The organism is Enterobacter sp. RHBSTW-00975, assembly GCF_013615235.1.
GTDB classification, from domain to species: domain Bacteria; phylum Pseudomonadota; class Gammaproteobacteria; order Enterobacterales; family Enterobacteriaceae; genus Enterobacter; species Enterobacter ludwigii.
Genome location: NZ_CP055883.1, coordinates 4530834 through 4646176, shown reverse-complemented (window position 1 = coordinate 4646176; position 115343 = coordinate 4530834). Strand labels below are relative to the sequence as shown.

Sequence of the window (115343 nt, the reverse complement as noted above, 5' to 3'; positions counted from 1 at the left end):
AAAAGGGAATCCAGTGAAAATCTGGAGCTGACGCGCAGCGGTAAAGACTGGCGGGATGAGAATTGTAGACACTGTGAAAATGGGAAGTCTTCATCCGCAAAACGCCACCTAGCCCGAAGACCTGCCGGGATCACGTCGCATTTGGTTTCGTCATCGCGTGCTATAGATGAAGCCTGCGGCATCCTTCTTATATTGTGGATGCTTTAACAATGATTAAAAAAGTATCGCTGTTGACGGCGTTGTCCGTCACGGCATTTTCGGGCTGGGCGCAGGATAGCGCCGACTCGTTGGTGGTGACAGCAAACCGTTTTGAGCAACCTGTTAATACCGTTCTTGCACCAACGTCTGTGGTGACGCGCGAGGATATTGATCGCTGGCAGGCAAAGAGTGTTGTTGAAGTGATGTCGCGTTTACCCGGGGTAGATATCGCGCAAAGTGGCGGCCTGGGCGCAACCTCTTCAACATTTATTCGCGGTACGGAATCCCGCCATGTTCTGGTGTTGATTGATGGTATTCCTCTAAACAATGCAGGGATCAGCAATGTTCCTGACCTTAGCCAAATTCCAACATCGCTGATTCAACGCATCGAATATATTCGCGGTCCGCGTTCTGCGCTGTATGGCTCTGACGCGATTGGTGGCGTGATTAATATCATCACAGGGCGAGATAAACCGGGTGCAGAAATTTCTGCAGGCGTAGGTTCTAAGGGGTATCAGACCTATGATGGTTCTTTCCAGCAAGTACTGGAAAAAACCAAAATCACCATGGCGGGTAATTACACTTATACCCGTGGTTTCGATATCGGTGCGAAAGATGCTCCGCGTCAACCGGATCGTGACGGTTTTATGAGTAAGTCACTTTACGGTTCTGTGGAACAGCAAATTACCGATAGCGTAAGTGGTTTTTTCCGCGGCTTTGGTTACGACAATCGCACTGCGTATGACGGCTATGACCATTACGATGCTAACTTTAACGTTGATGGACGACCGGATACGCGCCAACTCTACAGTCAAAACTGGGATACGGGCCTGCGCTACAGTCAGGGGATATTTAAATCGCAGTTGGCCATAGGTTATGGTCGCAGCAAAGATCAGAACTATGACCCGAAGAAAGGGCGTTATTCAGATTCCGCAACGACGGACGATGTGAAGCAGTACACCACACAGTGGTTAAATTCCCTTGAAGTAGGTCATGGTAATATAGGTGCGGGCCTGGACTGGCAGAAACAAAAAACTCAGGCTGGTTCTAGTACTATGGATAACGGCTATGAGCAGCGCAATACGGGCGTCTTCCTCTCGGCGATGCAGCAATTTGATAGCCTCACGCTAGAAGCTGCGGCACGTAACGATGATAACTCGAATTTTGGCAATCATGCTACGTGGCAAACCAGTGCTGCGTGGGAGTTTATCGATGGTTACCGGATTATTGGTTCATATGGCACGGCTTATAAAGCACCGACAATGAGCCAGATTCACAGTGAGAAATATGGCAATCCTGACCTTAAGCCTGAAGAGAGTAAACAGTGGGAAGGGGGCTTTGAAGGTTTGACGGGGCCGGTTAACTGGCGCGTAACAGGTTATCGTAACGACATTGATAACCTCATTGGCTACGACGCAAACTACCGTTACTACAATGTGGACGAAGCCCGTATCAAAGGCATTGAAGCCACGGCGCAGTTTGAAACAGGTCCGATAGGGCACCAGATTTCCTATGACTATGTTGACCCACGTAACACCAAAACCAATGAAGTTCTGGCTCGCCGTTCTAAGCAACAGGTTAAGTATCAGCTTGATTGGCAGGTATGGGATCTTGACTGGAACGTTTCCTATCGTTATTTGGGTACACGCTATGACGTTGCGGTCGATCCCAATACCTATTCTACAGAACGTGTGAAAATGGGCGGCGTAAGCCTGTGGGATGTCGCAGTTTCATATCCTGTCACCTCTCACCTTACAGTTCGTGGTAAAATAGCCAACCTGTTCGATAAAGATTACGAGACAGTTTATGGCTACCAAACTGCAGGACGGGAATACACCTTGTCTGGCAGCTACACCTTCTAATCCGCGTCCCACCGTGCTGGTATTTGATTCCGGTGTCGGTGGGCTTTCGGTCTATGATGAGATCCGACATCTCCTGCCGGATCTCCATTACATTTACGCCTTTGATAACGTCGCGTTCCCGTATGGGGAAAAGAGTGAAGACTTTATTGTTGAGCGTGTGGTTGAAATCGTCAGCGCGGTACAAAAGCGTTATCCCCTCTCGCTGGCGGTCATCGCCTGTAACACGGCCAGTACAGTATCGCTTCCTGCATTGCGCGAAAAATTCCAGTTCGCGGTTGTGGGCGTTGTTCCTGCAATAAAGCCTGCCGCGCGTCTGACGGCAAACGGCATTGTTGGTTTACTGGCAACGCGAGGCACGGTGAAGCGACCTTATACGCGCGAGTTAATCGACCGCTTTGCCAACGAATGCCAGATTGCGATGCTCGGTTCGGCGGAACTGGTCGAGATCGCCGAAGCGAAGCTACACGGAAAGGCAGTGCCGCTCGAAGAGTTGCGCCGTATTCTCCGCCCGTGGCTGCGGATGCCGGAGCCACCGGACACCGTTGTGCTGGGGTGTACCCATTTCCCTCTATTACAGGAAGAGTTATTAGAAGTTCTGCCTGAGGGCACGCGGCTGGTGGATTCGGGGGCGGCTATAGCCCGACGTACGGCCTGGTTGCTGGAACATGAAGCCCCGGATGCAAAATCTGCCGATGCAAACATCGCTTTTTGTATGGCCATCACTAACGAGACCGAGCAACTTTTGCCCGTTTTACGCCGTTATGGCTTTGAAACGCTCGAAAAACTGGCGCTGTAGCACGATTTTGAGCAAAAAAGAGACGGTTGAACGTTTTTTTTAAAAGAGGGGTTGTCAACGTCTGAGAACTCCCTATAATGCGCCTCCACTGACACGGAACAACGGCTTACAAGCCGCCGGGTTAGCGGGGTTCAGAGATGAACACCAACAGAGAAAAGCAAAAATAAATGCTTGACTCTGAATGAGGAAAACGTAATATACGTGACCTCGCGACGGTGAGCTGTAAGCCGCGTCGCAACTGCTCTTTAACAATTTATCAGACAATCTGTGTGGGCACTCAAAGTGACATGGATTCTTAACGTCCTCGGACGAAAAATGAATACCAAGTCTCTGAGTGAACATACGTAATTCATTACGAAGTTTAATTCACGAGCATCAAACTTAAATTGAAGAGTTTGATCATGGCTCAGATTGAACGCTGGCGGCAGGCCTAACACATGCAAGTCGAACGGTAGCACAGAGAGCTTGCTCTCGGGTGACGAGTGGCGGACGGGTGAGTAATGTCTGGGAAACTGCCTGATGGAGGGGGATAACTACTGGAAACGGTAGCTAATACCGCATAACGTCGCAAGACCAAAGAGGGGGACCTTCGGGCCTCTTGCCATCAGATGTGCCCAGATGGGATTAGCTAGTAGGTGGGGTAACGGCTCACCTAGGCGACGATCCCTAGCTGGTCTGAGAGGATGACCAGCCACACTGGAACTGAGACACGGTCCAGACTCCTACGGGAGGCAGCAGTGGGGAATATTGCACAATGGGCGCAAGCCTGATGCAGCCATGCCGCGTGTATGAAGAAGGCCTTCGGGTTGTAAAGTACTTTCAGCGGGGAGGAAGGTGTTGCGGTTAATAACCGCAGCAATTGACGTTACCCGCAGAAGAAGCACCGGCTAACTCCGTGCCAGCAGCCGCGGTAATACGGAGGGTGCAAGCGTTAATCGGAATTACTGGGCGTAAAGCGCACGCAGGCGGTCTGTCAAGTCGGATGTGAAATCCCCGGGCTCAACCTGGGAACTGCATTCGAAACTGGCAGGCTAGAGTCTTGTAGAGGGGGGTAGAATTCCAGGTGTAGCGGTGAAATGCGTAGAGATCTGGAGGAATACCGGTGGCGAAGGCGGCCCCCTGGACAAAGACTGACGCTCAGGTGCGAAAGCGTGGGGAGCAAACAGGATTAGATACCCTGGTAGTCCACGCCGTAAACGATGTCGACTTGGAGGTTGTGCCCTTGAGGCGTGGCTTCCGGAGCTAACGCGTTAAGTCGACCGCCTGGGGAGTACGGCCGCAAGGTTAAAACTCAAATGAATTGACGGGGGCCCGCACAAGCGGTGGAGCATGTGGTTTAATTCGATGCAACGCGAAGAACCTTACCTACTCTTGACATCCAGAGAACTTTCCAGAGATGGATTGGTGCCTTCGGGAACTCTGAGACAGGTGCTGCATGGCTGTCGTCAGCTCGTGTTGTGAAATGTTGGGTTAAGTCCCGCAACGAGCGCAACCCTTATCCTTTGTTGCCAGCGGTCCGGCCGGGAACTCAAAGGAGACTGCCAGTGATAAACTGGAGGAAGGTGGGGATGACGTCAAGTCATCATGGCCCTTACGAGTAGGGCTACACACGTGCTACAATGGCGCATACAAAGAGAAGCGAACTCGCGAGAGCAAGCGGACCTCATAAAGTGCGTCGTAGTCCGGATTGGAGTCTGCAACTCGACTCCATGAAGTCGGAATCGCTAGTAATCGTAGATCAGAATGCTACGGTGAATACGTTCCCGGGCCTTGTACACACCGCCCGTCACACCATGGGAGTGGGTTGCAAAAGAAGTAGGTAGCTTAACCTTCGGGAGGGCGCTTACCACTTTGTGATTCATGACTGGGGTGAAGTCGTAACAAGGTAACCGTAGGGGAACCTGCGGTTGGATCACCTCCTTACCTTAAAGAACCTGCCTTTGTAGTGCTCACACAGATTGTCTGATGAAAAACAGCAGTAAAAAACCTCTACAGGCTTGTAGCTCAGGTGGTTAGAGCGCACCCCTGATAAGGGTGAGGTCGGTGGTTCAAGTCCACTCAGGCCTACCAAATCTGTCATGCAGATTTGAAGAGGTTGGTCATACGATGGGGCTATAGCTCAGCTGGGAGAGCGCCTGCTTTGCACGCAGGAGGTCTGCGGTTCGATCCCGCATAGCTCCACCATCTTTTACTGCGAAAACAAGAAAACTTCAGAGTGAACCTGAAAAGGTGCACTGCGAAGTTTTGCTCTTTAAAAATCTGGATCAAGCTGAAAATTGAAACGACACACAGTTAATGTGTGTTCGAGTCTCTCAAATTTTCGCAAACCGGTGATGAATCGAAAGAAACATCTTCGGGTTGTGAGGTTAAGCGACTAAGCGTACACGGTGGATGCCCTGGCAGTCAGAGGCGATGAAGGACGTGCTAATCTGCGAAAAGCGCCGGCGAGGTGATATGAACCTTTGACCCGGCGATGTCCGAATGGGGAAACCCAGTGTGTTCCGACACACTATCGTTAACTGAATACATAGGTTAACGAGGCGAACCGGGGGAACTGAAACATCTAAGTACCCCGAGGAAAAGAAATCAACCGAGATTCCCCCAGTAGCGGCGAGCGAACGGGGAGCAGCCCAGAGTCTGAATCAGCTTGTGTGTTAGTGGAAGCGTCTGGAAAGTCGCACGGTACAGGGTGACAGTCCCGTACACGAAAGCACACAGGTTGTGAACTCGAAGAGTAGGGCGGGACACGTGGTATCCTGTCTGAATATGGGGGGACCATCCTCCAAGGCTAAATACTCCTGACTGACCGATAGTGAACCAGTACCGTGAGGGAAAGGCGAAAAGAACCCCGGCGAGGGGAGTGAAAAAGAACCTGAAACCGTGTACGTACAAGCAGTGGGAGCCTCTTTTATGGGGTGACTGCGTACCTTTTGTATAATGGGTCAGCGACTTATATTCTGTAGCAAGGTTAACCGTATAGGGGAGCCGAAGGGAAACCGAGTCTTAACTGGGCGTTAAGTTGCAGGGTATAGACCCGAAACCCGGTGATCTAGCCATGGGCAGGTTGAAGGTTGGGTAACACTAACTGGAGGACCGAACCGACTAATGTTGAAAAATTAGCGGATGACTTGTGGCTGGGGGTGAAAGGCCAATCAAACCGGGAGATAGCTGGTTCTCCCCGAAAGCTATTTAGGTAGCGCCTCGTGAACTCATCTTCGGGGGTAGAGCACTGTTTCGGCTAGGGGGCCATCCCGGCTTACCAACCCGATGCAAACTACGAATACCGAAGAATGTTATCACGGGAGACACACGGCGGGTGCTAACGTCCGTCGTGAAGAGGGAAACAACCCAGACCGCCAGCTAAGGTCCCAAAGTCATGGTTAAGTGGGAAACGATGTGGGAAGGCACAGACAGCCAGGATGTTGGCTTAGAAGCAGCCATCATTTAAAGAAAGCGTAATAGCTCACTGGTCGAGTCGGCCTGCGCGGAAGATGTAACGGGGCTAAACCATGCACCGAAGCTGCGGCAGCGACGCTTATGCGTTGTTGGGTAGGGGAGCGTTCTGTAAGCCGTTGAAGGTGTCCTGTGAGGGGTGCTGGAGGTATCAGAAGTGCGAATGCTGACATAAGTAACGATAAAGCGGGTGAAAAGCCCGCTCGCCGGAAGACCAAGGGTTCCTGTCCAACGTTAATCGGGGCAGGGTGAGTCGACCCCTAAGGCGAGGCCGAAAGGCGTAGTCGATGGGAAACAGGTTAATATTCCTGTACTTGGTGTTACTGCGAAGGGGGGACGGAGAAGGCTATGTTAGCCGGGCGACGGTTGTCCCGGTTTAAGCATGTAGGCGGAACGATTAGGTAAATCCGGTCGTTTATTAACGCTGAGGTGTGATGACGAGGCACTACGGTGCTGAAGTAACAAATGCCCTGCTTCCAGGAAAAGCCTCTAAGCATCAGGTAACACGAAATCGTACCCCAAACCGACACAGGTGGTCAGGTAGAGAATACCAAGGCGCTTGAGAGAACTCGGGTGAAGGAACTAGGCAAAATGGTGCCGTAACTTCGGGAGAAGGCACGCTGATATGTAGGTGAAGCCCCTGCGGGTGGAGCTGAAATCAGTCGAAGATACCAGCTGGCTGCAACTGTTTATTAAAAACACAGCACTGTGCAAACACGAAAGTGGACGTATACGGTGTGACGCCTGCCCGGTGCCGGAAGGTTAATTGATGGGGTTAGCGGTAACGCGAAGCTCTTGATCGAAGCCCCGGTAAACGGCGGCCGTAACTATAACGGTCCTAAGGTAGCGAAATTCCTTGTCGGGTAAGTTCCGACCTGCACGAATGGCGTAATGATGGCCAGGCTGTCTCCACCCGAGACTCAGTGAAATTGAACTCGCTGTGAAGATGCAGTGTACCCGCGGCAAGACGGAAAGACCCCGTGAACCTTTACTATAGCTTGACACTGAACACTGGTCCTTGATGTGTAGGATAGGTGGGAGGCTTTGAAGCGTGGACGCCAGTCTGCGTGGAGCCAACCTTGAAATACCACCCTTTAATGGCTGGTGTTCTAACGTAGACCCGTAATCCGGGTTGCGGACAGTGTCTGGTGGGTAGTTTGACTGGGGCGGTCTCCTCCCAAAGAGTAACGGAGGAGCACGAAGGTTAGCTAATCCTGGTCGGACATCAGGAGGTTAGTGCAATGGCATAAGCTAGCTTGACTGCGAGAGTGACGGCTCGAGCAGGTGCGAAAGCAGGTCATAGTGATCCGGTGGTTCTGAATGGAAGGGCCATCGCTCAACGGATAAAAGGTACTCCGGGGATAACAGGCTGATACCGCCCAAGAGTTCATATCGACGGCGGTGTTTGGCACCTCGATGTCGGCTCATCACATCCTGGGGCTGAAGTAGGTCCCAAGGGTATGGCTGTTCGCCATTTAAAGTGGTACGCGAGCTGGGTTTAGAACGTCGTGAGACAGTTCGGTCCCTATCTGCCGTGGGCGCTGGAGAATTGAGGGGGGCTGCTCCTAGTACGAGAGGACCGGAGTGGACGCATCACTGGTGTTCGGGTTGTCATGCCAATGGCACTGCCCGGTAGCTAAATGCGGAAGAGATAAGTGCTGAAAGCATCTAAGCACGAAACTTGCCCCGAGATGAGTTCTCCCTGAGACTTTAAGTCTCCTGAAGGAACGTTGAAGACTACGACGTTGATAGGTCGGGTGTGTAAGCGCAGCGATGCGTTGAGCTAACCGATACTAATGAACCGTGAGGCTTAACCTTACAACGCCGAAGATGTTTTGGCGTGAGAGAGACGATTTTCAGCTGATACAGATTACAGAATTTGCCTGGCGGCTTTAGCGCGGTGGTCCCACCTGACCCCATGCCGAACTCAGAAGTGAAACGCCGTAGCGCCGATGGTAGTGTGGGGTCTCCCCATGTGAGAGTAGGGAACTGCCAGGCATCAAATTACGTAGTAAGCCGGTGCATAAATCCGGTGGTTACAGCAGTCTTCGGTGGAGCGGTAGTTCAGTCGGTTAGAATACCTGCCTGTCACGCAGGGGGTCGCGGGTTCGAGTCCCGTCCGTTCCGCCACTTATTAAGACATTAAGCCTGCCTACCCGGCAGGCTTAATGGCAAAAGACTTTAGGGGCGTAGCTCAGTTGGTAGAGCACCGGTCTCCAAAACCGGGTGTCGCGAGTTCGAGTCTCTCCGCCCCTGCCATATATAATCCTTTGCTTCGGCAAAGGATTTTTTTTTGCCTGAAAGACGCCAGTCCCCTCTTCAGACGTTGCAGCCAGCATTTCTGCTGGCGCATGCATCAATCCATAATGTTGATTTTTAGAAGATCTTTTATCTGCGATTGCTTATCGCTGTTCTGGAGCCAGATGGCATACAGCGGTCTGGAAAGCGTGGTGGAGTCCACAACGGTATGCAACCCGGGTTTCGTGTCTGCCCAGCGAACAGGTAACCAGGTGCACCCCTTCAGCAAGGAGAGCTGCTGACAGGCGATCTCCGCAGAGCTGGTTGTTAACTGTGGCACATCATCCGGAGCAATCAATCCCGCCTCGTGTTGCTGGAAATCTGGCCCCCACTCCAGACGCAGATAGGTCAGGTCGGCTTTCATCATTGAAGGCTCGGAGGCATAAAGCGCAAGGCCAAACTGGCCAACAATCTGGCTGCTAAATTCGTCCATTTTGGGGGCTTCGGTCGTGATCAGAAGATCCAGCTGGCGCTCGTGCAGTTGCTTAACGAGCGACTGACGTTGCGCAATCCGCGCTTCAAATTGCAAATGGTTGTGGGAAGGGTAGAGCCGGGTAAGCCACTGACTGAGCATACATTCCCACAACGATGCGCTGGCCCCAATGGAGAACTCGTTATGCCTCGAGGTGTGCGCAACCTCTTTTCGTGCCGCCTGCCAGGTGTTCATCAGGGTCTCTGCATACGGCAGCAGTTTTTCACCGGCTGGCGTGAGGCGTATGTTGTTGCGGTGGCGGGTAAAAAGGTTCACACCCAGTTGATTTTCCAGCTGTCGAATACGAAAACTGACCGCTGACTGCGTCAGGTAAAGGGCTTCCGCTGCTCGCCCAAAGTGGCGCGTTCTGCTCACTTCCAGGAAAGTTTTTAGCAATTCCGTATCCACATCTTTCTCCGCAAAATAATTTGTCGTTATGATTTAAATGTTTTGTTTTACACTCTGTCAAGCGTAACTAATACTCCGCGCCATAAATAGCTCGGCCAAAGAATTAGGAGCGTGTAGGATGGCGGAAAGCTTTACGACGACTAATCGTTTTTTCGACAATAAAAATTATCCACGCGGGTTCTCTCGTCACGGCGATTTCACCATCAAAGAGGCGCAGATGCTTGAGCGTCATGGTTATGCCTTTAACGAGCTGGATCTGGGTAAACGTGAGCCTGCAACTGAAGACGAAAAACAGTTTGTCGCAGTCTGCCGTGGCGAGCGTGAGCCACAGTCTGAAGCAGAACGTGTATGGATCAAGTATATGGCACGCATTAAGCGTCCAAAGCGTTTCCATACGCTGTCTGGCGGTAAGCCGCAGATGGAAGGTGCTGAAGACTACACTGAGTCTGACGACTAACAAGAAAAGGGGCTGTGGCCCCTTTTTTTATGCCAGTAACTTTTGCAGGTGCAGGAGTAAGCGATCGATCGCACGATAGCTTAACGCTTCCTGCAGATGCCGCCTCTCAATGTCAGGGCACTTTTCCACATCGGCGATGGTGCGGGCGACTTTTATAAGACGCTGCCATGCGCGAATGGAAAGTCCAAAGCGCGTCAACGTATCCTCCAGCCAGCATGAATCTTCAGTCTTAAGAGGACAAAACTGCCGAATCTCAGCGTTATCCAGACGGGCATTCAGCTTATGTTGACGCATATACTGCCGGGCCTGCGCGGCGATAACCCGCTCGCGAACCTCCACCGTACTCTCTCCTCTGGCGCTGCTCTGGCTGAGCAGGCCGGGAGGAGGCAAGGGGATTTCCAGCGACAAATCGAAACGATCCAGGAAAGGACCAGATAACTTCCCCAGGTAGCGCAGCGTCTGTTCAGGCGTGGAGCGATTGTGGTTTCCCTGATAATGGCCCGATGGGCTGGGGTTCATTGCCGCTACCAGCTGGAACCGCGCGGGATAGCTTATTTTGGCGCGTGCACGGGAGATATGGATCTCACCCGATTCGATGGGCTCCCTCAGCGCATCCAGAACACGGCGTTCAAATTCAGGCAGTTCATCCAGAAACAGGATGCCGTTGTGCGCCAGAGAGATCTCTCCCGGCCCTGGTATGGTGCCACCGCCGACCATGGCCGCCAGTGAGGCACTGTGGTGCGGAGAGCGAAACGGGCGACGTCGCCACTGTTTTTGCAATGACACTGAACTCACCAGACTAAATATCGCCGCGCTTTCCAGCGCTTCATGGTTATTAAGTGGAGGCAGTAAACCATTCAACCTGCTCGCCAGCATCGTTTTTCCTGTACCCGGTGGGCCAATCAACAACAGGTTATGTCCGCCGGCAGCGGTGATTTCCAGCGCCCGCTTCCCCTGCTCCTGGCCGTAAATATCGCTCAGATCGTCCGGGCTTTCTGCCAGGGGATCGCCTGATTCTTCCGGCTCTGACAGCACATGTTGCCCCTCAAGATACGCGCACACTTCCTGTAAATGCCCGGCTAGCAGACATCCTCTCTCGGCTATCAGGCTCACTTCTGCACCATTTTCATTGGCAACAATGATTTGTCGACCTGCGCGAATGGCCTCCAGCGCACCCGAGATGGCACCAGGAACGCCCCTCAGCGCGCCTGTGAGCGCCAGTTCACCGATGAACTCATATGCGCCTAGTCTGCTGCTGTTAAGCTGCTCAGAGGCGGCGAGGAGCGCTATAGCGATAGGTAAATCATATCGCCCTCCCTCTTTAGGCAAGTCTGCAGGCGCAAGGTTGATGGTGATTTTCTTTGCCGGAAAGGTATAACCGCTATTAATAATCGCACTGCGCACCCGATCTCTGGCTTCCTTTACCGTGGTCTCCGGCAATCCAACCAGCGTCAGCCCGGGCAGCCCGTTGCTGAGATGAACTTCTACCGAAATAAGCGGTGCTTTTACGCCAATGGCCGCTCGGGTATAAACAACTGACAGTGACATAAGCACCTCCTCAGGAGATGACTATGCCCGTGACCGATATGCATGTTTAGCAACATTTAGCGGATTTACGCATCCTCTTCCGAGGTTTTAACGTCAAGATGTAACCTTTTCTTTTCTGTGGAACCCTGCTCGCAAAAAAATGAACAGGCGACATGCCGCTCTGTCCGTGCTGAAAAAATGAAAAATATTCACTATCTAATTTCTTCATATAAAACAATACGTTCAGAAAATATGATTCGCAGACTAACGAAACCAGCCATAAATAAATCTTGTGTTTGATTTAAAAACTGTGATACCTCTTTAGGTATTCCTTCGAACAAGATGCAAAAAGAACTGAAAATGACAGCCCTTCTACGAGTGATTAGCCTGGTCGTGATTAGCGTGGTGGTGATTATTATCCCACCGTGCGGGGCTGCACTTGGACGAGGAAAGGCTTAGAAATCAAGCCTTAACGAACTAAGACCCCCGCACCGAAAGGTCCGGGGGTTTTTTTATGACTAAAAAACTTACACGAGGAGCAGAGAATGACTAATAGCACAAAATTCTGTTTCTCCCGATTTATGACGGGGAACTAACTATGAATGGTGCACAGTGGGTAGTACATGCGTTGCGCGCACAGGGAGTCGACACTGTCTTCGGTTATCCGGGGGGCGCAATAATGCCGATTTACGATGCATTGTATGACGGCGGCGTGGAACACCTCTTGTGCCGACACGAGCAGGGCGCTGCGATGGCCGCCATTGGCTATGCACGTGCCACCGGTAAAACCGGTGTCTGCATGGCAACCTCAGGGCCGGGCGCCACAAACCTGATCACCGGCCTGGCGGATGCACTGCTTGATTCCGTTCCCGTTGTCGCCATCACCGGTCAGGTGGCTTCTCCCCTCATTGGCACTGATGCCTTTCAGGAAGTGGACGTGCTCGGCTTGTCACTGGCCTGCACCAAACACAGCTTCCTCGTTCAGTCTCTGGAAGAGCTGCCGCGTGTGATGGCAGAGGCGTTTGAGGTGGCAAACTCTGGTCGCCCTGGACCGGTTCTGGTTGATATCCCGAAAGATATCCAGGTTGCTCTGGGCGATCTGGAACCGCACTTCTCCACCGTTGAAAGCGACGATGCATTCCCGCACGCCGCGGTGGAAGAGGCGCGGCAGATGATTGCCCACGCTAAACAACCGATGTTGTACGTAGGGGGTGGGGTTGGTATGGCACAGGCCGTTCCCGCCCTGCGCGAATTCATCGCGGTTACGCAAATGCCCGCCACCTGTACGTTGAAAGGTCTTGGCGCGGTAGATGCTGACTATCCGTACTATCTGGGCATGCTGGGGATGCACGGTACCAAAGCGGCGAACCTGGCCGTGCAGGCGTGTGACTTGCTGATCGCCGTAGGTGCCCGTTTTGATGATCGTGTCACCGGCAAGCTGAATACCTTCGCGCCGAATGCCAACGTGATCCACATGGATATCGACCCGGCGGAGATGAACAAACTGCGTCAGGCGCATGTGGCCCTGCAGGGCAATCTCAACACGTTATTACCGGCTTTACAGCAGCCTCTGAAAATCGACGCATGGCGTCAGCACACCGCCGATATGCGCGTTGAACATACCTGGCGTTACGACCATCCTGGTGACGCCATCTATGCGCCACTGCTGTTAAAGCAATTGTCCGACCGTAAACCGGCAGACTGTGTGGTCACGACGGATGTAGGCCAACACCAGATGTGGTCAGCGCAGCACATGACTTACACGCGCCCGGAAAACTTCATTACCTCCAGCGGCTTAGGGACGATGGGCTTCGGTCTCCCTGCCGCGGTAGGGGCGCAGGTTGCCCGCCCGAACGATACGGTTATCTGTATCTCCGGTGACGGCTCTTTCATGATGAACGTTCAGGAGCTGGGCACCGTTAAGCGCAAGCAGTTACCGTTGAAAATCGTCTTGCTCGATAACCAGCGTTTAGGAATGGTTCGTCAGTGGCAACAGCTGTTTTTCCAGGAACGCTATAGTGAGACTACCCTGACGGATAACCCCGATTTCCTCATTCTGGCCAGCGCCTTTGGTATCCCTGGCCAGCACATCACCCGTAAAGACCAGGTTGAAGCGGCACTCGACACCATGCTGTCAAGCGAAGGGCCGTACCTGCTTCATGTCTCAATCGACGAGCTTGAGAATGTCTGGCCGTTGGTACCGCCAGGTGCCAGTAACTCACAAATGCTGGAGAAATTATCATGATGCAACATCAGGTCGCCGTGCAGGCTCGCTTCAATCCAGAGACATTAGAACGCGTTTTGCGTGTGGTACGTCACCGTGGCTTTCAGATTTGCTCTATGAATATGGAGACGGCCACTGATGCTCAAAATATCAGTATCGAATTAACCGTTGCCAGCCCGCGGTCGGTCGACTTACTGTTTAGTCAGTTAACAAAACTGGTAGACGTTGCACATGTTGCCATCTGCCAGAGCACAACCACATCACAACAGATCCGTGCTTAAGCGCGACAGGAAGAGAAAATGACGACAAAAAAAGCTGATTACATTTGGTTCAATGGTGAGATGGTTCGCTGGGAGGACGCGAAAGTCCACGTTATGTCCCACGCGCTGCATTACGGTACCTCTGTCTTCGAAGGCATCCGTTGCTACGACTCACACAAAGGGCCAGTGGTGTTCCGTCATCGCGAACACATGCAGCGTCTGCATGACTCAGCCAAAATTTATCGTTTCCCGGTTTCTCAGAGCGTGGATGAGCTGATGGAAGCCTGCCGCGACGTGATTCGTAAGAACAACCTCACCAGTGCCTATATTCGTCCGCTGGTGTTTGTAGGTGATGTGGGCATGGGCGTGAACCCGCCAGCCGGTTATACCACCGATGTGATCATTGCTGCGTTCCCGTGGGGTGCTTATCTGGGGGCTGAAGCCCTGGAGCAGGGGATCGACGCAATGGTTTCTTCCTGGAACCGCGTGGCACCAAACACGATCCCGACGGCGGCAAAAGCGGGCGGTAACTACCTCTCCTCACTGCTGGTCGGTAGTGAAGCGCGCCGTCACGGTTATCAGGAAGGTATCGCGCTGGACGTGAATGGCTATATCTCTGAAGGTGCAGGTGAAAACCTGTTCGAAGTGAAAGACGGCATTCTGTTTACGCCGCCATTTACCTCTTCCGCTCTGCCGGGCATTACCCGTGACGCCATCATCAAGCTGGCAAAAGATTTGGGTATCGAAGTCCGTGAGCAGGTCCTGTCCCGCGAATCCCTGTACCTGGCCGATGAAGTGTTCATGTCCGGTACCGCGGCGGAAATTACGCCGGTTCGTAGCGTAGACGGTATTCAGGTTGGTGCTGGCCGCTGTGGTCCGGTCACCAAACGTATTCAGCAAGCCTTCTTTGGCCTCTTCACCGGTGAAACGGAAGATAAATACGGCTGGCTGGATCAGGTTAATCAATAAGCATAAATATGGGACGGCACGCACCGTCCCATTCAATAGTCAGACGGGAGTAAATAAAGCATGCCTAAGTATCGTTCCGCCACCACCACTCATGGCCGTAACATGGCGGGTGCCCGCGCACTGTGGCGCGCCACCGGGATGACCGACGCCGATTTCGGTAAGCCTATTATCGCCGTGGTGAACTCCTTCACCCAGTTTGTGCCGGGCCACGTGCACCTGCGCGATCTCGGCAAACTCGTTGCCGAGCAAATCGAAGCCTCCGGCGGTGTGGCGAAAGAGTTCAACACCATTGCGGTGGATGACGGTATCGCGATGGGTCACGGGGGTATGCTCTATTCACTGCCGTCGCGTGAGCTGATCGCCGACTCGGTGGAGTATATGGTGAACGCCCATTGCGCGGATGCCATGGTTTGTATCTCCAACTGCGACAAAATTACCCCGGGGATGCTGATGGCTTCCCTGCGTCTGAACATTCCGGTGATCTTCGTCTCCGGCGGTCCAATGGAAGCGGGTAAAACCAAGCTTTCCGATAAAATCATCAAGCTCGACCTGGTCGATGCGATGATTCAGGGCGCGGATCCAAAAGTTTCTGATGAGCAAAGCGATCAGGTTGAACGTTCTGCGTGCCCAACCTGTGGCTCCTGCTCAGGTATGTTCACCGCGAACTCCATGAACTGTCTGACCGAAGCGCTGGGTCTGTCTCAGCCGGGCAACGGCTCGCTGCTGGCGACCCACGCCGACCGTAAACAGCTGTTCCTCAATGCCGGTAAACGCATCGTTGAGCTGACCAAACGCTACTACGAGCAAGATGATGAAAGCGCGCTGCCGCGTAATATCGCCAGCAAAGCCGCGTTTGAAAATGCCATGACGCTGGATATCGCCATGGGCGGTTCCACCAACACCGTTCTCCACCTGCTGGCCGCTGCGCAGGAAGCTGAAATCGACTTCACCATGAGCGATATCGACAAGCTGTCCCGCAAAGTACCGCAGCTCTGTAAAGTTGCGCCGAGTACCCAGAAATACCACATGGAAGATGTCCACCGTGCGGGTGGCGTACTGGGTATTCTCGGTGAACTGGATCGCGCCGGGCTGCTGAACCGCAACGTCAAAAACGTGCTCGGCCTGACGCTGCCGGAGTCGCTGGACAAATACGACGTCATGCTCACGAAAGACGATGCGGTGAAAAAGATGTTCCGCGCCGGCCCGGCAGGTATTCGTACCACCCAGGCCTTCTCACAGGATTGCCGCTGGGACACGCTGGATGACGATCGCGCAGAAGGCTGCATTCGCTCACTGGAACATGCCTACAGTAAGGACGGCGGTCTGGCCGTGCTCTACGGTAACTTTGCAGAAAACGGCTGTATTGTAAAAACCGCAGGCGTGGATGACAGTATTCTCAAATTCACCGGTCCGGCAAAAGTGTACGAAAGCCAGGACGACGCGGTAGAGGCTATTCTCGGTGGCAAAGTGGTGGAAGGCGACGTGGTTGTCATTCGCTACGAAGGGCCGAAAGGCGGGCCGGGCATGCAGGAGATGCTCTATCCCACCACCTTCCTGAAATCCATGGGCCTCGGTAAAGCCTGTGCGCTGATCACCGACGGACGTTTCTCTGGCGGTACGTCTGGTCTCTCCATTGGCCACGTGTCACCGGAAGCGGCAAGCGGCGGCAACATCGCGATTATTGAAGATGGCGATCTGATCGAAATTGATATCCCGAATCGCGGTATTCAGTTGAAACTGAGCGACCAGGACATTGCGGCGCGTCGTGAAGCCCAGGAGGCTCGCGGTGACAAAGCCTGGACGCCAAAAGATCGCCAGCGCGACGTCTCCTTCGCCCTGCGTGCCTATGCGAGCCTTGCCACCAGTGCAGATAAAGGCGCGGTGCGCGACAAATCGAAACTTGGGGGCTAATGATGGCCGAGTCGCAACCGTTATCCGCCGCCCCTGAGGGGGCGGAATACCTCAGGGCGGTGCTACGTGCACCGGTCTATGAAGCCGTACAGGTCACGCCGCTGCAGAAGATGGAAAAACTCTCCTCGCGCCTCGACAACGTGATTCTGGTGAAACGCGAAGACCGCCAGCCGGTACACAGCTTCAAGCTGCGTGGCGCCTACGCGATGATGGCCGGGTTGACCGACGAGCAAAAAGCGCGGGGGGTGATTACCGCCTCTGCGGGCAACCACGCGCAGGGCGTCGCGTTCTCCTCAGCGCGCCTGGGGCTGAAAGCGCTGATTGTTATGCCGGTTGCTACTGCTGATATCAAAGTGGATGCCGTACGCGGTTTCGGCGGTGAAGTGTTGCTCCACGGCGCAAACTTTGACGAAGCCAAAGCCAAAGCGATAGAGCTGGCGCAGCAACAGGGGTTTACCTGGGTGCCGCCGTTCGATCATCCGATGGTCATTGCCGGACAGGGGACGCTGGCGCTTGAGCTGCTGCAGCAGGATGCGCATCTCGACCGCGTCTTCGTGCCGGTGGGCGGTGGCGGCCTCGCGGCGGGCGTAGCGGTGCTGATCAAACAGCTGATGCCGCAAATCAAAGTGATTGCCGTTGAGGCGGAAGACTCGGCCTGTCTGAAAGCGGCGCTGGATGCCGGTCATCCGGTGGACTTACCACGCGTCGGGCTGTTTGCTGAAGGCGTGGCGGTTAAACGCATTGGCGATGAAACCTTCCGTCTTTGTCAGGAGTATCTCGACGATATTATCACCGTCGACAGCGACGCCATCTGCGCCGCAATGAAAGATCTGTTCGAAGATGTGCGTGCGGTAGCGGAACCTTCCGGCGCGCTGGCGCTGGCGGGGATGAAGAAATACATCGCGCAGCACAACATCCGCGGCGAGCGTCTGGCGCATGTCCTTTCTGGTGCCAACGTGAACTTCCACGGTCTGCGCTATGTTTCCGAACGCTGCGAGCTGGGTGAGCAACGCGAAGCGCTGCTGGCGGTTACCATCCCGGAAGAGAAGGGCAGCTTCCTGAAGTTTTGTCAGCTGCTGGGCGGCCGTTCAGTCACGGAGTTTAACTACCGTTTTGCCGACGCCCGAGATGCCTGCATTTTTGTCGGCGTACGGTTAAGCCGTGGTCTGGAAGAGCGTAAAGAGATCCTCCACCTGCTCCACGAAGGTGGCTACAGCGTCGTGGATCTCTCCGACGATGAGATGGCGAAGCTGCACGTGCGTTACATGGTGGGTGGGCGTCCGTCGAAGCCGCTGCAGGAACGTCTCTACAGCTTCGAGTTCCCGGAGTCACCGGGCGCGTTGCTCAAGTTCCTGCATACGCTGGGCACGCACTGGAACATCTCTCTGTTCCACTACCGCAGCCACGGTACCGATTATGGACGCGTGCTGGCCGCCTTCGAACTGGGCGAGCACGAGCCTGATTTCGAAACGCGGCTGAACGAGCTGGGCTATGAGTGTCACGATGAAACCCATAACCCGGCGTTCAGGTTCTTCCTGGCGGGCTAGTGGTTAGGCAGTATCTGCCAGAAGGCATCAATAAGCGGCTCCTGCAGCCGCTTTTTTTGTGCGCACACGCCAAGCTCAAACGGCGTTTTTTCGTCGCTGCGCTCCAGAATCATCACGCGATTACGCACCGGTTCCGGGCTGTTCTCCAGGACCACCTCCGGCAGCAGTGCCACGCCGCAGCCCAGCGCCACCATTGACACCATCGCCTCATGCCCGCCAACCGTCGCGTAAATCGACGGGTTGCTGATCTTCTGGCGACGAAACCAGAGCTCAATACGACGGCGCACCGGCCCCTGATCGGCCATGATAAAAGGCACCGTGGACCAGTCCGGTTTTTCCACCGACACCTGATTACGCACCGGGCAGGGTAACGCGGGGGCAATCAACACGACCGCCAGGTTTTCCAGCATTGAGAACGCGACAGCGCCCGGCAGGGTTTCGGGTTTCCCGGCAATGGCGAGATCCGCCTCGCCTGTCACCACTTTTTCCATTGCGTCGGCGGCATCACCGGTGGTGAGTTTAATTTCCACCGACGGTTGTTCTGCGCGAAAGCGGTCAAGAATCGGCGGCAGATGGCTATAGGCCGCGGTCACGGAGCAGAAAATATGCAGCTCGCCGGACAGCGATGGTCCTTTCTGGTCAATGGTGTGTCGCAGCTGTTGATACTGCAGCAGCGTTTGTTGGGCAAAGACCCGTAACTCCTCACCGGCTTCCGTCAGGGTGACGGTGCGGTTGTCGCGTACAAACAGGGGCTGACCGAGGTCTTCCTCAAGGCGCTGGATCTGGCGCGAAAGCGTGGAGGGACTGACGTGCATCGCCCGGGCGCTGCGCCCAAAGTGACGGCTTTCCGCCAGATGCAGGAACATTTTCAGATCGCGTAAATCCACTGATTTCACTCCCCCTTTTTACATTGCAAATATTGCAACGTGACGTTGTGAATATATCAATTTCCGCAATAAATTTCCTGTCATATAGTAAGTTCATTCTCGCAAAAGCGAACCGAACAATAAGCACAACAACACAACATCACGGAGTCCATTATGGCTAACTACTTTAATACACTGAATTTGCGCCAGCAGCTGGCGCAGCTGGGCAAATGCCGCTTTATGGCGCGCGACGAATTTGCCGATGGCGCGAGCTACCTTCAGGGTAAAAAAGTGGTCATCGTTGGCTGCGGCGCCCAGGGTCTGAACCAGGGCCTGAACATGCGTGACTCCGGTCTGGATATTTCCTACGCTCTGCGTAAAGAAGCGATTGCTGAGAAGCGTGCGTCCTGGCGCAAAGCGACCGAAAACGGTTTTAAAGTCGGTACCTACGAAGAACTGATCCCCCAGGCAGACCTGGTGGTTAACCTGACGCCAGACAAACAGCACTCTGACGTTGTGCGTTCCGTGCAGCCGCTGATGAAAGACGGTGCGGCGTTGGGTTACTCCCACGGCTTTAATATCGTTGAAGTGGGCGAGCAGATCCGTAAAGACATCACCGTTGTGATGGTGGCACCGAAGTGCCCGGGTACAGAAGTACGTGAAGAGTACAAACGTGGCTTCGGCGTGCCAACGCTTATCGCCGTTCACCCGGAAAACGATCCGAAAGGTGAAGGTATGGCGATCGCCAAAGCATGGGCTGCAGCAACGGGTGGCCACCGTGCGGGCGTTCTGGAATCGTCTTTCGTCGCGGAAGTTAAATCTGACCTGATGGGTGAGCAAACCATCCTGTGCGGTATGCTGCAGGCGGGCTCTCTGCTGTGCTTCGACAAGCTGGTGGAAGAGGGTACAGACCCGGCATACGCAGAAAAACTGATTCAGTTCGGCTGGGAAACGATCACCGAAGCGCTGAAGCAGGGCGGTATTACGCTGATGATGGACCGTCTGTCCAACCCGGCGAAACTGCGTGCTTACGCGCTGTCTGAACAGCTGAAAACGATCATGGCACCGCTGTTCCAGAAACATATGGACGACATTATCTCCGGCGAGTTCTCTTCCGGCATGATGGCGGACTGGGCTAACGACGATAAGAAACTGCTGACCTGGCGTGAAGAGACCGGTAAAACCGCTTTTGAAACCGCCCCACAGTTTGAAGGTAAAATCGGCGAGCAGGAGTACTTCGATAAAGGCGTTCTGATGATTGCGATGGTGAAAGCTGGCGTTGAGCTGGCGTTCGAAACCATGGTGGATTCCGGCATCATCGAAGAGTCTGCCTACTATGAATCACTGCACGAGCTGCCGCTGATTGCGAACACCATCGCCCGTAAGCGTCTGTACGAAATGAACGTGGTTATCTCTGATACCGCCGAGTACGGTAACTACCTGTTCTCTTACGCTTGCGTACCGCTGCTGAAAGAGTTCATGACAACCCTGCAGCTGGGCGATCTGGGCAAAGCGATTGCGGAAGGTGCTGTGGATAACGCGCAGCTGCGCGATGTAAACGAAGCCATTCGCGGCCATGAAATCGAGAAAGTGGGTCAGAAACTGCGTGGCTACATGACCGATATGAAACGTATCGCGGTAGCAGGTTAATACCCGGGCGGGCTGATGCCCTGACCTGACTAAACGTACAAGGCCTTCTCTCAGAGAAGGCCTTGCTGTTATTTGCGGTACAGAACCTTAATAACATGGTAGCCAAAGTGCGTGTGCAGTGGGCCTGTGGGTTCCAGCACCGGGCAGGAAAAGACCACTTTATCGAACGCCGGAACCATTTGACCCTGACGGAATTCACCTAAATCACCGCCGCGTTTACCTGACGGACAAATAGAGTGTTTCTTCGCCAGCTTGCCGAAGTCGGCGCCGTTTTTGATCTGCTCGAGAAGATCCAGAGCCAGTTTTTCTTCTTTTACAAGGATATGCAGTGCTGCCGCGGTTTTTGCCATGATCGTGCCTTGAGTGGTATGGATTAGGCTCGCTATACTACCACGCTGTTATTCTCCCCTCCTGACTTTCATTGAGTGATCATTTATGCGTTTAAACCCCGGACAACAACAAGCCGTCGAATTTGTCACTGGACCCTGTCTGGTGCTGGCGGGCGCGGGATCCGGCAAAACGCGCGTCATCACCAATAAGATTGCCCACCTGATCCGCGGCTGCGGGTATCAGGCTCGCCACATCGCGGCGGTGACGTTCACCAACAAAGCAGCGCGCGAGATGAAAGAGCGTGTCGGCCAGACGCTGGGGCGTAAAGAGGCGCGCGGTCTGATGATTTCCACCTTCCATACGCTGGGGCTGGATATCATCAAACGTGAATACGCCGCGCTGGGGATGAAATCCAACTTCTCACTGTTTGACGATACCGACCAGGTGGCCCTGCTCAAGGAGCTCACCGAGGGGCTGATCGAAGATGATAAGGTTCTGCTGCAACAGCTGATCTCAACGATCTCCAACTGGAAAAACGATCTGATGACCCCGGCCCAGGCCGCGGCGATCGCCAAAGGCGAGCGGGATCGGATCTTCGCCCACTGCTACGGTCTGTACGATGCGCATATGAAAGCCTGTAACGTGCTGGATTTCGACGACCTGATCCTGCTTCCCACGCTACTGCTGCAGCGTAATGAAGAGGTGCGTGAGCGCTGGCAGAATAAAATCCGCTACCTGCTGGTGGATGAGTATCAGGACACCAATACCAGCCAGTATGAACTGGTGAAGCTGCTGGTGGGACAGCGCGCGCGTTTCACGGTGGTCGGAGATGACGATCAGTCCATTTACTCCTGGCGCGGTGCGCGTCCGCAAAACCTGGTCCTGCTGAGTAAAGATTTCCCGGCGCTGCAGGTGATCAAACTGGAGCAGAACTACCGTTCCTCCGGGCGTATCCTTAAAGCCGCGAACATCCTGATCGCCAACAACCCGCACGTGTTCGAAAAACGCCTGTTCTCCGAACTGGGTTACGGTACAGAGCTAAAAGTGCTCAGCGCCAACAATGAAGAGCACGAAGCGGAGCGGGTCACAGGCGAACTTATCGCCCACCACTTCGTCAATAAAACCGAATACAAAGACTACGCGATCCTCTATCGCGGCAACCACCAGTCACGCGTCTTTGAAAAGATGCTGATGCAAAACCGCATCCCGTACAAAATTTCGGGCGGGACCTCCTTTTTCTCGCGGCCCGAAATCAAAGATCTTCTGGCCTACCTGCGTGTGCTCACTAACCCGGATGATGACAGCGCGTTTCTGCGTATCGTGAATACCCCGAAACGGGAAATTGGCCCGGCGACGCTACAAAAGCTTGGCGAGTGGGCGATGACGCGTAATAAGAGTCTGTTTACCGCCAGCTTCGATATGGGGCTGAGTCAGACGCTCACCGGACGCGGCTACGATTCATTAACCCGCTTTACCCACTGGCTTGGTGAAGTGCAGCGGCTGGCAGAGCGCGAACCTATCGCCGCCGTGCGCGACCTTATCCACGGTATCGACTACGAGTCCTGGCTGTATGAAACCTCCGCCAGTCCGAAAGCGGCCGAGATGCGCATGAAAAACGTTAACCAGCTGTTCAGCTGGATGACTGAAATGCTGGAAGGCTCGGAGATTGATGAACCGATGACCCTGACGCAGGTGGTTACCCGCTTTACCCTGCGCGATATGATGGAGCGCGGCGAGAGCGAAGAAGAGGCCGATCAGGTTCAGCTGATGACGCTGCATGCATCAAAAGGTCTGGAATTCCCGTATGTCTATCTGGTTGGCATGGAAGAGGGGTTACTGCCGCACCAGAGCAGCATTGATGAAGATAACGTCGATGAGGAGCGCCGTCTGGCCTATGTAGGCATCACGCGCGCTCAGAAAGAGCTGACCTTCACGCTGTGCAAAGAGCGTAGACAATATGGTGAACTGGTGCGCCCGGAGCCGAGCCGTTTCCTGCTGGAACTTCCGCAGGACGACCTCATCTGGGAGCAGGAGCGTAAAGTGATTACGGCTGAAGAGCGGATGCATAAGGGGCAGGCGAACGTCGCTAACATCCGCGCCATGCTGGCGAAAGCCAAAGAGAAGGGGTAGGTTGTTACACGCCCGGCAAGCGTAGCGTTACCGGGCATGTCCGCCCTGTTATTTCACCTCAAGCACCCAGTGTACGTAGCTTTGCCACTGACACTCCTGCTCGACCATCTCCGCCCCAAGCGGATGATTATCCAGCCAGTTTTCCGGCAACGTCAGCGAAAGTTTCTCGTCATCCGCCACCAGATTGAGTGCCGGCAGCAAATCATCGCGGCGGCGGCTTGCAAACAGAATAGCCAGACGCAGCAGGCGGCACATATGCTCGGCCACGCGCGGCGGTACGGCGTTTTGCTGATGCAAAGAGGAGAGGTCAACGGTATTGGTCTGGTTCAGCAGCAGCGTTGCCAGCAACTTTTTCTGCGCAGGGGTATAGCCGGGTAAATCGAGGTTACGCACCAGATAAGCGGCATGAGCCGGGGCCTGTTTAAAATCAATGCTCAGCCCGATTTCATGCAGTGCACAGGCACTTAGCAGCAGATCGCGACTCAAAGGGTCCAGATCCCAGGCGTTAGCCACATGATCGGCGAAGTGTGACGCCAGCTGTGCCACGCGGCCTGCCTGATCGATATCAACCAGGAAACGACGCTGCACGTTTCGCAGGGTACGGCTGCGAATGTCCTGATCGACCGACAGGTGCAACATCCCGTAGACCAGACCTTCACGCAGCGCGCCACCCGCCAGCGTCATACATTTGATGTTCAGCTCGGTGAAAATGGCGATCAGGATCGCGAGCCCGCTCGGGAATACCAGCGCGCGTTCAAGCGTCAGGCCTTCAATTTCCAGCTCTTCCAGACGCCCGCACTGAATGGCCCGCTGTTTAAGCTGCTGAAGCTTGGCAAGCGTGATCCGCTCATCCATGCCCTGCGCCATCATAATTTCCTGCAATGCCTGCACGGTACCGGAGGCCCCCACGCAGACTTTCCAGCCGTGGTAGCGCAGTTCGTCCATCACCGGGCGTAACACCTCGCGTGCGGCAGTTTCCGCCTCGTCGAAGTTCTCCTGACCCAGATTGCGGTCAGTAAAGTAGCGCTCAAGCCAGGTTACGCAACCCATCGACAGGCTGAATAGCGACGTTGCCTGCGCACCGGTGCCGGTCACGAGTTCGGTACTGGCGCCCCCGATATCCACAACCAGACGACGATCGTCGCCTCCCGTGGTGTGCGCAACGCCCTGATAAATCAGGCGCGCTTCTTCTTCACCGCTGATAACCTGCACCGGACAACCGAGAATTTCCTGCGCTTTGGCAATAAAATCCACGGCGTTAACCGCCAGGCGGAGTGTCGCTGTGGCGACGACGGTGATTTGGGAATGCGGGATATCCTGCAGACGCTCTGCAAAGAGTCGCAGGCACTGCCAGCCACGTTCCATGGCTTCAGGAGAGAGGTGATTATCGCTGCTCAGGCCCGCCGCGAGGCGGACCTTGCGCTTAATGCGCGTCAGCGTTTGTATGCTTCCCGCCACCTCGCGCACAACCAGCATATGAAAACTATTCGAACCGAGATCAATTGCCGCATAAAGCGAGGTGGAGCTGAGCATAATTTTTTAACCTGAGCGACGACGATTACGCGGCGCGCCAGATCGACGCGGGCCATTGCCGGAGCGGGCGCGGGTAAGCCGCTTAGCCGGCGGCAGTTCGCTTAATAGCGCATCCGGGTTGTACTTACTCACCGGAATAGAATGGCCGATGTACGTCTCAATCGCCGGCAGGTTCAGCGCATACTCTTCACACGCGAGGCTGATAGAGTGGCCGCTTGCACCCGCACGACCGGTACGACCGATACGGTGTACATAGTCTTCGCAGTCATCCGGCAGGTCATAGTTAAAGACGTGCGTAACGGCTGGAATGTGCAGGCCGCGCGCTGCGACGTCGGTGGCGACCAGAATATCGAGATCGCCACGGGTGAATTCTTCAAGAATACGCAGGCGTTTTTTCTGCGCAACATCGCCCGTCAGCAGGCCAACGCGGTGACCGTCTGCAGCCAGATGGCCCCAGATATCTTCACAGCGGTGCTTGGTGTTCGCGAAGATAATGGCGCGGTCTGGCCACTCTTCTTCGATCAGCGTTTGCAGCAGACGCATTTTCTCTTCATTGGAAGGATAGAAGAGTTCTTCTTTGATACGGTGGCCGGTTTTCTGCTCGGGTTCCACTTCCACATATTCGGCGTTGTTCATCTGCTCGAATGCCAGTTCGCGTACGCGATACGACAGGGTCGCAGAGAACAGCATGTTGAGGCGCTGATTCGCGGGTGGCATGCGGCGGAACAGCCAGCGGATATCTTTAATGAAGCCCAGATCGTACATACGATCAGCTTCATCCAGCACCACAACCTGGATGGCACCAAGGTTAATGTGGTTCTGTTTTGCGTAGTCGATAAGACGGCCGGTGGTACCGATCAGGATATCCACACCGCTTTCAAGCACTTTCAGCTGCTTATCGTAACCATCGCCGCCATAAGCCAGGCCGATTTTCAGGCCCGTAGCCTGCATCAGGGGTTCAGCGTCTGCGTGGATCTGTACCGCCAGTTCTCGCGTCGGGGCCATAATTAGCGCGCGCGGCTGGTTAACTTTGCGGTCTGCAATCGCTGGATGAGAAAGTAAATAATGAAACGTTGACGTTAAAAACGCCATCGTTTTGCCAGTACCGGTTTGCGCCTGCCCTGCTACGTCACGTCCCGCCAGCGTCAGCGGCAGGGCGAGAGCCTGAATGGGCGTACAGTTATGAAACCCTTTATTTTCAAGGGCTTCGATCACTTTTGGGTGCAGGGCGAAGTCGGAAAACTTCTGTTCTGTTAAATGTGTTTTGCTCATAGTGTGGTAGAATATCAGCTTACTATTGCTTTACGAAAGCGTATCCGGTGAAATAAAGTCAACCTTTAGTTGGTTAATGCGACATCAACACGTCGTTGATGAGGGCGAAACCAACGCACCAGGCTTATTCCTGTGGAGTTATATATGAGCGATAAAATTATTCACCTGACTGACGACAGTTTTGACACGGACGTACTTAAGGCTGACGGGCTGACACTCGTCGATTTCTGGGCTGAATGGTGTGGTCCTTGCAAAATGATCGCCCCGATTCTGGATGAGATCGCTGACGAATATCAGGGCAAACTGACCGTTGCCAAGCTGAACATCGACCAGAACCCGGGCACCGCACCAAAATACGGTATCCGTGGCATTCCGACCCTGCTGCTGTTCAAAAACGGCGAAGTGGCAGCGACCAAAGTGGGCGCACTGTCCAAAGGTCAACTGAAAGAGTTCCTCGACGCTAACCTGGCGTAAGGTTTCTCCGCTGCGCGTCCAGAGCGCCTAAATTATGTGGAACTCTGGACGCCCGGCTGAAGTCGTGCTAAGTTAGCTATGACTTCGTTTTAAACATATCTTGTTGTTTGAATCTTGTTTTACCCGATACTTCCCGTTGTTGACACAAACAGTGCGTGAAGTTGCTAAATTCCGGGCTTGTCACTCAATCCGTCTTGTCGTTTCAGTTCTGCGTTTTTTCCCTGTGACCAGACAGCGAACAGACATGAGTTGATGGCCGCTAAACAGGCATGGATGACCCTGCCATACCATTCACAACATTAAGTTCGAGTATCACCCCGAGTTTAAGAACCCACACCATTATGAATCTTACCGAATTAAAGAATACGCCGGTTTCTGAGCTGATCACTCTCGGCGAAAATATGGGGCTGGAAAACCAGGCTCGTATGCGCAAGCAGGACATCATTTTCGCCATCCTGAAGCAGCACGCTAAGAGTGGCGAAGATATCTTTGGCGACGGTGTGCTGGAGATATTGCAAGACGGATTTGGTTTCCTCCGCTCTGCAGACAGCTCCTACCTCGCCGGCCCTGACGACATCTACGTATCCCCTAGCCAAATCCGCCGTTTCAACCTCCGCACTGGTGACACCATTTCAGGTAAGATTCGTCCTCCAAAAGAGGGTGAACGCTACTTTGCGCTGTTGAAAGTGAATGAAGTTAACTTCGACAAACCGGAAAACTCCCGTAATAAGATCCTGTTTGAGAACTTAACGCCGCTGCACGCGAACTCTCGCCTGCGCATGGAGCGTGGTAACGGCTCAACTGAAGATTTAACCGCTCGCGTCCTGGATCTGGCATCGCCAATCGGTCGTGGCCAGCGTGGTCTGATCGTCGCACCGCCAAAAGCGGGTAAAACCATGCTGCTGCAGAATATCGCGCAGAGCATCGCTTATAACCATCCAGACTGCGTGCTGATGGTACTGCTGATTGACGAACGTCCGGAAGAAGTGACCGAGATGCAGCGTCTGGTTAAAGGTGAAGTGGTTGCTTCTACCTTTGACGAACCCGCATCTCGCCACGTTCAGGTTGCGGAAATGGTTATCGAGAAGGCGAAACGCCTGGTTGAACACAAGAAAGACGTGATCATCCTGCTCGACTCCATCACCCGTCTGGCGCGTGCCTACAACACCGTCGTTCCGGCTTCCGGTAAAGTGCTGACGGGGGGTGTGGACGCTAACGCCCTGCATCGTCCAAAACGCTTCTTCGGTGCGGCACGTAACGTGGAAGAGGGCGGCAGCCTGACCATCATCGCTACGGCGCTGATCGATACGGGTTCCAAAATGGACGAAGTTATTTACGAAGAGTTTAAAGGTACAGGTAACATGGAACTGCACCTCTCTCGTAAAATTGCTGAGAAACGCGTCTTCCCGGCTATCGACTACAACCGTTCCGGTACCCGTAAAGAAGAGTTGCTCACCACCCAGGAAGAGCTGCAGAAAATGTGGATCCTGCGCAAAATCATCCATCCAATGGGTGAAATCGACGCAATGGAGTTCCTCATTAACAAACTGGCGATGACCAAAACTAACGACGATTTCTTCGATATGATGAAACGCTCGTAACGCAAATAAAGCCAGCAAGCGCCACGTTTTTACGTGGCGTTTTTCTTTTATGGCTTATACGCTATTAATGCAGACTCCCATTTCAGACCAGTCAGTGCGACAATAAGATAATTCGCACAGTTAAAAATATTAATAGCCTGAATAATAAACAAATGGGGTTGCAAGAGGTATGCTTTATGCCTTCTGGCTTGGCGCCAACATGGTTATACTTCGTTGCCTGACATTTGTTGAGAACATCCATTGTGAACCTACTCGATACGTTTACTGAACTAACCAGTATTTTTTTGTTTACCACTTGCTTTTTGTTTCTTGCACGCAAGGTAGCAAAATATCTGGGCTTAGTGGATAAACCCAACTTCCGTAAGCGCCATCAGGGTATGATCCCACTGGTGGGTGGCATCTCCGTCTTTGCAGGTATCTGTTTCACTTTCGCTATCGCCGATTACTACATTCCCCATGCCAGATTGTATCTAATCTGCGCCACCGTACTGGTTTTCGTAGGGGCACTTGATGATCGCTATGATATAAGCGTAAAAATTCGCGCTTTCGTTCAGGCTGCAGTCGGCATTGCTATGATGGCCGTGGCAAAACTTCATCTAAGTAGCCTGGGGTACATTTTTGGTTCGTGGGAAATGCTTCTCGGGCCATTTGGCTACTTCCTGACCCTCTTTGCCGTATGGGTCGCGATAAACGCGTTTAATATGGTAGATGGAATTGATGGTCTGCTAGGTGGCTTATCGTGTGTTTCGTTTGCAGCGATTGGGATCATTTTATGGTTTGATGGTCAATACAGCCTCGCGATGTGGTGTTTTGCCATGATCGCCGCCATTCTCCCATACATCCTTTTGAATCTAGGCGTTTTGGGCCGTCGCTATAAAGTCTTTATGGGCGATGCGGGTAGCACGTTTATAGGCTTTACCATCATTTGGATCTTGCTCGAAACCACCCAAGGTAAAACACACCCCATTAGCCCAGTGACGGCATTATGGATCATCGCTATTCCCCTTATGGACATGGTGGCGATTATGTATCGTCGCCTGCGCAAAGGGATGAGTCCTTTTTCGGCCGACCGTCAGCATATCCACCATTTGATTATGCGAGCGGGTTTCACTTCCCGTCAGGCTTTTGTTCTGATTACGCTGGCGGCTGCTATTCTGGCGGGAATTGGGGTTGCGGCGGAATATGCCCAATTTATCCCCGAATGGGTAATGTTGGTACTGTTCTTGCTAGCATTTTCCCTTTACGGCTATTGTATTAAACGCGCCTGGAAAGTAGCGCGTTTCATTAAGCGTATAAAACGCAGGATGCGTCGAGATAGTGACAACAATCCAACTTTAACTAAATAAAATGGGACTGTGATGACTCAACCGTTGGCGGGAGCAAAATCAGAGATGACCGAGAATGAGCTGGATATCCGTGGCTTGTTTCGCATTCTATGGGCAGGCAAGCTTTGGATAATAGGCATCGCATTAGGATTCGCGCTCCTCGCGCTCGCATACACCTTCTTTGCAAAACAAGAGTGGAGCGCTACGGCAATCACTGATAAACCAACGGTTAATATGCTCGGGGGGTTCTATTCCCAGCAGCAGTTCCTGCGTAACCTGGATATCAAAGCCAATCTGGCCACCCCAGATCAGGCTTCCGTCATGGATGAGGCCTATAAAGAGTTTGTGATGCAGCTGGCTTCCTGGGATACGCGCCGTGATTTCTGGAGCCAGACGGATTATTACAAGCAACGGATGGTGGGCAACAGTAAAGCCGATGCCGCGCTGCTGGATGACATGATTAACAACATTCAGTTTATGCCGGGAGATGCGCTGCGTAACGTCAACGACAGCGTCAAGCTGATTGCCGAAACCGCGCCGGATGCCAATAACCTGTTGCGCCAGTACGTTGCCTTTGCCAGCCAGCGTGCGGCAAGCCACCTGAATGAAGAGCTGAAAGGTGCCTGGGCTGCCCGTACTATCCAGATGAAAGCGCAGGTTAAACGTCAGGAAGAGGTGGCTAAAGCCATCTTCGCCCGCCGTGTACACAATATTGAGCAGGCGCTAAAAATTGCCGAACAGCACAATATTTCCCGCACCGAGACGGACGTGCCGGCAGATGAACTGCCTGATTCAGAAATGTTCCTTCTCGGGCGCCCAATGCTGCAGGCTCGACTGGAAAACCTCCAGGCCGTTGGCCCTGATTTTGACCTCGACTACGATCAAAACCGCGCGATGCTGAACACCCTGAATGTCGGTCCAACAATGGACCCGCGTTTTCAGACCTATCGTTATTTGCGAACGCCTGAAGAACCTGTAAAACGCGATAGTCCGCGCCGCGCATTCCTGATGATCATGTGGGGGATTGTGGGTGCACTGACTGGCGCAGGCGTGGCGTTAACGCGTCGTCGCACTAACTAATAACGCCGTCTACGATGAAGGCTGCGGCCTTCATCGTTTAATCGAAGAGAATCGATGTGAAAGTACTTACCGTATTTGGCACCAGGCCGGAGGCCATTAAGATGGCACCTCTGGTTCATGCGCTGGCCAGTGATCCTGATATTGAAGCGAAAGTGTGCGTCACTGCCCAGCACCGTGAGATGCTCGATCAGGTCTTAACTCTCTTTTCTATCGTCCCGGATTACGATCTCAATATTATGAAACCGGGGCAGGGGTTAACGGAGATAACCTGCCGTATTCTGCAAGAGCTCAAGCCGATTCTGGAGTCCTTCAAACCTGACGTGGTTCTGGTGCATGGCGATACCACCACCACGGTGGCAACCAGCCTGGCTGCGTTTTACCAGCGAATTCCTGTCGGCCACGTTGAGGCGGGTCTGCGTACCGGCAACCTTTATTCGCCGTGGCCCGAAGAGGCCAACCGCACACTCACCGGCCATCTGGCGATGTACCATTTTGCGCCCACCGAAAATTCACGACAGAACCTGCTGCGTGAAAATATTGCCGACAACAAAATCTTTGTCACCGGGAATACGGTGATTGATGCCCTGATTTGGGTTCGTGACCGCGTGCTGTCAAACAACGATCTTCAGAAAGAACTCGCCGCACGCTACCCCTTCCTGAACAATGGCAAAAAAACCATTCTGGTCACCGGCCACCGTCGCGAGAGCTTTGGACGCGGCTTTGAGCAAATCTGTCATGCCCTGGCGGAAATCGCCGCGCAGAATCAGGATGTGCAGATTGTCTACCCGGTGCACCTTAATCCTAACGTCAGCGAGCCGGTCAACCGTATCCTTGGGCATATAGAAAACGTCCTGCTGATTGAACCGCAGGACTACTTGCCGTTTGTCTGGCTGATGAACCACGCCTGGCTGATCCTGACCGATTCCGGTGGTATTCAGGAAGAGGCGCCGTCTCTCGGTAAGCCTGTGCTGGTCATGCGTGAAACGACTGAACGCCCGGAAGCGGTGAAAGCGGGCACGGTACGTCTGGTCGGCACCAATACACAGCTGATCGTCGAAGAGGTGACGCGCCTGCTGCACGACGACGAAGAGTATCAGGCGATGAGCCGGGCCCATAACCCGTATGGTGATGGGCAGGCTTGTGGCCGTATTTTGCATGCACTTAAACACAATCGGGTATCGCTATGAGTTTTACTACCATCTCTGTCATTGGTCTTGGCTACATTGGCTTGCCCACAGCGGCAGCGTTTGCCTCCCGTCAAAAACAGGTTGTGGGCGTGGATATCAACGCGCGTGCGGTGGAAACCATTAACCGTGGCGAAATTCATATCGTGGAGCCCGATCTCGACCGCGTGGTGAAAGAGGCGGTTGATGGCGGATTCCTGCGTGCCAGCACGACGCCGGTCGAGGCGGATGCATATCTGATTGCGGTGCCAACCCCCTTTAAAGGCGACCATGAGCCCGACATGGCTTACGTCGAAGCGGCGGCAAAATCGATTGCACCGGTCCTGAAAAAAGGGGCTCTGGTGATCCTGGAGTCCACTTCGCCCGTCGGTGCTACCGAACAGATGGTGCAGTGGCTGGCGCAAGCCCGACCTGACTTACGCTTCCCGCAGCAGGCGGGCGAGGAGGCTGATATCAATATTGCTTACTGCCCTGAGCGCGTGCTGCCAGGTCAGGTGATGGTAGAGCTGATTAAAAACGATCGCGTGATCGGCGGCATGACGCCAGTCTGTTCTGCACGCGCCAGCGCGCTTTACAAGATTTTCCTTGAAGGCGAATGTGTGGTGACCAACTCCCGCACCGCCGAAATGTGCAAGCTCACTGAAAACAGTTTCCGGGACGTGAATATCGCCTTCGCGAATGAACTGTCGCTGATTTGCGCCGATCAGGGGATTAACGTCTGGGAGTTGATTAGCCTGGCGAATCGCCATCCGCGCGTGAATATCCTCCAGCCTGGCCCGGGCGTGGGCGGTCACTGTATCGCTGTCGACCCGTGGTTTATTGTGGCGCAAAACCCGGCGCAGGCCCGCCTGATCCGCACCGCGCGTGAAGTGAATGACAGCAAGCCACACTGGGTGCTCAGTCAGGTGAAAGCCACCGTAGCGGACTGTCTGGCTGAGAGCGGCAAACGCGCCAGTGAGCTGAAAATTGCCTGCTTTGGTCTGGCATTCAAACCGAATATTGACGACTTACGCGAAAGCCCGGCGATGGAGATTGCAGAGATGATCGCTGGCTGGCACACCGGCGAAACGCTGGTGGTTGAACCCAATATTCATGAACTGCCGGCAAAACTGGCGGGCCACTGTACGTTGACCGCGCTGGATGAGGCGCTGGCGACGGCGGATGTGCTGGTGCTGCTGGTGGATCATAAAGAATTTAAAGCGACGTCCGGTGATGCCGTACGCCAACAGTACGTGGTTGATACGAAAGGTGTCTGGCGTTGAGCCACCTGAAGGGGGTTCTCGAGTCCCTTGAGTGGGAGAGTGCCTTTTTTGGTCTGCCATCAGCCATCGTGCGCCTGCGCGACGATGCGCCGGTTCTGACTGACGCCGACTTCACCGCCTGGCCGCGGGTGCAGGCCAGGATCCCCGCAGACCGTGCCGACCTGCTCGATGCGCTCCAGCAACAAGGTTTTCAGCTGGTTGAAGGCGAGGTTGATCTGTCCATTACGCTCGTCCGTCATGATTCGCCCGGTGCGGAAGTGGCAACGGAGCAGGATATCCCCGCGCTGCGTCAGATGGCGGCGCAGGCGTTTGCCCGGAGCCGTTTTCGCGCACCGTGGTATGCACCGGACGACAGTGGACGTTTCTACGCCCAGTGGGTAGAGAACGCGGTAAAAGGCACCTTTGACCATGTGTGCCTGGTGTTTCGCACTGCAGACGGCCAGATTGAGGGATTTGTCTCGCTTCGTAAGCTCAACGCGAACGAGGGGCGTATTGGTTTATTAGCCGGGCGCGGCATGGGCGAAAAACTCATGCAGGCGGCGCTTCACTGGGCGCAGCAGCAACAGCTTTTGACTCTGCGGGTGGCAACCCAGATGGGCAACACCGCCGCGCTTAAACGTTATATCGCGAGTGGTGCCAACATCGACGCCACCGCTTACTGGTTATACAGGTGACAAGATGATTCCATTTAACGCACCACCCGTCGTGGGCACTGAACTCGACTATATGCAGTCTGCTATGGGCAGCGGCAAACTCTGTGGTGACGGTGGTTTTACCCGTCGCTGCCAGCAGTGGATGGAGCAGCGGTTTCACAGCGCTAAAGTCCTGCTGACCCCGTCCTGTACCGCATCGCTGGAAATGGCGGCGTTGCTGCTGGATATCCAGCCGGGCGATGAAGTGATCATGCCGAGCTACACCTTCGTCTCTACAGCGAATGCCTTTGTCCTGCGTGGTGCGAAAATCGTCTTTGTGGATATTCGCCCGGATACCATGAACATCGATGAGACGCTGATTGAAGCGGCAATCACGGATAAAACGCGCGCGATTGTGCCGGTTCACTACGCGGGAGTGGCGTGTGAGATGGACACCATCATGGCGATCGCCAAAAAACATGACCTGTTCGTGGTTGAAGATGCCGCTCAGGGCGTGATGTCGACCTATAAAGGTCGAGCGCTGGGAACGATCGGCCATATCGGCTGCTTTAGCTTCCACGAAACCAAAAACTATACCGCCGGTGGCGAAGGTGGTGCGACGCTGATTAACGACCGTGCGCTGGTCGAGCGCGCGGAAGTGATCCGTGAAAAAGGCACCAACCGCAGCCAGTTCTTCCGGGGGCAGGTAGACAAATATACCTGGCGCGATATTGGCTCAAGCTATCTGATGGCCGATCTGCAGGCGGCATACCTGTGGGCGCAGCTGGAGGCAGCGGACCGCATTAATCTTCAGCGCTTGTCCCTGTGGCAAACTTATTACGACGCGCTGCAACCGCTGGCACAAGCCGGGCGAATTGAGCTGCCGACCCTTCCGGCTGATTGCGTCCATAATGCCCATATGTTCTATATCAAACTGCGCGATAACGACGATCGCAGCAAGTTGATTGCCTGGCTAAAAGAAGCCGAAATTCTGGCGGTGTTCCACTATATCCCGCTGCACTCCAGCCCGGCAGGAGAGGCATTTGGGGTCTTCGCGGGTGAAGATCGCTACACCACGAAAGAAAGTGAGCGTTTGCTTCGTTTGCCACTGTTCTACAACCTCGCGCCTGTTAACCAGCGTACGGTGATTAACACCCTTCTGAGTTATTTCGGCTGATATGTCTTTGGCAAAAGCATCGGTGTGGACCGCCGCGTCCACACTTGTCAAAATTGGCGCCGGGCTACTGGTCGTCAAGCTGCTGGCCGTCTCATTCGGCCCTTCAGGCGTCGGGCTGGCAGGGAATTTCCGTCAGCTTGTGACCGTCCTTGGGGTACTGGCCGGCGCAGGGATTTTCAACGGCGTCACGAAATACGTTGCGCAGTACCATGATGATGCGGCCCAGCTTCGCCGTGTTGTCGGTACATCCTCGGCGATGGTCACCGGCTTTTCGACCCTGATGGCGGTTATTTTCCTGCTTGCAGCGGCACCCATAAGCCAGGGGTTATTTGGTCACACCCATTATCAGGGGCTGGTTCGTCTGGTCGCGCTGGTTCAGCTGGGCATTGCCTGGGCTAACCTGCTGCTGGCGCTGATGAAAGGCTTTCGTGATGCGGCCGGGAACGCACTGGCGTTAATCCTGGGCAGCGTCATCGGCGTGATTGCCTACTATTTTTGCTATCGGCTGGGCGGCTATGAAGGCGCGTTGCTGGGGCTGGCGCTGGTACCGGCATTAGTGGTCGTTCCGGCAGCGTTCATGCTAATGCGTCGGGGCACCATTCCGTTGAGTTACCTGAAACCTCAATGGGACAAGGTGCTGGCAAGCCAGCTGGGAAAATTTACCCTGATGGCGCTCATCACCTCCGTCACGCTCCCTGTCGCCTACGTGATGATGCGAAACCTGCTGGCGGCGCATTACAGCTGGGACGAAGTTGGGATTTGGCAAGGGGTGAGCAGTATTTCCGATGCCTACCTCCAATTTATAACGGCTTCCTTTAGCGTCTATTTGCTGCCAACCTTATCGCGCCTGACCTCCAGGCAGGATATCACGCGCGAAATTTCCCGCTCACTGCGGTTTGTCCTTCCCGCCGTTGCGGCAGCCAGTTTAACCGTATGGCTATTGCGCGATGTCGCCATCTGGCTGCTCTTCTCCGCGAAGTTTACCGCCATGCGCGATCTGTTTGCCTGGCAACTGGTGGGCGACGTACTGAAAGTGGGGGCTTACGTTTTTGGTTATCTGGTGATTGCGAAAGCCTCGCTACGGTTGTATATCTTGGCGGAAATCAGCCAGTTTGTATTACTGACCGCATTCTCACACTGGTTGATCCCGGCACACGGTGCGCTGGGGGCGGCTCAGGCCTATATGGCAACCTATATCGTTTATTTCGCTGCCTGTTGCGGCGTATTTTTACTTTGGCGTAAACGCGCATGACTGCACTGATTCACATACTGGGATCGGATATCCCACACCATAACCAGACCGTGTTACGGTTCTTCAATGATGAACTGGCATCGGGGGATCCCGACGCTCGTGAGTTTATGGTTGCCGGTCAGGATAATGGCCTGAGCGTGGCGTGTCCGGCGCTGACTCTCTCTTTCTGGCCGGACAAGGCTGCGCTGGCGAAGGCGGTTGTTGCCAAAGCCAAAGCGGATCGTGAGCAACGTTTCTTTTTCCATGGGCAGTTTAATACCGGCCTGTGGCTGGCGCTCCTGAGCGGGGGGATCAAACCTTCGCAATGCAGCTGGCATATCTGGGGAGCCGATCTTTACGAAGTCTCCAGCGGCTGGAAATTCCGTCTTTTCTACCCATTGCGGCGCATGGCGCAGGGGCGTGTGGGATGCGTTTTCGCGACCCGTGGCGATCTCAATTATTTTGCTAAACGCCACCCTGACGTACGCGGTGAGCTACTCTATTTCCCGACCCGAATGAACCCGGCGCTGAACAACATGGCGAATGATACGCCGCGCGAGGGTAAACTGACGATTCTGGTGGGTAATTCAGGCGATCGCAGCAATGAACATCTTGCCGCGCTCAGGGCGGTACATCAGCAGTTTGGCGACACCGTCAACGTGATTGTGCCGATGGGGTATCCGGCCAATAACGATGCCTATATCGATGAGGTCCGCCAGCAGGCACTCGCGTTATTTAGCGCCGGGAATGTGCACATTCTCCACGATAAGCTGGAATTTGATGAGTATCTTGCGCTGCTGCGTCGGTGCGATCTGGGCTATTTCATCTTTGCCCGTCAGCAAGGAATTGGCACGCTGTGTCTGCTGATTCAGGCGGGTGTGCCCTGCGTACTCAATCGCGAAAACCCGTTCTGGCAGGACATGGCGGAGCAGCATCTGCCGGTGCTGTTTACTTCCGACGTGCTTAACGAAGAGGTGGTCCGGGAAGCGCAGAGACAACTGGCGCTGGTGGACAAAAGTGCCATCGACTTCTTTAGCCCGAACTACCTCACGCCGTGGCACCGCGCGCTGCGTATCGCTGCAGGAGACAAAGCATGAGCCAGTTGCAATTCAGCGGCTTACTGATCGTTTGGCTTCTGAGCACTTTATTCATCGCCACGCTCACCTGGTTCGAGTTTCGCCGGGTGCGTTTTAACTTTAACGTCTTCTTCTCGTTACTGTTTCTTCTGACCTTCTTTTTCGGATTCCCGCTGACCAGCATTCTGGTCTTCCGGTTTGACGTGAGCGTTGCCCCGCCCGAGATCCTGCTTCAGGCGATCCTGGCAGCGACCTGCTTCTACGCTGTCTACTACGCCACCTATAAAACGCGCCTGCGTTCAGCGCAATCCACCGCTCCGCGCCGGGCGCTCTTCACCATGAACCGGGTGGAGACGCACCTGACGTGGGTGATGCTGATGACGATCGCGCTGGTAAGCGTGGGTATCTTCTTCATGCATAATGGTTTTCTGCTGTTCAAGCTCCAGTCCTACAGCCAGATTTTTTCTGCCGAAGTGTCGGGCGTGGCGCTTAAGCGCTTCTTCTACTTCTTCATTCCGGCGATGCTGGTGATCTTTTTCCTGCGTCAGGACAGCAAAGCCTGGCTGTTTTTCCTGGTGAGTACCGTCGCCTTCGGTTTCCTGACCTACATGATTGTGGGAGGGACGCGTGCAAACATCATCATCGCTTTCGCAATCTTCCTGTTTATCGGCATCATCCGCGGGTGGATCTCTTTATGGATGCTGGTGGCTGCTGGGGTGTTTGGCATTGTTGGTATGTTCTGGCTTGCCCTGAAGCGCTACGGGCTCAACGTAGCCGGTGACGAGGCGTTTTACACGTTCCTCTATCTCACGCGCGACACCTTCTCGCCGTGGGAAAACCTGGCGTTGTTGCTGCAAAACTACGACAAAATCGATTTCCAGGGCCTTGCGCCTATTGTGCGCGACTTTTATGTCTTTATCCCAACCTGGCTGTGGCCAGACCGTCCCGGTGTCGTACTCAACACGGCAAACTATTTTACCTGGGAAGTGCTGAACAACCACTCAGGCCTTGCGATCTCACCTACGTTGATTGGCTCGCTGGTGGTGATGGGGGGAAGCTGGTTTATCCTGCCGGGGGCGGTGGTGGTGGGGCTGATCATCAAGTGGTTTGACTGGCTCTACGTGCGTGGCAACGAAGAAACAAACCGCTATAAGGCGGCTATTTTGCACAGTTTCTGCTTTGGTGCCATTTTCAATATGATCGTCCTGGCGCGTGAAGGGCTGGATTCATTCGTGTCGCGCGTGGTTTTCTTCATGGTCGTTTTTGGCATCTGCCTGTTACTGGCCAAACTGTTGTACTGGCTGTTTGACAGTGCAGGGCTTGTGCATAAGCGCGAGCCGCAGGGCAGCACAACGCTGTCGCAAGTGTGAGTAGGGAAAGTCATGACGGATAAAACTTCTGCTATTTTGCACAGTTTCTGCTTTGGTGCCATTTTCAATATGATCGTCCTGGCGCGTGAAGGGCTGGATTCATTCGTGTCGCGCGTGGTTTTCTTCATGGTCGTTTTTGGCATCTGCCTGTTACTGGCCAAACTGTTGTACTGGCTGTTTGACAGTGCAGGGCTTGTGCATAAGCGCGAGCCGCAGGGCAGCACAACGCTGTCGCAAGTGTGAGTAGGGAAAGTCATGACGGATAAAACTTCTGCACCGCGCTATACGCTGCGCGGTCTGCAGCTTATTGGCTGGCGCGATATGCAACACGCGCTGGATTTTCTGTTCGCTGGTGGTCAGATGAAATCCGGTACGCTGGTCGCCATCAATGCGGAAAAGATGCTGGCGGTGGAAGACAACGCCGAAGTGAGAGGCCTGATAGAAGCGGCTGAATTTAAATATGCCGACGGTATCAGCGTGGTGCGTTCAATCCGCAAAAAGTATCCTGGCGCTAATGTATCTCGCGTGGCAGGGGCCGATCTCTGGGAGCAACTGATGGCACGCGCAGGGGCGGAAGGCACGCCGGTATTCCTGATTGGCGGTAAGCCGGAGGTGCTGGCGCAGACCGAAGCGAAATTGCGCAGTCAATGGAATGTTAACATCGTGGGCAGCCAGGATGGCTACTTCAAACCAGAGGCCCGGCAGGCGCTGTTTGAACGCGTTCGCGACAGTGGAGCGAAAATCATCACCGTGGCGATGGGCTCCCCACGCCAGGAGATCCTGATGCGTGACTGCCGTCAGGTGTGTCCGGATGCCCTTTATATGGGCGTTGGCGGAACGTATGACGTCTTTACCGGCCATGTTAAGCGTGCGCCCAAAGTCTGGCAAAACCTGGGGCTGGAGTGGCTGTATCGCCTGCTATCTCAGCCGACGCGGATTACACGACAGATCCGTCTGCTTCGCTACCTTACCTGGCACTACACCGGGAAAATGTAATCAAAATGTAGCGCGATATGCTGTTCGCGCTGCAACTCCCCTGCAAAACTGCTGCGAATCTGTGCAATGCATTCATTTTTTTTATGCATCGTTTGCCATTTGCCGCATTTTAAGAAACCATTCGCCCCGTATTTTAGTACCCCTAAAAAACAATACCCGGCCTTAAGTCGGGAAACAGCAAACACAATCGAGGATCTATGGCAGAGAAAAAACCGGAGCTACAGCGTGGGCTGGAGGCTCGTCATATTGAACTGATAGCGCTGGGCGGCACTATCGGCGTGGGCCTGTTTATGGGCTCCGCAAGCACGCTCAAATGGGCAGGACCTTCGGTCTTGCTGGCTTATATCATTGCGGGATTGTTCGTTTTCTTCATCATGCGTTCGATGGGCGAAATGCTCTTCATGGAGCCTGTCACGGGTTCCTTCGCGGTTTACGCGCACCGATATATGAGCCCGTTCTTTGGCTACCTGACGGCATGGTCATACTGGTTTATGTGGATGGCGGTTGGCATCTCTGAAATCACGGCGATAGGGGTCTATGTGCAGTTCTGGTTCCCGGACATGGTCCAGTGGATACCGGCGCTGATTGCCGTGGGGCTGGTGGCACTGGCAAACCTTGCCGCGGTTCGTCTTTATGGTGAAATCGAATTCTGGTTTGCGATGATCAAAGTCACCACCATCATCGTGATGATTGTGGTCGGGCTGGGCGTTATCTTCTTCGGCTTTGGCAACGGCGGGCACGCCATTGGCTTTGGTAACCTGACCGAAAACGGCGGCTTCTTTGCGGGCGGCTGGAAGGGCTTCCTGACGGCACTGTGTATCGTTGTGGCCTCTTATCAGGGGGTCGAGCTTATCGGTATTACCGCGGGTGAAGCGAAAAACCCGCAGGTTACGCTGCGAAGCGCCGTAGGCAAGGTGCTGTGGCGTATCCTGATTTTCTATGTGGGGGCGATCTTCGTTATCGTAACCATCTTCCCGTGGAATGAAATTGGCACGACCGGTAGCCCGTTTGTCTTGACCTTCGCGAAGATTGGCATCACAGCAGCAGCAGGCATCATTAACTTTGTGGTTCTGACGGCGGCGTTGTCAGGTTGCAACAGCGGGATGTACAGCTGCGGACGTATGCTCTACGCGCTGTCCAGAAACAACCAGCTGCCAGCGGCAATGGCGAAAGTTTCGCGTGCGGGCGTACCGGTTGCGGGGGTGGCGGTGTCGATTGTGATCCTGCTGATCGGCTCCTGCCTGAACTACATCATCCCGAATCCGCAGCGCGTGTTCGTTTATGTCTACAGCGCCAGCGTGCTGCCAGGCATGGTGCCCTGGTTTGTTATCCTGATTAGCCAGCTGCGTTTCCGCCAGGCACATAAAAAGGCCATCGCCAGCCATCCGTTCCGTTCTATTCTGTTCCCGTATGCCAACTATTTGACGATGGCGTTCCTGGTTTGCGTATTAATCGGAATGTACTTTAATGAAGATACGCGCATGTCGCTGTTTGTCGGGATGATCTTCCTGGCGGCGGTGACCGCGGCGTATAAGCTTTTTGGTCTGGGCCGCCGCGCTACCTCGCAGAAAGTGGAGGAATAAGCGGCAAAATGTGCAAACCATAACCAAACGCGCATTTTTTTCAAAAAAGCACTAGACAGCGGGGTCGGAGGTACGTAATATCCAGCCCCGCAACGGCGCTAAGCGCCCGTAGCTCAGCTGGATAGAGCGCTGCCCTCCGGAGGCAGAGGTCTCAGGTTCGAATCCTGTCGGGCGCGCCATTTTAGTCCCGGCGCTAGAGCTGCGGTGGTCTGAGAAGTAGTCAGTACCGCGTGAAAGAATACAGTGGTGGCTATAGCTCAGTTGGTAGAGCCCTGGATTGTGATTCCAGTTGTCGTGGGTTCGAATCCCATTAGCCACCCCATTATTGAAAGAGTTGTGAATTGCGAAGGTGGCGGAATTGGTAGACGCGCTAGCTTCAGGTGTTAGTGTTCTTACGGACGTGGGGGTTCAAGTCCCCCCCCTCGCACCACGACTTTTTAATGAATTGAACTAAAAATTCAAAAAGCAGTACATCGGCGAGTAGCGCAGCTTGGTAGCGCAACTGGTTTGGGACCAGTGGGTCGGAGGTTCGAATCCTCTCTCGCCGACCAATTTTGAACCCCGCTTCGGCGGGGTTTTTGTTTTCTGCGCCTTTCTTTCCTCTGTAGTGATTCCGCGACAACAGCCGGCTTTCTTGTCGCGATTCAGCGACACATAACACACTGAAAGTAAAAGATATAATAATTTGGCAGCTTTCGTGTCTCCTCCAGACGACATTTCGTCGTGTTTATCAGCAGGTTGTAGGGTCTAAGATACCGCTCAACAACATAATTTCCTTTTATCTTAAAATGTTGCGCGATGTAAAAGTTCTGCGTGTCAAGTTGGCACGTTACGTGCAATAATATACGTGTAGATGCTCATTCCATCTCTTATGTTCGCCTTAGTGCCTCATAAACTCAGGAATGACGCAGAGCCATTTACGGTGCTTATCGTCCACTGACAGATGTCGCTTCGGCCTCATCAGACACCATGGGCATAACGTTGAGTGAAGCACCAAATATGTTGTCTTACAGACCTGTTTTAACGCCTGCTTTTATAGCAGGCGTTTTTTTATGCCTTATTCCCGGTAAACGTACATGATCAGGGCGACCAGTATCAGAGCGGCTGACGAAACGCTGTAAAGCGCCTGTACGGATCCAAACCCTGCCGCCGCCATCGCGGCAATACCGGTGAAAAGCGAGGCACTGAGCGTTTGCCAGCGCCAGGCTTTACTGCTGGCCGAAGCCATGTGTGTGGTTTGAAAACTGCTGAGTACGGCAAACGTGCCGGCCGCAAAGAGAACATTTGAGGCCAGGTGTGCGACAAATATCATCCCCAGCGCGCATGCCATCCACCCGGACAACAGCGGGAGCATCCCATACGCAGCAAGGAAGATGCCGAGACACAGTAAAATCCGTGGCGTGTGTGCTGCAAAACGCGTCAGGCTGTCTCTTTTTAGCAGTAGGGGACCGCAAAGTTGTCCCATGCTCCTTGCAAAAAGCAGTGGCAAAGCAAGGCTGGCCGCATCCTGAGGATGGATCTGCTGTGCCATTGCCGGAAGAAGCGCCATGGCCGGTGAACCGACGGCGGCCAGCGCAGGCAAAATCAGCAAACTGCGTTTCTGCCGGATGGTCAACATCTGCCAGCGTAAAGCCGCAGGCGCTTTCTCTTCAGTGGGGACTGCCAGTGTGGGCGCTAAAAATACACGACCCGCCAGCCAGAGCATGAACAGCGATCCGAGAAAGCTGATGGCATCAATGGCCAGCAAGGCGAGGATGGCGATCTTCTGGAAAAGTACCATCCCCAGTCCGGTGCCTAACAAAACCTGAGCGGCAAAAAACACATTCTCGAGGCAGGTTGCGGCAGGCAGTTCTGCTTCTCTGAGTCCGCGTTTAAAGAGCAGCGTCAGCGCAGGCCAGCTCATCCCGTTGAGCAGTGCTTCGGTGGACTGCACGGCCAGTAACGCAGGGATACTGTGATAGTGCACGCCGAGCAGGGGAAAGAGCAGGGCCAGTAAGCCAAGCCCCTCGGTGAGTATCAACAGGGGTATCGGAGAATAGCGCGTGCACAGCTTTTCACTGATGAGGCTGCCGATAAAGCCAGGTAGCGTGGCGAAAAGAAAGGCGAGGGTAAGCAGCGCGGGCGGGGCGGACCATGCTAATAGTAAGCCGAAGACCACCACCTGGGTGACGCCATTTCCCAGTGATGTAAAGATAAAGGCACAGGCCAGCAGGCGCAGCCAGCGGTGGCAGCGCAGCGCTTCAATAAGCGCGTACAAAAGGGAGTTCATGACGATTTCCTTTCAAAAACGATTCAGTCCACGCGGCACTCGTCGCGTGTATGGAAAAAAGTTAATGAAAAGACGTCGTTACATTGGCGGGTTCGTTTTAGATGATGTGGTAAAGAATGTAGCAGGCGAAGGGGAATAAAAAAAGGAGGCCGTCTGGCCTCCTTGTTATTTATTGCTGGCTGCCATTATTTTGCAGCGTTAATAACAGTCCATCGCGGCGCATGGCGGCGGCCTCTTCCGGCTTGTGCTGCTTGTCCAGCGAATCGGCAAGCCACGCGTAGTCAAACGCGTCCGGGCGCTGTTTCAGCGCTGCACGGAAGGCGAGACTCGCTTCCTGCCATTCACCGTGCTTCATCAGCGACTGGCCCAGCGTACTCCACAGCAGTGGACGGTCGCCGACGGCTTTAATCTGCTGACGCAGCATTTTTTCAATTTGCTCAGGGTTATTGGTTCTCAGACGTGGGATCACCATAACCAGGCGATCGTCATACTGTCGCTTCAGTCCGTCGAGGAGGATCTCCTGCGCCGTGTCATGATCGTCACATTCAATCAGATGTTCTGCCATCGCAACCTGCAACGGAACCTGCTGACGCGTTTTCCGGCTCTGATTCTTCCACCAGGTTTTCAGGCCATCGCTGCCGAGATCGGCACGCGCCTGATCCATCAGGCCAATCCATGCCAGACGCTGGAGTTCATCACGATGCTCATCATCACCGACGTCGGCTTTGGCCATCGACGGAATGATATCCAGCAGTGAACCCCAGGCACCGGTGCGAATATAGGCCTGCTCGGCAAGACGCAGCACTTCCGGGTGGCGTGGCGAGACTTCCAGCAGACGGTCGATACCGTGACGCGCGGCGTGGTTTTCGTTGCGGGCCAGCTGCAGGCGAACGCGGGTGATCTCAACGGGAATCGGGTCTTTCGGCGAAAGTTCTGACGCGCGTTCCAGGTGCTGGTTGGCGCGGGCTTCGTCACCCCGCTGTTGCGCTGCCTCGGCGGCCAGCAGATAGTTCACCACCGGCTGTTCGGCGTGGTCAGCATTTTTCGACATCAGCTTTTCAACTTGCTGATAGTCACCCTCGGCCAGCTTAAGCAGTGCCTGCTCAGTCTGCTTACGGGCGCGGCGGCGTTTACGGCCAACGAACCAGCCACGCGTATGCGCACCGGTACGGAAAATTCGGCGCAGGATCCACTCCACCGCAAGGAGCACCACCACCCCGAGGATCAGAATGATCACCAGACCCGTTACGCTGGTTTCGATGTTGTAGTTATCGGTCTGGATCAGGACGTAACCCTGATGACCGGCAAGCATCGGCCCCAGCACGATCCCGGCGATCAGCAGGATGAAGAGTAAGAGTACTTTAAGCATCATTACTCTCCTTGTGGCGCGCTTTCAGGCGCTGGCGCGGCGGCAGGGGCCTGGGCGTGAGGTTCTGCCGGAACGCCCGGCTGCGCCAGCAGGTTGCGCACGCGCGTCTGCATCAGTTTCTCCAGAATCGGCTGGCTTTCCAGCTTATCCGGCACGTTCATGGTGATGTTCTGCTGGCTCAGTTTATCAATGTCATCGAGGAAAGCCGTGGTCGTGGCATCATCGGTATTGTAGTAAGCACGTACCCATGTCGAGACGTTATCAAGCGCCTGTTTGTAGGTTTCTTCCTGATGACGCGGCACGGCCTGGGCCGCCACCAGCAGGCGGGAGCGAATGTTTTCGCGCAGATAAATGTCCTGATTCGGCGCTAACAGCGGAACGGCGGTTTCGTCGCGGCGGCGGATAGTAATGAAGCTATCCATAAAGTTCTGCCAGCTTTTTTGCAGATTCACGCGCCATTCGCTCAGGGAGCTGGAAAGCTCGGTGCCGTCAGAATCCATCGGGGAGTCATCGTCGTTGTTATCCGCCAGCTGCAGGTTATCAATCTGGTTTGAAAGCTGATTGACCTTCAGGATGATGCCATCGTAGTCCACCTGCGAAACGGCAGAGAGGCTGGCGATATCTTCGGTAATGGCACGACGCGCGGTAATGAGGCTCGGATCGTTCATGTCTGCCAGGCTCGCATCAGCGCTTTTCAGCAGCGCGGCGGCGGTGGTGACGTCCTGATCGCTCCAGAGCTTACGTCCGGCCAGCTTCACCAGGAAATCGGCCTGCGAGAGCAGCCAGGTTTTGGCATCGGTACCGGAAATCGTGGCGACTTTCTGCTGCACGTCGTCCAGCTGTTTGGTCAGCTCTTCCTGTTTGCTGTTCGCCTCAGCGAGCGCCGCGGACTGCTGTTTAATCACCGTTTCCAGTTCAGTTTTCTGCGTCTCCTGCGCTTTTTGCAGGGCGGTAAGCTGATTGACCAGCGTGTCGTTGGTCGCCGTCTGGCTGGAACCTTGCTGTTTCACCAGGCCATAGAGACCAACGCCGGCGGCCAGCGCAATGGCGATGGCTATCGCGCTCAGCGCGAGGCTGGTTTTATTGCTGCCGTTCTTCTTCTCAACGGTTTTCTCAGTCGTTTCTGACTGCGGCGTGATGTCCACAGTCTCCCTGGTCTCTTCAACCACGGCGGAGGATTTATCGTGTTCCGTCATTATGGCTTCCCATTATGAGAGTTATTGTAATGCGCGCAGCAGCGCATCGTTGTCAGCGTTATCAGCGATCCGAATATCTTGCCAGCCCAGTTCCCGGGCCTGGTTCGCCAGACGCTCACTGACGACCAGAAGCCGGCAGTGGAGTAACCAGTTTTCACGATACCAAAGGGGCACCAGCGACCAGAGCTGCTGCAGCATTTCGCCGCTGGTCACCACCAGGGTCGTAATACCGCGCATATGCCAGCGCATCGCCTCTTCCGCACCATCGTAATGTTTTGCACAACGCTGATAGCATTCGCAGAACGTGACCTCAGCCCCGCGTTCCCGCAGCGTTTCGCCCAACAGTTCGCGCCCGCCGTTACCGCGTAAAATGAGTGCACGCTTTCCGGCAATAGTTTGTAATTCAGGTAATTGTAGCAAGACTTCGCTGATTTCCCGATCTAACGGGTAACGAACGTCTGTTCCGCTTACGGTATGTAGCGCCAGTGCCGTTGTACGACCAATCGCAAAATAGTGAGGAGCGGTTGGCCAGTTAAGCCCGTGCTGTTGCAGCTGTGCCTGGGCAAATTCCACCGCATGTTGCGACAGCGCAAACAGCAAGTCGCCCTGCTGGAGGGTATTCATATGGTCGGCAAGCGCGGACAGCTCCCGACCGGGGGAGAATTCAATGAGCGGAAAACTCCAGGCCACCTGCCCCAGTGCGCGCAGACGGCTCACTAATTGCTCTCCTGCGGGAGAAGGGCGGGTGACAAGAATACTCATGCAGGGGGTTCTCCATTATAAACCTCAGCCAGGATCTCACGGGCGCCGTTATCCAGCAGCTCTTCTGCCAGCGACACGCCAAGCTGTTCGGCATCTTGCGCTTTACCACGACGTTCGCCGCGGACCATCTGTGAACCGTCCGGTGCGCCAACCAGCGCTCGCAGCCACAGTTCACCGTTAATTAATTCAGCATAGCTGCCAATCGGCACCTGACACCCTCCTTCGAGGCGGGTGTTCATGGCGCGCTCGGCGTTAACGCGGATGGCTGTCTCGTCATGGTTCAGCGGGGCAAGCAGCGCGCGGGTACGCTCATCATCCAGACGGCATTCAATGCCGACGGCACCCTGACCCACGGCCGGCAACGACAGCTCAGGCGGCAACGCGACGCGAATGCGCGACGTCAGCCCCAGGCGCTTCAGACCCGCAACCGCGAGGATAATGGCATCGTAATCGCCGTTATCCAGCTTGCTCAGACGCGTACCAACGTTACCGCGCAGCGAACGAATGATCAGGTCCGGACGACGTTCTGCCAGCTGACACTGACGACGTAAACTGGACGTGCCAACCACGCTGCCTTCTGGCAACGCATCGAGCGAATCATAGTGATTGGAGACAAACGCATCGCGCGGATCTTCACGCTCGCAAATGGTCACCAGCCCCAGCCCTTCCGGGAACTCGACGGGCACATCTTTCATCGAATGTACGGCGATATCGGCGCGGTTCTCAAGCAATGCCAGTTCCAGTTCTTTGACAAACAGGCCCTTGCCGCCCACTTTAGCCAGTGGCGTATCAAGGATCACGTCACCGCGCGTGACCATCGGCACCAGCTCGACGCACAATCCACTGTGGCAGGCTTCAAGGCGCTGCTTAACATAATGTGCCTGCCAGAGCGCAAGAGGGCTTTGGCGTGTGGCAATTCTCAAAACATTGTCTAACATGCTTGTTACCGTCATTATCAATCGCTAACCATCCTAACATTGTTGACTCTGGGATGGCAGTTTTACGGTGATGAAGAAGAGAGGGACAGGGCGGGGTTCTCGTCAGCCACAGTCGTATTAAGGAATTTACACGTACAGAACGGTGCTACACTGTATGTAGCGCATCTTTCTTTACGGTCAACCGGCAAGGTGTTAAATTGATCACGTTTTAGACCATTTTTTCGTCGGTACCACCATAATGATAAGGGCGAAAAAAGGTAACGGTTCTCTTTTTGTAATACTGCGGGTCCGCTGTTATTTCTGTTTTGAATAGCGTGCGACACCCGGAAACATCAGGCGATACGTCTTGTACCTCTATATTGAGACTCTGAAACAGAGACTGGATGCCATAAACCAACTGCGTGTCGATCGCGCGCTTGCTGCTATGGGCCCTGCTTTCCAGCAGGTATACAGTCTTCTGCCGACATTATTGCACTATCACCATCCGCTGATGCCTGGCTACCTTGACGGTAACGTTCCCAGAGGCATCTGTCTTTTCACGCCTGATGAAACCCAACAACACTACCTGACCGAACTTGAACTCTACCGTGGCATGCCGCCGCAGGAATCACCGAAAGGTGAACTGCCGATTACAGGCGTTTACACCATGGGCAGTACCTCCTCGGTTGGGCAAAGCTGTTCTTCGGACCTGGACATCTGGGTCTGTCATCAGTCCTGGCTCGATAACGACGAGCGTCAGCTGCTGCAGCGAAAGTGCAGCCTGCTGGAAAGCTGGGCCGCGTCGCTTGGCGTAGAAGTCAGTTTCTTCCTGATTGATGAAAATCGTTTCCGTCATAACGAAAGTGGCAGTCTGGGTGGTGAAGATTGCGGCTCAACCCAGCACATCTTACTGCTGGATGAGTTTTACCGTACTGCCGTTCGCCTGGCCGGTAAGCGTATTCTGTGGAATATGGTGCCCTGCGACGAAGAAGAGCATTACGACGATTACGTAATGTCGTTGTACTCCCAGGGTGTGCTGACACCAAATGAATGGCTGGATCTGGGTGGCCTCAGTTCGCTTTCCGCCGAAGAGTACTTTGGCGCGAGCCTCTGGCAGCTCTATAAAAGCATTGATTCGCCGTATAAGGCCGTGCTGAAAACCCTGCTGCTGGAAGCCTATTCCTGGGAATACCCCACGCCGCGTTTGCTGGCGAAAGATATCAAGCAGCGTCTGCACGACGGAGAAATTGTCTCCTACGGGCTGGATGCTTACTGCATGATGCTTGAACGCGTCACCGAATACCTGAAAGCCATTGATGACACCACGCGTCTCGATCTGGTGCGTCGATGTTTCTATCTCAAAGTCTGTGAAAAACTCAGCCGCGAACGCGCATGCGTGGGCTGGCGTCGTGAAGTGGTCAGTCAGTTGGTTAAAGAGTGGGGATGGGACGAAGAACGTCTGTCGATGCTTGATAACCGCGCCAACTGGAAAATCGATCAGGTGCGTGAAGCGCACAACGAACTGCTCGACGCCATGATGCAAAGCTACCGCAACCTTATCCGCTTTGCGCGTCGTAACAATCTCAGCGTTTCCGCCAGCCCGCAGGATATCGGGGTGTTGACGCGTAAACTGTACGCGGCGTTTGAAGCATTGCCGGGTAAAGTCACGCTGGTTAACCCGCAGATTTCACCGGACCTGTCAGAACCGAACCTGACCTTTATCTATGTGCCGCCGGGCCGCGCAAACCGCACCGGGTGGTACCTGTACAACCGTGCGCCAAGCATGGACTCGATCATCAGCCATCAGCCGCTGGAATATAACCGCTACCTGAACAAGCTGGTGGCCTGGGCCTGGTTCAACGGCCTGCTGACCTCGCGTACCCGACTGTTTATCAAAGGCAACGAGGTTGTCGATTTAGCCAAACTGCAGGAGATGGTGGCGGATGTCTCCCACCACTTCCCGCTGCGTCTGCCGGCACCGACGCCAAAAGCGCTCTACAGTCCGTGTGAAATTCGCCATCTGGCGATCATCGTCAACCTGGAATATGACCCGACGGCGGCCTTCCGCAATCAGGTGGTCCATTTTGATTTCCGCAAGCTGGATGTCTTTAGCTTTGGCGAGCAGCAAAACTGCCTGGTGGGCAGCGTAGACCTGCTGTACCGCAACTCGTGGAACGAAGTGCGTACTCTGCACTTCAACGGCGAGCAGGCGATGATCGAAGCGCTGAAAACGATTCTTGGCAAGATGCATCAGGATGCTGCGCCGCCGGACAGCGTTGAGGTGTTCTGCTATAGCCAGCATCTGCGCGGTCTGATCCGTACCCGTGTGCAGCAGCTGGTTTCGGAGTGCATCGAACTGCGCCTCTCCAGTACCCGTCAGGAAACCGGTCGCTTTAAAGCGCTGCGCGTCTCCGGACAGACCTGGGGCCTGTTCTTCGAGCGCCTGAATGTTTCAGTACAGAAGCTGGAAAACGCCATCGAGTTCTACGGCGCCATTTCGCACAACAAGCTGCATGGCCTGTCAGTGCAGGTGGAAACCAACCACGTGAAACTGCCACAGGTCGTGGATGGCTTTGCGAGCGAAGGGATTATTCAGTTCTTCTTTGAAGAGTCGGGTGACGACGCCGGTTTCAACATCTACATCCTGGATGAGACGAACCGCGCTGAGGTTTATCACCACTGTGAAGGCAGTAAAGAGGAGCTGGTGCGCGACGTCAGCCGCTTCTATTCGTCCTCACATGACCGCTTTACCTACGGCTCCAGCTTCATCAACTTTAACCTGCCGCAGTTCTACCAGATTGTGAATGTAGACGGACGTTCGCAGGTGATTCCGTTCCGTACGCAGGCCGTTACGCCAGCGGTTCCGGCCAGCCAGGACACTACCCCGCTGTTGCAGCAGTATTTCTCCTGACAATTTTTGCCCGGTATGCAGCGCACCACCGGGCAAAACAGACTCAACGAAAACGCACGTCTTCGCCTGCCTGCGCGGTCGCCGCCTGTTCCAGCAGATCCCAGAACGTTTCGCCGCTACGGTCACACACCCATTCACCCTCTTTCAGATCAAAATGGTAGCCACCCTGTTTGGCGGCCAGCCAGACCTGGTGAAGCGGCTCCTGGCGGTTAATAATAATTTTGCTGCCGTTTTCGAAGCTCAGGGTCAGAATGCCGCCGTTGATCTCACAATCGATATCGCTGTCGCCGTCCCAGTCGTCAAGCCGCTCTTCGATGGTCATCCATAAGGTGTCTGCAAGGCGATGGAATTCACTGTCGTTCATGGTTTTGTTCCTGTTTTTCGTGATGCCGGCAGTATAACGCTAAATAATTCCCGTTGCAGGAAAGCGGCAAACTCTTGCTTTTGTGTCTTCTCCTGCGATGATAGAAACAGATTTGAACTTACGGGCAACTTTATAATGAAAAACGTTTTCCGAACGCTTGCCGTTCTCATCACGCTGTTTAGTCTGACGGGCTGTGGACTGAAGGGACCGCTTTACTTCCCGCCAGCGGATAAAACGGCGCCGCCGCCGACGAAACCTGTGCAAAGCGGTATTGAGTCTTCCACGCCAGACACGAACGATCGTGGCAATAATGGTGGTCCGACTCAGGTTAATCTCTGACGATTACGTTCTGTACCCGCGCAATGGAGCGAATGATGCAGTTCTCTAAGATGCATGGCCTTGGCAACGATTTTATGGTCGTCGACGCGGTAACGCAGAATGTCTTTTTCTCCCCGGAACTGATCCGCCGCCTGGCGGATCGGCATCTGGGCGTGGGGTTCGATCAGCTGCTGGTGGTTGAGCCGCCGTACGATCCTGACCTCGATTTCCACTACCGTATTTTTAACGCTGACGGCAGTGAAGTCTCCCAGTGCGGCAACGGTGCGCGCTGTTTTGCCCGCTTTGTCCGCCTGAAAGGGCTGACGAACAAGCGCGATATCCGCGTCAGTACCGCGAATGGTCGCATGGTGCTCAGCGTCACCGATGACGATCTGGTTCGCGTGAATATGGGCGAGCCGAACTTTGAACCTTCCGCTGTGCCGTTTCGCGCAAACAAAGCGGAAAAGACCTATATTATGCGTGCGGCCGAGCAGACAGTATTGTGTGGCGTCGTCTCGATGGGAAACCCGCACTGCGTGATTCAGGTTGATGATGTAGAGACCGCCGCCGTTGAAACCCTCGGCCCGGTGCTGGAAAGCCATGAACGCTTCCCGGAACGCGCGAACATTGGTTTTATGCAGGTGGTGAAGCGTGAACACATCTGTCTGCGGGTGTATGAACGCGGCGCGGGCGAAACCCAGGCCTGCGGAAGCGGTGCCTGCGCGGCAGTGGCCGTCGGCATCGCTCAGGGGTTACTGGCAGAAGAGGTTCGCGTGGAGTTACCAGGCGGTCGTCTTGATATCGCCTGGAAAGGACCGGGTCATCCGCTGTTTATGACTGGCCCGGCGGTACATGTCTATGACGGGTTTATCCATCTATGAAGCAACCAGGGGAAGAACTGCAGGAAACGGTGACGGAACTGGACGACAGTGCTGTTGTTGATTATCTGCTGAACAATCCCGCGTTTTTTATTCGCAATGCACGTCTTGTCGAACAGATGCGCGTGCCGCATCCGGTGCGCGGGACCGTGTCGCTGGTCGAATGGCACATGGCCCGCGCGCGCAACCACATCAATCAGCTTGAAGAGAACATGACGCTGCTCATGGAACAGGCGAACAATAACGAAAGCCTGTTCTATCGACTGCTGCATCTGCAGGCGCGTCTGGCCTCGGCCCACAGCCTTGACGAGTTTCTCAGCCGTTTCCACCGCTGGGCGCGAGAACTGGGGCTTGCAGGCGCAACCCTTCGTCTCTTCCCCGACCGCTGGCGCATTGGTGCACCGTCTGGTTTCACCCATCTGGCACTGAGCCGTCAGGCGTTTGAGCCGCTACGTATTCAGCGCCTGGGTCATCAACATCACTATCTGGGGCCGCTGAACGGACCAGAACTGCTGGTGGTATTGCCAGAAGCCAAAGCGATTGGTTCGGTGGCCATGTCACTGATGGGGCGCGATGGTGACTTAGGCGTGATGTTATTTACCAGTCGCGACGCGCATCACTATGAGCAGGGGCAAGGTACGCACCTGTTGCAGGAGATCGCCCTGATGCTGCCTGAGCTGCTGGAGCGCTGGATTGAGCGCGTATGACGGACGGACTTCTTGCCACTGACGTCGCGCGATTTCTGCGCTACCTGGGGGTTGAACGTCAGCTTAGCCCCATAACGCTGCTGAACTATCAGCGTCAGCTTGATGCCATCATGCAGATTGCCGATGAAATCGGCCTGAAAAGCTGGCAACAATGTGACGCTGCGACGGTTCGTGGCGTCGTCGTGCGTAGCCGCAGGAAAGGGTTAGGTCCGGCGAGTCTGGCGCTCAGGCTCTCTGCCCTGCGCAGTTTCTTCGACTGGCTGGTGAGCCAGGGCAGCCTTAAAGCCAACCCGGCGAAAGGCATTGCCACGCCAAAAGCACCGCGTCATCTGCCTAAAAATATCGACGTCGATGATGTCAATCGCCTGCTGGATATCGATCTTAACGATCCGCTGGCGGTGCGTGACCGCGCGATGCTGGAGGTGATGTATGGTGCCGGACTGCGTCTGTCAGAACTGGTCAACCTCGATATAAAACATCTCGATCTGGACACCGGCGAAGTGTGGGTGATGGGCAAGGGCAGCAAAGAGCGCCGCTTGCCGATTGGTCGCAACGCTGTCGCCTGGATTGAGCACTGGCTTGACCTGCGCGGGCTGTTTGGCGCGGAAGAAGATGCGCTGTTCCTGTCGAAACTCGGCAAGCGGATCTCGGCGCGTAACGTGCAGAAGCGTTTTGCGGAGTGGGGCATTAAGCAGGGGCTGAACAGCCATGTTCACCCGCACAAGCTGCGCCACTCTTTTGCGACCCACATGCTTGAATCAAGCGGCGATCTGCGCGGTGTGCAGGAACTGCTCGGCCACGCGAATTTGTCCACCACCCAAATTTATACCCACTTAGACTTCCAGCACCTTGCCTCGGTGTATGACGCGGCGCATCCACGCGCCAAACGGGGGAAATAATGCGTTTTTACCGCCCACTGGGTCAGATTTCAGCCCTTACCTTTGACCTTGATGACACCCTTTATGATAACCGCCAGGTGATCCTGCGTACCGAGCAGGAGTCGCTGGCGTTTGTGCAGAACTATCACCCGGCGCTGAAGACGATGCAGAACAAGGACTTCCAGCAGCTGCGTCAGTCCCTGCGGGAGACCGAGCCGGACATTTACCATGACGTGACCGAATGGCGTCGACGTGCGGTTGAGCAGGCGATGCTGAATGTTGGTATGAGCGCGCGTGATGCGGCGATAGGGGCTGAAGCGTCCATGGAAAACTTCGCCAAATGGCGCAGCCGTATTGATGTGCCACAGGAGACCCACGATACGCTGGCCGCGCTGGCAGAGAAGTGGCCGCTGGTGGCGATTACCAATGGCAATGCCCAGCCTGAGCTGTTTGGTCTTGGCGATTATTTTGAGTTTGTGCTGCGCGCGGGCCCGCACGGGCGCTCGAAACCGTTTAACGATATGTATCACCTGGCGGCGGAAAAACTGAACCTGCCGCTCGGCGAAATGTTGCATGTGGGTGATGACCTGACCACGGACGTGGCCGGGGCGATCCGCTGCGGCATGCAGGCCTGCTGGATCAAGCCGGAAAACGCTGACCTGATGACAACGCCGGACAGCCGTCTTCTGCCGCACGTGGAAATTTCACGGTTGGCATCCCTCACGACGCTGATATAATCATCAATTGTTCTGTATAAATTAACAGGGTTTTGGCGAAGGAATCACATTCGCCTGCCTGACATTACGTGACGGTGCCAATGGACGTTTCTTACCTGCTCGACAGCCTTAATGACAAACAGCGTGACGCGGTTGCCGCTTCGCGCACCAACATGCTGGTGCTGGCTGGGGCGGGCAGTGGTAAGACACGCGTGCTGGTACACCGTATTGCGTGGCTGCAGAGCGTGGAAAACTGCTCGCCGTACTCCATTATGGCGGTGACGTTTACCAACAAGGCGGCGGCAGAAATGCGCCACCGAATCGCACAGCTGATGGGCACCAGCCAGGGCGGCATGTGGGTGGGGACTTTCCACGGTCTGGCGCATCGCCTGCTGCGGGCGCACCATATGGACGCTAACCTGCCGCAGGATTTCCAGATCCTCGACAGCGAAGATCAGCTGCGTCTGCTGAAGCGTCTTATCAAGGCGATGAATCTCGACGAGAAGCAGTGGCCGCCGCGTCAGGCAATGTGGTACATCAACGGCCAGAAAGACGAAGGGCTGCGTCCGCACCATATTCAGAGCTTCGGCAACCCGGTCGAGCAAACCTGGCAGAACGTTTATAAAGCCTATCAGGAGGCGTGCGATCGCGCAGGTCTGGTGGACTTTGCTGAGCTGCTGCTGCGTGCGCACGAGCTGTGGCTCAACAAACCGCATATCCTGCAGCACTATCGTGAACGCTTCACCAATATTCTGGTGGACGAATTCCAGGATACCAACAACATCCAGTATGCATGGATCCGCCTGCTGGCCGGTGATACCGGCAAGGTGATGATCGTCGGTGATGACGATCAGTCCATCTATGGCTGGCGTGGGGCGCAGGTGGAAAACATTCAGCGCTTCCTCAATGATTTCCCCGGTGCTCAGACCATCCGTCTGGAGCAGAACTACCGTTCGACCAGCAACATTCTGAGCGCCGCCAACGCCCTGATTGAGAACAACAACGGGCGTCTGGGTAAAAAGCTGTGGACCGATGGCGTTGACGGTGAACCGATCTCTATCTACTGCGCATTCAACGAACTTGATGAAGCGCGCTTTGTGGTGAACCGTATTAAAACCTGGCAGGACAACGGTGGCGCGCTGGAGCAGTGTGCCATTCTCTATCGCAGCAACGCCCAGTCGCGCGTGCTGGAGGAGGCGTTGCTGCAGGTGAGTATGCCGTACCGCATTTACGGCGGCATGCGCTTCTTCGAACGTCAGGAGATCAAAGACGCGCTCTCGTATCTGCGTCTGATCGCAAACCGTAATGACGATGCGGCGTTTGAGCGCGTGGTGAACACCCCAACCCGCGGCATCGGTGACCGTACCCTGGACGTGGTGCGTCAGGCCTCCCGCGATCGCCAGCTGACACTCTGGCAGGCGTGCCGCGAGCTGTTGCAGGAGAAAGCGCTCGCCGGACGTGCAGCCAGCGCCTTACAACGCTTCCTGGAGCTGATTGATGCCCTGGCACAGGAAACGGCCGATATGCCTCTGCACGTACAGACCGACCGGGTGATTAAAGACTCCGGTCTGCGCACCATGTATGAGCAGGAGAAAGGCGAAAAGGGCCAGACCCGTATTGAGAACTTAGAGGAACTGGTGACGGCAACGCGCCAGTTCAGCTACAACGAAGAAGACGAAGATTTGATGCCGCTGCAGGCGTTCCTCTCCCACGCGGCGCTGGAAGCGGGTGAAGGGCAGGCAGACACCTGGCAGGATGCGGTTCAACTTATGACCCTGCACTCCGCCAAAGGTCTGGAGTTCCCGCAGGTGTTTATCGTCGGGATGGAAGAGGGGATGTTCCCGAGCCAGATGTCGCTGGATGAAGGTGGGCGTCTGGAGGAGGAGCGTCGTCTGGCCTATGTTGGCGTGACGCGCGCGATGCAAAAGCTGACGCTGACCTATGCCGAAACCCGACGCCTGTACGGTAAAGAGGTGTATCACCGTCCGTCGCGCTTTATCGGCGAACTGCCGGAAGAGTGCGTGGAAGAGGTGCGCCTGCGCGCCAGTATCAGCCGCCCGGTCAGCCATCAGCGTATGGGCTCGCCGATTGCTGAAACGGACACCGGCTACAAGCTGGGTCAGCGCGTGCGTCATGCTAAGTTTGGTGAAGGCACCATCGTCAATCTGGAAGGTAGCGGCGAGCACAGCCGCCTGCAGGTGGCGTTCCAGGGGCAAGGTATCAAATGGCTGGTGGCAGCCTACGCCAGGCTGGAAACTGTGTAACTTTCAGAAAAATATCATTATTTTGTAATAATCTGCTAGCCTTATACGTTGAAGGTCAATTAATGCCCTTCAGCGTTCCGTTGCGTGTTGACGCCACTATTACTGCTGGCGTAACATGCGCGCACGATTACGCTAAGAGGACATTCGCCTTGGACACACCCAGTAGATACTGGCTCAATTCCCTGTCATCCAGGAACAACTCCTAAGGCTATCTCCTCTTGCTGATGGCCTTAGTGGTTGTCAGCGACCTGCATTATTCCCGTCGCGCTGAGTCAGGCTGTTTAATGGTCTGAAACCCAATTTGTTTCTGTGTGCCCACCGAACTGTCCGATATTTTTTGCATTGGGAGTCCCGGTCATGTTGAGCGCATTTCAACTCGAAAATAACCGACTGACTCGGCTTGAAGCCGAAGAGTCACAGCCCCTCATTGATGCCGTATGGGTGGATCTGGTCGAGCCGGACGACGATGAGCGCCTTCGCGTACAATCTGAGCTGGGGCAAAGCCTGGCAACCCGCCCGGAACTGGAAGACATCGAAGCATCTGCTCGTTTTTTTGAAGATGAAGACGGTCTGCATATTCACTCCTTCTTCTTCTTTGAAGACGCCGACGATCACGCGGGTAACTCCACCGTGGCGTTTACCATTCGTGACGGTCGCCTGTTTACCCTGCGCGAGCGTGAGCTGCCCGCGTTTCGTCTCTACCGCATGCGCGCCCGTAGCCAGGCGATGGTCGACGGTAATGCCTACGAACTGCTGCTGGACCTGTTTGAAACCAAAATCGAACAGCTGGCGGATGAAATTGAAAACATCTACAGCGACCTGGAAAAGCTGAGCCGCGTCATTATGGAAGGTCATCAGGGCGATGAATACGACGAAGCGCTCTCGACGCTGGCAGAGCTGGAAGATATCGGCTGGAAGGTTCGTTTGTGTCTAATGGATACCCAGCGCGCGCTGAACTTCCTGGTGCGTAAGGCGCGTCTGCCGGGCGGTCAGCTGGAGCAGGCGCGTGAGATCCTGCGCGATATCGAATCCCTGCTGCCGCACAATGAATCGTTGTTCCAGAAGGTCAACTTCCTGATGCAGGCAGCGATGGGCTTTATCAATATCGAGCAGAACCGCATCATCAAGATCTTCTCGGTGGTCTCGGTGGTCTTCCTGCCACCGACGCTGGTGGCCTCGAGCTACGGGATGAACTTTGAGTTTATGCCGGAGCTTAAGTGGAGCTTTGGCTACCCTGGCGCGATTATCTTTATGATCCTCGCCGGGCTGGCGCCGTACCTCTACTTCAAGCGCCGTAACTGGCTGTAAACTTCAGGCGGGTGGCGTTGTGCCTGCCCGCCTCATCACCGCTTACAATCCTTTGCGCGTTCTGCGCTGGGTATAAAGGGCGTCTGCAACAAAAATCGCCAGCGCCACCCAGATAAAGGCAAACGTCACCATCTTATCTGCGCCCGGTACTTCGCCGTAAAACACTACTGCCAGCAGGAACATCAGCGTCGGACCGATGTACTGAAAGAAGCCCAGCGTGGAGAGACGCAGGCGCGTCGCGGCACCGGTGAAGCACAGCAGAGGAATGGTGGTTACCACACCGGCCGCCATCAGCATCAGATTCAACGACAACGGGTTACTGCCCATATGGCTGGTTGCGCTGTCGGCAATACCAAACAGGTAAATCGCCGCGACCGGCAATAGCCACAGGGTTTCAAACAGCATCCCGGTCTGCGCTTCCACGGCTATTTTCTTCCGGACCAGCCCGTAAAACGCAAAGCTGAACGCCAAACCCAGAGCGATCACGGGCAGCGAACCGAAGGTCCACAGTTGAACCAGCACGCCGCAAAAAGCGAGGATGACCGCCAGCCACTGCATGCGACGGAAGCGCTCGCCCAGGAAAATCATGCCCAGAACAATGTTGACCAGGGGATTAATAAAATAGCCCAGGCTCGCTTCGAGCATGTGATGGTTATTGACTGCCCAGATAAAGAGCAGCCAGTTGCCGCCTATCAGCACGGCTGAGAGGGCCAGCAGGAACACCTTTTTCGGCGTTTTCAGCAGCGTTTTGACGCCAGACCACTGACGGCTAACGCTCATCAGCGCGATCATAAAGAAAAACGACCAAATCACACGGTGTGTGAGGATCTCGTCAGCGGGTACGTAAGCGATAAACTTGAAGTACGCCGGTGCGATACCCCAAATAAAATAAGCGGCAAGGGCGAGTAGTACGCCCTGCCGCGTTTGTTTAGCATCCATCGGGATAATCCGTTACAAAAAAGTGAATTAATTTTACCCGATTTTAGGGTTTCAACCCACCATATAAGTGGCAGTTGCGCTGGCGATATAGACCTGCTCTTCGTTATGCAATTCAACGCGGGCGACGGCAACCTTATTCCCGGCGCGCAGCAGGCTGCTGGTGGCGGTAAAACGGTTTCCGCGCCCGGGACGCAGGTAATCGACGCGTAAATCGATGGTGCCCATACGCGACAAACGCTGGCGCAACTCGTCTTCATTGATGGTGTCATGGCGCGTCAGCGTACTGCCCACACAGACCAGGCCCGCCGCCACATCCAGCGCTGAGGCAATCACCCCGCCGTGCAAAATACTCTGCGCCCAGTTGCCTACCATCATCGGCTGGTTGTTGAAGCTGAGCTGGGCAAACGCTTTCTCGTAGCGCTCGAGTTCCAGACCCAGTGCACGGTTAAACGGCATATGGTAAACAAAAATCTCGCCCACGAGTTTTAACGCTTCTTCGGCGGTAAGCATGGCTGACATGAGGCATCACATCCTTATTGTTAATAAAATGTTGATTTTATGCTTCAGCAATAAGGAATTCCACTTTCAGAAACGAGGATGCAGCAGTTGTCGCAGAAGTATGTAGAATATCCGCCACATAACAATTCAACTAATTAACTCTTTGCAGGAGAACACCACCGATGCGGACGTATCTGGCCTGGTTACTGGCGGCGGTTGCGCTGCCCCTCACAGCATATGCCCAGGAAGCGACGATTAAAGAAGTTCACGATCAACCTGCCGTGCAGGGCAGCATTATCGCGAACCTTCTTCAGGAACATGATAATCCGTTCACGCTGTATCCGTATGACACCAACTACGTGATATACACGCAGACCAGCGATCTCAACAAAGAGGCGATAAGCTCCTATAACTGGTCCGATAATGCGCGTAAAGACGAAGTGAAGTTCCAGTTAAGTCTCGCGTTCCCGTTCTGGCGCGGCATTCTGGGACCGAATTCGGTGCTCGGCGCCTCTTACACGCAGAAATCCTGGTGGCAGCTTTCCAACAGTGGCGAATCTTCACCGTTCCGTGAAACCAACTATGAGCCGCAGCTGTTCCTCGGTTTTGCGACCGATTATGAATTCGCGGGCTGGACGCTGCGTGACATTGAGGTGGGCTTTAACCACGATTCAAACGGACGCTCCGACCCTACCTCGCGCAGCTGGAACCGTGCCTATACGCGACTGATGGCGCAAAACGGCAACTGGATGGCGGAAGTGAAGCCGTGGTTCGTGGTGGGCGATACCGACGACAACCCGGATATCACCAAATATATGGGTTACTATCAGCTCAAAATCGGCTATCAGTTGGGTGACGCGGTGCTGAGCGCCAAAGGTCAGTACAACTGGAACACCGGTTACGGTGGTGCGGAACTGGGCCTCAGTTATCCGGTGAGCAAGCACGTTCGCCTCTATACTCAGGTTTACAGCGGTTACGGCGAGTCGCTTATCGATTACAACTTCAACCAGACCCGTGTAGGTGTGGGCGTGATGCTGAACGATATTTTCTAGGCAGCTCGAATGTTTTTTCGTTAAACGTTGAAGTTTCTCTCTCAGGCGCTGAAAATAGCGCCTGTTTTATTTCTGGCAAATGGGGTTAACGTGGCGCAGGCGGAAGTATTGAATCAGGAATCGCTGGCTAAACAGGTTTTGCATGAAACCTTTGGCTACCAGCAGTTCCGCCCTGGCCAGGAAACCATCATTGAAACCGTGCTGGAAGGCCGCGATTGTCTGGTGGTCATGCCTACCGGCGGCGGTAAATCCCTCTGCTATCAGGTGCCCGCGCTGGTGCTCAACGGCCTGACGGTCGTGGTATCGCCTCTTATTTCCCTGATGAAAGATCAGGTCGATCAGCTCCTTGCCAACGGCGTGGCGGCGGCCTGTCTTAACTCCAGCCAGACCCGCGAGCAGCAGCAAGAGGTCATGGCCGGTTGCCGTACCGGGCAGGTTCGCCTGCTGTATATCGCGCCGGAACGTCTGATGCTGGATAACTTCCTCGATCATCTGTCGCACTGGAATCCGGTCCTGCTGGCGGTGGATGAAGCCCACTGTATCTCCCAGTGGGGACATGATTTCCGCCCGGAATATGCGGCGCTCGGCCAGCTCCGTCAGCGTTTTCCCGAACTGCCGTTTATGGCGCTCACCGCGACGGCAGATGACACCACGCGTCAGGATATCGTCCGGCTGCTGGGGCTGAACGATCCGCTGATTCAGGTCAGCAGCTTCGACCGCCCGAACATCCGCTACATGCTGATGGAAAAATTCAAGCCGCTGGATCAGCTTCTGCGCTACGTGCAGGAGCAGCGCGGGAAGTCCGGCATCATCTACTGCAACAGCCGCGCGAAGGTGGAAGACACGGCCGCGCGCCTGCAGAACCGTGGTTTTAGCGCCGCCGCCTACCATGCCGGGCTGGAAAACGCGGTTCGCGCCGATGTGCAGGAGAAATTCCAGCGCGATGACCTGCAGATTGTGGTGGCGACGGTGGCGTTCGGAATGGGGATCAACAAGCCGAACGTGCGCTTCGTCGTACACTTCGACATTCCGCGCAATATCGAATCGTACTACCAGGAGACCGGCCGCGCCGGGCGTGATGGGCTGCCTGCAGAAGCCATGCTGTTTTACGATCCGGCCGACATGGCGTGGCTGCGCCGTTGTCTGGAAGAGAAACCGCAGGGCCAACTGCAGGATATCGAACGCCACAAGCTCAACGCGATGGGCGCGTTTGCCGAAGCGCAAACCTGCCGCCGTCTGGTGTTGCTCAACTACTTTGGTGAGGGGCGTCAGGAGCCGTGCGGCAACTGCGATATCTGTCTTGACCCACCAAAGCAATACGATGGCCTGATGGATGCGCGCAAAGCGCTCTCGACCATCTATCGTGTGAACCAGCGCTTCGGCATGGGCTACGTGGTGGAAGTGTTACGTGGGGCGAATAACCAGCGTATCCGCGACATGGGACACGATAAGCTGCCCGTCTACGGTATCGGCAAAGACCAGAGCCACGAGCACTGGGTGAGCATCATCCGTCAGCTGATTCACCTGGGCTTTGCCACGCAAAACATTGCCCAACATTCCGCGCTTCAGCTTACCGAAGCGGCACGTCCGGTGCTGCGCGGGGATATCGAACTGAAGCTCGCGGTTCCGCGCGTTGTCGCCCTGAAGCCGCGGGTGATGCAAAAATCGTACGGCGGCAATTACGACCGCAAGCTGTTTGCCAAACTGCGCAAGCTGCGTAAAGCCATTGCTGATGAAGAGAACATTCCGCCCTACGTGGTCTTCAACGATGCGACGCTTATCGAGATGGCAGAGCAGACGCCGCTCAGCGCCAGCGAAATGCTCAGCGTCAACGGTGTTGGTACGCGCAAGCTGGAACGCTTTGGCAAAGAGTTTATGGCGCTTATCCGTGCTCATGTCGACGGTGACGATGAGGAGTAGTCAGCCAGCCTAAAAAATGTCAGGATGGTGACTCACTTAATTATTTCCCTGCGAGTTAATTATGTTAATGCTATTTCTTACCGTGGCGTTAGTGCACATCGTTGCGCTCATGAGCCCGGGCCCTGACTTTTTCTTCGTGTCACAAACCGCCGTCAGCCGCTCCCGCAAAGAAGCGATGATGGGGGTGCTGGGTATCACCATGGGCGTTATGGTCTGGGCGGCCGTGGCGCTGCTTGGTCTGAACCTGATTCTGGCGAAGATGGCCTGGTTGCACAACATCATCATGGTTGGCGGGGGGCTTTACCTTTGCTGGATGGGCTACCAGATGCTGCGCGGGGCGTTGAAGAAAGAAGAGAAAAAGCCGGAAGAACCGAAAGTTGAGCTGGCAACGGGCGGCCGGAGTTTTATTAAAGGGCTGCTCACCAACCTGGCGAACCCAAAAGCGATTATCTATTTCGGCTCCGTGTTCTCCCTGTTTGTGGGTGACAACGTGGGGGCGGGTGCGCGTTGGGGCATTTTCCTGCTGATCGTGGTGGAAACTTTTGCGTGGTTTACCGTGGTTGCCAGCCTGTTTGCCTTACCGGCGATGCGCCGCGGTTACCAGCGTATTGCGAAGTGGATTGACGGCTTCGCCGGCGCGTTGTTCGCCGGCTTTGGCATTCATCTCATCATTTCTCGCTAAGCATGACGCGCTGACGCAAGCAGCGCGCCTACCAGCATAAACAGCGAACCAAAGACTTTGTTCAGGGCCTTCATCTGCTTAGGCCCTTTAATCCACACCGCAATCCGCTGCGCCAGCGTCGCGTAACCAATCATCACGATGATATCGACAACAATGGTGGTCGCACCCAGCACCACGTACTGCATGACCTGTGGCTGATGCGGGACGATAAACTGCGGGAACAGCGCGGCGAGGAAAACAATACTTTTCGGGTTGGTCAGGTTCACAAACACCGCGCGTTTAAACAGGCGTCCGCGTGTTTGCGTCTGGGCGAGCGTATTAAGATCAATTGAGCCTGCTGCACGCCACTGCTGAATACCGAGCCAAATCAGGTACGCGGCACCGGCCCATTTCAGCACATCAAAGGCCAGTACCGAGCGGGAGAACAGCGTACCCAGACCAATGCCCACCAGCACGATATGAATGCCCAGACCGGTCTGCAAACCGGCAATGGATGCCGCGGCACCGCGATAGCCGTGGTTGATGGAGGTGGTCATGGTGTTAATGGCGCCTGAACCTGGGGAAAGGCTAAGGATGATGGATGTCAGCAGATAAGCGAACCACCACTCGAAGGTCATTTGAAACTCCCGAATTGTCTGTTTTTATGCCACAATACGCTATTGTTACGTCATTTTGTGACCGGTGACGAAAAAACGATATTCCTTGGCTTACGGGGGTGGAAACCCGATGTTTCAGCAGAAAAAGGACTGGGAAACACGAGAAAACGCATTTGCTGCTTTCTCTATGGGGCCGCTGACCGATTTCTGGCGTCAGCGTGAGGAAGATGAGTTTACGGGTGTTGGCGATGTTCCGGTACGCTTTGTGCGTTTCCATGATGAGAAAAACGATCGGGTGATCGTGGTCTGTCCGGGACGTATCGAGAGCTACATCAAATACGCTGAACTGGCCTATGACCTGTTCCATCTGGGCTTCGATGTGTTGATTATCGACCATCGCGGGCAGGGGCTTTCTGGCCGCTTATTGTCGGACACGCATCGCGGTCATGTGGATAACTTCAGCGATTACGTCGACGATCTTGCCGCCTTCTGGCAGCAGGAAGTTCAGCCGGGCCCGTGGCGTAAGCGCTATATTCTGGCGCACTCCATGGGTGGGGCGATTTCGACGCTGTTTTTACAGCGCTATGACCACCAGTGTGATGCCATTGCGCTTACCGCGCCGATGTATGGCATCGTCATGCGTTTTCCGGACTGGATGGTGCGCCATATTCTCGACTGGGCTGAGGGCCATCAGCGCATTCGTGAAGGATATGCCATCGGGACAGGGCGCTGGCGCGCGCTGCCGTTTGCCCTCAACGTATTGACCCATAGCCGGCAGCGTTATCGCCGTAACCTGCGTTTTTATGCCGATGAACCGCGCCTGCGCGTCGGTGGCCCGACATATCACTGGGTGCGGGAAGGGATCCTTGCCGGTGAACAGGTGCTTGCTGGTGTTGGTAAAGATGATACGCCGACACTTCTGATTCAGGCTGAAGAAGAGCGTGTGGTGGATAACCGCATGCATGACCGCTTTTGTGAACTCCGCGCTGCCGCCGGTCACCCTTGCGAAGGGGGTAAACCGCTGGTCATCAACGGCGCGTACCATGAGATCCTTTTTGAAAAGGACGCTATGCGCTCAGTCGCGCTCAACGCCATTGTTGAATTTTTCGACAGGCATAATTGATTGTTGTTTTACCACCAGAGGTTGAAATCCCTATGTACCAGGTTGTTGCATCTGATTTAGATGGCACGCTGCTTTCGCCCGACCATACCCTGTCGCCTTACGCGAAAGAGACCTTAAAGCTTCTGACCGCCCGCGGGGTGAACTTCGTGTTTGCCACCGGCCGCCACCACGTGGACGTGGGGCAGATCCGCGATAATCTTGAGATCAAATCGTACATGATCACCTCCAACGGTGCGCGCGTGCACGATACCGATGGCAACCTGATCTTTACGCATAACCTGGATCGCGACATTGCCGCCGATCTGTTCGGCGTAGTGCATAACAACCCGGACATTATCACTAACGTTTATCGCGATGACGACTGGTTCATGAATCGCCATCGCCCGGATGAAATGCGTTTCTTCAAGGAAGCGGTATTTAACTATTCCCTGTACGAGCCAGGCCTGCTGGAGCCGGAAGGGATCAGCAAGGTGTTCTTTACCTGCGAAAGCCACGAAGCGTTGCTGCCGCTGGAACAGGCGATTAATGCGCGTTGGGGTGACCGCGTCAACGTGAGTTTCTCGACCCTGACCTGTCTGGAAGTTATGGCGGGGGGTGTTTCCAAAGGGCACGCGCTGGAAGCCGTAGCAAAACGTCTGGGCTTCGAACTGAAAGACTGTATCGCCTTCGGTGATGGCATGAACGACGCCGAGATGCTCTCTATGGCGGGCAAAGGCTGCATTATGCAGAATGCACACCAGCGTCTGAAAGACCTGCACCCGGAACTGGAAGTGATTGGGTCTAACGCTGACAACGCGGTACCAAAATACCTGCGCAAACTGTTCCTTGAATAATCTTCATTTGATTGTTTATTGCTCAGTTGTCAACTAAAGAGTTCGCTACAATGCCTGTCCTTCTTTCTGAGAGACAAGCATTGTGGCGCTACTCATTATTACCACTATCCTGTGGGCCTTCTCTTTTAGCCTGATTGGCGAGTACCTCGCCGGGCACGTCGACAGCTACTTCTCGGTGCTGATGCGCGTGGGGCTGGCGGCGCTGGTATTCCTTCCCTTCCTGCGTACACGCGGGCAATCGCTGAAGACTATTTTGCTGTACATGCTGGTGGGGGCGATGCAGCTCGGCATCATGTACCTGTTCAGCTTCCGGGCTTACGTCTACCTGTCTGTCTCTGAATTTCTGCTTTTCACCGTGCTTACGCCGCTCTATATCACGCTGATTTACGATTTGCTCAGCAAACGTCGTTTGCGCTGGGGATATCTGTTGAGCGCGGCGCTGGCGGTGATCGGGGCGGCGATTATTCGCTACGACAAAGTGAGCGACCACTTCTGGACCGGGCTGATGTTCGTGCAGTTGGCGAACCTCAGTTTTGCCATCGGTATGGTCGGGTACAAGCGCCTGATGGAAACCCGCCCGATGCCACAGCATAACGCGTTCGCCTGGTTCTATATGGGGGCGGCTATCGTCGCGGTGGCGGCATGGTTTATGCTCGGCAACCCGCAAAAGCTCCCGACGACAACCCTGCAGTGGGGCGTTCTGGTCTGGCTGGGCGTGGTGGCATCGGGGCTGGGTTACTTCATGTGGAACTACGGCGCTACGCAGGTAGACGCCGGTACGCTGGGGATCATGAACAACGTGCATGTACCTGCAGGGCTGCTGGTGAACCTTGCCATCTGGCAGCAGCAGCCTCACTGGCCGAGCTTCCTTATTGGGGGAGCAGTGATTCTGGCTTCGCTGTGGGTCCATCGCCGTTGGGTCGCTCCGCGCTCCGCACAAACGGAAGATGGTCGCACGCGTGGTTCCGCGCAGAGCGAATAAACGCTTCCGTAATCGGCTGACGCTGCTCGCCATCGCGCACGGCGGCGTACAGCCGGCTCCATAGTCCCTCACCCAGGGTTTTAGTGACAACCAGACCCTGGCGTTCAAAACTCTCCACAACCCAGTGTGGTAGCGCCGCGATGCCCATTCTGGCAGCAACCATCTGAATTAACAGCAGGGTGTTATCCACGCTTTTGAGCTGCGGGCTAATGCCGGCCGGCTGCAGGAAGTGACGCCAGATATCCAGCCGACTGCGCTGTACCGGGTAAATCAGCAGCGTTTCACTGGCTAAATCTTCCGGGGTGATACGCGTTTTACTGGCCAGCGGATGATCCGGAGCCAGCACCAGACGTACCTCATAATCAAACATTGGCGAATAGTGCAGGCCGCTGCGGGGCAGAATGTCTGAGGTCATCACCAGATCCAGTTCGCCCTGCTGGAGCGACGGCTGCGGGTCGAACGTCACGCCGGATTTGAAATCCATCTCCACCTGCGGCCACCTCTGGCGGAAGTTCTCAAGCGCGGGTGTCAGCCATTGAATACAGCTGTGACACTCAATGGCGATACGCAGTCTGGTTTGCTGCGGCTCGTTACAGGACTGCAGCGCGCTGGCTATTTGCGGCAGCACCTGATTAGCCAGCTGCAGCAGGATCTCGCCCTGAGGCGTAAAGCGTAGCGGCTGGCTCTTACGCACAAAAAGACGAAAGCCGAGGCGTTGTTCCAGATCGCTGAACTGGTGAGAAAGGGCGGACTGGGTCTGGTGCAGCGTGGCTGCCGCCGCCGCGAGAGAACCGCAATTTCGCAACGCTTGTAGCGTTTTCAGGTGTTTAATCTCGATCATGAAAGTCCTTCACTTCGCCATGAACATTTTGCGCTTGAGGAATATACAGTAACTGCCAATTATGGATGTGTAAACATCTGGATGGCTAAATACGAAAAATTCACAGGGGACACACCATGACAATTCGCAATCACACTCTCGGTTTCCCTCGCGTTGGCCTTCGCCGCGAGCTGAAAAAAGCGCAGGAAAGTTACTGGGCAGGTACCTCTGGCCGTGAAGAATTGCTGGCAGTGGGCCGCGAACTGCGTGCGCGCCACTGGGAACAGCAAAAGCAGGCGGGCATTGACCTGCTGCCCGTGGGCGATTTCGCCTGGTACGACCATGTTCTGACCACCAGCCTGCTGCTTGGCAACGTGCCGGCTCGTCATCAGAACAAAGATGGATCGGTAGATATCGACACCCTGTTCCGCATTGGCCGTGGTCGTGCGCCAACGGGAGAGCCTGCGGCAGCGGCGGAAATGACCAAGTGGTTCAACACCAACTATCACTATATGGTGCCGGAATTTGTGAAAGGCCAGCAGTTCAAACTGAGCTGGACCCAGTTGCTCGACGAAGTCGATGAAGCGCTGGCGCTGGGCCACCAGGTGAAACCGGTACTGCTGGGGCCGGTAACGTATTTGTGGCTGGGTAAAGTGAAAGGCGAGCAGTTTGACCGTCTCAGCCTGCTGAACGATATTCTGCCGGTCTACAAACAGGTGCTGATTGAACTGGGTAAACGCGGAATTCAGTGGGTGCAAATCGATGAGCCTGCGCTGGTGTTGGAGCTGCCGCAGGCGTGGCTGAAAGCGTTTAAACCCGCTTACGATGCCCTTACTGGTCAGGTGAAGCTATTGCTGACCACCTATTTTGAAGGCGTGACGCCGAACCTGAGTACCATTACTGCGCTGCCGGTGCAGGGTCTTCATGTTGACCTGGTCCACGGCAAAGATGACGTGGCCGAACTGCACAAACGTCTGCCTGAAGAGTGGTTGCTTTCGGCCGGACTGGTGAATGGCCGTAACGTCTGGCGCGCCGATCTGACCGAGAAATATGCACAGATTAAAGATATCGTCGGCAAACGTGAGCTGTGGGTGGCCTCCTCCTGCTCTCTGCTGCACAGCCCAATCGATCTGAGTGTGGAAACCCGCCTTGATCCCGAGGTGAAGAGCTGGTTTGCCTTTGCGCTGCAAAAATGTGAAGAGCTGGCGCTGCTGCGTGATGCGTTAAATAGCGGTGACACCACGGCCATTACCGACTGGAGCGCCCCCATTCAGGCGCGTCGTCATTCGGCACGCGTCCACAACCCGGCGGTCGAAAAACGTCTGGCGGCCATTACCGCGCAGGACAGCCAGCGTCAGAGCCCCTATGAGGTGCGTGCCGAAGCCCAGCGTGCCCGCTTCAACCTGCCAGCGTGGCCAACCACCACCATCGGCTCCTTCCCGCAGACGACGGAGATCCGCGGCCTGCGTCTGGATTTCAAAAAAGGCAACCTCGATGCGAATCACTACCGCACCGGTATCGCTGAGCACATCAGACAGGCGATTGTTGAGCAGGAACGTTTAGGTCTGGACGTGCTGGTACACGGTGAAGCCGAGCGTAACGACATGGTGGAATACTTCGGCGAACATCTGGACGGTTTCGTCTTTACGCAGAACGGTTGGGTGCAGAGCTATGGTTCCCGCTGTGTGAAGCCACCGGTGGTGATTGGTGACGTCAGCCGCCCGCAAGCGATCACCGTAGAGTGGGCAAAATTCGCCCAGTCCCTGACCGACAAACCGGTGAAAGGGATGCTGACCGGCCCGGTGACGATCCTCTGCTGGTCCTTCCCGCGTGAAGATGTGACCCGTGAAACCATCGCCAAACAGATTGCGCTCGCGCTGCGTGATGAAGTGGCCGATCTGGAAGCGGCGGGTATCGGCATCATCCAGATTGATGAACCGGCGCTACGCGAAGGTTTGCCGCTGCGTCGCAGTGACTGGGATGCTTATCTGAAGTGGGGTGTGGAGGCTTTCCGCCTCAACGCCGCGGTCGCGAAAGACGACACGCAGATCCACACCCACATGTGTTACTGCGAATTTAACGACATTATGGATTCGATTGCCGCGCTGGATGCCGACGTGATCACCATCGAAACGTCGCGTTCAGACATGGAACTGCTGGAGTCCTTCGAAGCGTTCGAGTATCCAAACGAAATTGGGCCGGGTGTCTACGACATCCACTCCCCGAACGTACCGAGCGTGGAGTGGATTGAAAGCCTGCTGAAAAAAGCCGCCCAGCGGATCCCGGCTGAGCGCCTGTGGGTCAACCCGGACTGCGGACTGAAAACCCGCGGCTGGCCGGAGACCCGCGCGGCACTCGCGAACATGGTCAGGGCGGCGCAGAATTTGCGTCAGGCCTGATAAATCCGAAGCCCGGCAAGGCGTAGCCGCGACCGGGCTTTTGTTTTACGCTTTTTTCCCGCCGTACTGGCTGAACCATGCCAGCATCCGCTGCCAGCCATCTTTAGCCGATTCCGCGTGATAGCTCGGACGATAGTCGGCATTAAAGGCGTGGCCGGCATCCGGATAAACAATGATTTCAGCTTTTGCATTGGCTGCACGGAGCGCATGGCGCATGGTCTCTACCGTATCAAGCGGGATCCCGGTGTCCTGGCCGCCATACAGCCCTAAAACTGGGGCATTTAACTCGGTGGCGATATCAACGGGATGCTTCGGCGAGTTCAGCGTTTTCTCCCCCACCAGTTTGCCGTACCAGGCAACGGCGGCTTTAAGCTGCGGATTATGTGCGGCATACAGCCAGCTGATACGTCCTCCCCAGCAGAAACCCGTCACCATCAGACGATGTGCGTCGCCGCCATTGCGCGCAGCCCAACTGGCCACGTGGTCCAGATCGGCCAGTACCTGTGCATCCGGCACTTTGCTGACCAGGTTGCTGAACAGCGTCGGTATATCACTGTAGTCGTTCGGATCGCCCTGACGGAAATAGAGCTCTGGCGCAACGGCCAGATAACCTTCCAGCGCCAGACGGCGGCAAAGGTCGCGAATATGTTCGTGAACGCCGAAAATTTCCTGAACCACAATCACGATGGGCAGCGGGCCGTCGGCCGATTTTGGCCGCGCGTGGTAAGCAGGCATATTCTCCCCCTGCGAGGGGATGGAGGTCTCACCTGCCGTAATGGCCTCTTCAGGTGTTGAGACGATGGTTGATGCATGGGGGGCCGCTGCAGGTGCAAAACCGGTTTTTTCAGTCATGGCATTCTCCGTACCAATGAGTTAGCGCAAAGGTAAATATAGTCACCAGGTTAACAATTCACAGTGCCTGAAACGGTCTATCTTTTGTGCAGCACCTGACGATATAACTTGTTAATGTGATGTGAATCACTATTTCATGGAAATTTACTGCAATCATTTTCATTCATGGTGAGATGTGTCACGTAATTCTGCTTACTGCTTCTGTAAAGTACCTTTTTACTTCTTCTGACTAACCGACCCACAGAGGAGTCACCTATGTCTAAGTCTGATGTTTTTCATCTCGGCCTCACTAAAAACGATTTACAAGGGGCTACGCTGGCTATCGTCCCGGGCGATCCTGAGCGTGTGGAAAAGATCGCCGCGCTGATGGATAAGCCGGTTAAGCTTGCTGCCCATCGTGAATTCACCACCTGGCGCGCTGAGCTGGATGGCAAAGCGGTGATCGTCTGTTCTACCGGTATCGGAGGCCCGTCCACCTCAATTGCTGTTGAAGAGCTGGCGCAGCTGGGTATTCGTACTTTCCTGCGTATCGGGACTACCGGTGCCATTCAGCCGCATATCAACGTTGGCGACGTGCTGGTGACAACCGCTTCCGTGCGTCTGGACGGCGCGAGTCTGCACTTTGCCCCTATGGAATTCCCGGCGGTGGCGGATTTCGAATGCACCACCGCACTGGTTGAAGCCGCGAAATCCGTTGGCGCAACCACCCACGTAGGCGTGACTGCCTCTTCTGATACCTTCTACCCAGGCCAGGAGCGTTATGACACCTTCTCCGGCCGCGTGGTAAGCCGTTTCAAAGGTTCTATGGAAGAGTGGCAGTCTATGGGCGTAATGAACTACGAAATGGAATCTGCAACCTTGCTGACCATGTGCGCAAGCCAGGGTCTGCGTGCCGGTATGGTGGCGGGCGTTATCGTCAACCGTACCCAGCAGGAGATCCCGAACGCGGAAACCATGAAGCAGACCGAAAGTCATGCGGTGAAAATCGTGGTTGAAGCAGCGCGTCACCTGATCTAATCCCTTCTTATACGAAAAAAGGCCGACCCGTTCGGCCTTTTTTTTGCGTAGCGCCTCGCAGGAAAACCCTTTCAAACTGGACGTTTATACAGCACAATTCTATTTTGTGCAGGTAATACGTTGATGCAGGGGGCATTGTGGATATCTCAATCCTGATTTATGCAGTGATTGCGCTGGTGGGCGTGGGGGCAGGCTGGCTGATTTCCAGCTACCAGCACGCGCAACAAAAGGCCGATCAGCTGGCCGAGCGCGAAGAGATAGTCGCCGATTTAAGCGCGGCAAAACAGCAGGTTGCGCTGAGCGAACACTGGCGTGACGAATGCGAACTGCTCAACAACGAGCTGCGCAATTTTCGCGATATCAACACCTCGCTGGAGGCCGATCTCCGCGAAGTGACTACCCGCCTCGAATCCACCCAGCTGCATGCGGAAGATAAAATCCGCCAGATGATGAACAGCGAGCAACGCCTCAGCGAGCAGTTCGAGAACCTCGCGAACCGCATTTTTGCACACAGCAACCGCCGCGTAGACGAACAAAACCGCCAAAGCCTGAATAGCCTGCTAACGCCCCTGCGTGAACAGCTGGACGGCTTTCGTCGTCAGGTACAGGACAGCTTTGGGCAGGAGGCTCGCGAGCGGCACACGCTGGCGCATGAAATTCGCAATCTTCAGCAGCTGAATGCGCAAATGGCGCAGGAAGCGGTCAACCTGACCCGTGCGCTGAAGGGCGATAACAAAACCCAGGGCAACTGGGGAGAAGTGGTGCTGACCCGCGTGCTGGAGGCCTCTGGCCTGCGGGAAGGGTATGAATACGAAACGCAGGTGAGTATCGAGAACGATGCCCGCTCGCGTATGCAGCCTGATGTGATTGTGCGGCTGCCGCAGGGCAAAGATGTGGTGATAGACGCCAAAATGACGCTGGTGGCTTATGAGCGCTATTTCAATGCGGAAGATGACTACACCCGCGAGTCGGCGTTGCAGGAGCACATCGCCTCCGTGCGTAACCACATTCGTCTGCTGGGCAGAAAAGACTACCAGCAGTTACCCGGCCTGCGCTCGCTGGATTACGTCCTGATGTTTATTCCGGTTGAACCCGCGTTCTTGCTGGCGCTCGACAGACAGCCTGAACTGATTACCGAAGCCCTAAAAAATAACATTATGCTGGTGAGCCCCACCACGCTGCTGGTGGCATTGCGCACCATTGCCAACCTGTGGCGCTATGAACATCAGAGCCGCAATGCGCAGCAGATTGCCGATCGTGCCAGCAAGCTTTACGACAAAATGCGCCTTTTTGTGGATGATATGTCCTCGGTTGGGCAAAGCCTTGACCGCGCCCAGGATAACTATCGCCAGGCGATGAAAAAACTCTCTTCCGGGCGTGGCAACTTACTGGCGCAGGCCGAAGCGTTTCGTTCCCTGGGTGTGGAGGTGAAGCGCGAGATTAATCCGGAATTAGTTGAGCAGGCCACCGCCCAGGATGAAGAGTTTCGCCTGCGCGAAGGCGCTGGCGAACAAAAGACAAACAGTGAAGACAATACGTTAGCGACAGATTTAACGTCAGACGAGCGTCCGGCACGTTTCTTTCGCGAAGGTTGAAACGTAGGGCAAACGCGCCCAATCTGTTACACTTCACGAACATTTTACTGATAAGCAGGCTCTGAGATGGTTGACGATTCACAAGACACGACGCACTTTGGCTTTCAGACTGTCGCCAAAGCGCAGAAAGCTGATATGGTGGCCCACGTATTTCATTCCGTGGCGGCGAAGTACGATGTGATGAATGACTTGATGTCGTTCGGCATTCATCGCTTGTGGAAGCGCTTCACCATCGACTGTAGCGGTGTGCGTCGTGGACAAACGGTACTGGATTTAGCCGGCGGTACAGGCGATTTGACAGCAAAATTCTCCCGTCTGGTGGGCGAAACCGGTCGCGTTGTTCTGGCAGATATTAACGACTCAATGCTCAAAATGGGACGTGAGAAGCTGCGTAACATCGGCGTGGTAGGTAATGTCGAGTATGTGCAGGCGAACGCCGAAGCGCTGCCTTTCCCGGATAATACCTTTGACTGCATCACTATCTCCTTCGGCCTGCGTAACGTCACCGATAAAGAAAAAGCGCTGCGCTCCATGTACCGCGTGCTAAAGCCGGGTGGACGCCTGCTGGTGCTCGAATTCTCCAAACCGATTCTTGAGCCGTTAAGCAAAGCTTACGACGCATACTCATTCCATGTGCTGCCGCGCATTGGTGAGCTGGTGGCAAACGACGCGGAAAGCTATCGGTACCTGGCGGAATCTATCCGTATGCACCCGGATCAGGACACTTTAAAGGCCATGATGCAGGATGCGGAATTCGAGAACGTTGAGTATTTCAACATGACGGCAGGTGTCGTCGCGCTGCATCGCGGTTATAAGTTCTGAGTGGAGGTTTCCCGTGCCCTTTAAACCCTTAGTCACCGCAGGCATCGAGAATGTCCTGAATGCCTTTCTTTACCGCGCACCGGCGCTAAAAGCCGCACGTCAGAGGCTTAACGGCAAGGTGCTGCGTGTTGTTCTGAAAGAGTTCTCGACGCCGCTTGTGCTGGTTTTCAGTGAACGCCAGCTTGACGTTCTGGGTGAGTGGGAAGGTGAAGCCGACTGCTCCGTGATTACGCACATGAGCGTGCTGCCAAAATTACGTGACCGTCAGCAGCTTACGGCGCTTATCCGCAGCGGTGAGCTGGAAGTGGAAGGCGACATTCAGGTCGTACAGAATTTCGTTGCGCTCAGCGATCTGGCCGAGTTTGACCCGGCAGAGCTGCTTGCGCCTTTCATTGGCGACATTGCTGCCGAAGGGATCGGTAAAGCCATTCATGGCGGTACGGCTTTCCTTCGCAAGAGTCTGCAACGGCAGCAACGCTATGCGGCGGAAGTACTGACTGAAGAGTGGCGTATGGCCCCTGGCGCGCTTGAAGTTGCATGGTTTGCGGAAGAGACCGCAGCGGTTGAACGCGCGGTGGATGCCTTAACCAAACGGCTGGAAAAACTGGAGGGCAAATGACGCCTGGTGAAATTCGGCGCCTCTATTTTATCGTCCACACCTTTTTGAGTTACGGGCTCGACGAGCTTATCCCCAAAATGCGTATCACGCTGCTGCTTCGCATCTGGCGGCGGATGTTGTTCTGGATGCCTAATCGTCATAAAGATCAGCCGCTGGGTGAACGTCTTCGCCTGGCGCTCCAGGAGCTGGGCCCGGTATGGATTAAGTTCGGGCAAATGCTCTCGACTCGCCGCGATCTTTTCCCGCCGCAGATTGCCGATGAACTGGCACTGCTGCAGGACCGCGTTGCACCGTTTGACGGTGTGAGAGCGAAAAAACAGATCGAAGAGGCGATGGGCAATATTCCTGTCGAGACCTGGTTTGACGATTTCGAAATAGAACCTCTTGCTTCAGCCTCTATCGCCCAGGTGCATACAGCCCGTCTGAAAGAGAACGGCAAAGAGGTGGTTATCAAAGTGATCCGCCCGGACATCCTGCCTGTAATCCGAGCGGACATGAAGCTTATCTATCGGCTTGCACGCTGGGTTCCGCGCCTGCTCCCCGACGGACGCCGTCTGCGCCCAATGGAAGTTGTGCGGGAGTATGAAAAAACGCTGATTGATGAATTAAACCTGCTGCGCGAATCGGCAAATGCTATCCAGCTGCGCCGGAACTTTGAAAACAGCCCGATGCTCTATGTGCCGGAAGTGTATTCGGACTACTGCAGCCAGAACATGATGGTAATGGAGCGGATTTACGGTATTCCGGTCTCGGATGTGGCAGCCCTGGAAAAGCAGGGAACCAACCTGAAGCTGCTGGCCGAGCGTGGCGTACAGGTCTTCTTTACCCAGGTATTCCGCGACAGCTTTTTCCACGCGGACATGCACCCGGGGAATATCTTCGTCAGTTATGAGCACCCGGAAGACCCGAAATATATCGGTATTGACTGCGGTATTGTGGGCTCGCTGAACAAAGAAGATAAGCGCTATCTCGCTGAGAACTTCATCGCCTTCTTTAACCGTGATTACCGCAAGGTGGCCGAGCTTCACGTTGATTCTGGCTGGGTTCCGCCGGACACCAACGTCGAAGAATTTGAGTTTGCTATCCGTACCGTCTGCGAGCCGATTTTTGAAAAGCCGCTGGCAGAAATTTCCTTCGGACACGTATTGCTGAACCTGTTTAACACGGCACGCCGCTTCAACATGGAAGTGCAGCCACAGTTAGTTTTACTTCAGAAAACATTACTTTACGTTGAAGGTGTAGGTCGACAGCTCTATCCTCAGTTAGACTTATGGAAGACTGCGAAACCTTTCCTTGAATCCTGGATTAAGGATCAGGTGGGCATTCCGGCGCTGGTGCGCTCTATTAAAGAGAAAGGCCCGTTCTGGATAGAAAAAATGCCTGATATTCCTGAACTGATTTACGACAGTTTGCGTCAGAGCAAAAACCTTCAGCACAGCATGGATAAAATCGCCCGCGAGCTTCAGTCCAGCCGTGTTCGACAGGGGCAGTCGCGCTATCTCTTTGGCATTGGAGCAACGCTGCTGCTGAGTGGTACGCTGTTACTGATTACTCGCCCTGACTGGCAGATGATGCCCGCCTGGCTGATGGCTGGCGGTGTTGTGGTCTGGCTCGCCGGCTGGAGAAAAACGCGCTGATTTTGCGTCGCTATCGACGGGTCGCCTACGTATAATGCGACCTGACTCATTAATCATCTATCCCTGAGGTACATGTATGGGTGGTATCAGTATCTGGCAATTGTTGATCATTGCCGTCATCGTCGTGCTGCTGTTTGGCACGAAAAAGCTCGGTTCTATCGGCTCCGATCTGGGCGCGTCTATCAAAGGCTTCAAGAAAGCGATGAGCGATGATGAGAGCAAGCAGGATAAAACCAGCCAGGATGCTGACTTTACTGCTAAATCCATCTCCGAAAAGCAGGAAGAGGCGAAAAAAGAAGACGCTAAACGCCACGATAAAGAGCAGGTGTAATTCGTGTTCGACATTGGTTTTAGTGAGCTGCTGCTGGTCTTTGTGATTGGCCTGATAGTGTTAGGACCCCAGCGTCTGCCGGTGGCGGTGAAAACCGTTGTGGGCTGGGTACGCGCGCTGAGATCGCTGGCTTCGACCGTACAAAATGAGCTGGCGCAGGAACTTAAGCTGCAGGAGTTTCAGGAAAGCCTGAAAAAGGTGGAAAAGGCGAGCATGGATAACCTGACGCCTGAACTGAAAGCCTCAATGGATGAACTGCGTGAAGCGGCAGAATCCATGAAGCGCTCCTACAGCGTCAACGATCCTGAAAAGGCGAGCGATGAAGCCAACACCATCCACAACCCGGTGGTGAAGGACAGCGAAGCGCAGCGCGAGGGCGTTACGCCTGCCAGCGCGGAGCATCAGGCTACCGCGCCTGAACAAACGCCGCAGGAATCTGAACCGAAAAAACAGGCGCAGCCGGAAGCACCGATGGTAAAAGCGGCTGACGTTAAGCCTGCCGCGCCTGTTTCCGAATCATCCCCCTCGTCGAGTGATAAAGCGTAAACATGGCAGTAGATGATACCCAACCGCTGATTACGCACCTCATAGAGCTGCGTAAGCGCCTGTTAAACTGCATTATCGCGGTTTTCCTCATTTTCTTATGCCTGGTCTATTTCGCCAATGATATCTACCAGGTTGTCTCTGCGCCGCTGATCAAGCAGATGCCGCTGGGGGCAACGATGATCGCAACCGACGTTGCATCACCGTTCTTTACCCCTATTAAGCTCACCTTCTGGGTATCGCTGATTGCCTCTGCGCCGGTCATTCTTTATCAGGTGTGGGCGTTTGTGGCGCCAGCGCTGTACAAGCATGAACGCAAGCTGGTGATCCCGCTGCTGGTATCCAGCTCGCTGCTGTTCTATATCGGCATGGCGTTCGCCTACTTTGTTGTCTTCCCGCTGGCCTTTGGCTTCCTGACGCATACCGCGCCGGAAGGGGTTCAGGTGTCGACGGATATCGCCAGCTACCTCAGCTTTGTGATGGCGCTGTTTATGGCGTTCGGCGTGGCATTCGAAGTGCCGGTAGCCATTGTGCTGCTTTGCTGGGTAGGAGTGACGACCCCTGATGACCTGCGTAAGAAGCGCCCGTATATCCTGGTCGGCGCGTTTGTGGTTGGCATGCTGCTCACACCACCTGACGTCTTCTCACAAACGCTGCTGGCAATACCGATGTATTGTCTGTTTGAAGTTGGCGTATTCTTCTCGCGTTTCTACGTGGGAAAAGGGCGTCGGTCGGATGACGAAGACGATACGTCGGAAAAGACCACTGAAGAGTAAAACCAGCCGCCCGTCAGGGCGGTTGTGCTATGGGGAATCGCATGTTTGATATCGGACTCAACCTGACCAGCTCGCAGTTTGCGAAAGACTGCGATGAAGTCGTCGCGCGTGCTTTTGCCGCCGGGGTGAAAGGACTGCTCCTGACGGGAACCAACCTGCATGAAAGCGAGCAGGCGCAACAGCTTGCTCAACGCTATGATCGCTGCTGGTCAACCGCTGGCGTGCACCCTCATGACAGCAGCCAGTGGACGCTGCAGAGCGCTGAAATCATACACAGGCTGGCGAAAACCCCTGAAGTCGTGGCCATTGGCGAATGCGGTCTCGATTTCAACCGTAACTTTTCCACACCAGCCGAACAGGAAAAGGCCTTCACCGCCCAGCTCGCCCTGGCGGCGGAGCTTGGAATGCCTGTGTTTATGCACTGCCGTGACGCGCATGAGCGCTTCCTCGCCTTACTGGAACCCTGGCTCGATAAACTGCCCGGTGCGGTACTGCACTGCTTTACCGGTTCACGGCAGGAAGCGCTGGAGTGTCTGGAACGCGGGTTATATCTGGGCATTACCGGCTGGGTTTGCGATGAACGTCGCGGGCTTGAGCTTCGCGAGCTGTTGCCGGTGATCCCGGCGGACCGCTTGCTTGTTGAAACCGACGCACCCTATCTGCTGCCGCGAGATATGCAACCCAAACCGGCTTCTCGACGTAACGAACCGGCCTATCTGGGGCATATTCTTGAGAGCGTAGCGCGCTGGCGCGGAGAAGACCCGCACTGGCTGTGCGCACAGACGGATGACAACGTGCGTCGCCTGTTCGGGATAGACGTTTAAACTTTGCGGAAGTCGGTGTTTTTCACGCTCTGCAATACCTGCTTATTCAGCAGGTTGAGCAACAGCATGGAGCGTGCTTCACCGTCAGGCTCGGCGAAAATCGCCTGTAAGCCCTCGAAAGCCCCTTCAGTGATGACGACGCTGTCGCCTGCGTAGGGGGTTTCCGGATCGGTGATGCCTTCAGGTTGCTGGTACACCGAAAGCTGATGAATCACCGTTGACGGGACCGTGGCCGGGTGAGCGCCAAAACGCACAAAGTGGCTGACACCGCGTGTGGCGCTGATGGTCGTGGTGTGAATCACTTCCGGGTCGAACTCAACGAACAGATAGTTCGGGAATAATGGCTCACTGACGGTCGTGCGCTTCCCGCGCTGCATTTTTTCAAGCGTGATCACGGGTGTCAGGCAATTTACAGACTGACGTTCAAGATGTTCCTGCGCGCGCTGAAGTTGCCCGCGTTTGCAATACAGTAAATACCAGGCCTGCATAATCACTCTTTCCCTTAGTTCGGGGCGCAAGCATATCAAAACCCTGGCGGGATCGCTAAGTTGATTATAATGGGGGAAAAGGGAACAGAATGCATAAGTTCACGCTAATTTAACAAAATTACAGCATCAAGCAGGCTTACGCCGTATAATGAAGCGCTTACAGAGAGGCCATGACTAACTGCATGAAATACCACGATCTCCGCGACTTCCTGACGCTGCTGGAAAAGCAGGGCGAACTCAAACGCATTACACTTCCTGTTGATCCTTATCTGGAAATGACAGAAATTGCTGACCGCACCCTGCGTGCCGGTGGCCCCGCTTTACTGTTTGAAAACCCCAAAGGGTATTCGATGCCGGTGCTGTGCAACCTGTTTGGCACACCGCGCCGTGTGGCGTTGGGGATGGGACAGGAGGACGTCACGGCGCTGCGTGAAGTGGGTAAACTGCTGGCGTTTCTGAAAGAGCCAGAGCCACCGAAAGGTTTCCGCGATCTGTTCGATAAACTGCCGCAGTTTAAGCAGGTGCTAAACATGCCAACCAAACGTCTGCGCGGCGCACCGTGTCAGCAGAAAGTGCTGGAAGGCGATGCGGTGGATCTGACAAAAATTCCTGTCATGCAATGCTGGCCTGAAGATGCTGCGCCGCTTATCACCTGGGGGCTCACCGTCACGCGTGGTCCGCACAAAGAGCGACAAAATCTGGGTATTTACCGCCAGCAGCTGATTGGCAAGAATAAGCTCATCATGCGCTGGTTGTCACATCGTGGCGGTGCCCTGGATTTCCAGGAGTGGTGTGCTGAACACCCGGGCGAGCGTTTCCCGGTTTCCGTTGCGTTAGGCGCCGATCCGGCCACGATTCTGGGGGCGGTAACGCCAGTGCCGGATACGCTGTCCGAATATGCCTTTGCAGGCCTGCTGCGCGGAACCAAAACCGAAGTCGTGAAGTGTATTTCTAATGACCTTGAAGTTCCTGCCAGCGCGGAGATCGTTCTGGAAGGTTACCTTGAGCAGGGCGAAATGGCACCGGAAGGGCCATACGGTGACCACACCGGCTATTACAACGAAGTTGATAACTTCCCGGTGTTTACCGTCACGCACATCACCCAGCGTGAAGATGCGATTTACCACTCCACCTATACCGGACGTCCTCCGGATGAACCGGCGGTACTGGGAGTGGCGCTGAACGAAGTGTTTGTGCCGATCCTGCAAAAGCAGTTCCCGGAAATTGTTGATTTTTACCTGCCGCCGGAAGGGTGTTCGTATCGCCTGGCGGTGGTGACGATGAAGAAGCAATATCCTGGTCACGCTAAACGCGTGATGATGGGCGTATGGTCTTTCCTGCGCCAGTTTATGTATACCAAATTTGTTATTGTCTGCGATGATGATGTTAACGCCCGCGACTGGAATGACGTTATCTGGGCCATTACTACGCGAATGGATCCGGCGCGCGATACGGTGTTAGTCGAAAACACGCCGATAGATTATCTGGATTTTGCCTCGCCGGTCTCCGGCCTTGGCTCAAAAATGGGACTGGATGCCACAAACAAATGGCCCGGCGAAACCGAGCGTGAATGGGGTCGACCGATCAAAAAAGATCCTGCCGTGACCGCGCGCATTGACGCGATCTGGGATGAACTGGCCATAATGAATAACGGTAAACCTGAAACAGGCCGTTAAGCCCTATAGACTTCACGACAGAGAGAGCGAATGACAACCTTAAGCTGTAAAGTGACCTCGGTAGATGCTATCACCGACACCGTATATCGCGTCCGTTTAGTACCTGAAGCGGCATTCTCTTTCCGCGCCGGTCAGTACTTGATGGTCGTGATGGATGAGCGTGATAAGCGTCCCTTCTCTATGGCTTCTACGCCAGCAGAGCAGGAATTTATTGAGCTTCATATTGGTGCGTCTGAGCTTAACCTGTATGCGATGGCCGTCATGGATCGCATTCTGAAAGAACGTGAAATCGTGGTAGATATTCCTCACGGTGATGCCTGGCTGCGTGAAGATGAAGACCGTCCGCTGATCCTGATTGCGGGGGGAACAGGTTTCTCTTACGTGCGCTCTATCCTGCTGACGGCCCTGGCGCGTAACCCGGATCGCGATATCACCATCTACTGGGGCGGCCGCGAAGAGAAACATCTCTACGACCTGTCTGAACTGGAAGCATTAAGCGTCAATCATCCACACCTGCGCATTGAGCCGGTGGTGGAGCAGCCTGAAGAGGGCTGGCGTGGGCGCAGCGGTACGGTACTGACGGCGGTGCTGCAGGATCACGGCACGCTGGCGGGACATGATATCTATATTGCTGGCCGTTTTGAGATGGCGAAAATTGCCCGTGACCTGTTCTGCAACGAACGTGACGCGCGTGAAGACCGTCTCTTCGGCGATGCGTTCGCGTTCATTTAAATAAAAAACCCGCCCCTGACAGGCGGGAAGAACGGCAACTAAACTTTATCTCTTCGCCACTGGCGCCATAACTGCGATGGCTGCGCGTGCTCACCCGAATCCCTTACTTCCGTAAGCGCATCGGGCGCCGCTCGCGTGCCGCCGTGTTCTGGCGACACTGGCTGTAAGAACCCCTCGAAGAGTTACACTCGCTCAAATACCGTCGCGATACCCTGACCCAGCCCGATACACATCGTCGCCAGACCAAACTGAGCGTCTTTGCGTTCCATCAGGTTAATCAGCGTGGTGCTGATGCGTGCCCCGGAACAACCCAGCGGGTGACCGAGGGCGATCGCGCCGCCATTGAGGTTAATCTTGTCGTCTATCTGATCCATCAGACCCAGATCTTTGATGCACGGCAGGATCTGCGCGGCAAAGGCTTCGTTCATCTCAAACAGATCGATATCACTGGTGGTTAAGCCTGCTTTTTTCAGCGCCAGCTTCGAGGCCGGCACCGGACCGTAACCCATAATAGACGGATCGCAACCCACCACCGCCATCGAACGCACCCGGGCACGAGGCGTCAGGCCTAATTCGCGGGCACGGCTTTCACTCATCACCAGCATCGCGGCGGCCCCGTCAGATAGGGCAGACGAGGTGCCTGCCGTTACCGTACCGGTGACCGGGTCAAACGCCGGGCGCAGCGTAGAAAGGGTTTCTACAGTGGTTTCCGGGCGAATCACTTCATCGTAGTTGAACTGCTTCAAAACGCCGTCAGCATCGTGACCACCGGTTGGGATGATCTCATGCTTAAATGCGCCGGATTGCGTTGCGGCCCAGGCGCGTGCGTGGGAGCGCGCGGCAAAGGTATCCTGCATTTCGCGGCTGATGCCGTGGAGGCGGGAAAGCATCTCAGCGGTCAGGCCCATCATTCCCGCCGCTTTCGCCACGTTACGGCTCATACCCGGGTGGAAATCAACCCCGTGGCTCATCGGCACGTGGCCCATGTGCTCCACGCCGCCGACCAGACAGGCCTGCGCATCACCGGTCATGATCATGCGTGCCGCATCGTGCAGCGCCTGCATTGACGAACCACACAGACGGTTAACGGTCACCGCCGGAACTGAATGCGGGATCTCCGCCAGCAGCGAAGCGTTACGGGCGATGTTAAAGCCCTGTTCGAGGGTTTGTTGTACACAGCCCCAGTAAATATCGTCGAGCGCAGCGGGGTCCAGTGCCGGGTTACGCGCCAGCAGGCTACGCATCAGGTGCGCGGAGAGGTCTTCCGCGCGCACATTACGGAATGCGCCGCCTTTTGAACGGCCCATCGGGGTGCGAATCGCATCAACAATGACAACCTTTTCCATTGTGACTCCTTAAGCCGTTTTCAGCTCGCCAACCGGACGGGCTGGCTCAACTGCTGGGTAATAGGGTTCGTTATGGCGCGCTTTGTTACGCAGACCTTCCGGCACGTCATACAGCGGGCCGAGGTGCTGGTACTGCTGAGCCATATCGAGATAACGGGCGCTGCCGAGCGTATCCAGCCAGCGGAACGCGCCGCCGTGGAACGGAGGGAAGCCGAGGCCGTACACCAGTGCCATATCCGCTTCTGCCGGGCTGGCGATAATGCCTTCTTCCAGGCAACGCACCACTTCGTTGATCATTGGAATCATCATTCGGGCGATGATTTCATCGTCGGTGAAGTCACGTTTCGGCTGGCTGACGTCGGCCAGCAGGCCATCCACCGCCGCGTCTTCTTCTTTCTTCGGCTTGCCTTTGCTGTCTTCTTTATAGCGCCAGAAGCCCAGGCCGTTTTTCTGACCAAAGCGGCTGGCGTCAAACAGGGCGTCAATCGCGTCGCGGTAATCTTTCTGCATGCGCTGCGGGAAGCCTGCCGCCATCACCGCCTGGGCGTGGTGTGCGGTGTCAATGCCGACCACATCCAGCAGATACGCCGGACCCATCGGCCAGCCGAACTGTTTTTCCATCACTTTGTCGACTTTGCGGAAATCCGCACCGTCGCGCAGGAGCTGGCTGAAACCGGCGAAGTACGGGAACAGCACGCGGTTGACGAAGAAGCCCGGACAGTCGTTGACCACGATTGGGGTTTTGCCCATTTTGCTGGCCCATGCCACGACTTTGGCGATCGTTTCGTCAGAGGTTTTTTCCCCACGGATCACTTCGACAAGCGGCATACGGTGCACCGGGTTAAAGAAGTGCATACCGCAGAAGTTTTCCGGGCGCTTCAGAACGCCTGCCAGTTCGCTAATCGGGATGGTGGAGGTGTTTGAGGCCAGTACGGTATCAGGACGAACCTTCTCTTCGGTTTCCGCCAGCACCGCTTTTTTGACTTTCGGGTTCTCAACGACCGCTTCAACGACCACATCCACACGGTCGAAACCGCTATAGTCCAGGGTCGGGTGGATTGTCGAGATCACCCCTGAGAGTTTCAGACCGTCAATTTTGCCGCGTTCCAGCTGTTTATTCAGCAGCTTGGCCGCTTCGGTCATGCCCAGCGTCAGGGATTTCTCGCTGATGTCTTTCATCACCACAGGCACGCCTTTCCAGGCCGACTGATAAGCGATGCCGCCGCCCATAATGCCTGCACCGAGTACCGCCGCCTGTTTTGGCGTCTCAACATTTTTGGTCAGCTGTTTCGCCTTACCTTTCACGAATTGATCGTTCAGGAAGATGCCCACCAGTGCGCGAGCTTCATTAGTGTGCGCCAGCGGAACAAAGCTTTGGTTTTCCAGTTTCAGCGCTTCATCACGGCCAAAGCGGGCCGCGGCTTCAATCGTTTTAACGGCGGTAATGGGCGCGGGGTAGTGTTTGCCTGCCGTCTGCATCACCATCCCTTTGGCGATGGTGAAGCTCATGGCGGCTTCAATTTTGCTGAGTTTCAACGGTTCCAGCTTCGGCTGACGTTTGGCTTTCCAGTCGAGGTCGCCATTAATGGCCTGATGGAGAATGGCGAGGGAGCCTTCAATCAGTTTTTCTGGTTTAACCACACCGTCCACCAGGCCTATTTTCTGCGCCTGTTCCGCCCCGACATCTTTACCGGCGGCGATGATCTCCAGGGCGCTATCGGCACCCAGCATGCGTGGCATACGTACGGAACCGCCAAAGCCTGGCATGATGCCCAGTTTTGTTTCCGGCAGGCCGATGCGCAGGTCTGGCGTGGCCAGACGATAGTCGGTTGCCAGCACGCACTCGCAGCCGCCGCCCAGCGCGTAGCCGTTAACGGCGGAGACTGTCGGAACAGGCAGATCTTCCAGACGATTAAAGACGCTGTTGGCAAAGTGCAGCCACTGGCTCAGCTGTTCTTCCGGGACCTGGAACAGTGAAAGGAATTCGGTGATATCTGCACCGACAATAAAAGCCGCTTTGTTTGAGCGCAGCAGCAGCCCTTTTAATTCAGATTGTTTTTCAAGCACATCCAACGCCTGGCCAAGACTGGCCACCGTCGCGGTATCAAGCTTGTTGACTGAGCCGGGGGCATCGAACACCAGTTCGGCAATGCCATCTTCCAGCCAGTTGAGGTACAGGGTGTCGCCTTTGTAGAGCATGTCAGTCTCCTGAATCCAGCAAGTGGATCTGGTCATACCAGATGAGACGGAGTGTGGGATTTATGTTAATAAAATGCAAATTTCTCATTAAGAAATTGCTGCATTGATCACGGTCGGTGGAAATCACGCAGTCGGAGTCAGGTGTGCTAAGATGCGATGACTTGAGCTCAGAAAAATGAAAGGAAGAAAGATGGACTCACTGGCTTCGCTTTATAAAAATCATATCGTTACCCTACAGGAACGTACCCGTGATGTACTGGCGCGCTTTAAGCTGGATGCGCTGTTAATCCACTCCGGAGAGCTGATTAACACCTTCCTGGATGACCATGCGTATCCGTTTAAGGTCAACCCGCAGTTCAAAGCCTGGGTGCCGGTCACGCAGGTCCCAAATTGCTGGTTGCTGGTGGACGGGGTGAACAAGCCGAAACTGTGGTTCTATCTGCCTGTCGATTACTGGCACAACGTTGAGCCGCTGCCGACCAGCTTCTGGACGGAAGAAGTGGACGTTATCGCTTTACCAAAAGCCGATGGCATTGGCAGCCTCCTGCCAGCCGGGCGCGGCAATATTGCTTATATTGGCCCGGTTCCTGAGCGTGCGCTCGGTCTGGATATTCCGGCGGATAAACTCAATCCGAAAGGGGTTCTGGATTATCTGCACTACTATCGCGCTTATAAGACCGACTACGAACTTTACTGCATGCGTGAAGCGCAAAAAACGGCGGTAAACGGTCACCGTGCTGCGCATGAAGCGTTCCAGTCTGGCATGAGCGAGTTCGATATTAACCAGGCGTATCTGACCGCCACCGGCCACCGTGACACTGATGTCCCTTACAGCAACATCGTCGCGCTGAATGAGCATGCGTCCGTTCTGCACTACACCAGGCTCGATCACCAGGTGCCATCCGAGTTGCGCAGCTTCCTGTTGGACGCTGGGGCAGAGTACAACGGCTATGCGGCCGACCTGACCCGCACCTGGGCGGCAAATGCGGATACCGATTTTGCACAGTTGATTAAAGACGTTAACGATGAGCAACTGGCGCTTATTGGCACCATGAAAGCGGGAACCAGCTATGTGGATTACCACATCCAGTTCCATCAGCGCATCGCTAAACTGCTGCGTAAGCACCAGATTGTGAAAGACATGAGCGAAGAGGCGATGGTGGAAAACGATCTGACCGGGCCGTTCATGCCGCACGGTATTGGTCACCCGCTGGGTCTGCAGGTTCATGATGTTGCCGGTTTTATGCAGGACGATACCGGTACGCACCTGGCCGCGCCGTCTAAATATCCTTACCTGCGCTGCACGCGTATTCTTGAGCCGCGTATGGTGCTGACCATCGAGCCGGGTATCTACTTTATCGAATCGCTGTTAGCGCCATGGCGTGAAGGCCCGTTCAGCAAGCACTTCAACTGGGACAAAATTGAAGCGCTGAAACCGTTTGGCGGTATTCGTATCGAAGATAACGTGGTGATCCACGAAAACGGTATTGAGAATATGACGCGAGACCTGAAGCTGGCCTGATGGATAGCTGGCTGATACCGGCTGAACCGGTCACCTTTGTTGAGGAAATTAAGAAGAGCCGATTCATTACGCTGCTGGCACATACCGACGGCGTTGAGGCGGCAAAAGCGTTTGTTGAGTCCGTTCGCGCGCAGCACCCTGACGCACGTCACCACTGCGTGGCGTGGGTGGCAGGGCCGCCGAACGATTCACAACAGCTGGGGTTTTCCGATGACGGTGAACCGGCAGGCACAGCCGGTAAACCCATGCTCTCCCCGTTGATGGGCAGCGGCGTGGGTGAAATCACCGCCGTGGTCGTTCGCTACTATGGCGGTATCTTATTAGGCACGGGTGGACTGGTTAAAGCGTATGGCGGTGGGGTTCAGCAGGCACTGAATATGCTGATTACCACCCGCAAAACGCCGCTCACCGAATATACTTTACTGTGCGATTACGGTCAGTTATCCGGCATTGAGGCATTGCTAAAGCAGTTTAACGGCGTCATCGCGCACAGTGACTATCAGGCAATGGTGCAACTACGCGTGGCGCTTCCGCAGGCGGAACTGGCTGCTTTTTCAGCAAAGCTGGCGGATTTTAGTCGCGGTTCGTTGCAATTGCTGCCGATTGAAGAATAATCCCCACCTCACTTTTTTGAATACCAAAGGAAGCGGCAGAGATGCATTTTCGTGCCATTACCCGAATCGTTGGACTGCTGGTCATACTTTTTTCCGGGACGATGATTCTCCCAGGACTGGTAGCGCTTATCTACCGGGACGGCGCGGGGCGGGCATTTACCCAGACCTTCTTTGTCGCACTGGCGATTGGCTCTCTGCTGTGGTGGCCAAACCGTCGTCAAAAGGGTGAGCTGAAATCTCGCGAAGGGTTTTTGATTGTTGTTCTGTTCTGGACAGTGCTGGGAAGCGTGGGTGCGCTACCCTTTATCTTCTCTGAACAGCCTAATCTGACCGTCACGGATGCGTTTTTTGAATCGTTCTCGGGTTTAACGACGACCGGGGCGACCACGCTGGTCGGGCTGGATTCCTTACCGCATGCCATTCTCTTTTATCGCCAGATGCTGCAATGGTTCGGGGGGATGGGGATCATCGTCCTGGCAGTGGCCATTCTGCCTATTCTTGGCGTCGGGGGGATGCAGCTTTACCGTGCGGAAATGCCGGGTCCACTGAAAGATAACAAGATGCGCCCGCGCATAGCCGAGACGGCGAAAACCCTGTGGCTTATCTATGTCTTACTGACGGTCGCCTGTGCGTTAGCATTATGGTTTGCCGGGATGCCTGCATTCGACGCTATCGGGCACAGCTTTGCGACGATCGCCATCGGCGGGTTCTCGACCCACGATGCCAGCGTGGGTTACTTCGACAGCCCCACCATTAACACGATCATTGCCATCTTCCTGCTGATTTCCGGCTGTAACTACGGTCTGCACTTCTCCTTACTCAGCGGGCGTAGCCTGAAGGTGTACTGGCGTGACCCGGAGTTTCGCATGTTCATTGGTGTCCAGCTTACGCTGGTCATCATCTGTACCGTGGTGTTGTGGTTCCACGATGTCTATAACTCCGCGTTGACTACGTTAAATCAGGCGTTCTTCCAGGTGGTGTCGATGGCAACCACCGCCGGTTTTACAACGGACAGTATTGCGCGCTGGCCGCTGTTCCTGCCGGTACTGCTGCTGTGTTCTGCGTTCATCGGGGGTTGTGCGGGGTCGACGGGCGGTGGCCTGAAGGTGATCCGTATTCTGCTGTTGTTTAAGCAGGGGAACCGTGAACTTAAACGTCTGGTCCACCCGAACGCGGTTTACAGCATCAAACTGGGTAACCGTGCCCTGCCGGAACGTATTCTTGAAGCGGTGTGGGGGTTCTTCTCGGCCTATGCGCTGGTCTTCATCGTCAGTATGCTGGCGATTATCGCGACGGGGGTGGATGATTTCTCTGCCTTTGCTTCCGTCGTTGCAACGTTGAATAACCTCGGGCCTGGCCTGGGAGTAGTGGCGGATAACTTTGCCAGTATGAACCCGGTCGCGAAATGGATCCTCATCGCCAACATGCTGTTTGGTCGTCTGGAGGTCTTTACGCTGCTGGTGCTGTTCACCCCAACATTCTGGCGCGAGTAAGGAGTCGTCGGTGAAAACACTTATTCTTTTCTCTACGCGGGATGGGCAAACGCGTGAGATTGCCTCATATCTGGCTTCAGAATTAAAAGAGCTGGGGATTTACTCTGATGTGGTGAACCTGAACCGCACGGAGCAGATAGCCTGGCAGGATTACGACCGTGTGGTTATTGGCGCGTCTATTCGTTACGGGCATTTCCATCCGGCGCTGGATCGTTTTGTGAAAAAGCATACGGCAGTGCTCAATAAACTGCCCGGGGCTTTTTACTCGGTCAATCTGGTGGCGCGTAAACCTGAGAAACGTACGCCGCAGACCAACAGCTATACGCGCAAGTTTCTGTTGAGCTCTCCGTGGCAGCCGGACATCAGCGCCGTCTTTGCCGGCGCGCTGCGTTATCCGCGTTATCGCTGGTATGACCGCTTTATGATTCGCCTCATTATGAAGATGACCGGCGGCGAAACCGATACGCGCAAAGAGGTGGTTTATACCGACTGGTCGCAGGTCGCCAGTTTTGCGCGGGAGATCGCACATTTATCAGGCGATTCGCGGCTTAAATAGGCGTGAAGTTTGAAAAGTGAGCGAACGAAAAGTTTTTTGTATTTTGTGCTTGTCACTTCAGAATAACTCCCTATAATGCGCCTCCACTGACACGGAACAACGGCACACACGCCACCGGGTCAGCAGAGATAAGCGAAAATAAATGCTTGACTCTGAAGCGGGAAAGCGTAATATGCACACCCCGCGCCGCAGCGAAAACGAAGCGGCACTGCTCTTTAACAATTTATCAGACAATCTGTGTGGGCACTCAAAGTGACATGGATTCTTAATGTCTTCGGACACTAAATGAATACCAAGTCTCTGAGTGAACATACGTAATTCATTACGAAGTTTAATTCACGAGCATCAAACTTAAATTGAAGAGTTTGATCATGGCTCAGATTGAACGCTGGCGGCAGGCCTAACACATGCAAGTCGAACGGTAGCACAGAGAGCTTGCTCTCGGGTGACGAGTGGCGGACGGGTGAGTAATGTCTGGGAAACTGCCTGATGGAGGGGGATAACTACTGGAAACGGTAGCTAATACCGCATAACGTCGCAAGACCAAAGAGGGGGACCTTCGGGCCTCTTGCCATCAGATGTGCCCAGATGGGATTAGCTAGTAGGTGGGGTAACGGCTCACCTAGGCGACGATCCCTAGCTGGTCTGAGAGGATGACCAGCCACACTGGAACTGAGACACGGTCCAGACTCCTACGGGAGGCAGCAGTGGGGAATATTGCACAATGGGCGCAAGCCTGATGCAGCCATGCCGCGTGTATGAAGAAGGCCTTCGGGTTGTAAAGTACTTTCAGCGGGGAGGAAGGTGTTGCGGTTAATAACCGCAGCAATTGACGTTACCCGCAGAAGAAGCACCGGCTAACTCCGTGCCAGCAGCCGCGGTAATACGGAGGGTGCAAGCGTTAATCGGAATTACTGGGCGTAAAGCGCACGCAGGCGGTCTGTCAAGTCGGATGTGAAATCCCCGGGCTCAACCTGGGAACTGCATTCGAAACTGGCAGGCTAGAGTCTTGTAGAGGGGGGTAGAATTCCAGGTGTAGCGGTGAAATGCGTAGAGATCTGGAGGAATACCGGTGGCGAAGGCGGCCCCCTGGACAAAGACTGACGCTCAGGTGCGAAAGCGTGGGGAGCAAACAGGATTAGATACCCTGGTAGTCCACGCCGTAAACGATGTCGACTTGGAGGTTGTGCCCTTGAGGCGTGGCTTCCGGAGCTAACGCGTTAAGTCGACCGCCTGGGGAGTACGGCCGCAAGGTTAAAACTCAAATGAATTGACGGGGGCCCGCACAAGCGGTGGAGCATGTGGTTTAATTCGATGCAACGCGAAGAACCTTACCTACTCTTGACATCCAGAGAACTTTCCAGAGATGGATTGGTGCCTTCGGGAACTCTGAGACAGGTGCTGCATGGCTGTCGTCAGCTCGTGTTGTGAAATGTTGGGTTAAGTCCCGCAACGAGCGCAACCCTTATCCTTTGTTGCCAGCGGTCCGGCCGGGAACTCAAAGGAGACTGCCAGTGATAAACTGGAGGAAGGTGGGGATGACGTCAAGTCATCATGGCCCTTACGAGTAGGGCTACACACGTGCTACAATGGCGCATACAAAGAGAAGCGAACTCGCGAGAGCAAGCGGACCTCATAAAGTGCGTCGTAGTCCGGATTGGAGTCTGCAACTCGACTCCATGAAGTCGGAATCGCTAGTAATCGTAGATCAGAATGCTACGGTGAATACGTTCCCGGGCCTTGTACACACCGCCCGTCACACCATGGGAGTGGGTTGCAAAAGAAGTAGGTAGCTTAACCTTCGGGAGGGCGCTTACCACTTTGTGATTCATGACTGGGGTGAAGTCGTAACAAGGTAACCGTAGGGGAACCTGCGGTTGGATCACCTCCTTACCTTAAAGAACCTGCCTTTGTAGTGCTCACACAGATTGTCTGATGAAAAACAGCAGTAAAAAACCTCTACAGGCTTGTAGCTCAGGTGGTTAGAGCGCACCCCTGATAAGGGTGAGGTCGGTGGTTCAAGTCCACTCAGGCCTACCAAATCTGTCATGCAGATTTGAAGAGGTTGGTCATACGATGGGGCTATAGCTCAGCTGGGAGAGCGCCTGCTTTGCACGCAGGAGGTCTGCGGTTCGATCCCGCATAGCTCCACCATCTTTTACTGCGAAAACAAGAAAACTTCAGAGTGAACCTGAAAAGGTGCACTGCGAAGTTTTGCTCTTTAAAAATCTGGATCAAGCTGAAAATTGAAACGACACACAGTTAATGTGTGTTCGAGTCTCTCAAATTTTCGCAAACCGGTGATGAATCGAAAGAAACATCTTCGGGTTGTGAGGTTAAGCGACTAAGCGTACACGGTGGATGCCCTGGCAGTCAGAGGCGATGAAGGACGTGCTAATCTGCGAAAAGCGCCGGCGAGGTGATATGAACCTTTGACCCGGCGATGTCCGAATGGGGAAACCCAGTGTGTTCCGACACACTATCGTTAACTGAATACATAGGTTAACGAGGCGAACCGGGGGAACTGAAACATCTAAGTACCCCGAGGAAAAGAAATCAACCGAGATTCCCCCAGTAGCGGCGAGCGAACGGGGAGCAGCCCAGAGTCTGAATCAGCTTGTGTGTTAGTGGAAGCGTCTGGAAAGTCGCACGGTACAGGGTGACAGTCCCGTACACGAAAGCACACAGGTTGTGAACTCGAAGAGTAGGGCGGGACACGTGGTATCCTGTCTGAATATGGGGGGACCATCCTCCAAGGCTAAATACTCCTGACTGACCGATAGTGAACCAGTACCGTGAGGGAAAGGCGAAAAGAACCCCGGCGAGGGGAGTGAAAAAGAACCTGAAACCGTGTACGTACAAGCAGTGGGAGCCTCTTTTATGGGGTGACTGCGTACCTTTTGTATAATGGGTCAGCGACTTATATTCTGTAGCAAGGTTAACCGTATAGGGGAGCCGAAGGGAAACCGAGTCTTAACTGGGCGTTAAGTTGCAGGGTATAGACCCGAAACCCGGTGATCTAGCCATGGGCAGGTTGAAGGTTGGGTAACACTAACTGGAGGACCGAACCGACTAATGTTGAAAAATTAGCGGATGACTTGTGGCTGGGGGTGAAAGGCCAATCAAACCGGGAGATAGCTGGTTCTCCCCGAAAGCTATTTAGGTAGCGCCTCGTGAACTCATCTTCGGGGGTAGAGCACTGTTTCGGCTAGGGGGCCATCCCGGCTTACCAACCCGATGCAAACTACGAATACCGAAGAATGTTATCACGGGAGACACACGGCGGGTGCTAACGTCCGTCGTGAAGAGGGAAACAACCCAGACCGCCAGCTAAGGTCCCAAAGTCATGGTTAAGTGGGAAACGATGTGGGAAGGCACAGACAGCCAGGATGTTGGCTTAGAAGCAGCCATCATTTAAAGAAAGCGTAATAGCTCACTGGTCGAGTCGGCCTGCGCGGAAGATGTAACGGGGCTAAACCATGCACCGAAGCTGCGGCAGCGACGCTTATGCGTTGTTGGGTAGGGGAGCGTTCTGTAAGCCGTTGAAGGTGTCCTGTGAGGGGTGCTGGAGGTATCAGAAGTGCGAATGCTGACATAAGTAACGATAAAGCGGGTGAAAAGCCCGCTCGCCGGAAGACCAAGGGTTCCTGTCCAACGTTAATCGGGGCAGGGTGAGTCGACCCCTAAGGCGAGGCCGAAAGGCGTAGTCGATGGGAAACAGGTTAATATTCCTGTACTTGGTGTTACTGCGAAGGGGGGACGGAGAAGGCTATGTTAGCCGGGCGACGGTTGTCCCGGTTTAAGCATGTAGGCGGAACGATTAGGTAAATCCGGTCGTTTATTAACGCTGAGGTGTGATGACGAGGCACTACGGTGCTGAAGTAACAAATGCCCTGCTTCCAGGAAAAGCCTCTAAGCATCAGGTAACACGAAATCGTACCCCAAACCGACACAGGTGGTCAGGTAGAGAATACCAAGGCGCTTGAGAGAACTCGGGTGAAGGAACTAGGCAAAATGGTGCCGTAACTTCGGGAGAAGGCACGCTGATATGTAGGTGAAGCCCCTGCGGGTGGAGCTGAAATCAGTCGAAGATACCAGCTGGCTGCAACTGTTTATTAAAAACACAGCACTGTGCAAACACGAAAGTGGACGTATACGGTGTGACGCCTGCCCGGTGCCGGAAGGTTAATTGATGGGGTTAGCGGTAACGCGAAGCTCTTGATCGAAGCCCCGGTAAACGGCGGCCGTAACTATAACGGTCCTAAGGTAGCGAAATTCCTTGTCGGGTAAGTTCCGACCTGCACGAATGGCGTAATGATGGCCAGGCTGTCTCCACCCGAGACTCAGTGAAATTGAACTCGCTGTGAAGATGCAGTGTACCCGCGGCAAGACGGAAAGACCCCGTGAACCTTTACTATAGCTTGACACTGAACACTGGTCCTTGATGTGTAGGATAGGTGGGAGGCTTTGAAGCGTGGACGCCAGTCTGCGTGGAGCCAACCTTGAAATACCACCCTTTAATGGCTGGTGTTCTAACGTAGACCCGTAATCCGGGTTGCGGACAGTGTCTGGTGGGTAGTTTGACTGGGGCGGTCTCCTCCCAAAGAGTAACGGAGGAGCACGAAGGTTAGCTAATCCTGGTCGGACATCAGGAGGTTAGTGCAATGGCATAAGCTAGCTTGACTGCGAGAGTGACGGCTCGAGCAGGTGCGAAAGCAGGTCATAGTGATCCGGTGGTTCTGAATGGAAGGGCCATCGCTCAACGGATAAAAGGTACTCCGGGGATAACAGGCTGATACCGCCCAAGAGTTCATATCGACGGCGGTGTTTGGCACCTCGATGTCGGCTCATCACATCCTGGGGCTGAAGTAGGTCCCAAGGGTATGGCTGTTCGCCATTTAAAGTGGTACGCGAGCTGGGTTTAGAACGTCGTGAGACAGTTCGGTCCCTATCTGCCGTGGGCGCTGGAGAATTGAGGGGGGCTGCTCCTAGTACGAGAGGACCGGAGTGGACGCATCACTGGTGTTCGGGTTGTCATGCCAATGGCACTGCCCGGTAGCTAAATGCGGAAGAGATAAGTGCTGAAAGCATCTAAGCACGAAACTTGCCCCGAGATGAGTTCTCCCTGAGACTTTAAGTCTCCTGAAGGAACGTTGAAGACTACGACGTTGATAGGTCGGGTGTGTAAGCGCAGCGATGCGTTGAGCTAACCGATACTAATGAACCGTGAGGCTTAACCTTACAACGCCGAAGATGTTTTGGCGTGAGAGAGACGATTTTCAGCTGATACAGATTACAGAATTTGCCTGGCGGCTTTAGCGCGGTGGTCCCACCTGACCCCATGCCGAACTCAGAAGTGAAACGCCGTAGCGCCGATGGTAGTGTGGGGTCTCCCCATGTGAGAGTAGGGAACTGCCAGGCATCAAATAAGTGAAGAGGCCATCCGAAAGGATGGCCTTTTTGCGTTTTTATCCCTTCCTCGTTGCTCTAAACTAATCACCTATCCCCCCGTATATACGGTAAACTATCCCGGTTTTTGTCTCAGGATAGCGTCTATGAATCACTCCCTTAAGCCCTGGAATACCTTTGGCATTCAACGTAATGCTAATAAAATTGTACGTGCCGATACTGCACAGCAGCTGCTGGATGCCTGGCAAAGCGCAACAGAACAAGACGAACCTGTACTGATTCTGGGCGAAGGAAGTAATGTCCTGTTTCTCGATGATTTTGCGGGAACGGTGATCGTTAACCGCATCATGGGAATTGATGTGGAAGAGCGCGCCGATAGTTGGCATCTGCACGTTGGCGCCGGTGAAAACTGGCATCATCTGGTGCAATACACCCTGGACAAAGGGATGCCAGGACTGGAAAACCTTGCCCTTATCCCTGGCTGCGCCGGATCATCCCCCATTCAAAATATCGGTGCCTATGGCATCGAACTGAAACACGTTTGTGAATACGTCGATTGTATTGAGCTGGCGACCGGCGCGGCTCAGCGTTTAACCGCTGAACAGTGCCGTTTTGGCTACCGTGACAGTATTTTCAAGCATGAATATCAGGATCGCTACGTGATTGTCGCCGTAGGCCTGCGTCTGTCAAAAAACTGGCAGCCGGTGCTGACCTACGGTGATTTAACGCGTCTCGATCCCGAAACGGCGACTGCCCGTGACGTTTTTGACTCGGTGTGCCATATGCGCACGACCAAACTTCCTGATCCTAAAGTGAATGGAAATGCGGGAAGCTTCTTCAAAAACCCGGTTATCAGCAGCGAAAACGCCCAAGCGTTTCTTGCAGGTTGGCCTGCCGCACCCCATTACCCACAGGCGGATGGTAGCGTGAAGCTGGCCGCGGGCTGGCTTATCGATCAATGCCAGTTAAAAGGCGCCTCCGTGGGCGGTGCGGCCGTTCATCGTCAGCAGGCTCTGGTGCTGATTAATCAAAACGATGCGACCAGCGAGGATGTTGTCCGGTTGGCCCATCACGTCCGTCAGCAAGTGGGCGAAAAATTTAACGTCTGGCTGGAGCCAGAGGTCCGCTTCATTGGCCGTACGGGTGAAGTGAATGCCGTGGAGGTTATCGCGTGAAGGACAATACTATCCCTTTAACCCTGATAAGCATTCTTGCCGACGGTGAATTCCATTCCGGCGAGCAGCTGGGTGAACACCTGGGCATGAGCCGTGCCGCCATTAATAAGCATATCCAGACCCTCCGCGACTGGGGTGTCGATGTCTTTACGGTACCCGGAAAAGGCTACAGCCTGCCGGAGCCGATTCAGCTGCTGAATGAAGAGCTGATCCGCAGCCAGGTAGAGCAGGGCAATGTTGCGGTCTTGCCGGTGATCGATTCGACCAACCAGTACCTTATGGATCGACTCAGCGAATTATCCTCCGGGGATGCCTGTGTAGCCGAGTACCAGCAGGCCGGGCGTGGCCGTCGAGGCCGCAAGTGGTTTTCGCCATTTGGTGCCAACCTCTATCTCTCCATGTACTGGCGTCTGGAGCAGGGGCCCGCTGCTGCTGTTGGCCTGAGTCTGGTCATCGGGATTGTGATGGCAGAAGTGCTGCACGATCTGGGCGCTGATAAGGTGCGGGTGAAATGGCCAAACGATCTTTATCTGAACGATCGTAAACTTGCCGGTATTCTCGTTGAATTAACGGGTAAAACAGGCGACGCGGCGCAAATTGTCATTGGTGCCGGCCTCAATATGGTGATGCGCAATGTACAAAATGACGTGGTGAATCAGGCGTGGACCAACCTGCAGGAAGCGGGGATCACCATCGATCGCAACACCCTTGCCGTGCGTATGATTAAAGAATTACGCAGTTCGCTTTCGCTCTTTGAACAAGAGGGGCTGGCATCCTTCCTGTCCCGTTGGGAAAAGCTGGATAACTTTATTAACCGTCCGGTGAAATTGCTGATTGGTGATAAAGAGATCTACGGTATTTCCCGCGGCATCGACGCACAGGGCGCGTTGCTCCTGGAGCAGAATGGCGTGATCAAACCCTGGGTGGGCGGTGAGATTTCACTGCGCAGCGCGGAATAACCCATTATGCGAAAACCCGCATGCGCCGCTCTGGCCGTCATGATGAGTTTACTGTTCTCCCCCCTCTCTCAGGCGGGCCAGGCCTGGGAGAGTTACAAAGCACGCTTCTTTACGCCGGAAGGGCGGATTGTCGATACCGGCAACGGCAATGTTTCGCATACTGAAGGCCAGGGCTTCGCTATGCTGATGGCGGTGGCTAACGACGATAAAACCACGTTTGATAAGCTCTGGAAATGGACTGACAGTACGCTGAAGAACAAAGAAAATGGTCTGTTTTACTGGCGTTATAACCCTGCCGAGTCCAACCCGATTGCTGACAAAAATAACGCCGCCGATGGCGATGTCCTGATTGCCTGGGCGCTGTTGAAAGCGGATACGCGCTGGCATGACAAACAGTACAGCGCCGCATCGGATGCGATAACGAAAGCACTCATTAGCCACACCGTGACCCGTTATGCGGGTTACCGCGTGATGCTGCCCGGCGTTCAGGGGTTTACCCTCGACGGTGAGATCGTGCTAAACCCCTCTTATTTCGTCTTCCCGGCCTGGCAGGCCTTTGCCAGCCGCAGCCATTCGCCGGTCTGGGGCAAGTTGATTCAGGATGGCCATCGCTTGCTGGCAAAAATGGGATCGGGTAAAGCCAGACTTCCCACGGACTGGGTCTCACTGGGCTCTACGGGCACGCTGTCCCCGGCCAAAGCCTGGCCGCCACGGATGAGCTACGACGCGATCCGCATTCCACTTTACCTGGCCTGGTCTGATAAGAAGAGCCCGCTGTTAACGCCGTGGCGAGCCTGGTTCGGTCAGTTCCCCCGCGAACAAACTCCCGCATGGGTAAACGTGACGACCAATGAATATGCGCCTTACATGATGGAAGGGGGGCTGCTGGCGGTACGTGATTTAACGATGGGACAGCCATCCGGAGAACCCGAGATCACTGCAAAGGATGATTACTACTCCGCAAGCCTGAAAATGCTTGTATGGCTTGCTGAGCAGCCATAACGGAACGGGTGAGCCCTCTCCCTTGGGGGGAGAGGGAAATGCGGTTTACTGCGGATAAGGTACCCAGTCTCCACCGTTCAGGCGAACGTACGGTTTATTCTGATACTGAATCACAACCGCGTTCGCGTTCTCAGAGACTTCGGCAGTTTGCGGCAGGTTACTGGTGAGTTGATCCCAGTTCACGCTGTCTTCCACAAACAGTTTGCCGTCAACCGCGCGGGCAACCAGTTCTGAAATGGCCAGATAGCTGGTTGGCTGAGCGATCTCAATCGGTGCGCCCTGATGAGGTGCCTTCATACCAAAGAATTTAATGCCTGCCGGTACGTTGGTAATAGACGGGCTAGGGATATCACGCAGACCTGACACCTGCATTCTGTCGCCTTTCAGCGCGGCGCCGTGTTCAGGTACCACAACCACCATCACTTTACGGCCCGATTTATCCAGCTCCGTAAAGAACGCGTCCAGTTCATCGAAGAATTTCTGCGCACGAACTTTATAATCTGCCGTTTTGCTCACGCCAGGGAAGTGGTTACCATCGTGAAGCGGCAGCGTGTTGTAGAACGTTGCACTGCGCGGATTACTGTCTTTTTCGATGGTCTTCAGCCAGCGTTGCAGCACGGCGGTATCGTCATAAACAGGTGAACCGTCAAAGCCCAGCAGAGTGACCGGCAGTCCGGTTTGATCCATCAGCTGTGCCTGCATACCACCCTGTTCGCGTACCTCTTTCAGGAAGTTACCGAACTGGCCGTTATGTCCCAGCATCAGATGCTGCGTGAAGCCCAGTTTTGAGAGGTTATCGAACAGATAACACTGGTTGCCGGCGGGTTGATACAGGTTCTTATGCGATGTCTGACCGCAGCTTGCACGAAGCAGGCGAATTGCCGCCGGGCCGCTGTACGAGGTGGCAGAGTTAAAGTCTTTAAACTGGATATCGAAATGGGACCACAGCGGGTGAGACATCAAACCCGCGGCATCGACGTCAGCCCAGGAGAGTGAACAGATGTTGATCACCAGCAGCTCAAACGGCTGAGCATCCGCCGGCAGGGCTTCCGGGAATTTGGTCTGACGTTTATCTTCCGCGGTATAGAAGCTGGAGAGCCAGGCGTTCAGGTTAGTGGACGTCGGCGGTGCGGTCTGCGTCGGGATATCGCCGACCACAGGCGTATCACCTGCCGTCGTGACGGTTGCCGCTGCACTTCCCCCGGTAGTGGTCACCGTGGTCGTGGGTTGACCCGCGGGCCACAGGGAGAAGTCTGGACCTGCAAGCGTCAGCACGTTCAGCCAGATCATAATGGCGACGACAAATACCGTGACGCGGATCCATTGTGACAGGAACAGCCAGGCCACCAGCAGCACAAAGACGGCACCTATCATTTGCCAGTTAATAAAGCGCTCGGTCAGGTCAAGGACATAGCTGGCGCTAAACCCTGCCACCTGCGAACCCTGACTCATAATGCTGTCCGGTCCCGGCAGCCAGGTGTCATGCCAGAACAGAGCAAAGCCGACAGGGATAGCAATCCAGTGACGCAAGCGATGCAGCCTGATATTGGGCAAAGGCATCAGCAGGAAAGCCATAAACACCAGGTTGAGCAGGGGATGGAAATTCAGATAGCCTGCCCACAGCAGACCAAACTTCACCAGAAAGTAGAAGTTCCAGCCGGAAAGGCCGCGCCAGTATTGCCAGAGCGGCGATGGTGACGAAGCGGTATAGGTAGAATTAGTCATGTTTTCGGTCTGCCTTGACGTGTGATGCCCGTGTCAGTGTTCCGGCTGGTTTTACATAGCGAGGTTTTACAAACAGCACTCTGGCCGTATCGCGGATACGGCGTATGGAATGGCGTGCATAGTAGCCAAGCGGGAAAAAGATCAGCGCACAGAATACGACCAGTTGAATGATATCGCTGATATTCATGATGGTGCGTTCTCCCCATTCTCAGTTAACAGGCGAAGGGGTTCCGGTATTCGCCGCCAGACGTGTCCGTCATGTCGGGCGTTGAGAATCGGTTTGGCATCGCTCTTCACGGTGAGCGGTTTCGCCCATTGTTCAGGCTCGAGGGCGCGCATCTGCACCAGCTCTGCACTGATAGAATTATCTTCGAACCAGATCATACGGTTCGAGAAAATATCCCCGGTTGGCAGGGGGAAGATATGGTTAAGGGCGGTATCAAGATCGTTTATCCGGCAGAAAGACAAGAACAGCACCAGGCGGTTGTCGCCGATGGTCATGATGTCTCCTGTGCGGTTCGGGCGGCACAAGGTGAGCGCCTGTTCAACGCGGATACCCGGTACCGGGCGCAGGGCAACCATCACCCCTTTCCCGTCTGCAGGAAGCAGCGTGTTGCTCATCATGTTGCCGACGGCGTCGCAGAAGGTATCCCATTTCTGGTATCCACGCAGCTTCATCGGCTGCGTCATGGAGAGCAGGGTGGAGATATCTTCCGGTACGTGACGGTTGAACTGCTGACCCTGAACGCTTTCGAGAAGCGTCAGGCAGCGTGATAACGGCGCATTCCACGGAATCACCATATTGGCACCGCAGCCCAGAAGCAGGCGCTCATCCGTGGCGCGAAGGCTGGTGTTATTTTCGCGCACCACTATTTTTAAGGCGCTTCCGCGCTGGCGACGTAAGGTGTGGATCTGTCGCGCCAGCGTTTCAATCTGGTTATTTTGCATGAGCGAAAAAACAATGGTTGCCGCCTGAGTTGTGCGAGCTTCATTAAAAAGCGCTTCGTTAGAATCAAACAACGACCAATTTTCCGAGAGCGCAGGTGCCCCTTCTAAAACGGCAATATGGCTCAGGATTCGTTTTTCATCGCTGCGCGGTTGCACCACGGTTTCTTCCTGCTGCGCCAGGTGCCATTCGCCCTCAATATGTTTAAGGGTGAGCTGTTGTCTGGCGCTTACGCCTTTTTCATTACACCAGAACGCAATATCGTAGAGATAGCTGTCTGCCTGGTTCCGAAGACTCGCCAGACCAAACAGGGAGCGATATTCGCCCATTAAAAGGGAAAACAGTTTGTCATTATTACTGCCAGGATTGACTATCAATAGCGTGCAATTTTGAAATTTTGCCCATTTATTGATTTTTTCCAGCCAGGGCAGTAGTTTTTCAGCAGGGATATTTTGCAGGGCGTTATTTGAGCATTTCAGAATCACCAGATAGTGATCCGGATCAATAGAGCACTGAATGTCGCGGGACAAAAAGTATAGACTATCGGCCTCCGCAGGCATGGAAAATAATCGCACCGTCTGCGGACCGCGATCGTTTTCAAGGGTGATAATTTTCTTTGGCTCTTCGCCCATGCTCACGACGGCCACGCGGGAATCCTTGCCCTGAGCGGCAATTGTCTTGTTTACCAGACTGATAGCATCTTCATTACGATCCGTATTAATCCACCAGACTCCTCCGACTGGCATGTGGCTCAATTCGTCCCATAATGACTGGATGCCAATAGAAAATATGGAGTCCACGGTGTCCCTCTTTTCGTTTAATTTCTCTGTATCTCAGTTTACTAGCGAAAGCGTAGAAATAAACCTAACATTGAAATTAAAGAACATCAGATTTAGCATGTAAATGAAATTTGATAGGGCAGGAAGCCTCGCTACTTCTGATTGTGCGATTTTACTCAAAGGGATGGAATAGAATGGATAATAACGAACCCGGCACCCCAGTCGACTCAACCCTGGGTTACACATTCCAGAACGACTTTCTGGCGCTGACGCAGGCGTTTTCATTACCTGAAATAGATTACACCGACATTTCCCAGCGGGAACAGTTGGCCGCGGCTATTAAACGTTGGCCGCTATTAGCTGAATTTGCCCAACAACAATAAGGGAGCCATTGATGGCCATACTAGGATTACAGGGCGTCCGTGGTGGAGTAGGTACAACATCCGTTACCGCGGCGCTGGCGTGGTCATTACAGCTTTTAGGTGAATCGGTATTGGTGATTGACGCCTGTGCCGATAATTTGCTGCGCATGTCGTTTAATGTCGACTTTACGCGTACAGAGGGTTGGGCTCGCGCGCTGCTTGATGATAAAGACTGGCGCGATGCGGGTATGCGTTATACCTCGCAGCTTGATGTACTGCCCTTTGGCCAATTGACCACTACCGAGCGTGAAAATGAAGCTGCCTATCAGCGTCTGTTTTCCCAGTTCACCGTCGCGCTGCAGGAGCTGAAAGAAAAAGGCCATTATAAGTGGATCCTTCTGGATCTACCGCACGGCGCCGGCACGCTGACCCGACAGCTTATGGCGCAGTGCGATCGCGTGCTGTCGATTGTGAACGTCGACGCGAATTGCCATATCCGTCTGCATCAGCAAGGGTTGCCTGAAAATGGTCATATCCTGATTAACGATTTACGTATTGGCAGCCAGATCCAGGACGATCTGTATCAGGTTTGGCTGCAAAGCCAGCGCCGTCTGCTGCCGATTGTTATCCATCGTGATGAGGGCATGGCGGAATGCCTGGCCTCCAAACAGCCACTCGGTGAATACCGCAGCGATTCCCTGGCGGCAGAAGAGATCCTGACGCTGGCGAACTGGTGTCTGCTGCACTTTGCCAAAGGGGCAGAGCCTGCAGGGAGTTCTGTATGAGCCGTCTCGCCAGCTGGTTACTCATCCCGCCGGTCAGTTCGCGTCTGAGCGAACATTACCGGCATTTTCGCCGGCACGGAGCTTCGGCATTCAGCGCCGCGCTCGGCTGCTTCTGGATGATTCTGGCCTGGACGTTCATTCCCCTTGAACACCCGCGCTGGCAGCGCATTCGTGCGCAGCACAGTGAGTTATATCCGCATATTCATCCCGACCGCCCGCGACCGTTGGACCCGGCGCGTTATATCATTCAGGCTATCTGGCTGGTGGCCACGTCGTCCCGCTCAGAAAACAAAGCGCCGCGCTGGCGCAGCTTTTCCCGCGTGCAACATTTACGTGAGCGCTATCATCAGTGGCTGGACAGTTTGCCTGACCGCGTGGGTGACAAGACCAGCCATCTGGATAACCATAAAGAGCTCGGGCATCTGCACCCGGGCTTGCGGCGTTTTATACTCGGCGTAATCGTCGTTTTCTCGCTCATTCTGGCCCTGGTCTGTATTACGCAGCCCTTTAACCCTCTGGCGCAGTTCACCTTCCTGATCCTGCTGTGGGGCGTGGCATTGCTGGTGCGTCGTATCCCGGGACGCTTCTCCGCCCTGATGCTGATTGTGCTGTCACTGACCGTCTCCTGTCGCTACATCTGGTGGCGTTACACCTCAACGCTCAACTGGGATGACCCTGTCAGCCTGGTGTGCGGTCTGGTTCTGCTGTTTGCGGAAACGTACGCCTGGGTTGTACTGGTGCTGGGGTATTTCCAGGTCATCTGGCCGCTCAACCGTCAGCCGGTTCCGCTGCCAAAAGACACGTCACAATGGCCGTCTGTCGATCTCTTCGTGCCGACCTACAACGAAGACCTGAGCGTGGTAAAAAACACGATTTACGCCGCGCTGGGTATCGACTGGCCGAAAGATAAACTCAAAATCTGGGTCCTGGATGACGGCGGCCGCCCGGCGTTCCGCCAGTTCGCGGAAGAGGTGGGTGTCGAGTACATCGCCCGTACCACGCATGAACACGCCAAGGCCGGGAACATCAACAACGCCCTCAAGTATGCCAAAGGTGAGTTTGTCTCAATCTTTGACTGCGACCACGTGCCGACGCGCTCGTTCCTGCAGATGACGATGGGCTGGTTCCTGAAGGAGAAAGAGCTGGCGATGATGCAGACGCCGCACCACTTCTTCTCGCCAGATCCGTTTGAACGTAACCTTGGCCGTTTCCGTAAGACCCCTAACGAAGGCACGCTGTTCTATGGCCTGGTGCAGGACGGGAACGACATGTGGGATGCGACCTTCTTCTGCGGTTCCTGTGCGGTTATCCGTCGTAAACCGCTGGATGAGATCGGTGGAATTGCCGTCGAAACGGTCACCGAAGATGCGCATACCTCGCTGCGCCTGCACCGTCGGGGCTACACCTCCGCGTATATGCGTATTCCGCAGGCCGCGGGTCTGGCAACGGAATCTCTCTCGGCGCACATCGGCCAGCGTATTCGCTGGGCGCGCGGCATGGTGCAGATTTTCCGTCTCGATAACCCCCTGATTGGAAAGGGGCTGAAACTCGCGCAGCGTCTGTGCTACGTCAACGCCATGTTCCACTTCCTGTCCGGTATCCCTCGCCTCATCTTCCTGACCGCGCCGCTGGCGTTCCTGCTTCTTCACGCCTATATCATCTACGCGCCTGCGCTGATGATTGCGCTGTTTGTTCTGCCGCACATGATCCACGCGAGCCTGACGAACTCGAAGATTCAGGGTAAATACCGCCATTCGTTCTGGAGTGAAATCTACGAAACGGTGCTGGCCTGGTACATCGCGCCGCCGACGATGGTGGCGCTGATCAACCCGCATAAAGGTAAATTCAACGTCACCGCGAAAGGCGGTCTGGTGGAAGAAGAGTATGTCGACTGGGTCATCTCCCGGCCGTACATCTTCCTGGTGTTGCTGAATATCGTGGGCGTGATTGCTGGTATCTGGCGCTACTTCTACGGCCCGGAAAACGAGATCCTGACCGTGTTCGTGAGTATGGCATGGGTGTTCTACAACCTGATTATCCTCGGCGGCGCGGTTGCGGTGTCGGTGGAGAGCAAACAGGTCCGCCGTGCGCATCGCGTGGAAATCTGCATGCCTGCGGCAATCGCCCGTGAAGATGGTCACCTCTTCTCCTGTACCGTGCACGACTTCTCAGACGGTGGTCTGGGGATAAAAATCAACGGTCAGGCGAAGGTGCTGGAAGGGCAGAAGGTTAACCTGCTGCTGAAGCGCGGCCAGCAGGAGTACGTCTTCCCGACGCAGGTGGTGCGTGTAGCCGGTAATGAAGTCGGTCTGCAGCTGATGCCGCTGACGAAAAAGCAACATATTGATTTTGTGCAGTGTACGTTTGCCCGCGCGGACACGTGGGCTCTCTGGCAGGACAGCTTCCCGGAAGATAAACCTCTGGAAAGCCTGCTGGATATTCTGAAGCTGGGGTTCCGTGGCTATCGTCACCTTGCAGAATTTGCCCCGTCGTCGGTGAAATTAATTTTCCGGTCCCTTACTTCGCTGGTTTCCTGGATCGTATCGTTCGTTCCTCGTCGTCCCGAGCGGGATGAGGCGAAGCAGGCGGACCCGGTTATGGCTCAACAATGATGATAACGCGATGAAAACTAAACTTTCCTGGTTATGTGCAGTGGCAATGGGGGTAAGTGCGCTCCCCACAACGATGGCTAACGCAGCACCCGATAACGCAGCGGCAACGCCTGCTCCGACGGTACCTGTGGTCGCCCAGGCGACCGATCCGGTTATCACCGCGGCACCCGGTCAAACGGAAAACGTCATTCCGAACCAGCCTACGGACGGCAACACCCTGCCGGCAGACAGCAATGTCGTCGGCCAGGTGATGCCGGGCGTACAGGGAGCAAACGCGCCTATTGTCGCGGAAGATGCCCCGTCACGGGACGTGAAGCTGAGCTTTGCGCAGATTGCGCCGCCGCCGGGCAGCATGGTGCTGCGCGGTATTAACCCTAACGGCGGCATTGAGTTCGGTATGCGCAGCGATGAGGTTGTCTCTCACGCCATGCTGAACCTTGAATACACGCCATCACCGTCGCTGTTGCCGGTACAGTCTCAGCTGAAGGTTTACCTGAATGATGAGCTGATGGACGTCCTGCCCGTCACAAAAGAGCAACTGGGTAAGAAAACACAGGCCCAGGTGCCGATTAACCCTCTTTTCATCACCGACTTTAACCGCATACGTCTGGAGTTTGTCGGTCACTACCGTGACGTCTGTGAGAACCCTGCCAGCAATACCCTGTGGGTAGACGTAGGACGCAACTCTTCGCTGCAGATGACCTACCAGTCGCTGGCGCTGAAAAACGACCTCTCGTCGTTCCCGGTTCCGTTCTTTGATCCGCGTGATAATCGTCAGTTAGTGCTGCCAATGGTATTTGCGGCGTCTCCGGACGTCACCGAGCAGCTGGCGGCCACCATTGTGGCATCGTGGTTTGGTTCACGTTCTGGCTGGCGCGGGCAGAACTTCCCGGTGATGTACGACAAAATGCCGGACAGAAACGCGATCGTGTTTGCGACCAACGCGAAACGTCCTGCCTTCCTGCGCGATCACCCGGACGTAAACGCGCCGACCATTGAGATGATGAGCCACCCGGATAACCCGTACGTGAAGCTGCTGGTGGTCTTCGGGCGTGATGATAAAGACCTGGTGCAGGCGGCCAAGGGCATTGCCCAGGGTAACGTTCTGTTCCGTGGAAACAGCGTGGTGGTGGATGAGGTTAAACCGCTGCTGCCGCGTAAACCTTATGATGCACCAAACTGGGTGCGTACTGACCGAGCCGTCACGTTTGGCGAACTGAAAACGTATGAAGAACAGCTGCAGGCGACGGGGCTTGAGCCAGCCCCGATTAGTCTGTCACTGAATCTGCCGCCAGACCTGTACCTGCTGCGCACCAACGGTATTGATATCAATCTGAGCTACCGTTACACCGCGCCGGCAACCAAAGACAGTTCACGCATGGATATCAGCCTGAACAACCAGTTCCTGCAATCTTTCAGTCTGACAAGCACGCAGGATACTAACCGACTGATGCTCCGTCTGCCGGTGTTGCAGGGGCTGCTGGACGGGAAAACGGACGTCTCTATTCCGGCGCTGAAGCTTGGGGCGATCAACCAGCTGCGCTTTGATTTCCAGTACATGAACCCGATGCCCGGCGGCTCAGTGGATAACTGCATCACCTTCCAGCAAGTACAGAACCACGTTGTGATTGGTGATGAGTCAACCATCGACTTCTCGAAGTATTATCACTTCCTTGCCATGCCGGACCTGCGTGCATTTGCCAATGCCAGCTTCCCGTTCAGCCGTATGGCCGACCTCTCTGAATCCATTGTCGTCATGCCAAAAGCGCCAAATGAGGGCCAGGTGACGACCCTGCTGGACACTATGGCGTCCGTGGGTGCGCAGACCGGATTACCGGCAATTAATGTCACGTTGACTGACGATGGTAGCCAGATCCAGAACAAAGACGCGGACATCATGGTGATCGGTAACATCCCGGATAAGCTGAAGGATGACAAGCGTATCGATCTGCTGGTCAAAGCAGCGCAGTCCTGGGTTAACACGCCACTGCGTCAGACCGAGTTCCCGAGCATTATGCCGGATATCAACGATCGTCAGGCCAGCGTGCAGACAACCGTTACGTCTCAGGGGCCAATGGCCGCGGTGGTTGGCTTCCAGTCACCTTACAACGAGCAGCGTAGCGTAGTGGCGCTCCTGGCGGACAGCCCGCGTGGGTATGCGTTACTCAACAGCGCGATGAACGACAGCGGCAAACGTGCCGCGATGTATGGTTCGGTGGCGGTGATCCGCGAGTCTGGGGTCAATAGCCTGCGCGTGGGCGATGTGTACTACGTGGGCCATCTGCCGTGGTTCGAGCGTCTATGGTATGCGCTGGCTAACCATCCGGTTCTGCTGGCTATCCTGGCCGCCGTCAGCGTGGTGTTGCTGGCGTGGGTGCTGTGGCGTCTGCTGCGTATCATCAGCCGTCGTCGCCTTAACCCGGATGAGTAACAGGTGATGAAAGCGTTTCGCTGGTGTGTGTTAGCAGCGTTGATGCTGGCGGCGATCCCTCTTCGCGCCGCCTGCACCTGGCCTGCCTGGGAGCAGTTTAAAAAGGATTACATCAGTGAGAGCGGGCGTGTCATTGATCCCAGCGACACGCGCAAAATCACCACGTCGGAAGGGCAAAGCTATGCGTTGTTCTTTGCCCTGGCCGCGAACGATCGCAAAGCCTTTGATCAATTGCTGACGTGGACGCGCGACAACCTGGCCGGGGGCAATCTGAACGATAATTTGCCCGCCTGGCTATGGGGTCAGAAAGACCACGACAACTGGGCGATAATCGATACCAACTCCGCCTCGGATGCCGATGTCTGGATTGCCTGGTCACTGCTTGAGGCGGGCCGGCTGTGGAAACATCCGGACTATACCCGCACGGGTAAGGCGCTCCTTAAACGCATTGCCCATGAGGAAGTGGTGAAAGTACCGGGACTCGGCTCCATGCTGCAGCCCGGGAAGGTCGGTTTTGCCGAGGAGAAAGCCTGGCGCTTTAACCCCAGCTATCTTCCTCCGCAGATAGCGAGCTATTTCACGCGCTTTGGTGCCCCGTGGACGACCCTTCGTGAAACCAATCTGCGCTTGTTGCTGGAAACGGCGCCAAAGGGGTTTTCGCCGGACTGGGTGCAGTATCAGAAAAACAGAGGCTGGCATTTGCAGCAGGATAAATCGCTGGTGGGCGGCTACGACGCCATCCGCGTCTACCTCTGGGTCGGAATGATGAGTGACAAAGACGCCCAGAAAGCCCGGTTGCTTACGCGCTTCCGGCCGATGGCGACAATGACAACGAAACACGGTGTACCGCCGGAAAAAGTGGATGTGGCGAGAGGGAAGCCTGCGGGCAAGGGGCCGGTCGGCTTTTCCGCTGCGATGCTGCCTTTTTTACAGCAGCGTGATGCGCAGGCGGTACAGCGCCAGCGCGTTGCAGATAATTTTCCCGATAATAATGCCTATTACAGCTACGTACTGACTCTCTTCGGGCAAGGATGGGATCAGCATCGTTTTCGCTTCACCGCTCAAGGTGAATTAATACCGGACTGGGGCCAGGAATGCGCAACTTCACAGTAAATCTTCTCAGTTTATCGCTTAGCCTGGCACTGATGCCGCTGGCTCAGGCCGCTAACTCCCCGCAGCAGCAACAGCTGCTGCAACAGGTGCGGCTGGGTGAATCGACGCAGCGTGAGGATTTGGTTCGTCAGTCGCTCTACCGCCTTGAGCTGATTGACCCGAACAACCCCGACGTCATTGCGGCGCGCTTTCGTTACCTGCTTCGTCAGGGTGATAACGCCGGTGCGCAAAAAGAGCTGGATCGTCTGAAAGGGATCGCGCCGGGCTCCAGTGCGTATCAGTCCTCGCGCAATACGATGCTGCTTTCTACGCCTGAAGGCCGTCAGCAGTTACAGCAGGCCCGGTTACTGGCTACAACGGGTCATACTCAGGAGGCCATTGCGGCCTATGACAAGCTTTTTGACGGTAATCCGCCGGGCGGTGACGTGGCGACGGAATACTGGAATGTTGTGGCGAAAGATCCTGCCCGCCGTGGTGTCGCCATTAACCAGCTGAAGAAAATTAACGCCAGCAGTCCGGGCAATACGCAGCTGCAGGGTACGCTGGCCCAGTTGCTATTCCAGACCGGACGTCGCGATGAAGGCTTTGCGGTGTTGCAGGAGATGGCCAAATCCAGCAATGGCCGCAGCCAGGCATCTGATATGTGGTATGAGCAGATCAAAGATCAGCCTGTCAGCAACGCCAGCGTCAGCGCGCTGCAAAAATACCTGAGCGTCTTCAGCGACGGCGACAGCGTAGCGGCGGCACGTACCCAACTTGATACGCAGCAAAAACAGCTCGCCGATCCAACCTTCCGTGCTAAAGCACAAGGGCTGGCGGCGGTGGATGCCGGGCAGGGCGATAAGGCGGTGGCGGATCTGCAAAAAGCGGTCAGCGCAAATCATGCCGACAGCGAAGCCGTGGGCGCGCTTGGACAGGCGTACTCTCAGAAAGGCGATCGCGCCCGTGCGGTGGCGCAGTTTGAAAAAGCGATCGCCCTCGATCCGCAGAGCGATAACCGCGGTAAATGGGACAGTTTGCTGAAAGTTAACCGCTACTGGCTGCTGATCCAGCAGGGTGATACCGCCCTGAAAGCGAACAATACGGCGCAGGCGGAACGTTATTACCAGCAGGCGCGTGCCCTCGACAATACCGACAGTTATGCGGTGCTGGGGCTGGGAGATGCCGCGGCGGCGCGTAAAGACACGGCTGCGGCAGAACGTTATTACCGTCAGGCGCTGCGTATGGACAGCGGTAACAGCAATGCCGTTCGTGGCCTTGCCAATGTTTATCGTGCGCAGTCACCGGAAAAGGCCTCGCAGTTTATCCAGTCGCTCTCTGCCAGCCAGCGCCGAAGCATTGATGACATTGAACGCAGCCTGACCAACGAGCAGCTGTCAGCCCAGGCGGAACAGCTGGAAAACCAGGGCCAATACGCTCAGGCGGCGGAAATTCAGCGTCGTCGTCTGGCACTCTCTCCGGGCGACGTCTGGATAACCTACCGTCTGTCGCGCGATCTCTATAGCGCGGGCCAGCGCAGCCAGGCGGATAACCTGATGCGCCAGCTTGCCAGCCAGAAACCGTCCGATCCGGAACAGGTGTATGCCAGTGGGCTGTATCTCTCCGGAAACGATCAGGACCGGGCCGCGCTCACGCATCTGGAGACGCTTCCGCGCAGCCAGTGGAACGCCAATATTAAGGAGCTTGCCGACCGCCTGCAGAGTAACCAGACGCTGGAAACGGCAAACCGACTGCGCGACAGCGGCAAAGAGCAGGAGGCGGAAAACCTCCTTCGCCAGCAGCCGTCCTCTACCCGTATCGACTTAACCCTTGCGGACTGGGCGCAGCAGCGTGGCGATCTGGAGGCCGCGAAAACGGCTTACAACACCGTGCTGGAGCGTGAACCGCAGAACGAAGATGCGATCCTCGGTCTGACCGAAGTGTATAGCGCCCAGGGCAACAAAGAGGCAGCCCGTGCCGCGCTGGCAAAACTGCCTGCCGCGCAAAACGGAGAGCCGCTGTCGCTCAATATGCAGCGCCGGATCGCGATGGCGCAGGCAGGCCTTGGGGATTCCGCCGCCGCAGAGCAGACGTTCAGCAAGATTATTCCTCAGGCGAAATCACAGCCTGCATCTATGGAAAACGCGCTGGTATTACGTGATGCCGCCCGTTTCCAGACGCAAAATGGTCAGCCTCAGCAGGCACTGGAAACGTATAAAGATGCGATGGTGTCGTCAGGCGTCACGACGACACGTCCGGCTGACAATGACAGCTTTACCCGCCTGACGCGTAACGACGAAAAAGACGACTGGCTGAAACGCGGCGTGCGTAGCGACGCCGGTGATTTGTACCGTCAGCAGGATGTTAACGTCACGCTGCAGCATGATTACTGGGGCTCCAGCGGCACCGGCGGCTATTCCGATCTTAAAGCGCATACCACCATGTTACAGGCGGATGCACCACTGGCGGATGGCCGTATGTTCCTGCGTAGCGATTTGGTCAATATGGATGCCGGGTCCTTTTCCACCGATAACGGTACCTACGATCCGAAATGGGGCACTTGTGCCGAAACGCCGTGTAGTGGCAACACGCATCAGTCAGCAAATGGCGCGAGTATTGCCGTGGGCTGGCAGAATAAAACCTGGGCGTGGGATATTGGGACCACGCCGATGGGCTTTGACGTTGTCGACGTGGTCGGCGGTGTAAGCTACAGCAGCGACCTGGGGCCAATCGGTTACACCGTTAACGCCCATCGTCGCCCGATCTCCAGCTCTCTGCTCGCCTTTGCCGGGCAAAAAGATACCAACACCGCCACCACCTGGGGCGGCGTGCGCGCAACCGGCGGTGGCGCGAGCATCAGTTATGACAAAGGTGAGGCGCACGGCGTCTGGTCGAGCCTGAATGCGGAAACGCTGACGGGTAAAAATGTGGAAGATAACTGGCGCGTCCGCTGGATGACCGGTTACTACTACAAGCTCATCAATAAAAACAATGAGCGTCTGACCGTCGGCGTGAGCAACATGCTCTGGCACTACGATAAAGATCTGAGCGGTTATACCCTGGGTCAGGGCGGTTATTACAGCCCGCAGGAGTATGTCTCCTTCGCGTTGCCTGTCACCTGGCGTAAACGTACCGAGAACTGGTCCTGGGAGCTGGGCGGATCGGTGTCATGGTCTCATTCTAAAACTAACGACGTGATGCGCTATCCCATTCAGGGACTGATTCCGACCGATGAGCCCGGTCGCTACACCGACAGAGGCGAAATGGAAACCGGCAGCAGCTCCTCAGGCACGGGTTATACCGCACGGGCCATTATCGAGCGCCGGGTCACGTCCAACTGGTTTGTGGGCCTCGGTGTGGATATTCAGGAAGCAAAAGATTATACCCCAAGCCACGCACTGCTTTATGTACGCTACTCTGCTGCAGGCTGGCAGGGCGATATGGACTTACCGCCGCAGCCGCTTATCCCTTACGCGGACTGGTAATCGGATTTAACTTAATCCATTTGTAAGTCTCTCTTAAAAGTACAGCAATCGGGTATACTCAGGCGCACCAGGTTTACACCCTGGTGCGCCCTGCGCTTCGAGTTTTGTGGAGAGTCATTTTGCGTGTCAGCCGTTCCTTAACTATCAAACAGATGGCGATGGTTTCTGCCGTCACAATGCTGTTTGTACTCCTTTTTTGCGTAATTTTGCTGTTTCATTCCGTACAGCAGAATCGCTATAACACGGCTTCGCAATTAGAAAGTATTGCCCGCTCGGTGCGTGGCCCGCTCTCTGCCTCTATTTTGAAAGGGGATATTCCCGAAGCGGAAACCATTTTAAAACGCATTCAGCCTGCCGGTGTCGTGAGCCGCGCAGACGTGGTGTTACCCAATCAGTTTCAGGCGCTGCGGATGAGTTTTATCCCCGAGCGCCCGGTCCCCATGATGGTGATGCGGCTGTTTGAACTGCCGGTGCAGATTTCGCTGCCGGTCTATTCGCTTGAGCGTCCCGCGAATCCACAGCCGTTGGCCTACCTTGTTCTGCAGGCAGACTCGTACCGCATGTATAAGTTCGTCATGAGCTGGGTTGTCACGTTAGTGACCACTTGCTTACTTATGACGCTTATTCTGAGCGTGGCGCTGACCTGGTGTATTAACCGTCTGATTGTGCATCCGCTACGCCGGATTGCCCGGGAGTTGAACACGCTTTCACCGCAGGACCAGGTGGGGCATCAGCTTCCGCTGCCACGTCTTCATCATGATGACGAGATTGGCATGCTGGTACGCAGCTATAACCTCAACCAGCAGCGGATGCAGCGCCAGCAGGATGAGCTGAACAGCAGCGCCACGCGCTTCCCGGTCTCGGAACTGCCCAATAAAGCCTTCCTGATGGCGATGCTGGAACAGACTGTCGCCCGCCAGCAAACCACCGCGCTGATGGTGATCGCCTGTGAAACCCTGCAGGACACCGCCGGCGTGCTCAAAGAGAACCAGCGTGAAATGCTCCTCCTGACGCTGGTGGAGAAAGTGAAGTCCGTGCTGGCCCCGCGCATGGTGCTGACCCAGGTCAGCGGGTATGACCTGGTGGTGATTGCCAACGGCGTGAAAGAGCCGTGGCATGCGATCACGTTAGGTCAGCAAGTACTCACTGTCATTAATGAGCGGCTGCCCATTCAGGGCATCCAGCTTCGTCCAAGCGCCAGCATCGGTATTGCGATGTACTACGGTGACTTAACGGCGGAACAGCTTTACCGTCGTGCTTTCTCGGCGGCGTTTACCGCCCGGCGCAAAGGGAAAAATCAGATCGAGTTCTTCGACCCGGAACAGATGGAAAGGGCGCAGCAGCGCCTGACGGAAGAGAGCGACATTTTGACCGCGCTGGATAACCGTCAGTTTGCCCTCTGGCTCCAGCCGCAGGTGAATTTGCTGACGGGCGAGGTGATCAGCGCGGAAGCGCTGCTGCGCGTGCAGCAGCCGGATGGTTCATGGGAATTGCCGGAAGGGCTCATTGAGCGCATCGAATCCTGTGGCCTGATGGTCACCGTCGGTTACTGGGTGCTGGAGGAGTCGTGCCGTCAGCTTGCTGCCTGGCAGGAACGAGGCGTGACGCTCCCGCTGTCGGTCAACTTGTCCGCCCTGCAGCTGATGCATCCGACCATGGTGTCTGAGATGCTGGAGCTGATCCATCGTTACCGGATCAAGCCTGATACGCTGACGCTGGAAGTCACGGAAAGCCGGCGTATTGACGATCCTAATGAGGCGGTCGCGATTCTGAAACCGCTGCGTAATGCCGGTATACGCATCGCGCTGGACGATTTCGGTATGGGCTATGCCGGGCTGCGTCAGCTCCAGCATATGAAAACCCTGCCGGTGGATGTGCTGAAAATCGACAAAGCCTTTGTTGAAGGGTTGCCGGAAGACAGCAGCATGGTCCAGGCCATTATCCAGCTGGCCCGCAGCCTGAAACTGCAGCTGATTGCCGAAGGGATTGAGACAGACGCGCAGCGCACCTGGCTGGCTGAAGCGGGCGTGGAGGGCGGACAGGGCTTCCTGTTTGCACCGGCTGTTCCGTCGGATGTCTTTGAACAACGCTACCTTTCCGGTGGGGACAATAGCGCAAACGTGTAATTTTGTTGCTGGCTTGTGCGAGCCAGCTCAAAGTTCTTAACATTTGTGTTTCAAATTTGAACTGGGTTTATTTCTGTCCTGTTATACGGGTGTTATTTTAGAGCCGCAGGTTAACCATAACCTTACAAGACCTGTGGTTTTTCTTCCCAAGGACACCCTATGAAAACCTCACTCTTCAAAAGTCTCTATTTTCAGGTCCTGACAGCCATCGCAATCGGTATTTTGCTTGGTCACTATTACCCTGAACTTGGCGCACAAATGAAACCGCTTGGCGACGCATTCGTTAAGCTCATCAAAATGGTCATCGCCCCGGTGATCTTCTGTACCGTCGTGACGGGCATCGCTGGCATGGAAAGCATGAAGGCGGTAGGCCGTACCGGTGCAGTGGCGCTTCTCTATTTCGAAGTGGTCAGTACCCTTGCGCTGATTATTGGTCTTATCATCGTGAACGTGGTGCAGCCCGGCGCGGGGATGAACGTTGACCCGTCGACGCTGGATGCCAAAGCGGTCGCGGTGTATGCCGATCAGGCGAAAGACCAGGGGGTAGTGGCCTTCCTGCTGGACGTTATCCCAGGCAGCGTCATTGGTGCATTTGCCAGCGGCAACATTCTGCAGGTGCTGCTGTTTGCCGTCATGTTTGGCTTTGCCCTGCACCGTCTGGGCAACAAAGGCCAGCTGATCTTTAACGTCATCGAAAGCTTCTCGCAGGTCATCTTCGGCATCATCAATATGATCATGCGCCTGGCGCCTATTGGGGCCTTCGGTGCGATGGCATTCACCATCGGTAAGTACGGCGTGGGTACCCTGGTGCAGCTGGGCCAGCTCATCATCTGCTTCTATATCACCTGTATTCTGTTCGTGGTGGTGGTGCTGGGCTCAATCGCCCGCGCGGCAGGGTTCAGCATTTTCAAATTTATCCGTTATATCCGCGAAGAGCTGCTGATTGTTCTGGGGACCT

Annotated in this window: 90 protein-coding genes, 10 tRNA genes, 6 rRNA genes, 1 pseudogene and 1 riboswitch (2 of these 108 cut by a window edge); of the genes and pseudogenes, 84 read left to right on the top strand and 23 right to left on the bottom strand. The window is 55.0% G+C overall.

What is annotated here, in order from left to right; translation table 11 throughout:
• A riboswitch (cobalamin riboswitch) is annotated at nt 1–144 on the top strand (it extends 33 nt beyond the left edge of the window).
• A gap of 65 nt (nt 145–209) precedes the next feature.
• The 9 genes from btuB (at nt 210) to HV340_RS22455 (ending at nt 8568) form a co-directional block, all read left to right on the top strand.
• Nucleotides 210–2060 (top strand): TonB-dependent vitamin B12 receptor BtuB, encoded by a 1851-nt coding sequence (gene btuB / locus HV340_RS22495; protein ID WP_059305937.1) that lies wholly within the window; start codon nt 210–212, stop codon nt 2058–2060.
• Nucleotides 2005–2856: a glutamate racemase gene (murI, locus tag HV340_RS22490; RefSeq protein WP_181216234.1), complete on the top strand. Its 852-nt coding sequence runs from the start codon at nt 2005–2007 to the stop codon at nt 2854–2856. Before btuB ends, murI begins: the two co-directional genes overlap by 56 nt.
• A 383-nt stretch (nt 2857–3239) precedes the next feature.
• Nucleotides 3240–4779, top strand: a 16S ribosomal RNA gene (locus HV340_RS22485).
• 70 nt (nt 4780–4849) lie between these two features.
• Nucleotides 4850–4926 (top strand) — tRNA-Ile (locus tag HV340_RS22480).
• 38 nt (nt 4927–4964) lie between these two features.
• Nucleotides 4965–5040: transfer RNA gene (locus HV340_RS22475), tRNA-Ala, on the top strand.
• Between the two features lie 180 nt (nt 5041–5220).
• Nucleotides 5221–8127, top strand: a 23S ribosomal RNA gene (locus HV340_RS22470).
• Nucleotides 8128–8191: 64 nt separating this feature from the next.
• Nucleotides 8192–8307: ribosomal RNA gene (rrf, locus tag HV340_RS22465) — 5S ribosomal RNA — on the top strand.
• Together the 16S, 23S and 5S rRNA genes with 4 tRNA genes alongside form the textbook arrangement of a ribosomal RNA operon.
• A 55-nt stretch (nt 8308–8362) precedes the next feature.
• A tRNA-Asp gene (locus HV340_RS22460) sits at nt 8363–8439 on the top strand.
• A 53-nt stretch (nt 8440–8492) separates the two neighbouring features.
• Nucleotides 8493–8568, top strand: a tRNA-Trp gene (locus HV340_RS22455).
• Between the two features lie 97 nt (nt 8569–8665).
• On the opposite strand, the gene hdfR is transcribed toward HV340_RS22455, so the two are convergent.
• On the bottom strand, nt 8666–9487 hold the full coding sequence (gene hdfR / locus HV340_RS22450) for an HTH-type transcriptional regulator HdfR (RefSeq protein WP_014172169.1): 822 nt from the start codon (nt 9485–9487) through the stop codon (nt 8666–8668).
• Nucleotides 9488–9605: 118 nt separating this feature from the next.
• Here hdfR and HV340_RS22445 point away from each other — a divergent pair, with 118 nt between their 5' ends.
• On the top strand, nt 9606–9944 hold the full coding sequence (locus HV340_RS22445; RefSeq protein WP_014172168.1) for a DUF413 domain-containing protein: 339 nt from the start codon (nt 9606–9608) through the stop codon (nt 9942–9944).
• 27 nt (nt 9945–9971) lie between these two features.
• Here the strand turns inward: HV340_RS22445 and HV340_RS22440 are convergent, their stop codons facing one another.
• A complete protein-coding gene (locus HV340_RS22440; RefSeq protein WP_049023041.1) occupies nt 9972–11492 on the bottom strand; it encodes a YifB family Mg chelatase-like AAA ATPase in 1521 nt (506 codons plus the stop codon).
• 339 nt (nt 11493–11831) lie between these two features.
• On the opposite strand from HV340_RS22440, the gene ilvL reads away from it, so the two are divergent.
• The 7 genes from ilvL (at nt 11832) to ilvA (ending at nt 18382) form a co-directional block, all read left to right on the top strand.
• Nucleotides 11832–11930: an ilv operon leader peptide gene (gene ilvL / locus HV340_RS22435; protein ID WP_001311244.1), complete on the top strand. Its 99-nt coding sequence runs from the start codon at nt 11832–11834 to the stop codon at nt 11928–11930.
• 86 nt (nt 11931–12016) lie between these two features.
• Entirely contained in the window at nt 12017–12067 is a 51-nt protein-coding gene (gene ilvX / locus HV340_RS22430) for a peptide IlvX (RefSeq protein ID WP_102046757.1), read from the top strand.
• A 2-nt stretch (nt 12068–12069) separates the two neighbouring features.
• A complete protein-coding gene (gene ilvG, locus HV340_RS22425) occupies nt 12070–13716 on the top strand; it encodes an acetolactate synthase 2 catalytic subunit (RefSeq protein ID WP_047954816.1) in 1647 nt (548 codons plus the stop codon).
• Nucleotides 13713–13976 (top strand): acetolactate synthase 2 small subunit, encoded by a 264-nt coding sequence (gene ilvM / locus HV340_RS22420; protein WP_014172166.1) that lies wholly within the window; start codon nt 13713–13715, stop codon nt 13974–13976. The genes ilvG and ilvM overlap by 4 nt, the downstream gene beginning before the upstream one ends.
• Before the next feature lie 18 nt (nt 13977–13994).
• Entirely contained in the window at nt 13995–14924 is a 930-nt protein-coding gene (gene ilvE, locus HV340_RS22415) for a branched-chain-amino-acid transaminase (RefSeq protein ID WP_025202772.1), read from the top strand.
• A 60-nt stretch (nt 14925–14984) separates the two neighbouring features.
• Nucleotides 14985–16835, top strand: a complete 1851-nt coding sequence (gene ilvD, locus HV340_RS22410; protein WP_014172164.1) for a dihydroxy-acid dehydratase — start codon at nt 14985–14987, stop codon at nt 16833–16835.
• 2 nt (nt 16836–16837) lie between these two features.
• Nucleotides 16838–18382, top strand: a complete 1545-nt coding sequence (gene ilvA, locus HV340_RS22405; protein WP_025202773.1) for a threonine ammonia-lyase, biosynthetic — start codon at nt 16838–16840, stop codon at nt 18380–18382.
• Here ilvA and ilvY read toward each other — a convergent pair.
• Nucleotides 18379–19269 (bottom strand): HTH-type transcriptional activator IlvY, encoded by an 891-nt coding sequence (gene ilvY / locus HV340_RS22400; protein WP_020882896.1) that lies wholly within the window; start codon nt 19267–19269, stop codon nt 18379–18381. The two genes, ilvA and ilvY, sit on opposite strands and share 4 nt — an antisense overlap.
• 153 nt (nt 19270–19422) lie before the next feature.
• Here ilvY and ilvC point away from each other — a divergent pair, with 153 nt between their 5' ends.
• A complete protein-coding gene (gene ilvC / locus HV340_RS22395; protein ID WP_063925930.1) occupies nt 19423–20898 on the top strand; it encodes a ketol-acid reductoisomerase in 1476 nt (491 codons plus the stop codon).
• Nucleotides 20899–20966: 68 nt separating this feature from the next.
• Here the strand turns inward: ilvC and ppiC are convergent, their stop codons facing one another.
• Entirely contained in the window at nt 20967–21248 is a 282-nt protein-coding gene (gene ppiC / locus HV340_RS22390; RefSeq protein ID WP_181216233.1) for a peptidylprolyl isomerase PpiC, read from the bottom strand.
• 85 nt (nt 21249–21333) lie between these two features.
• On the opposite strand from ppiC, the gene rep reads away from it, so the two are divergent.
• Nucleotides 21334–23358 carry a DNA helicase Rep gene (gene rep, locus HV340_RS22385; RefSeq protein WP_014172160.1) on the top strand — a complete coding sequence of 675 codons (2025 nt, stop codon included), beginning with the start codon at nt 21334–21336 and terminating at the stop codon, nt 23356–23358.
• Nucleotides 23359–23406: 48 nt separating this feature from the next.
• Here the strand turns inward: rep and gppA are convergent, their stop codons facing one another.
• Together gppA and rhlB are read right to left on the bottom strand one after the other, a co-directional pair.
• Nucleotides 23407–24891 carry a guanosine-5'-triphosphate,3'-diphosphate diphosphatase gene (gene gppA / locus HV340_RS22380; protein ID WP_059305952.1) on the bottom strand — a complete coding sequence of 495 codons (1485 nt, stop codon included), beginning with the start codon at nt 24889–24891 and terminating at the stop codon, nt 23407–23409.
• 6 nt (nt 24892–24897) lie between these two features.
• A complete protein-coding gene (gene rhlB, locus HV340_RS22375; RefSeq protein WP_014172158.1) occupies nt 24898–26163 on the bottom strand; it encodes an ATP-dependent RNA helicase RhlB in 1266 nt (421 codons plus the stop codon).
• Between the two features lie 144 nt (nt 26164–26307).
• Here rhlB and trxA point away from each other — a divergent pair, with 144 nt between their 5' ends.
• The 18 genes and pseudogenes from trxA to HV340_RS22285 all read left to right on the top strand — a co-directional run bounded on the left by trxA (nt 26308) and on the right by HV340_RS22285 (nt 41705).
• Nucleotides 26308–26637, top strand: coding sequence for a thioredoxin TrxA (trxA, locus tag HV340_RS22370; RefSeq protein ID WP_004386384.1), 330 nt, complete (start codon nt 26308–26310; stop codon nt 26635–26637).
• A 341-nt stretch (nt 26638–26978) separates the two neighbouring features.
• Nucleotides 26979–28238 (top strand): transcription termination factor Rho, encoded by a 1260-nt coding sequence (gene rho / locus HV340_RS22365; RefSeq protein ID WP_008501566.1) that lies wholly within the window; start codon nt 26979–26981, stop codon nt 28236–28238.
• A gap of 242 nt (nt 28239–28480) precedes the next feature.
• Nucleotides 28481–29584: a UDP-N-acetylglucosamine--undecaprenyl-phosphate N-acetylglucosaminephosphotransferase gene (gene wecA / locus HV340_RS22360; RefSeq protein ID WP_044859368.1), complete on the top strand. Its 1104-nt coding sequence runs from the start codon at nt 28481–28483 to the stop codon at nt 29582–29584.
• A 12-nt stretch (nt 29585–29596) separates the two neighbouring features.
• Complete coding sequence (gene wzzE / locus HV340_RS22355) at nt 29597–30643, top strand: ECA polysaccharide chain length modulation protein (RefSeq protein ID WP_059305953.1); 1047 nt, start codon at nt 29597–29599, stop codon at nt 30641–30643.
• A gap of 56 nt (nt 30644–30699) precedes the next feature.
• Nucleotides 30700–31830, top strand: a complete 1131-nt coding sequence (wecB, locus tag HV340_RS22350; RefSeq protein ID WP_032679224.1) for a UDP-N-acetylglucosamine 2-epimerase (non-hydrolyzing) — start codon at nt 30700–30702, stop codon at nt 31828–31830.
• On the top strand, nt 31827–33089 hold the full coding sequence (gene wecC, locus HV340_RS22345) for a UDP-N-acetyl-D-mannosamine dehydrogenase (RefSeq protein WP_059305954.1): 1263 nt from the start codon (nt 31827–31829) through the stop codon (nt 33087–33089). Before wecB ends, wecC begins: the two co-directional genes overlap by 4 nt.
• A complete protein-coding gene (rffC, locus tag HV340_RS22340; protein ID WP_044867830.1) occupies nt 33086–33763 on the top strand; it encodes a dTDP-4-amino-4,6-dideoxy-D-galactose acyltransferase in 678 nt (225 codons plus the stop codon). The genes wecC and rffC overlap by 4 nt, the downstream gene beginning before the upstream one ends.
• A gap of 4 nt (nt 33764–33767) precedes the next feature.
• Entirely contained in the window at nt 33768–34898 is a 1131-nt protein-coding gene (gene rffA, locus HV340_RS22335) for a dTDP-4-amino-4,6-dideoxygalactose transaminase (protein ID WP_020882890.1), read from the top strand.
• 1 nt (nt 34899) lies between these two features.
• On the top strand, nt 34900–36150 hold the full coding sequence (wzxE, locus tag HV340_RS22330; protein ID WP_059305955.1) for a lipid III flippase WzxE: 1251 nt from the start codon (nt 34900–34902) through the stop codon (nt 36148–36150).
• Entirely contained in the window at nt 36147–37226 is a 1080-nt protein-coding gene (locus tag HV340_RS22325; RefSeq protein ID WP_047356049.1) for a TDP-N-acetylfucosamine:lipid II N-acetylfucosaminyltransferase, read from the top strand. The genes wzxE and HV340_RS22325 overlap by 4 nt, the downstream gene beginning before the upstream one ends.
• The gene (gene wzyE / locus HV340_RS22320) at nt 37223–38575 is read left to right on the top strand and encodes an ECA oligosaccharide polymerase (protein ID WP_020882888.1); all 1353 of its coding nucleotides are present in this window, start codon (nt 37223–37225) and stop codon (nt 38573–38575) included. Before HV340_RS22325 ends, wzyE begins: the two co-directional genes overlap by 4 nt.
• Nucleotides 38576–38602: 27 nt before the next feature.
• Nucleotides 38603–38818 (top strand): annotated as a pseudogene (locus HV340_RS22315) (WzyE family oligosaccharide polymerase); the annotation flags it as partial.
• Nucleotides 38819–38830: 12 nt separating this feature from the next.
• Nucleotides 38831–39571, top strand: a complete 741-nt coding sequence (gene wecG / locus HV340_RS22310; RefSeq protein ID WP_047356050.1) for a lipopolysaccharide N-acetylmannosaminouronosyltransferase — start codon at nt 38831–38833, stop codon at nt 39569–39571.
• Nucleotides 39572–39768: 197 nt separating this feature from the next.
• Nucleotides 39769–41154, top strand: coding sequence for an amino acid permease (locus HV340_RS22305; RefSeq protein ID WP_014172144.1), 1386 nt, complete (start codon nt 39769–39771; stop codon nt 41152–41154).
• A gap of 102 nt (nt 41155–41256) precedes the next feature.
• Nucleotides 41257–41333: transfer RNA gene (locus HV340_RS22300), tRNA-Arg, on the top strand.
• A 67-nt stretch (nt 41334–41400) separates the two neighbouring features.
• A tRNA-His gene (locus tag HV340_RS22295) sits at nt 41401–41476 on the top strand.
• A 21-nt stretch (nt 41477–41497) separates the two neighbouring features.
• A tRNA-Leu gene (locus HV340_RS22290) sits at nt 41498–41584 on the top strand.
• A gap of 44 nt (nt 41585–41628) precedes the next feature.
• Nucleotides 41629–41705: transfer RNA gene (locus tag HV340_RS22285), tRNA-Pro, on the top strand.
• A gap of 506 nt (nt 41706–42211) precedes the next feature.
• Here HV340_RS22285 and HV340_RS22280 read toward each other — a convergent pair.
• The 5 genes from HV340_RS22280 to hemC all read right to left on the bottom strand — a co-directional run bounded on the left by HV340_RS22280 (nt 42212) and on the right by hemC (nt 47688).
• Nucleotides 42212–43423, bottom strand: coding sequence for a hypothetical protein (locus tag HV340_RS22280; protein ID WP_059305957.1), 1212 nt, complete (start codon nt 43421–43423; stop codon nt 42212–42214).
• A gap of 169 nt (nt 43424–43592) precedes the next feature.
• Nucleotides 43593–44792, bottom strand: a complete 1200-nt coding sequence (gene hemY, locus HV340_RS22275; protein WP_059305958.1) for a protoheme IX biogenesis protein HemY — start codon at nt 44790–44792, stop codon at nt 43593–43595.
• Nucleotides 44793–44794: 2 nt separating this feature from the next.
• Nucleotides 44795–45988, bottom strand: coding sequence for a uroporphyrinogen-III C-methyltransferase (gene hemX, locus HV340_RS22270; protein WP_014172141.1), 1194 nt, complete (start codon nt 45986–45988; stop codon nt 44795–44797).
• A 21-nt stretch (nt 45989–46009) separates the two neighbouring features.
• Nucleotides 46010–46750 carry a uroporphyrinogen-III synthase gene (gene hemD / locus HV340_RS22265; protein WP_059305959.1) on the bottom strand — a complete coding sequence of 247 codons (741 nt, stop codon included), beginning with the start codon at nt 46748–46750 and terminating at the stop codon, nt 46010–46012.
• Complete coding sequence (gene hemC, locus HV340_RS22260) at nt 46747–47688, bottom strand: hydroxymethylbilane synthase (RefSeq protein ID WP_032669623.1); 942 nt, start codon at nt 47686–47688, stop codon at nt 46747–46749. Before hemC ends, hemD begins: the two co-directional genes overlap by 4 nt.
• A gap of 346 nt (nt 47689–48034) precedes the next feature.
• On the opposite strand from hemC, the gene cyaA reads away from it, so the two are divergent.
• A complete protein-coding gene (gene cyaA, locus HV340_RS22255; RefSeq protein ID WP_014172138.1) occupies nt 48035–50578 on the top strand; it encodes a class I adenylate cyclase in 2544 nt (847 codons plus the stop codon).
• A gap of 43 nt (nt 50579–50621) precedes the next feature.
• Here the strand turns inward: cyaA and cyaY are convergent, their stop codons facing one another.
• Nucleotides 50622–50942, bottom strand: a complete 321-nt coding sequence (cyaY, locus tag HV340_RS22250; protein ID WP_014172137.1) for an iron donor protein CyaY — start codon at nt 50940–50942, stop codon at nt 50622–50624.
• A 135-nt stretch (nt 50943–51077) separates the two neighbouring features.
• Between cyaY and HV340_RS22245 the strand changes: the two genes are divergently transcribed.
• From HV340_RS22245 to corA, 8 genes are all read left to right on the top strand, one after another.
• A complete protein-coding gene (locus HV340_RS22245; protein WP_025202779.1) occupies nt 51078–51281 on the top strand; it encodes a lipoprotein in 204 nt (67 codons plus the stop codon).
• A gap of 35 nt (nt 51282–51316) precedes the next feature.
• Complete coding sequence (gene dapF / locus HV340_RS22240) at nt 51317–52141, top strand: diaminopimelate epimerase (protein WP_059305960.1); 825 nt, start codon at nt 51317–51319, stop codon at nt 52139–52141.
• Complete coding sequence (locus HV340_RS22235; RefSeq protein ID WP_014172135.1) at nt 52138–52845, top strand: DUF484 domain-containing protein; 708 nt, start codon at nt 52138–52140, stop codon at nt 52843–52845. Before dapF ends, HV340_RS22235 begins: the two co-directional genes overlap by 4 nt.
• The gene (gene xerC / locus HV340_RS22230) at nt 52842–53744 is read left to right on the top strand and encodes a tyrosine recombinase XerC (RefSeq protein WP_014172134.1); all 903 of its coding nucleotides are present in this window, start codon (nt 52842–52844) and stop codon (nt 53742–53744) included. The genes HV340_RS22235 and xerC overlap by 4 nt, the downstream gene beginning before the upstream one ends.
• Nucleotides 53744–54460 carry a 5-amino-6-(5-phospho-D-ribitylamino)uracil phosphatase YigB gene (yigB, locus tag HV340_RS22225; protein WP_014172133.1) on the top strand — a complete coding sequence of 239 codons (717 nt, stop codon included), beginning with the start codon at nt 53744–53746 and terminating at the stop codon, nt 54458–54460. The genes xerC and yigB overlap by 1 nt, the downstream gene beginning before the upstream one ends.
• A gap of 80 nt (nt 54461–54540) precedes the next feature.
• Entirely contained in the window at nt 54541–56703 is a 2163-nt protein-coding gene (gene uvrD / locus HV340_RS22220) for a DNA helicase II (protein ID WP_020882882.1), read from the top strand.
• 149 nt (nt 56704–56852) lie between these two features.
• Nucleotides 56853–56909 carry a YsgD/CorL family protein gene (ysgD, locus tag HV340_RS24365; RefSeq protein WP_212743980.1) on the top strand — a complete coding sequence of 19 codons (57 nt, stop codon included), beginning with the start codon at nt 56853–56855 and terminating at the stop codon, nt 56907–56909.
• 151 nt (nt 56910–57060) lie between these two features.
• Nucleotides 57061–58011, top strand: a complete 951-nt coding sequence (corA, locus tag HV340_RS22215; protein ID WP_020882881.1) for a magnesium/cobalt transporter CorA — start codon at nt 57061–57063, stop codon at nt 58009–58011.
• Between the two features lie 42 nt (nt 58012–58053).
• On the opposite strand, the gene rarD is transcribed toward corA, so the two are convergent.
• Nucleotides 58054–58950: an EamA family transporter RarD gene (rarD, locus tag HV340_RS22210; protein ID WP_014172130.1), complete on the bottom strand. Its 897-nt coding sequence runs from the start codon at nt 58948–58950 to the stop codon at nt 58054–58056.
• A 51-nt stretch (nt 58951–59001) separates the two neighbouring features.
• The gene (gene yigI / locus HV340_RS22205) at nt 59002–59469 is read right to left on the bottom strand and encodes an acyl-CoA thioesterase YigI (protein WP_014172129.1); all 468 of its coding nucleotides are present in this window, start codon (nt 59467–59469) and stop codon (nt 59002–59004) included.
• A 161-nt stretch (nt 59470–59630) separates the two neighbouring features.
• Here yigI and pldA point away from each other — a divergent pair, with 161 nt between their 5' ends.
• From pldA to rhtC, 3 genes are all read left to right on the top strand, one after another.
• The gene (gene pldA / locus HV340_RS22200) at nt 59631–60500 is read left to right on the top strand and encodes a phospholipase A (protein ID WP_020882880.1); all 870 of its coding nucleotides are present in this window, start codon (nt 59631–59633) and stop codon (nt 60498–60500) included.
• A 90-nt stretch (nt 60501–60590) separates the two neighbouring features.
• On the top strand, nt 60591–62420 hold the full coding sequence (gene recQ / locus HV340_RS22195; RefSeq protein ID WP_025202782.1) for an ATP-dependent DNA helicase RecQ: 1830 nt from the start codon (nt 60591–60593) through the stop codon (nt 62418–62420).
• A gap of 61 nt (nt 62421–62481) precedes the next feature.
• A complete protein-coding gene (rhtC, locus tag HV340_RS22190) occupies nt 62482–63102 on the top strand; it encodes a threonine export protein RhtC (RefSeq protein WP_014172126.1) in 621 nt (206 codons plus the stop codon).
• Here the strand turns inward: rhtC and rhtB are convergent.
• The gene (gene rhtB / locus HV340_RS22185) at nt 63099–63719 is read right to left on the bottom strand and encodes a homoserine/homoserine lactone efflux protein (protein WP_032679213.1); all 621 of its coding nucleotides are present in this window, start codon (nt 63717–63719) and stop codon (nt 63099–63101) included. The two genes, rhtC and rhtB, sit on opposite strands and share 4 nt — an antisense overlap.
• Before the next feature lie 109 nt (nt 63720–63828).
• Here rhtB and pldB point away from each other — a divergent pair, with 109 nt between their 5' ends.
• The 3 genes from pldB to HV340_RS22170 all read left to right on the top strand — a co-directional run bounded on the left by pldB (nt 63829) and on the right by HV340_RS22170 (nt 66636).
• Complete coding sequence (pldB, locus tag HV340_RS22180) at nt 63829–64821, top strand: lysophospholipase L2 (protein WP_020882879.1); 993 nt, start codon at nt 63829–63831, stop codon at nt 64819–64821.
• A 32-nt stretch (nt 64822–64853) separates the two neighbouring features.
• Nucleotides 64854–65654: a sugar/pyridoxal phosphate phosphatase YigL gene (gene yigL, locus HV340_RS22175; RefSeq protein ID WP_020882878.1), complete on the top strand. Its 801-nt coding sequence runs from the start codon at nt 64854–64856 to the stop codon at nt 65652–65654.
• A gap of 82 nt (nt 65655–65736) precedes the next feature.
• Nucleotides 65737–66636 (top strand): carboxylate/amino acid/amine transporter, encoded by a 900-nt coding sequence (locus tag HV340_RS22170; protein WP_014172122.1) that lies wholly within the window; start codon nt 65737–65739, stop codon nt 66634–66636.
• On the opposite strand, the gene metR is transcribed toward HV340_RS22170, so the two are convergent.
• Nucleotides 66524–67477 (bottom strand): HTH-type transcriptional regulator MetR, encoded by a 954-nt coding sequence (gene metR, locus HV340_RS22165; RefSeq protein ID WP_014172120.1) that lies wholly within the window; start codon nt 67475–67477, stop codon nt 66524–66526. The genes HV340_RS22170 and metR overlap by 113 nt on opposite strands.
• A gap of 116 nt (nt 67478–67593) precedes the next feature.
• On the opposite strand from metR, the gene metE reads away from it, so the two are divergent.
• Entirely contained in the window at nt 67594–69855 is a 2262-nt protein-coding gene (gene metE, locus HV340_RS22160) for a 5-methyltetrahydropteroyltriglutamate--homocysteine S-methyltransferase (protein ID WP_014172119.1), read from the top strand.
• A gap of 45 nt (nt 69856–69900) precedes the next feature.
• On the opposite strand, the gene HV340_RS22155 is transcribed toward metE, so the two are convergent.
• Nucleotides 69901–70707, bottom strand: a complete 807-nt coding sequence (locus HV340_RS22155; RefSeq protein WP_014172118.1) for a dienelactone hydrolase family protein — start codon at nt 70705–70707, stop codon at nt 69901–69903.
• A gap of 255 nt (nt 70708–70962) precedes the next feature.
• On the opposite strand from HV340_RS22155, the gene udp reads away from it, so the two are divergent.
• The 9 genes from udp (at nt 70963) to tatD (ending at nt 78871) form a co-directional block, all read left to right on the top strand.
• Nucleotides 70963–71724 (top strand): uridine phosphorylase, encoded by a 762-nt coding sequence (gene udp, locus HV340_RS22150; RefSeq protein ID WP_014172117.1) that lies wholly within the window; start codon nt 70963–70965, stop codon nt 71722–71724.
• A gap of 137 nt (nt 71725–71861) precedes the next feature.
• Entirely contained in the window at nt 71862–73319 is a 1458-nt protein-coding gene (gene rmuC / locus HV340_RS22145) for a DNA recombination protein RmuC (RefSeq protein ID WP_059306553.1), read from the top strand.
• 66 nt (nt 73320–73385) lie between these two features.
• On the top strand, nt 73386–74141 hold the full coding sequence (ubiE, locus tag HV340_RS22140) for a bifunctional demethylmenaquinone methyltransferase/2-methoxy-6-polyprenyl-1,4-benzoquinol methylase UbiE (protein WP_014172115.1): 756 nt from the start codon (nt 73386–73388) through the stop codon (nt 74139–74141).
• 13 nt (nt 74142–74154) lie between these two features.
• The gene (ubiJ, locus tag HV340_RS22135) at nt 74155–74760 is read left to right on the top strand and encodes a ubiquinone biosynthesis protein UbiJ (RefSeq protein ID WP_032680095.1); all 606 of its coding nucleotides are present in this window, start codon (nt 74155–74157) and stop codon (nt 74758–74760) included.
• Complete coding sequence (ubiB, locus tag HV340_RS22130) at nt 74757–76397, top strand: ubiquinone biosynthesis regulatory protein kinase UbiB (protein WP_063925932.1); 1641 nt, start codon at nt 74757–74759, stop codon at nt 76395–76397. The genes ubiJ and ubiB overlap by 4 nt, the downstream gene beginning before the upstream one ends.
• Before the next feature lie 76 nt (nt 76398–76473).
• Nucleotides 76474–76728: a Sec-independent protein translocase subunit TatA gene (gene tatA / locus HV340_RS22125; protein ID WP_014172112.1), complete on the top strand. Its 255-nt coding sequence runs from the start codon at nt 76474–76476 to the stop codon at nt 76726–76728.
• 3 nt (nt 76729–76731) lie between these two features.
• On the top strand, nt 76732–77274 hold the full coding sequence (gene tatB, locus HV340_RS22120; RefSeq protein WP_014172111.1) for a Sec-independent protein translocase protein TatB: 543 nt from the start codon (nt 76732–76734) through the stop codon (nt 77272–77274).
• A 2-nt stretch (nt 77275–77276) separates the two neighbouring features.
• On the top strand, nt 77277–78047 hold the full coding sequence (gene tatC, locus HV340_RS22115; protein WP_014172110.1) for a Sec-independent protein translocase subunit TatC: 771 nt from the start codon (nt 77277–77279) through the stop codon (nt 78045–78047).
• A 41-nt stretch (nt 78048–78088) separates the two neighbouring features.
• The gene (gene tatD, locus HV340_RS22110; RefSeq protein WP_059306552.1) at nt 78089–78871 is read left to right on the top strand and encodes a 3'-5' ssDNA/RNA exonuclease TatD; all 783 of its coding nucleotides are present in this window, start codon (nt 78089–78091) and stop codon (nt 78869–78871) included.
• Here the strand turns inward: tatD and rfaH are convergent.
• The gene (gene rfaH, locus HV340_RS22105) at nt 78868–79359 is read right to left on the bottom strand and encodes a transcription/translation regulatory transformer protein RfaH (RefSeq protein ID WP_020882871.1); all 492 of its coding nucleotides are present in this window, start codon (nt 79357–79359) and stop codon (nt 78868–78870) included. The genes tatD and rfaH overlap by 4 nt on opposite strands.
• 170 nt (nt 79360–79529) lie before the next feature.
• Between rfaH and ubiD the strand changes: the two genes are divergently transcribed.
• Nucleotides 79530–81035 (top strand): 4-hydroxy-3-polyprenylbenzoate decarboxylase, encoded by a 1506-nt coding sequence (gene ubiD / locus HV340_RS22100; RefSeq protein ID WP_014172107.1) that lies wholly within the window; start codon nt 79530–79532, stop codon nt 81033–81035.
• A 30-nt stretch (nt 81036–81065) separates the two neighbouring features.
• Nucleotides 81066–81767 (top strand): NAD(P)H-flavin reductase, encoded by a 702-nt coding sequence (gene fre, locus HV340_RS22095; protein WP_014172106.1) that lies wholly within the window; start codon nt 81066–81068, stop codon nt 81765–81767.
• 182 nt (nt 81768–81949) lie between these two features.
• Here fre and fadA read toward each other — a convergent pair whose 3' ends face one another.
• Nucleotides 81950–83113: an acetyl-CoA C-acyltransferase FadA gene (gene fadA, locus HV340_RS22090; protein ID WP_044866329.1), complete on the bottom strand. Its 1164-nt coding sequence runs from the start codon at nt 83111–83113 to the stop codon at nt 81950–81952.
• A 9-nt stretch (nt 83114–83122) separates the two neighbouring features.
• The gene (gene fadB / locus HV340_RS22085) at nt 83123–85312 is read right to left on the bottom strand and encodes a fatty acid oxidation complex subunit alpha FadB (RefSeq protein ID WP_032680099.1); all 2190 of its coding nucleotides are present in this window, start codon (nt 85310–85312) and stop codon (nt 83123–83125) included.
• Nucleotides 85313–85502: 190 nt separating this feature from the next.
• On the opposite strand from fadB, the gene pepQ reads away from it, so the two are divergent.
• From pepQ to HV340_RS22025, 12 genes are all read left to right on the top strand, one after another.
• Entirely contained in the window at nt 85503–86834 is a 1332-nt protein-coding gene (gene pepQ / locus HV340_RS22080) for a Xaa-Pro dipeptidase (protein ID WP_025202792.1), read from the top strand.
• The gene (locus tag HV340_RS22075) at nt 86834–87448 is read left to right on the top strand and encodes an IMPACT family protein (RefSeq protein WP_059306551.1); all 615 of its coding nucleotides are present in this window, start codon (nt 86834–86836) and stop codon (nt 87446–87448) included. The genes pepQ and HV340_RS22075 overlap by 1 nt, the downstream gene beginning before the upstream one ends.
• A gap of 41 nt (nt 87449–87489) precedes the next feature.
• Nucleotides 87490–88941 carry a Trk system potassium transporter TrkH gene (gene trkH, locus HV340_RS22070; protein ID WP_025202793.1) on the top strand — a complete coding sequence of 484 codons (1452 nt, stop codon included), beginning with the start codon at nt 87490–87492 and terminating at the stop codon, nt 88939–88941.
• A 10-nt stretch (nt 88942–88951) separates the two neighbouring features.
• Nucleotides 88952–89497, top strand: a complete 546-nt coding sequence (gene hemG / locus HV340_RS22065) for a menaquinone-dependent protoporphyrinogen IX dehydrogenase (RefSeq protein WP_020882866.1) — start codon at nt 88952–88954, stop codon at nt 89495–89497.
• 353 nt (nt 89498–89850) lie between these two features.
• A 16S ribosomal RNA gene (locus HV340_RS22060) occupies nt 89851–91390 on the top strand.
• A 70-nt stretch (nt 91391–91460) separates the two neighbouring features.
• Nucleotides 91461–91537: transfer RNA gene (locus HV340_RS22055), tRNA-Ile, on the top strand.
• A 38-nt stretch (nt 91538–91575) separates the two neighbouring features.
• Nucleotides 91576–91651: transfer RNA gene (locus HV340_RS22050), tRNA-Ala, on the top strand.
• 180 nt (nt 91652–91831) lie between these two features.
• Nucleotides 91832–94738, top strand: a 23S ribosomal RNA gene (locus tag HV340_RS22045).
• 64 nt (nt 94739–94802) lie between these two features.
• Nucleotides 94803–94918 (top strand): 5S ribosomal RNA (gene rrf, locus HV340_RS22040).
• Between the two features lie 134 nt (nt 94919–95052).
• Nucleotides 95053–96081 carry a UDP-N-acetylmuramate dehydrogenase gene (gene murB / locus HV340_RS22035; RefSeq protein WP_014172099.1) on the top strand — a complete coding sequence of 343 codons (1029 nt, stop codon included), beginning with the start codon at nt 95053–95055 and terminating at the stop codon, nt 96079–96081.
• Nucleotides 96078–97040, top strand: coding sequence for a bifunctional biotin--[acetyl-CoA-carboxylase] ligase/biotin operon repressor BirA (birA, locus tag HV340_RS22030; RefSeq protein ID WP_181216232.1), 963 nt, complete (start codon nt 96078–96080; stop codon nt 97038–97040). The genes murB and birA overlap by 4 nt, the downstream gene beginning before the upstream one ends.
• 6 nt (nt 97041–97046) lie before the next feature.
• On the top strand, nt 97047–98042 hold the full coding sequence (locus tag HV340_RS22025) for a glycosyl hydrolase family 8 (protein ID WP_040018274.1): 996 nt from the start codon (nt 97047–97049) through the stop codon (nt 98040–98042).
• A 45-nt stretch (nt 98043–98087) separates the two neighbouring features.
• Here HV340_RS22025 and bcsG read toward each other — a convergent pair whose 3' ends face one another.
• The 3 genes from bcsG to bcsE are packed head-to-tail and all read right to left on the bottom strand — an operon-like array spanning nt 98088 to nt 101513.
• Entirely contained in the window at nt 98088–99767 is a 1680-nt protein-coding gene (gene bcsG / locus HV340_RS22020; protein ID WP_020884479.1) for a cellulose biosynthesis protein BcsG, read from the bottom strand.
• Entirely contained in the window at nt 99760–99957 is a 198-nt protein-coding gene (bcsF, locus tag HV340_RS22015; protein ID WP_025202797.1) for a cellulose biosynthesis protein BcsF, read from the bottom strand. The genes bcsG and bcsF overlap by 8 nt, the downstream gene beginning before the upstream one ends.
• Nucleotides 99951–101513, bottom strand: coding sequence for a cellulose biosynthesis c-di-GMP-binding protein BcsE (gene bcsE, locus HV340_RS22010; protein WP_020884480.1), 1563 nt, complete (start codon nt 101511–101513; stop codon nt 99951–99953). Before bcsE ends, bcsF begins: the two co-directional genes overlap by 7 nt.
• A 173-nt stretch (nt 101514–101686) precedes the next feature.
• Between bcsE and bcsR the strand changes: the two genes are divergently transcribed.
• From bcsR to HV340_RS21970, 8 genes are all read left to right on the top strand, one after another.
• Nucleotides 101687–101875 (top strand): cellulose biosynthesis protein BcsR, encoded by a 189-nt coding sequence (bcsR, locus tag HV340_RS22005; RefSeq protein WP_020884481.1) that lies wholly within the window; start codon nt 101687–101689, stop codon nt 101873–101875.
• An 11-nt stretch (nt 101876–101886) separates the two neighbouring features.
• Entirely contained in the window at nt 101887–102639 is a 753-nt protein-coding gene (gene bcsQ / locus HV340_RS22000; RefSeq protein WP_025202798.1) for a cellulose biosynthesis protein BcsQ, read from the top strand.
• Complete coding sequence (bcsA, locus tag HV340_RS21995) at nt 102636–105251, top strand: UDP-forming cellulose synthase catalytic subunit (RefSeq protein ID WP_047742655.1); 2616 nt, start codon at nt 102636–102638, stop codon at nt 105249–105251. Before bcsQ ends, bcsA begins: the two co-directional genes overlap by 4 nt.
• 10 nt (nt 105252–105261) lie before the next feature.
• A complete protein-coding gene (bcsB, locus tag HV340_RS21990; RefSeq protein WP_049021720.1) occupies nt 105262–107682 on the top strand; it encodes a cellulose biosynthesis cyclic di-GMP-binding regulatory protein BcsB in 2421 nt (806 codons plus the stop codon).
• 6 nt (nt 107683–107688) lie between these two features.
• Entirely contained in the window at nt 107689–108795 is a 1107-nt protein-coding gene (gene bcsZ, locus HV340_RS21985; protein WP_181216563.1) for a cellulose synthase complex periplasmic endoglucanase BcsZ, read from the top strand.
• The gene (bcsC, locus tag HV340_RS21980; RefSeq protein ID WP_181216231.1) at nt 108777–112259 is read left to right on the top strand and encodes a cellulose synthase complex outer membrane protein BcsC; all 3483 of its coding nucleotides are present in this window, start codon (nt 108777–108779) and stop codon (nt 112257–112259) included. The genes bcsZ and bcsC overlap by 19 nt, the downstream gene beginning before the upstream one ends.
• Nucleotides 112260–112378: 119 nt before the next feature.
• Nucleotides 112379–114385 (top strand): biofilm formation regulator HmsP, encoded by a 2007-nt coding sequence (gene hmsP, locus HV340_RS21975; protein ID WP_181216230.1) that lies wholly within the window; start codon nt 112379–112381, stop codon nt 114383–114385.
• 159 nt (nt 114386–114544) lie between these two features.
• Nucleotides 114545–115343, top strand: partial view of a dicarboxylate/amino acid:cation symporter gene (locus HV340_RS21970; RefSeq protein WP_014172087.1) — the 5' portion only. 488 nt of this gene lie beyond the right edge of the window; the window shows 799 of its 1287 coding nt (coding positions 1–799); it begins with the start codon at nt 114545–114547; the stop codon falls past the right edge of the window.

Excerpts from the sequence above, each read along its gene's own strand:
- btuB (WP_059305937.1), top strand. The coding sequence starts at position 210 with ATGATTAAAAAAGTATCGCTGTTGACGGCGTTGTCCGTCACGGCATTT.
- murI (WP_181216234.1), top strand. The coding sequence starts at position 2,005 with ATGGCTACCAAACTGCAGGACGGGAATACACCTTGTCTGGCAGCTACA.
- HV340_RS22445 (WP_014172168.1), top strand. The coding sequence starts at position 9,606 with ATGGCGGAAAGCTTTACGACGACTAATCGTTTTTTCGACAATAAAAAT.
- HV340_RS22440 (WP_049023041.1), bottom strand. The coding sequence starts at position 11,492 with ATGTCACTGTCAGTTGTTTATACCCGAGCGGCCATTGGCGTAAAAGCA.
- ilvL (WP_001311244.1), top strand. The coding sequence starts at position 11,832 with ATGACAGCCCTTCTACGAGTGATTAGCCTGGTCGTGATTAGCGTGGTG.
- ilvG (WP_047954816.1), top strand. The coding sequence starts at position 12,070 with ATGAATGGTGCACAGTGGGTAGTACATGCGTTGCGCGCACAGGGAGTC.
- ilvM (WP_014172166.1), top strand. The coding sequence starts at position 13,713 with ATGATGCAACATCAGGTCGCCGTGCAGGCTCGCTTCAATCCAGAGACA.
- ilvE (WP_025202772.1), top strand. The coding sequence starts at position 13,995 with ATGACGACAAAAAAAGCTGATTACATTTGGTTCAATGGTGAGATGGTT.
- ilvD (WP_014172164.1), top strand. The coding sequence starts at position 14,985 with ATGCCTAAGTATCGTTCCGCCACCACCACTCATGGCCGTAACATGGCG.
- ilvA (WP_025202773.1), top strand. The coding sequence starts at position 16,838 with ATGGCCGAGTCGCAACCGTTATCCGCCGCCCCTGAGGGGGCGGAATAC.
- ilvC (WP_063925930.1), top strand. The coding sequence starts at position 19,423 with ATGGCTAACTACTTTAATACACTGAATTTGCGCCAGCAGCTGGCGCAG.
- ppiC (WP_181216233.1), bottom strand. The coding sequence starts at position 21,248 with ATGGCAAAAACCGCGGCAGCACTGCATATCCTTGTAAAAGAAGAAAAA.
- rep (WP_014172160.1), top strand. The coding sequence starts at position 21,334 with ATGCGTTTAAACCCCGGACAACAACAAGCCGTCGAATTTGTCACTGGA.
- gppA (WP_059305952.1), bottom strand. The coding sequence starts at position 24,891 with ATGCTCAGCTCCACCTCGCTTTATGCGGCAATTGATCTCGGTTCGAAT.
- rhlB (WP_014172158.1), bottom strand. The coding sequence starts at position 26,163 with ATGAGCAAAACACATTTAACAGAACAGAAGTTTTCCGACTTCGCCCTG.
- trxA (WP_004386384.1), top strand. The coding sequence starts at position 26,308 with ATGAGCGATAAAATTATTCACCTGACTGACGACAGTTTTGACACGGAC.
- rho (WP_008501566.1), top strand. The coding sequence starts at position 26,979 with ATGAATCTTACCGAATTAAAGAATACGCCGGTTTCTGAGCTGATCACT.
- wzzE (WP_059305953.1), top strand. The coding sequence starts at position 29,597 with ATGACTCAACCGTTGGCGGGAGCAAAATCAGAGATGACCGAGAATGAG.
- wecC (WP_059305954.1), top strand. The coding sequence starts at position 31,827 with ATGAGTTTTACTACCATCTCTGTCATTGGTCTTGGCTACATTGGCTTG.
- rffA (WP_020882890.1), top strand. The coding sequence starts at position 33,768 with ATGATTCCATTTAACGCACCACCCGTCGTGGGCACTGAACTCGACTAT.
- wzxE (WP_059305955.1), top strand. The coding sequence starts at position 34,900 with ATGTCTTTGGCAAAAGCATCGGTGTGGACCGCCGCGTCCACACTTGTC.
- HV340_RS22325 (WP_047356049.1), top strand. The coding sequence starts at position 36,147 with ATGACTGCACTGATTCACATACTGGGATCGGATATCCCACACCATAAC.
- wzyE (WP_020882888.1), top strand. The coding sequence starts at position 37,223 with ATGAGCCAGTTGCAATTCAGCGGCTTACTGATCGTTTGGCTTCTGAGC.
- wecG (WP_047356050.1), top strand. The coding sequence starts at position 38,831 with ATGACGGATAAAACTTCTGCACCGCGCTATACGCTGCGCGGTCTGCAG.
- HV340_RS22305 (WP_014172144.1), top strand. The coding sequence starts at position 39,769 with ATGGCAGAGAAAAAACCGGAGCTACAGCGTGGGCTGGAGGCTCGTCAT.
- HV340_RS22280 (WP_059305957.1), bottom strand. The coding sequence starts at position 43,423 with ATGAACTCCCTTTTGTACGCGCTTATTGAAGCGCTGCGCTGCCACCGC.
- hemY (WP_059305958.1), bottom strand. The coding sequence starts at position 44,792 with ATGCTTAAAGTACTCTTACTCTTCATCCTGCTGATCGCCGGGATCGTG.
- hemX (WP_014172141.1), bottom strand. The coding sequence starts at position 45,988 with ATGACGGAACACGATAAATCCTCCGCCGTGGTTGAAGAGACCAGGGAG.
- hemD (WP_059305959.1), bottom strand. The coding sequence starts at position 46,750 with ATGAGTATTCTTGTCACCCGCCCTTCTCCCGCAGGAGAGCAATTAGTG.
- hemC (WP_032669623.1), bottom strand. The coding sequence starts at position 47,688 with ATGTTAGACAATGTTTTGAGAATTGCCACACGCCAAAGCCCTCTTGCG.
- cyaY (WP_014172137.1), bottom strand. The coding sequence starts at position 50,942 with ATGAACGACAGTGAATTCCATCGCCTTGCAGACACCTTATGGATGACC.
- HV340_RS22245 (WP_025202779.1), top strand. The coding sequence starts at position 51,078 with ATGAAAAACGTTTTCCGAACGCTTGCCGTTCTCATCACGCTGTTTAGT.
- dapF (WP_059305960.1), top strand. The coding sequence starts at position 51,317 with ATGCAGTTCTCTAAGATGCATGGCCTTGGCAACGATTTTATGGTCGTC.
- HV340_RS22235 (WP_014172135.1), top strand. The coding sequence starts at position 52,138 with ATGAAGCAACCAGGGGAAGAACTGCAGGAAACGGTGACGGAACTGGAC.
- xerC (WP_014172134.1), top strand. The coding sequence starts at position 52,842 with ATGACGGACGGACTTCTTGCCACTGACGTCGCGCGATTTCTGCGCTAC.
- yigB (WP_014172133.1), top strand. The coding sequence starts at position 53,744 with ATGCGTTTTTACCGCCCACTGGGTCAGATTTCAGCCCTTACCTTTGAC.
- uvrD (WP_020882882.1), top strand. The coding sequence starts at position 54,541 with ATGGACGTTTCTTACCTGCTCGACAGCCTTAATGACAAACAGCGTGAC.
- corA (WP_020882881.1), top strand. The coding sequence starts at position 57,061 with ATGTTGAGCGCATTTCAACTCGAAAATAACCGACTGACTCGGCTTGAA.
- rarD (WP_014172130.1), bottom strand. The coding sequence starts at position 58,950 with ATGGATGCTAAACAAACGCGGCAGGGCGTACTACTCGCCCTTGCCGCT.
- yigI (WP_014172129.1), bottom strand. The coding sequence starts at position 59,469 with ATGTCAGCCATGCTTACCGCCGAAGAAGCGTTAAAACTCGTGGGCGAG.
- pldA (WP_020882880.1), top strand. The coding sequence starts at position 59,631 with ATGCGGACGTATCTGGCCTGGTTACTGGCGGCGGTTGCGCTGCCCCTC.
- rhtC (WP_014172126.1), top strand. The coding sequence starts at position 62,482 with ATGTTAATGCTATTTCTTACCGTGGCGTTAGTGCACATCGTTGCGCTC.
- rhtB (WP_032679213.1), bottom strand. The coding sequence starts at position 63,719 with ATGACCTTCGAGTGGTGGTTCGCTTATCTGCTGACATCCATCATCCTT.
- pldB (WP_020882879.1), top strand. The coding sequence starts at position 63,829 with ATGTTTCAGCAGAAAAAGGACTGGGAAACACGAGAAAACGCATTTGCT.
- yigL (WP_020882878.1), top strand. The coding sequence starts at position 64,854 with ATGTACCAGGTTGTTGCATCTGATTTAGATGGCACGCTGCTTTCGCCC.
- metR (WP_014172120.1), bottom strand. The coding sequence starts at position 67,477 with ATGATCGAGATTAAACACCTGAAAACGCTACAAGCGTTGCGAAATTGC.
- metE (WP_014172119.1), top strand. The coding sequence starts at position 67,594 with ATGACAATTCGCAATCACACTCTCGGTTTCCCTCGCGTTGGCCTTCGC.
- HV340_RS22155 (WP_014172118.1), bottom strand. The coding sequence starts at position 70,707 with ATGACTGAAAAAACCGGTTTTGCACCTGCAGCGGCCCCCCATGCATCA.
- udp (WP_014172117.1), top strand. The coding sequence starts at position 70,963 with ATGTCTAAGTCTGATGTTTTTCATCTCGGCCTCACTAAAAACGATTTA.
- ubiE (WP_014172115.1), top strand. The coding sequence starts at position 73,386 with ATGGTTGACGATTCACAAGACACGACGCACTTTGGCTTTCAGACTGTC.
- ubiB (WP_063925932.1), top strand. The coding sequence starts at position 74,757 with ATGACGCCTGGTGAAATTCGGCGCCTCTATTTTATCGTCCACACCTTT.
- tatA (WP_014172112.1), top strand. The coding sequence starts at position 76,474 with ATGGGTGGTATCAGTATCTGGCAATTGTTGATCATTGCCGTCATCGTC.
- tatC (WP_014172110.1), top strand. The coding sequence starts at position 77,277 with ATGGCAGTAGATGATACCCAACCGCTGATTACGCACCTCATAGAGCTG.
- tatD (WP_059306552.1), top strand. The coding sequence starts at position 78,089 with ATGTTTGATATCGGACTCAACCTGACCAGCTCGCAGTTTGCGAAAGAC.
- rfaH (WP_020882871.1), bottom strand. The coding sequence starts at position 79,359 with ATGCAGGCCTGGTATTTACTGTATTGCAAACGCGGGCAACTTCAGCGC.
- ubiD (WP_014172107.1), top strand. The coding sequence starts at position 79,530 with ATGACTAACTGCATGAAATACCACGATCTCCGCGACTTCCTGACGCTG.
- fre (WP_014172106.1), top strand. The coding sequence starts at position 81,066 with ATGACAACCTTAAGCTGTAAAGTGACCTCGGTAGATGCTATCACCGAC.
- fadA (WP_044866329.1), bottom strand. The coding sequence starts at position 83,113 with ATGGAAAAGGTTGTCATTGTTGATGCGATTCGCACCCCGATGGGCCGT.
- fadB (WP_032680099.1), bottom strand. The coding sequence starts at position 85,312 with ATGCTCTACAAAGGCGACACCCTGTACCTCAACTGGCTGGAAGATGGC.
- pepQ (WP_025202792.1), top strand. The coding sequence starts at position 85,503 with ATGGACTCACTGGCTTCGCTTTATAAAAATCATATCGTTACCCTACAG.
- HV340_RS22075 (WP_059306551.1), top strand. The coding sequence starts at position 86,834 with ATGGATAGCTGGCTGATACCGGCTGAACCGGTCACCTTTGTTGAGGAA.
- trkH (WP_025202793.1), top strand. The coding sequence starts at position 87,490 with ATGCATTTTCGTGCCATTACCCGAATCGTTGGACTGCTGGTCATACTT.
- murB (WP_014172099.1), top strand. The coding sequence starts at position 95,053 with ATGAATCACTCCCTTAAGCCCTGGAATACCTTTGGCATTCAACGTAAT.
- HV340_RS22025 (WP_040018274.1), top strand. The coding sequence starts at position 97,047 with ATGCGAAAACCCGCATGCGCCGCTCTGGCCGTCATGATGAGTTTACTG.
- bcsG (WP_020884479.1), bottom strand. The coding sequence starts at position 99,767 with ATGACTAATTCTACCTATACCGCTTCGTCACCATCGCCGCTCTGGCAA.
- bcsR (WP_020884481.1), top strand. The coding sequence starts at position 101,687 with ATGGATAATAACGAACCCGGCACCCCAGTCGACTCAACCCTGGGTTAC.
- bcsQ (WP_025202798.1), top strand. The coding sequence starts at position 101,887 with ATGGCCATACTAGGATTACAGGGCGTCCGTGGTGGAGTAGGTACAACA.
- bcsA (WP_047742655.1), top strand. The coding sequence starts at position 102,636 with ATGAGCCGTCTCGCCAGCTGGTTACTCATCCCGCCGGTCAGTTCGCGT.
- bcsB (WP_049021720.1), top strand. The coding sequence starts at position 105,262 with ATGAAAACTAAACTTTCCTGGTTATGTGCAGTGGCAATGGGGGTAAGT.
- bcsZ (WP_181216563.1), top strand. The coding sequence starts at position 107,689 with ATGAAAGCGTTTCGCTGGTGTGTGTTAGCAGCGTTGATGCTGGCGGCG.
- bcsC (WP_181216231.1), top strand. The coding sequence starts at position 108,777 with ATGCGCAACTTCACAGTAAATCTTCTCAGTTTATCGCTTAGCCTGGCA.